Genomic DNA, 114,859 nt, shown 5'->3' on the forward strand with positions numbered 1-114,859 from the left:
TCTTTGACATTGTGAATGGGTTTTTTAATCGATGCCGTGGCGACATGGGATTGGTTTTTTGGTGTTTGCCGCAAGGCAAGCAGCGGAAAGTCGATCAAATGTTGTACACACAAGATTATCTGGCTGAGTTTAATAACCACACCGATACAGCTAATGGCAAATGCTACCCAGTATTGTCGTTGGTGGTGTGGACTCTCAAGCGTGAGGTAAGGGCATCTGGTGAATGCCTTGGCATGTACAGGCGATGAAGGACGTGGCACGCTGCGATAAGCGTGGGGGAGCCGTGAGCAGGCTTTGATCCCGCGATTTCCGAATGGGACAACCCACCTTCACCATTTAATTCCGTTCTTGGTTTTCCAGGCGCGTAGTTAAATGGGAGAGGTATCACTAAGCTGAATAAAATAGGCTTTGGTGAAGCGAACCCGGAGAACTGAAACATCTCAGTACCCGGAGGAAAAGACATCAACCGAGATTCCGTTAGTAGTGGCGAGCGAACGCGGACCAGGCCAGTGCCTGATGTTTAATTAGCAGAACGATCTGGAAAGTTCGGCCATAGCGGGTGACAGCCCCGTATGCGAAAATGAAACATCAGGACTTGAGTAGGGCGGAGCACGTGAAACTCTGTCTGAACATGGGGGGACCACCCTCCAAGCCTAAATACTCGTACATGACCGATAGTGAACCAGTACCGTGAGGGAAAGGTGAAAAGCACCCCGATGAGGGGAGTGAAACAGTACCTGAAACCGGATGCCTACAAGCAGTGGGAGGGTCCTTGAGACCTGACCGCGTACCTCTTGCATAATGGGTCTGTGACTTAGTGTATCAAGCAAGCTTAAGCCGTTAGGTGTAGGCGCAGCGAAAGCGAGTCTGAATAGGGCGCCATAGTTTGATGCATTAGACCCGAAACCCGGCGATCTATGCATGACCAGGTTGAAGGTGCGGTAACACGCACTGGAGGACCGAACCGTTCAATGTTGAAAAATTGTCGGATGAGTTGTGCTTAGGGGTGAAAGGCCAATCAAGCCGGGAAATAGCTGGTTCTCCGCGAAATCTATTGAGGTAGAGCGTCGAATATTTGCCGTTGGGGGTAGAGCACTGGATGGATGCGGGGGTCGCGAGATCTACCAATTCTAACCAAACTCCGAATACCAACGAGTCTAGTTCGGCAGACAGACGGCGGGTGCTAAGGTCCGTCGTCAAAAGGGAAACAGCCCTAACCTACAGCTAAGGTCCCCAAGTCATCACTAAGTGGGAAAGCATGTGGGATTTCCAAAACAACCAGGAGGTTGGCTTAGAAGCAGCCATCCTTTAAAGAAAGCGTAACAGCTCACTGGTCTAAATAAGAGATCCTGCGGCGAAGATGTAACGGGGCTAAAGTGATGCACCGAAGCTTAGGGTTCAGTCTTTGACTGAGCGGTAGCGGAGCGTTCCGTAGGCCGTTGAAGCGGAAGGGTAACCGACCGTGGAGGTATCGGAAGTGCGAATGCAGACATGAGTAGCGATTAAGAGGGTGAGATGCCCTCTCGCCGAAATTCCAAGGGTTCCTGCTTAAAGCTAATCTGAGCAGGGTAAGCCGGCCCCTAAGACGAGCCCGAAGGGGGTAGTCGATGGGAACCACGTTAATATTCGTGGGCCTGGTGGTGTGTGACGGATGCCGTAAATTGTTCGGGCTTATTGGATTGCTCCGGGCAGTGAAGGGGTCCCAGGAAATAGCCCCACCGTATAGACCGTACCCTAAACCGACACAGGTGGAATGGTAGAGTATACCAAGGCGTTTGAGAGAAGTATCCTGAAGGAACTCGGCAAATTGCCTCCGTACCTTCGGAAGAAGGAGGCCCCATCTTAAGGCAACTTTTGATGGGGGGCACAGGCCAGGGGGTAGCGACTGTTTAGCAAAAACACAGGGCTCTGCTAAGTCGGCTTCAAGACGACGTATAGGGCCTGACGCCTGCCCGGTGCCTGAAGGTTAAGAGGAGGAGTGCAAGCTCTGAATTGAAGCCCAGGTAAACGGCGGCCGTAACTATAACGGTCCTAAGGTAGCGAAATTCCTTGTCGGGTAAGTTCCGACCTGCACGAATGGCGTAACGACTTCCCCACTGTCTCCAGGATATGCTCAGCGAAATTGAATTCTCCGTGAAGATGCGGAGTACCCGCGGTTAGACGGAAAGACCCCGTGCACCTTTACTGCAGCTTCAGAGTGGCATTAGGAAAGAACTGTGTAGCATAGGTGGGAGGCTTTGAAGCATTGACGCCAGTTGATGTGGAGCCATAGGTGAAATACCACCCTGTTGTTTTCTGATGTCTAACCTCGCACCGTTATCCGGTGCAGGGACCCTCTGTGGCGGGTAGTTTGACTGGGGCGGTCGCCTCCTAAAGAGTAACGGAGGCGCGCGATGGTGGGCTCAGGACGGTTGGAAACCGTCTGTTAGAGTGCAATGGCATAAGCCCGCCTGACTGCGAGACTGACAAGTCGAGCAGAGACGAAAGTCGGTCATAGTGATCCGGTGGTCCCTCGTGGAAGGGCCATCGCTCAACGGATAAAAGGTACGCCGGGGATAACAGGCTGATGATTCCCAAGAGCTCATATCGACGGAATCGTTTGGCACCTCGATGTCGGCTCATCACATCCTGGGGCTGGAGCAGGTCCCAAGGGTTTGGCTGTTCGCCAATTAAAGTGGTACGTGAGCTGGGTTCAGAACGTCGCGAGACAGTTTGGTCCCTATCTGCCGTGGGCGTCGAAATTTGAGAGGAGTTGACCCTAGTACGAGAGGACCGGGTTGAACATACCTCTGGTGTACCTGTCGTCACGCCAGTGGCGCAGCAGGGTAGCTATGTATGGACGGGATAACCGCTGAAAGCATCTAAGCGGGAAGCCTCCCTCAAGATAAGATTTCATCGAGCCGTCGTAGACCACGACGTTGATAGGCTGGATGTGGAAGTGCGGTAACGCATGGAGCTAACCAGTCCTAATTGCTCTGTTCGCGCTTAAGAGTCCCACCATCAACGACAATGCTGGAAACAGCAAAAACGCTGATGGCGTGGTGTTAAGCCAGCCCAGATATACGAACATCAAACACACAAAGTTCTTGTTGTTCACTTTCCCAAGTGAAAGTGAATAGTGCACGGTATCGATTAAAAACCCGCAGTTATGCGCCTGCTTCATTGCTTGGTGACCATAGCGTCTGTGACCCACCCGATCCCATCCCGAACTCGGCCGTGAAACCAGTCTGCGCCGATGGTACTATTGCTCAAGCACTGGAAGAGTAGGGCGTCGCCAGGCATTGAAGCACGCGCATAGCAACGGATCAAAAACCCATCACAATGTTACAAAACAGGGCGGCCCGCAAAGCCGCCCTTTTTGCATGTCAGGGCCACACAAAAGCCCAGTGTCGCGGGATGGAGCAGCCCGGTAGCTCGTCAGGCTCATAACCTGAAGGTCGTAGGTTCAAATCCTACTCCCGCAACCACATACTAAAAGACCAAACCGTCTCGGATCATTCCGCGGCGGTTTTTTTATGTCTTTTTTGGCGGATTTGCGTGGTTTCTTGGGGATGCAGCGCCGCCCATCGGATCGCGCCTGATGCCAGGACGTCGATTTGCTTTTGGGGGTGTTTTGGAGGGTAATGCCTGTGCCCAGCAGGAGATACCCCCTATGCCGCTCAAGGAACTCGAGGTTCGCTACGCCAGCCGGCGATCGAAGGATTACAAGCTCGGCGATGGCGGTGGTCTCTATCTACTTGTCCGGCCAACGGGCTCGCGCCTTTGGCGGATGAAATATCGGTTCGACGGCAAGGAGAAGCTGCTCTCCTTCGGTCGCTACCCGGAGGTTACGCTTGCTGAGGCGCGGCTGCGCCGCGCTGAGGCCAAACTTGCTCTTGCACGGGGCGATGATTCCGGCCCCAAGGCTGCATCTCCTGTGACGAGCTTTGAGGCGGCTGCACGGGCCTGGCATGGTAACCGGGCGAGCGGGCTGGAGCCGGGGCATGCGGCACGCATATTGTCGCGTCTGGAGCGCGATGTGTTCCCGTCGCTCGGGCAGCGCGATCTCAAGGACATCACTGCAGGCGATGTGCTGACGATGTTGCGGGCGGTCGAGGCGCGCGGCGCGCTCGATGTCAGCCGCCGGCTGCGCCAGCACGTAAGCCAGGTCTATCTCTTTGCCATTCCGCAGGGCTGGGCCACCCATGATCCCGCAGCAGGGCTTGCTACCCTGCTGCGGCCCAAGCCTCGGGTCCGGCATATGGCCCAGGTTGGGGCAGGGGAGTTGCCGGCCCTTGTTCGGGCGATCGACGCCTATGATGGCGATGAGAATCCCCGACGGCGTGCGGTCACGCGCGATGCCCTGTTGTTCACGCTGCTGACCTGGGCGCGGACCAATGAAACCCGCCATGCGACATGGGAGGAGTTTGAGGGGCTGGATGGCCCTGATCCCATCTGGCGGGTGCCGGCCGAGCGGATGAAGATGGGGCGTGAGCATATTGTGCCGCTGTCGCGGCAGGCCGTCGCCTTGCTCGACAGCGTCAGGGTTTACAGCCGCGGCCCTTATGTCTTTGCCGGCGACAAGACCGCGCTACCCATATCGCAGAATACGATGATCTATGGTTGCTACCGCATGGGTTATCGCGGGCGTCAGACGGTGCATGGGTTCCGGGGTCTTGCCTCGACCTGGGCCAATGAGGCGGAATGCTACCGGCCTGACTGGATCGAAATGGCGCTGGCCCATGCCGATCGTGATGATGTGCGTGGGGCCTACAACAGCGCCCTCTACCTGACGCCGCGTCGGCGGATGCTGCAGGCGTGGGCTGACCATGTTCTGGGCATGATCGTGGTGCCGCAAGAGGCGCTGGTCGCGTGATCGCAGGAGGATGCGGGGATCGGCTCTGCCGGTCCCCGCATAGCTGTCCTCAAGCCGGTTCGGCGACCTTCGTCTTGCGTGGGGTGCGGGTCGGCTTGGTAGCGCCCGCGGCTTCCGCGCGCGGCTTGCGGCCGAGGCCGATCTTGTGGGCCAGTTCCTTGCGCTGCGCAGCATAGTTTGGGGCGACCATCGGATAATCCGCAGGCAAGCCCCACTTGGCGCGATAGTCCGCCGGGGTCATCTGATAATGGGTCATCAGGTGACGCTTGAGCATCTTGAGCTTCTTCCCGTCTTCCAGGCAGACAATATAGTCCGGCTTGATCGACGCGCGCACCGAAACCACAGGCTCGGGCTTCACTTCTTCAGCAACCGCAGGTTCGCTCAGGCTGGCGAGAGCGCCATGCACATTGGCGATCAGGGAAGGAAGATCATTGATCCCAACACTGTTGTTGCTGACATGGGCAGCGACAATATCGGCGGTGAGCGTGATGAGCGTTTCTTCAGCGGACATTTTTATCCCTTCTTCCTGGCGAGCAGTTATTTTTGATGAATGCCAGAAGGGTGATCGGATTACCAGTGCGCGTTCAATGAACTATTGCTCATGTTCGATTATCGGATTTAGGGAATATTTAAGCCATAGCGTCGTCATTGCATCGGTTCCCCTCGTGTCGAGGTCGACCCTTCGCCTGGTTCGGTGCTAGATTAGGTCGCCAGGGCGTAGTTTAGTGCATAAACGTGCGTCGCGGGGCGGATGATCAATTCTCCGATAATGACAAAATGTTTCCCGATTTCCTCGGCCCGGAACTCCTGAAGAGCGTCAACGATTGCGTGATGCGAAGGAGGCGATCGATGATGGCATCGCTTCGCCAGGAGAGATGCTATGCCGGATGTCTGCGACGTCGATGATGCCAGCCTGATCGCTATCTGGAACGATGCCGACCCCGAAAATCTCTCCGATTATGAACGCGAGGTCATCGAGGAGATGAAAGCGCGTGACATCGTCCCAAGATGAGAAATGCCCCGTCGGGGTTATGGTGTCGGACGATCGAGCTGCTACTCGAGCCGAGCGACCCAACGTTCGTCTTCACGATCGATCGCTCCCTGACCCCGCCAGAATTGGCGGGGTCTCTTCGTTCCACCGCCTTGATCATGCCCGACCATATCCACGCGACCATCATATCAATCAGGCCAGGTCGCTTGTCGAAACGAGATCATCATCAAGGGTGATCACCTCAAAGCCGCCACTGAGCCGAGCAACTATCGACGAGAATGGTTGTTCATCCTAAACCCGCCATTGGAAAAACAAGCTTTGCGCCGCCCAGGCAGTGACCCCACAGCCCTCACAACATCGTCGTTTGAGGTGGATGGTGTCTTGGCCCTGGGCATCCTGTGCGGCGCGCTGTTCGCTGCGCTCGTGGGCTTGATGCGGTAACCTCCGGACTCGCTGAACTAACCGGAGGCGCCGGCGCGGTCATCCCCGAGTGATCGAGATTTGTGCAATCTGGAAAAACGACCCATTCTTGCCCTTCAGCCGTCGATTTTTCGTTCTCAGCTGCGGTCGTTCTGCGTTCTCATTCTGGATGCCCAAGGCCTGGCCGATTGCGGCGTGTCGCGTTTGGAGCGCAAGGTGGCAACTCGCTGCCGTTTGGCCATGTCGGAAAACATTTGATTTTCGGTCGCCTGCGACGGACGTTGCTGATCATCTTCGTGCTAAAGTCAGCCTGGTCTGGCGTACCCGCAATATCATTCGCGAATGGACGATTGACGTTTGTCCGTTAAGTCGCACCTTGGTTCACCCATAAGGAGTGGACCAAAGCAGGAGTTCTTAACCCGGCAGCGGAATGGCGGTGGTCTGCTTGATCGTCCGCATCACCACGCCCGACCGCATCGCCGCAACGCCGCCGGCCACGAGCAGCAACCGGTCGAAGAAGGCGTTGAGGTCGCGTAAATCGCTGACGATGATTTTCATCATGAAATCTGCGTCGCCGGTCTGCGCGTAGCATTCAAGCACTTCGGGCGCTGTCTTGACGAACGCCACGAAAGCGGCGGTTCGCTCGGGATCGTGTGTTCGCAGGCTGATGGCAGTGTGGACGAGGATGGTCAGTCCGAAGCGTGCCGGATCGAGCAGTGTCACCGTTCGTTCTATATAGCCTTCGCGCCGCAACCGATCGAGTCGGCGGGCGCACTGGCTCGGCGAAAGATGTGCTCGCTCGCCCAACTCCACATTGGTCAGGTCAGCGTTCTGCTGGATCGCTGCCAACAGGCGAAAGTCGATTCGATCGAGTGATAGCGGAGCGGGATTGTTCATGCGTGATCCTAGCACCCTTATCTGCAGGAACGCTATCCTGATGCGCGAATATACGGAATCTCCGTTCGTATTGCGCAGAAACCGCACAACTGATGACGTATACGGTGTTCGAACCAAGTGAATGGTGTGACCACGATGATACCGATCGATGTGTTAGCCGCGTTCTGCGCGACCGCTCTACTGCTGGCGTTTGTGCCGGGGCCGGACAACCTGTTCGTCCTTACGCAATCGGCAATGCACGGCGCGCGGACGGGCATCGTCCTGACGTTGGGTTTAAGTACCGGCCTCGCGGTCTATTCGGCCGCGACGGCGTTCGGCATTGGTGCTGTGGTCTATACGTCGCCGGTCGCGTTCAATGCGTTGAAGGTATTTGGCGCGACCTATCTCCTGTACCTCGCCTGGCAGGCAGTGAATGCCCGGCCCGCGACCAGGGCTCCCGTAGCCGAGTCAACGGGGAGGGCCTATCGCCGCGGCATCATCATGAATCTGATGAACCCCAAGATCGCAGTGTTCTTTCTTGCCTTCCTGCCTCAGTTCGCGTCGCCCGCGCGGGGCAGCCTCAGCACGCAGTTGCTCATGCTCGGCGCGCTCTTCATCCTGTGCTCGCTCTGCGCCTTCTTCGCCATATCGGCCGCCGCGGGCTGGCTCAGCGGATGGCTGCGCCGTTCGGACCGCAGTCAGATCCTGCTCAATCGCGTCGCAGCCGCAGTCTTCGTCGGGCTGGCGTTCAAGCTGGCGGCGACTCCGCGCTGACTACTTTCTTTTCCATCTAACGCTTTCAGGAGACTTTCATGTCCGCACTCGACACAGCCGGAACCTATCGGCTCGGCGACCGTACCGTCCGGCGGATCGGTTACGGCGCGATGCAACTCGCCGGCCCCAACGCTTTCGGCCCGCCGCGCGACCGCAGCGCCGCGCTCGGGGGCCTTCGCGCGGCGATCGCGAGCGGCGTCGATCACATCGACACCAGCGACTATTACGGCCCACACATCACCAACGAGCTGATCCGCGAGGCGCTGCACCCCTATCCCGCCGATTTGATGCTGGTGACGAAAGTCGGAGCGAAGCGCGGCGTCGATGGATCATGGAACCCGGCGGCGAGCGCCGACGAACTGCGCGGCGCGGTTCATCACAATCTGCGTCGGCTCGGGCTCGAAACCCTAGAACTGGTCAATTTCCGGTTGATGCTCGACGAGAGCTTGCCTGCCGAAGGATCGGTCGCGGAGCCGCTGGCGGTGCTGGACGCGCTTCGCCAGGAAGGATTGATCCGAAACATCGGCATCAGCAACGCGACACCGGCGCAGGTGCGCGAGGCACGCCGGCTGATCGAAATCGCCTGCGTGCAGAACAAGTTCAACCTTGCCCATCGCGGAGACGAGGCGCTCATCGCCGAGCTTGCCGCGGACGGCATCGCCTATGTGCCCTTCTATCCGCTTAGCGGCTTTTCCGATCAGCAGACGGCGGTGCTGGACGAGATCGCGGCGGGTCTCGGCGCGACCCCGATGCAGGTGGCGCTTGCGTGGCTGCTCCAGCATTCACCGAACATCCTGCTGATCCCCGGCACGTCGTCCATCGCGCACTTGAAGCAAAACCTGGCCGTGGCGGGGTTCGTGCTTCCGGCTGAAGCGGTTGCCTTGCTCGACGGCATCGCCACAGGATAGCGCTGCTCAAGCATCATTGACCGCCAGATTTTGATAAGACCACCGCATTTCCGGAAATCCGCTCGTTTTCAGGAAGGCGTCGGGGTTGCCCGACAATCAGGTGTTTTCCGGCACGGCAGGTTTCAAGCGTTTGCCTGTCGCTCAAGAATGGCCGACTTGGGCGCGTAGCTGGGGCTTCCGCCCTCGACCCTTTGCAGCCATTCAAGGGTCAGTTTTCGTTCCCCAGGAGCGGACCGGCTGCTATTATTACTGGCCTAGGACAAACAGACTGCGGTCTGGCCTGCATGCGTCGCCATGAAATTTCGGGACCGCCCAACTGAGGACGATCCCGAAAGGCATGTCAGATCTTAGTGCGCAGCGTCACCATGACATTGCGCGGCTGTCCATAGACATTGTTCGAGCTGGTCGACCCCAGCGCCTGATAATAGGTTTTGTCGAAGATATTCTGGACATTCACCGTCGCAGACATCTGTTCGCTGATGGCATATTGGATCAGGCCGTTGATCAGCGCATAGCCCTTCTGCGTGAAGTTGTACGGCACCGTCACGCCGTTCGATACTGCGACACCCGAATTATAGTGGGGGCTCTTCACCAGAGCCTCTCCACCGATCTTCCAGCGCCTGAATGCACCCGGTAGAGTCCAGGCAGTCGACAGCTTGAAAGTGTGCTTGGGCGTGATGGCGCTGAACACCTTCTCGGTGCTCTCATCCTTCGTCTTGTTGAACGTGTATCCTGCAACCATCTGGAGGCCTGGCAAAACCTCGCCCGCCAGTTCCGCGTCAAAACCGCGGCTTGTGACCTTGCCTTGCGCGACATAGCAGCAGCTCCCGTCATAGGCGCTGCTGGTAGCCTCGTAGCGCGGATCGGCGACTGCCGTACCGGTGCGTTCGACATGGAAGAAGCTCAGTGTCGCGTTGACCTTGCCGTCCAGTATCTGCCCCTTCACCCCGGCTTCGTAGCTCTTGCCACGAACCGGAGGCAGCGATGTGCCGGGCGCCGGTCCAGCCATCACGAGCGGCTGGGGCTTGTAAATGGACGAGTAGCTCGCGAATGCTGACCATTCGTCGGCAAAATCGTAGATGATGCCGCCATAGGGGGTAGCCTTGGAGCTTTCCTTGAAGCTGACGCTCTGGAACAGCGTCCAGTCCGCCGGCTCGCGCTTGGTCTCGATATGCTGAGAGAATTTGTACCGGCTTACCCGCGTCCCCGCTATGACGTGTAGGCTATCGGTGGGATGCAGGCGCAGCACGCCATAACCGCCGATTTGCTCCTGTCCCCAGGGGTTATAATAGGCCCGGTAGTTGTAGTCCGCAGCCGTCATGCTCGGATTCCAGGCCTGTGGGTTGAACACGTCGACATAGACGGTCCAATTGGTGGAAAGATTGGCGTTCAGCCACGTTCCCTCGACCTTCTGATAATCCGCACCAACCAGGAATTCGTGGGTGCGTCCAAATAGCTCAAACGCGCCGCCCAGATTGACGTCGAAGACATTCTGCTTGTTGGTCGTCTGGACGCGGCCAGCGCCATAACGCGGTCCGACGAGTGTATCGGGGTTAACAGCGCCGCTGGTATAGTTGAAGATGCGGTCCAGTTCCTTGTCGGAATGCATCGCATTGATCTTGAACGTCCAGCCGTTCGCCAGATGATGCTCGACCTGACCAAAAAACTCCCATGCCCTCGTATTATCATAGGCCCATGGGTTGGACAGGTTGGTGTGGCGCGGCAGCTTCAGGTCGCTTCCGTCACTGTAGCGTGGCAAGGACGGCAGCGCGCCGTCATTATTGACCTCGGCATAGCTGCCGCCAACGGTCACCAGCGTATTGGGACCAAGATCGGCCTCGATGATCGCGTAGGCGGAGGGCTTGCGGCTGCTGCGATAGTCGATGAAACTGTCATTGGTCTGATAGACCGCGATGGCGCGGCCGCGCACATGGCCATCGGAAGTCAGCGGCCCGGTGATGTCCACATCGGCGCGATAGGTGTCCCAGCGGCCCGCCATCAGGTTGAGGGAGAACTGGGATTTCTCCAATGGCTTCTTGCGCACCAGATTGATGATGCCGCCCGGATCGCCGACCCCGCCCAGAAGGCCCGACGCCCCGCGCATGACCTCCACCCGGTCGTAGAACGCGAGATCCTGTTGCAGATCCTGATAAACATAGTCGCCGACGGCAAGCGGCGCGCCGCCATCGATCTGCATGCTGGTGACAGCGAAGCCGCGCGAGTAATAACTGGTGCCGTCATAGGTGATGCCAGGCAGGCGTGCCAGCGCATCGTTGATGTTGAGGAGGCTCTGATCCTCCATCTGCTGGCGCGTGACGACCGAAACCGATTGGGGCACTTCGCGAAAAGTCTGGGTGTCTTTCGATGCAACGCTGGTCAGGAAGCTGGTGTAGGAGCCGGTGCCTTCTGTGGCTGCAGGATCGCGACTGACGCTCCGCTTGATACCGTCGGAAATTGCTGAGGCTTCGACACGGACGGAGCCAAGGACGATGGCATCATCCGCCTGCGGCGCGCGATCGAGCGTGAACGCCTTGGGCCCTGTCTGCCTATACGTGATGTTGGTGCCGGTGAGCAGCAGCGACAGCGCCTCTGTGACGTCATGACTGCCGCGTACCGTGGTGCTGTTCAGCCCCTGCGTCAGCCTGGCTGGGTAAGCCAATTCGACACCGGCCTGACGAGCAAAGCGATTGAGCGCGTCGGTCAGTGGACCTGCAGGCACATCGAAGCTTCGGCTTTCCTGCGCCCTAGCGGGGGGCGACAACATCGCCGCGCCTCCGACGATGCTCGCGGTGACCAGCGCCACGCAGATCGACCGCATGGAAACCTTGCCTCGGTCGAGGCCTCTTGAATTCAACACTTTTGACTTCCCCCATTCGACATTCGGGATGGAGGCGTATCTGCTAATGAGAACGCCTTGCAATTCAGACGCTCGCACGCGGGTAAACGAGAGGTCGATTCTCAAAAAAAATCGTCAGGCAAAAATGATGATCAGCCGACGAGACAACTGAACGGATCGAAGGCCGAGCGATTTCTGCAGTTGGGATATCGCAGCGAACGGATCGTCGATGCGAAATACGCCACTGACATGCAGAGATGACGCATCGCCGACAACGGTCATGTATCCTGGGTGATAGCGGCCAATGTCCGCAACGACCTGCGATAGCGGCGTATCCTTGAACACCAGCACGCCATCCGTCCATGCTGCAGCGTCTTCAGGGGAGATGGAATGCGGCGCGTCGATACGGCCATCGGCGCCATAGCGGGTGGATTGACCTTCCCGCAGAATGAGATTGGCCGCTTTGGCGCCATCGCTTACGAGCCTCACGCTGTGCTCTATCACCGCAACGTCGGTATCGGTGCCTGACCGCCGAACCAGGAATTGCGTGCCGAGCGCTGTCGTTTCGCCGGCTGCGGCCTCGACAGTGAAAGGACGGGAACGATCAGACGCAACCGTGAACAGCGCCTCGCCTTTCAGCAACCGGATACGACGACCTGTCGGGCGCATGTCGATCGTGACCGCACTCGCAGTGTTCAACTGGACCAGTGAGCCATCGGAAAGACGGATGCTGCGCCGCTCGCCCGTCTCCGTCATTGCGTCAGCGCGAAGGCGTGTCGGCCAGTCAAATACGCCACCGATAAAGATTGCAGCAAGGCTCGCCGCCATCGCAGCCCCGATCCAAGATTTTGTCCGGACAGGTTTCTCGCGGTGTCGCCTTATCCGCGACGCAGGCCGTGGCAAGGAAGCGCGCAAGGTCACCGTGTCGGGGACAACTGCCATATGCTTCCATATGTCCCGCATCTCTTCGAGCAGCACCGTATGGCGCTCGTCGATCGCCAGCCAGGCGCCCCGTTCTGCCTCGGCCGCGTCGTCGAGTAACCCTTCTGCCTCAATGGTAGCCCAGCGCGCGGCCTCGTCCTTGGCTGACGTTGATCTCTCCGCGCCTTCATCCATGATGGGGCTCCTGCTGCAGCCGTCATTGCGGTAGCTGCGCAACGTTCCCGATAGCTGCCATTGCCAATTCGTTGGACTGGCACTATCGGCCTCTTGAGAATAACTCGCATCTGAGGTTGCCGCGACGATCTTCGGCGTATCAATGCGCAGGAGGTGCAGTCCGTTGGCCGGCGATCGTTCGACGTCACAGTTCTACAACCGCCACCGGCAGGAACTGGTCGACTATGCCCGTCGGTTCTCAGGGGACGATGGCGCCGCCGAGGACATCGTCCATGACGCCTGGCTCAAGATGGACCTGCATGTCGAGCCGTCCGCAGTTCGCGAACCTCTAGCCTACCTCAAGCGGGTGGTGCGCAATCTGGCGGTCGATCTGGCCCGCGGCAGAAAACGGCGCAAGACCGATGGCGGGGATGCGGTCGATCATGTTTCGCACAGTCACGCCGATGCAGCCCCGTTGCAGGATGCCGTTCTTTCCGGCCGTCAGGAGATGGAACTGGTGCTGGCGGCGATAGCGGAAATGCCCGAACGGCAGAAGCGCGCTATCATCGCGTACAGCTTCGATGGCCTCACGATCAGGGAAGTCGCCGACCTGCTGGGTGTATCGCGTACAACCGTCCATTGCCTGATTCAGGATGGATTGAAAATCTGCGCCCTTCGCCGTGACAGGGGGCGCTGAGATGTTTTCCCGAACGATGGCAGCTATGATTCGTCTTCCCTATGGAGAGAGTGGGAACTGCCCCACCGGATGTGAGTGCTGGCCGCATGGATGATATCTCTCAGCACAAGATCGCAGCGCTCGACGAGGCGGCGAACTGGCACATCCTGCTGCGTGAGGCGCCGGACGACCTTGCCTTGCGGGCAGAGTTTGCGATCTGGCTTAACGCCGGTGCGGACAATGCAGAAGCCTGGGCTGCTATGGGCAATACGGTAGCCGCGATCGAGAGCACCCCGTCGGAACTGCGCGCAAAGATCAGGGAACAGATTCCGCCGTCCCGTAGCCATCGCTGGCGTCCTGCCAGCCGTCGCAGCCCTCCCGTCGCACGCCCGGCAGGCCGCGCTCGTCGCGTCGTGGCGGCTGCGGCTTTGGCGGCCTGCCTTGCAATCTTTGTACCCTCGCTCTGGCTTCGGGCTACCAGCGATCATCGGACCGGAACTGGCCAGATCGAGGCGGTCCGCCTGCCTGACGGCAGCAAGGTTGTTCTCGGACCCGAGAGCGCGATCCGTCTCGATTTCGCGGGCGGGAAGCGCAATGTCGAACTGACTTCCGGTCAGGCTTTCTTCGAAGTGCGCCGCGATCCGGCGCATCCCTTCGAGGTCGAGGCGCAGGATGTGCGCACGACCGTCCTTGGCACTGCTTTCGATGTCCGCATGCTGGGTGAACAGATCCGCGTTGGTGTCGAGCATGGCCGGGTCCGGGTTCGCTCGACGGTGGGGCAGACGGAATTGATCGCGGGTGACTGGGTCCAGGTCAATGATAGCGGGGCCATGCAAGATGGTCGTCAGGCACCCGATCTCGCCGGCGCGTGGAAGACCGGCAAGGCATTTATCCGGAACCGTCCGATTGCCGAGGTCATCGACGAAATTCGGCCATGGCATCGAGGGCGCATCCTGCTGATGGACGAGGGCCTGGGGGAACGGAAAGTCACGGGCATCTATGACGCGTCCAATCCGGCGAATGCCCTTCGGCTTCTGGTCGATCCTTATGGCGGCCGGGTCATTGAGGTGACGCCCTGGCTCCTGATCGTTGCCAGTTGAAGGTCGGGTAATTCCGCTCAGCTCTGAACGGCCATTTTTTTCGGACAAAGCACCCCCTCTCAGCGTCCGACTAGAGAGGCGCTATTGCGACACGATTGCAAATCGCTTCCACGGATTTTGAGAAGGAGGCTTTACGACATGCGGGGGACTTTCATTTCGGGCGGTGGCGCACGCGTCGGGTTGCTGCTGAGGGCGATGATGCTCTCTAGCGCATTGGTCGGCGCTGCGATGCTGCCGGTCCACGCACAAGCGCAGACGGCAGAACGTCAGTTCGACATTCCCGCGCAATCACTTGGCGATGCGTTGATGGCCTTTGGCCGCCAGTCCGGCATGCAGGTGACAGCCGAAGCCCCGTTGATCGAGGGCCGCAATTCCAGCGCCGTTTCCGGCCGAATGGCCGCCGGTCAGGCGCTCAGCCAGCTTCTTGCCGGTTCCGGGCTCACATTTCGCTATGCTGGTAGGAATGCCGTTCGGCTTGAACGGGCCCCGCAGGCGGCAGATGGAGCGATCCAGCTTGGGCCGGTGCGGGTCGAGGGAGCGAACGACGCAGGAAATAGCAGCTTCGCCTATAGCAGCGATCCGGCCGCGACCGAGGGCACCGGCACTTACGCCGCCCAGACCGTGACGATGTTCAAAGGCGCGAAGTCGCTGCGGGACATCCCGCAGTCCGTATCGGTGATGACGCGCGAGCAGATGGACGATCAGGGTTTTGCTCGCACCGAGGACGCCCTGCGCCATATGGCAGGCGTGCGTCTCGACGGCTTTCCTGACACCAGAAACATCAACGTGCGGGGTTTCAAGGCAGGCGAACAGCTTGACGGCGTGCCCATGCTCGCGACCGGCTTCAGCATGGATCCGGCAATTTATGACAGGATCGAACTGGTACGCGGCCCGTCCGGTTTGCTCACCGGATCGGGAGAACCGGGCGGCTCGGTGAACTATGTGCGCAAGAGACCGCTGGACCGCTTCGCGGTCGGCGCCAATCTGGCGGGCGGCTCATGGAAAGACTTGCGTGCAGAAGTGGATGTCAGCGGCCCGCTCACCGGCGATGGCGCGCTGCGCGGACGCGTGGTGGGCGTCCTGCAAGACCGGGATTTCTACTATGATGTCGCGCATGAGCGGCGCAAGCTCGTCTACGGTATTCTCGAATATGATCTCACGCAGCGCGACACGATCGCGGTTTCCGCGCTGGGCATGGAAAACGTCAATAATCGTAATTGGGGATTGCCGCGCTATTCCGACGGGACGCTGCCGGGGCGCAAGGCATTTGTCGGCAGCAGCGCGCCGTCGCCTGTCGAAACGCAGGAGTATATAGCCGATTACCGCCATGATTTCGGCAGCGATTGGAAATCGAAAATCACCTATACGCGCCGCAAGGTTGATTTCGTGCAGCGCTCGGTCTGGGGTGACAATGCGGTCGACCTGACCACCGGACTGGCGGATGCAAACGGGCTCTATGCCCGCGATATCAACACTTTCTCTGGCTGGGACGCGAATATCTCCGGGCCTTTCGAACTGTTTGGCCGATCGCACAATGTCACCGTCGGCTACAACTGGTCGAAGAATTATCGCAATTATCGCGCATATGACCTGAGCTTCTTCGAAGACGCTCCCCTGTTGGATCGTCACAATTGGGGAAGCGTGCTGGACGGCTCCAACCCTGGGAAGCGTTTCGAGATAACTACGCAAAGCGGCTTTTACGCCTCGGGCAGTTTCAAGTTGCTTGAACCGCTGACGCTAGTGCTTGGCGGGCGTTGGACCGACTATTCCTACAAGATCCGCCAGATTGGATCATCGCAATGGGTGAAGCAGCCGCAGGCCGCCAACGGCAAATTTACTCCCTATGCCGGCCTGATCGCGCAGGTGATCCGGCAATGGTCGCTCTATGGCAGCTATGCCAGCATCTTCGTGCCGCAAAGCGTGAAGGACTATCAAGGGAACATGCTCGATCCACGCACGGGCGAACAGTTCGAACTGGGCGTCAAAGGAGGTATCCTTGACGACAGGCTGAACCTGTCGCTGGCCGTCTATCAACTGCGTGACAGGAATCGCGCCATCACTGACGATGATCCAACCCATGTCTGCCCTGAAAACTTCAACCTTCTTTGCTCGAAGGCCGCCGGCAAGATCCAAAGCAGGGGTATCGAAGGTGAGATTTCCGGTACGCCGGTGCCTGGACTCAATATTTCCGCGAGCTACACCTACAATCACACGAAGTTTCTGCAGGACAGCAATCCTGCCAATGTCGGCCAGACGGTCGAACCCTTCAAGAATCCGAAGCATCTTTTCAAGCTGTGGGCCCAGTATGAGCCGAGCGAGTCGATTCTGGGCGGCGCTCTTGCCAAATGGACGTTCGGTACTGGCCTCATCGGACAGAGCGAGATCCACACGGTCACCGGCCCGCGGCTTTACCGGCAGGCGGGCTATGTGATCGCCTCGGCCAAGCTTGGTTATCGTTTCAACGATCATTTCGATGCCGCCCTCGACGTCGATAACCTTTTCGACCTCAAATATATCGATCTTCTGGGTTGCGAGGGCTATTACAACTATTGGGGCGAGCCTCGCAGCTTCCGACTCACGCTTCGCGCTAAATATTGACGTAAAGAGGTGCCGGTCAAAACAGGGGGTGTCTGGCACCTTAGTCTGTGGTTTGGTAATCGCGTGGCTATGACGTAATTCGAGATCTTGATAGGATATTTCGAGCAGACTTATATGATACAAGAAATGGCCCCACTATTTCGCCATGCCGGTACTTCCCGTCTTGCGCCGTGTATCAAGCTGTCGGGCAGCGATGCGCCCCATATCAGTCGTTGTGATGTCAAGAGTTGGACCCTGAAACCTGCCGCTACCGCGTCCTGAGTGTCGTGCTAAACGCTTGGTGGTCGATGAAGGTGGATCAGTGGATAGGGGCGCCCCTGGCCGTCCAATTCCGATCGTCCGACAGCGACAAATCCAAGGCGACGATAGAATTGCTCCGCTTGCACATTTTGTTCATTTACGTCCGTTGATATGGTCGAATGCAAGGAGCAGGCATGTCTGACCAGTTGGCGTCCGACACCTTGTCCCCTATAGGCGGGGTCAACGAACAGGGCTTCCATGTGGGAGCCATCCAAGAGCATGAAGCCCGTCGTTTCGCCTGTCTCATCAATGGCGAGCCACAGCGGTGCAGCGGGTAGAAATTGGGATAGTTCCTGCTCAATGGCATCACGATCCGCAGGATCAAGGAAGTCATGCGTCGCATCAACCGCGTCACGCCAAATCTGCATAACGCGATGTCCATCGCCCACATGTGATTTCCTGATCGTCAGCATGGTATGATGGTTAGCGAAGGCATGGCGTATTCGCCAGCGGTGACGAAGTCACTACACGACCATTGGCGTAGCGCCATCGCAGCCATCATAAAAGCGCCGAGAACGGAACGAACGTATGCAAAGTCAGATGCACATCATCACCGGCGGCCCCGGTTCCGGCAAGACAAGTCTGATCGAAGCCCTCGCCGCCCAGGGGCTGCACCATATGCCGGAAGCAGGGCGGGCCATTATTCAGGATCAGGTGGATATCGGCGGTACGGCACTCCCCTGGGCGGACCGGGAGGGGTTCGCACAGATGATGCTTGCATGGGAATTGCGCTCCTATCGTGAAGCGGTTGACTTGCCCGGCCCCGTCATCTTCGATCGCGGTATCCCTGATGTCATCGGCTATCTCAAACTCTGTGATTTGCCCGTCCCCCTAACGCTGCAGCGCGCGGCGCAACAAAGGCGCTACGCCCGGAAGGTCTTCATCGCGCCATTCTGGCCGAAGATCTTCCGACAGGACAGCGAACGGAGGCAAACGGCTGCCGAAGCGGAGGCGACGCATAGCGCGATGGTCGAGGCCTATACCGATCTGGGTTACGATCTTGTACCATTGCCAATGGCCTCCGTTGCCGATCGAGCCGCTTTTGTCTGCGCGTCGATCGCTTAGCCGAATGTCGCGAGGCAAGCCGTTTTTGCTGCAGCTGAGCGCTCCATTCAAGTTGTCCGAGCTTTCATTCGCTGCCGATCAAAGAGGGGGAGTGCTCGTAGGTGTAACCGCGGCCTTGTGCGGTATCGGGCGCCATGGCGCAGTAGGTTGCGGTTCAGGTCCCGCTAGCTGGCTTACGCGTCTCAGCCAAAGGCATCCATCAATTGGGCTGACGCCTGGCGTTCAACCAACACCATAATTTCAATGCTGCAAACATGAGCACTGCCGCCAGCATGCTTCGTGTGATGGTGCGTGCAATTGCGTCGGGGCTCATCAGGCTCAGATCCAAGGTAACCTTGCCGAACTGGAAATACTGATAGATTGCGAGGCATGCAGGAGCGAGAATCGCCGCAATGGCGAGGAGGAGAACAATGTCCTTCAGGGTGATTTTCATTTTTTCTCTTCTTGAAATGAATTTTGCAGCGGAAATCTGCTTCAGCGCTGTCTGGCGTCATATTGCTCGAGAGCCTCGCGATCGGCATGCGAGACAAATTCGCAAGCCAGGAGTGTTTTACCGGCAAGCGCTGGCCCTTGCCGCGCCACGACCGAAATCAGTCCGAGCTCTTTCATTGACTGTTGTTCGTCGGGTAACACGCGGGCGAAACCAAGGCTCGAGGCACCGAATAAATGGCTGCCCTCGGATCGCAGGCCGAAATGCTGTGCCGCTTTCTGCGCCACTTCGTCATCAAGTAATATACCTACAGAGCTGCCGGAGAATATGACAGCACTGGCGGTGAAGCCGTCCCGTTCGATCTTGGACGGCAGGGTGTAGACAGCTGCGCCAAGCGTCGAAGTGTCCGCCTTCCCGAGCGTTTCCGCTGCCTTGTACAACCGGGTTGCCTGGCTCATGCTATAGGGTGGTTCACAAATTGCAGCCGCAAAATAGTCAGGTTGGTCCGTCCGGGCGGGAATAGCAGCCGCGATTCCGAGTGCGGCGGAAGATGTGAGGAGAGAAGCAATCATGGCTATGGTCTGAACTCTGCGTTGGTGAGCTTGGAGAGGTGCGCGATCAGTCTCGATGGAGCGCGTCGAGTGCGAAATTGACCGCAGCGTCGCAGTGCAGCTTGGCGGTGTTGAACATCGGAAAGTCAGGCATGTCGGGCTGGTCGATCAACAGGAAGATTTCGGTGCAGCCCAGAATCAGGCACTGCGCCTGTTCTTCGCGCCGCATCCGCTGAGCAATTTCGATATAGCGCTGGCGCGAGCGATCACGGAGCTGGCCTTTGACCAGTTCGTCAAAGATGATCCTGTCAATCTCCTCCTGCTCCATATCGGTGGGGGACACGACCTCGATGCCGAACTTCGTTCGGTAGCGATTCTTCAGATAGTCCATACGCATCACCGGAAGGGTTCCAAACAACGCCACGCGATCGAGGCCTGCAGCTTGGATGGCCTCTCCTGCCGGATCCGTGATATGGATCAGGGGAACAGGGATGTCGGCGGCGATCACCTCCAGAGGTTTGTGGAGGGTATTTGACACGCAAAGGATCACGTCGGCCCCGCCAGCGACAAGGCCGTCGACCTTTCGGCGCATATATGCGGACAAGCCGTCCCAATCTCCCAACCGGACCATAGCTTCGATGTTGCCGAAATTCATTCCAGCGATCAGGGTTTCGGCAATGTCCCATCCGCCAAGCCGGGTATTGGCTTCGGTATTGAGGAAACGATAATATTCCATGGTTGCGACATTGGAGCAGCCTCCGAGCAGGCCGATTGTCTTCTGAGATAAGGGACGCATAAATTTCCGTGTCTTTTCAATCTCTGGTCGCACACGACCCATGAGCCGCAGCGAGTGGTTGTGAAAGGGCGCAACGCATATCCGGATCTGGCCTGCCAATGCTTTTCCCAGAACCGACCGTTCAACAGGCCGCGGCGGCGTGGATCAGGGGCTTGTCTCCACCCTTTGGGCGGACCGGATCATATCAATGTAAATCAGGGCATCGAAGCAGTCTGCAGTTCGCCAGACCTGGTTCATCGCCGTGTTGAGGAATGGGCGGGGCAGGGACCACCAAGCGCGCGCTGCGCCGTGCGGTGGGAGCGCTCTGAGATCAAGGGCAAAGGATGAACGGCCCACCTGCCCAAGCAGCGCGGCCGTGCTGGACTGATCGACCTTTGCTTCCAGAGCCGTGCCACCCGCACCATAAGCGGTGCCTAACACGATCAGGTCGCCACCCAGCATGGCATCGAGATGCTGGCCAAGGGACGAGAAGCGGTTACCGCCCGCGCTCTGTGGGCATTTGCGGATGTGCAGATTGTGGGCAAACAGGAATATTCGTCCATCCGCGCCTTCCTGGTCGAGTATCCACTGGACGCTTTCGGCGCTGGAGGCGTCATGCTGGTTGCGATCGCTGCCCCTGCTGCCCCACCATCCCGAGGCGCGAAGATCCGCGTCCAGATTCTGGGCGTTGCGGGCATTGCGAAATGCGCGTTCGAACGCCTTTGCGGATGTGGCATCGCTCCATTCGATCCGACGGCGTTCGAACAGTCGCACCAGATCGGCGATGGCCAGCGTCTGCCTATCTTTTTCACTCTGATCGAAAGCTGCATATCCTGCGGTGGTTAGCTTCTTCAGCAACGGCTCCAGGCTAGCCGAAAGCGCAAGTGCCTGCGGTTCGCCCCGGTCGGTCGCATAGGCCGTCGCGGCGTCGAAGACCGGCCGCGCATAAAGCTGCGCGCCCTTGTGATGACGGCCCATCATCTCGATCCCATAGAAGCGGACCTTGCGCTTGACGCCGGCGCGGGCATTATGGGCGCGTAACCACTCGAGCAGTTCCAGATTGGCCTGCATGGCGTCTGGCGCGCGGAAGGTGAAGACGTCGCGCACCAGCGCTGTGGTGAACGTCCCTTTGCCAGCAATATAGTCGTCGATCGCTATGGACTGGGCAAAACCGGTCTCTGCGGCGATGGCGGTGATGCCGTGGCGCTCCACGCCCGTGCGGACCAACTGATTACGCAAGGTCAGAAATTCCTGCGCGCCGTGCGTCGCTTCACCCAGCGCAATGACCCTGCCAGAGGTCATGAGGCCGCGCAGCGACCGGGGGGCATCCAATGACGCTGAGGCGCGGCGTGCCCATGCAAGAGCCGCAATCTGTTCCGTTGCCCCGGTCTCGCCCGAGGCCGCCGCAGTTACGGCGGTTCCGCAAGCGAGCGAGGCCACGATGGTCGCCGCGACCCTTCCGACGCCAGCCATCATCGGCCGCCCACGAAGAATTCGACAGGCACGACCAGTTCGATTGTCTCGCCCTTCCTGTCCTCCGGCGGCTTGGGCAAGGGCTGAGCGCGTTTGGGCAGGGCCACAGCCTCGGCATCAAGGGAACGCACACCCGAGGTCCTCTCTAAACTAGACGACAGCACCTTACCGCTGCGATCAATGACGAAGCGAATATAGGGCACACCCTGCTGGCGGCGGAACTGCGCTTCCCTTGGATAGCGCTTCACCTTGTCCAGCGCGGCGAGGACGAGCCCTTCCCAGCTTGCCTTGTCGCTGCTGACCTGACGGGCTGGAGGCGGGGGGCGACTTTCCGGCGCTGTCGTCTTTTCCACTGGCGGCGTGGGTGACTCAATGTCGGCAGGCTTTTCGACCGGAGCTGGAACGGTCGAATGCAGCGTCAATGCGGGAACGATAACGTCTATCGCTGGCGGCGTTGATGGCGCGGGCTTGCTTTCGACCTGCTCAGGGCCTTTCGGCTCCTCGCGGACCTCCTCCTCCGGCGAGGCAGGCAGCGCTACATTGAATGTGCTGAGCGTGGGAGCCTCACGCCGGGGCGCAAGACTTCGCCACTGTGTCAGGATCAAGGCCAATGGGACGGCATAGATCAGAATGGTGAGAATGATCCCTTTGGCCCGGCCGCCACTTTGTCGATAGCCGCGATCAACGGGGTTGGATGCAATGAACATCAGATGCTCCATGCGAACAGGATGACGGCCGGCGCGCCGAGCGCTGACAGGGTGGCCGCCTGCAGGATCCACCTGGGCCGATAGGTGATCGCCATCGTCACGATCATCGTTGAAAATGCCGTGACGCCGGCCCAGCTGGCAGTTCCGACCGCATAACCGAAGGCGGCCACCGGGATGGCCAAGGAAAGAAGGATGAGCAGCCATCCCGCGCAACGCAGCCTGCGTTCGCGGGGGAAAGAGGCTGTCGTTCCGATCAGGTCGCGATGGTGGCGTGGCAGCGACAATGCCAACAGGATAAGGGCAGGCAGGCAGAGCAACAGGCTGGCAAGCATCATCATGGCATCAGCCTTCCCAACAGAGCGACAAGGCTGGCGAGCGGTGTGGCGGCGATGACCAGCATCGCCCAGCCGCGGGTGGCAGTGCGAACATGAAAAATGGCGCAGACGATGGCAGCATAGCAAAGGAAAGCGGGAATGGTCGCGGCCAGTACGGCCTGTGCCGGGTCCACACCGGCCAGTCGCAACAGTTGCGACGCCAGCATCACGATCAGCGCGGTAACGCCATAGCCGCCGATCGCCGCTGCGAAAGCCTATGGCGATACGATAGCGCACCGTTCCTCTTGTCGGGTGGCGCATCTCAGCGTGCTCCGCGGACATCGGAGCGGGATCGTGCAGCAACCCTACGCGCGGCGATCGCCAGTGCCAGGCCGATGCCCGCCACCGTCAGGTCGAAACCCGCCAGCCTCCAGTCGCCTGCCGGTACTGTGATCCCAAGGTGTCGGTCGGTGGTGAGCGCGTTGAGCGGCGGCAACAGCGCATAGGCTGCCGCGCACAGGCAAAGCCCTTCGGTCCATGCCTTGCGGGGCGGGCGCACGGCGGCCCAGAATAGAACCATGCCGATCGCGATGAACAGGCTGTGCATTTCCCACGCGGCGCGGGTCTCCAGCGGCGCGGGCAGCAGCCGGTTCGCCCAGAAATAGGCGGCGATCCCCAGCGGCATGCCGATGATCGCCGCGATGTTCAGGCATTCGACCAGTCGGAACCCATAGTCACTCCGACCTGCGTTGATCTGCTTCTGGCGGCGTTTCACCGTCCAGAGGATGAGGCCAGTGCCGACCATGGCGCAGCCAAGCAGGCCGGAGGCGAAGTAGAGCCAGCGCAGTACCGGTCCCGCGAACAGCCCTTCATGCAGGGCGATCATGCTGTCCTGAACCTGCCATGTCCCGCGCCCACGCGGCGGCGCCCGCTCGATCAGGGCGGCCGTGACGCCGTCGAAGCGCATGCGGTCCCCGGCGTCGGCGGTCAGGCCGCGAGGGAAACGGGAAATGGTGACGCGAGCGCGGCTCTTGCCGGGATTTTCCACGATCAGACTTTCGACGGTGCCCTGTCCCCACAGAGTTTCGGCACGGGTGACCATGCTGGACAAGTCGGCAAGTGGTGCTGCCGTCCCGCTCTCCTGCAAAATGGCGGCACCGCGTGGTCGGCCGCGCCTGTCTTCGCCCCTTTCTGCCCCTCGCTCCGGGCCGGACATGAACTGCGCGTTGGCGCGGGGATTGAGCGGATTGGAATAGCCGTCATTGTCCCACTGACGCTCCAGTCCATAGGTCAGGTTCATGGCCGCGGGCATATAGGCGTACATGAAGAACATGAGGCCGGTGTATGTGATCATCAGGAAGAAGGGCAGAGCGCAGACACTGATGACATTATGCATGTCCAGCCAACTGCGCTGCCCCTTGGCCGGGCGGAAGGTGAAGAAGTCCTTGAATATCTTCTTGTGCGTGATGATCCCGCTCACGATTGCCAGCAACATCAGCATTGTGCAGGCGCCCACGATCAGGATCGCATTGGCCTGCGAGACATAGTGCAGCCGGTAATGCAGCCGATACAGCCCTACGCCGCCCGATGTGTCGCGCGCATCGGCGCGGGAGGGCAAGGGCGTGCCGGAGCCGGCGACCGGATCAAACAGCATGCGCATCTGCCGGCCTTCGCCATGGTCGCCTCTTGCCCGACGTTCTGGACGGTGTGATGATCCCGGCCTGTCTGGCCGGGGCCAGGACACTGTCCATGCCGTCTGGCCGCGTCCGCCGGGCAGGTCGATTGACCAACGCGGCGCTTCGGGCGCGGTCCGAGCCAGATAAGCCTGTGCCTTCGCAACGCCCGCGGCCGGAGTCATGGGCGGGGCGATGCTGGCAAGCGGGCGCTCGGGCTGCATCCACCGGGTGATTTCATCGTCGAAATAGCCCGTCGTGCCCGTAAGGAACACAAAGAACAGCACCCAGCCGACGATCAGCCCGGACCAGTTATGCAACCATGCCATCGACTGGCGGAACCCCTCCTTCATGGATGGTCGCCCTGCCGCTTCGCGCCCTTGCCTGTCATCAGTAGGTAAAGCGCGCGTTGAACATCACTGAACGCCGCTCACCATAGCGGTTGTCGGACGCGAGCGTTCCAATCCGCTGATAATAGGTCTTGTCGAGCAGGTTGTTCGCATTGACCGCCAGCTTGATATCGTCATTCAGGTCGAAGCCGATGCGGGCGCTGAGCAGTGCATAGGCCTTCTGTTCGATCGTATAGATGCCCGACAGGCGATAGATGCGGCTCTGGGCATTGATACCGCCGCCGATGGTCAGGCGATCGAGTTCACCCGGCAGTTTGTAGGTAGCCCAGACGCGCAGCAAATGTTTGGGCGTCGTGGTGTTGAAGGCCAGTCCTTCATTGGTGCTGGGCGTGCCGGTGGCCGTGCGATCACGCAGATATTTCGTGTTTACGTAAGTGTAGCCCGCCATGATCTGAAGGCCAGGGATGACTTCGCCGGACATCTCGGCTTCGAAGCCCTGACCGCGCACCTTGCCGTCGGCAATATAGCAGGCCCCGCCCGTGGGCGACCCGGCGCAGGGTTCGGGATTGTCCGGATCCTGTTGCGAACGGTTGCTCTCGATGATGCGGAACAGGGCAAAGGAGGTATTCAGCTTCCCATCATAGAATTCGCCCTTGATGCCCGCTTCATAATTGGCGCCGATTGCCGGCTCCAGCGGGTCGCCAGCGACGGTGTAGAGCGTGTTCTGCACCCGGAAGATATCGGCATAGCTCGCATAGAGCGACCAGTTCTTGGCAAAGTCGTAGATGATCCCACCATAGGGCGTAAACACGTTGCTTTCCTTGGTGTATTCATAGTCCGCGGTCAGGCTGGCGCGCGACGTGGTCTTGTAGGTGCTGAGGCGACCGCCCAGAATGACCTTGAGTGGATCGGCAAGGTTGAGCCGCGCGACACCGTAGAGGCCGGTTTCTTCGGTCTTGCTGTAACGGCCGGTAAAGCTCGCCGTACCGAACACGGGCGCTGCGGTCGCCCATGGATCGGCATCGAAGATGGACTGACTGACAGGCACGATGGTTGCAATCGCCGTCTTGGGATCTTCCACCGTCTCGCTGGCATAGGAGGCACCGAACATCAGTTCATGAACTCGCCCGAACAGGCTGGCTTCGCCGCTGACCTGCCCATCAAAGCCCAAACGATCGCGGGGATTGAAGAATTTGGTGACGCTGCTGGTCAGCCGTGGACCGATCCCGGTGGCGGGATTGATCGCGGCGTTGATGTTGGGCGCGACATAAGTCTGGTCCCAGTGTTGGCGATTGACTGTAATCTTCGCCTTCCAGCTGCCGCCCAACTGCTGTTCGACACTGGCGAAGATGTTGGTCGCCTTGACGTCGAAGAAATTCCAGCCCGGCGCCAGCCCCCGCGAGGAGCGAGGTAGGCCCGGATCGGTGCCGTCCGAGTAAAGCGGCAGCCCCGAATTGAAGAAGCTGTCGGTGCGGTTATCCTCATAGCTGCCGCCGACGGTGAACAGCGTCGTCGGCGTCACGTCGATTTCTGCGATACCGTAGAAGAGCGGCTTCTTGGCATGCTGAAGATCGTAGAAATATTTGCGGTCCTCATAGGCCGCGACGCCGCGCACGCGCAGCCAGTCGGTCACAGGCACGCTGATGTCCGCTTCGGCGCGATACTGGTTCCATGACCCTGCCTGAACGACCAGACCATAGCGTGGCTCGGCCAGCGGACGCTTGCGCACCAGATTGACGACACCGCCCGGATTGCCGGTGCCGGTCACAAGGCCGGCGGCGCCGCGCACGATCTCGATCCGATCGAACATTGCGGTGTTGGGCGTATAACCGCCGGTCGTCCCACCAGCGCCGGGGATGCCGTCGATCTGGGTGTTGCCGACTGAAAATCCTCGGGCGTTGAAGGTGTTCGAACCAAGGTTGGCGGTCGTGGCCGACATGCCCGTCGCCGCTTCGATCGCGTCATCGATGGTGATGAAATTGCGGTCTTCAATCTGCTGGCGGGTGATGACCGTCACCGACTGCGGTGTTTCGCGCAGGGTCAGGGGCAGCTTCGAAGAAGTGACGGCGCCGCGGGTTGTGTAGGAGCGAGAGCCTTCGGTAGCCAGCATGTCCGAGGCCGGACTGGCGGCCAGGCCAGCGCCGATGCTACCCGCACCTTCGACCCGGACCGGACCAAGCTGCACCGCGCCATCGGCGGCCTCCGGCGCAGCCTCCAGAGTCACGCTGTTTGCGCCGGTAAACCGGTAGGTCAATCCCGATCGCGCGAGAATGCGCGACAGCGCTTCGGCTGCAGACATCGTACCCATGGCGCCCTGCGACCCAAAGTTCGGCAGGGTGCTGCCATAGGCAAGGGTGATGCCGGTCTTCTAGGTAAAGGCGGCGAGAGCGGAGCCAAGCGGTTGCGGCGCAATGTCGAACCTGACAACGTTGACGGTCTGGGCGTGTGCCGTCGGTGCTGCCAGCTGAATGGATACAACCACCATCGTGGAAATCGCGCAGTGCAGCGCTGCCTTGCCCATGGCTCCAGCCATCCGACGTTCCTTCATTATCATCGTCTAATCCCCGCTTCACATCGTTCGCGCCAGCGCTTCGCAGCGCCTACAGAGAGAAAGACGGACGGGTTTCGCGATTGTCAGGTTCGCTACTGATAATTATTTTCAGGATATCGGTCTGATGATCGTCAACAGTGGTGTAAGCCGGGTTATGCGCATGGGCAGGCTGCCGCCCAACTGGATCAATGCCTCATCGACCTTGCTGGCATCAATCATCAACGTGACGGGCTGGCTGGCCAACATGTCATCCATGATCCAGGTTTTGCCAGAGCGCCAGCGGTCCAGTTCTGCCACGACTTCGCGGAGCGGGCGCGAGATGAAGACAAGCCGGCCCTGCCGCCACGCAAGGGCAGTAGTGTCCGATGCTTCGGGGATTGTCGGCCCATCTGCGTCATAGCGGCAACTCTGCCCCTCTCGTACGTCCGTCGATCGGCCTGAAGCATTTACGCGAACGCTATGCTCGGTAACGGTGACAAGAGCGCCGCCTTCATCCCTCGCCACAGCGAAAGCGGTGCCGAGCGCGGTTGTGGTACCGCCCGCACTCTCGACAACGAAAGGACGCCCAGGATCGCGTGCGACCTTGAACCACGCCTCGCCATCATAGAGCTGGATACGGCGTTCGTGGCCTGTAAAGGCGACGGAGATCGCCGAGCCTGTCGAAAGTTCGACCGAGGACCCATCACCGAGCGCCACCGTCCGCCGTTCGCCAATGCTGGTGGTGTAGTCGGCAAGAGGATGCGGGCCGAGAACTATCCTGCCTGTCCCCGCGAGCACGACGCCCGCCAGCGCGATGCTGCCCGCCCCGCGCAGAACAGCCCGGCGATCGCGAGGCGCATCCGGTCGGGCAAGACTGGGCAAATGGCCCGAAGCGCCCCAAAGCCTTTGCAGGCGATCATAAGCCGCGCCGTTTGCAGGATCGGCATTACGCCACGCTTCGAAAGCGGCTCGCTGGCTGGTATCGGCAGGATCTTCATGTAACGCGACGAACCAACGGGTGGCTTCTCTGGCTACCGGGTCCAGCCGGTTGAGCGGATCGGATCGAAGACGTCGGTTCACGCACATTGAGTCCCATTGTCGTGCGTCGACCGCACTTTGACCTAACAGCTAGACGAGCAAGGATGCAGATTGTCAGGCTTGGTCGTCAAATTCGGTATCAGCGGCCAACTGAATGGCGATTAGCGCCTTGGTCATGTGATCGTGGACCGTCTGGCGTGAGACACCAAGACGGCGGTCGATTTCTGCGAAGGACAGACCTTCGAAGCGCGACAGCCGGAAAACCTGGCGTGGGCGACTGGGCATCGCCGAAATTATCGCATCCATGCGACGCAGCTCGTCGCGTGTGATGAGCTGCGTTTCAGCGCTGGGGCGTGGATCGGCTATGCGGGCGATGGCGTCATCAGGCGCCCATGTCTCGACACCCAGCGCTTCCCGACGCCGATGATCGATCATCAGATTTCGAGCGACTTTGAAGAGATAGCCCCGGATATTCGAGATCGTCCCGCCGTTCGATATCCCGTTGGAGACTCTCGCCCAGCTTTCCTGCGCTATATCCTCTGCCTCCGGTGCGCCGCCCATCCGCTTGCGCGTATGATCGACAAACGTGCGGTGGAATTCGCGGGCGAGCGCGTTCATATCCTCGGCACTATTGTCCATCATCGATTCCAGGCTTCCGATATCCAGGCATTGTCGCCAGGTGGGATCGCCCTAGCTCCGTTGCGATTAGTTCGCAAGAAGCGGCACGAATGTGCTGGCGTGCCTTGTCGCTCGATATGGCAGTTATTTCCGCTTCAGCGTGTATAAGCCGCCATTCTCCTTACGGCCAGAATGAGACATCGTGCTTGTGGTTGTCGAGCTGGAGGGGCAGGAATTGCGGCTAAGCGAAACAAATGCACGTCTCATCCCATATTGTTCATTATGGGGGTACTGCAGGGGGACTCTTCGACAAGTTGTAGGGAAATATCACGTAAAATCATTGCATTGGGCTTATCGTGAGGCCCATTCGAGATCCTACTCCCGCAACCACCTATTAGACCCTGTCAAGCCCTTGAGCTGGCAGGGGTTTTTATTGCACGCAAAAAGCGCATGCGTGGGTCCGCGAGCTGTAAAAAAAAACAGCCCTTTTCCATCGAATAATATCAATAACTTACCGCGACGACTGTAAAACGCATGTCCGGTTTTGGACGTCCGTTCTTGTAATCTGGAATGAATTTTTAAGCGTAGCCGATGTCCAACCTGAAGTCCGATGCGGCGAGGGTAACCAGACTTCTGCGCTGCATGCATTCTGCGACTGATCGGATGTCGTTGGTGATAAGTCCGGCGATGGGGCGTCGTAACCTCTCTAGCTGTTGGCCGGTCGCAAAGTGTTGCGGCCGGGTGGCCGTCGCGCATGTCTGATCTGCCCCCACCGAGTGGCCCGATTGGTTTGTTAGTGGATTAAGCCCATCGCCGCCATATCCGGACGGAGGTGGAGCGAAGCGGAACCGGAGGCCGGATATGGCGGTGTCGCCGTTTCCGGTGCCGGCGGTCGGTAGCCCAAGCTGCTGTGAGGGCGAACGGTGTTGTAATGCCGCCGCCATGCCTCGATCAGCACCTTGGCCTCAGCGAGGCTGTAGAAGATCTCGCCGTTGAGCAGTTCGTCGCGAAGCGACCCATTGAAGCTTTCGTTATAGCCATTCTCCCATGGTGATCCCGGCGTGATATAGAGCGTCTTCACGCCGATCTGCCCCGACCATTTCTGGACGGCGGTCGCGATAAACTCGCTACCATTATCGGATCGTATATGCGCTGGTGGCCCACGCGAGATGAACAGGTCAGCCAGCGCCGCCAGCACATCCTCGTGTTTGAGCTGCCGGGCAACGATGAGTGCCAGGCATTCCCTGCTGGCCTCGTCGATGATCGTCAGAATCCGGAACTTGCGGCCATCGTGCGTGCGCCCTTCGACGAAGTCGTAGGCCCACACATGCCTGGGATACTCAGGCCGCAAGCGGATACATGATCCGTCGTTGAGCCACAGGCGTCCCCGTTTGGGCTCACGCAGCGGGACCTTCAGTCCTTCGCGTCGCCATATCCGCTCGACCCGTTTGTGGTTCACCGTCCACCCTGCATGGCATAGCAACGCCGTCACTCGGCGGTAGCCATAGCGGCCATATTGCTTCGCCAGCGCGACGATGTCCTCCGTGAGCGCCTGTTCGTCATCTGCCCCACGCGGCACCTTGCGCTGTGTCGATCGATGCTGCCCCAGCACCCGGCATATCCGTCGCTCGGACACCCGGATCGGCAAATCTCGTCGCAACTGATCGATGCAGCGCCGCCGCCGCGCGGGGCTCAGAAGTTTCCCTTGGCAGCTTCCTGCAAGATCAGCTTGTCCAACGTCAGATCCGAAATCGCCCGGCGTAGCCGCTGGTTCTCTTTCTCCAGATCCTTCATCCGCCTCGCCTGGTCGGTCTTCAGGCCACCATATTCCTTGCGCCAGCGATAGTATGTCTGCTCGCTGACTGCGATCCCGCGGCACGCCTCTGCTGTCGAGGCTCCCTGCGCCAGAACAATCTCAACTTCACGCAGCTTGCCGATAATTTCTTCCGGCTTGTGCTTCTTGCTCGGCATTCATCGTCCCTTTCGTGGTCCAGACTATCATAGTCTCTGGGCCACTCAGCGGCGGGCAGATCACTCTGCAGGGCGCTCACTCAAAGGGCGCCGATGCTTGATGATATCGACCATGCTGCCACCGAAACGGCCAGGACGGCCGCGCTTGTGCTTGGCCCGCGGCAACAGGCGATGCCAGTAATCCTTCTGTGCAGAGCGGTGATAGATGAAGCGATAGATTGACTCTGGACTGATGAGGGTGCGACCATTTTCCAGCGTCAACCGGCCGGCGATCTGTTCGGGAGACCATCCCATCGCAAGGCCGTCTCTCACCCGGTCGCGCAGGTCTGGTTGGCGTTCCAGCTTGAAGCGGCAATCCCATCGTCGTCGACGCTCGGCGAGATGATGGGCGCGCACTGGCTCGTAGCCGCCAGGCCAGGCCTTCGTCCTGACGCTGTTGCGCCGCAGTTCGCGACTGATCGTGGACGCTGAACGCCCCAGACCCGTCGCTATACTTCTTCGAGATTTACCGGCTGCATGCAGCCGGTAAATCTCGATCCGCTCTTCAAGGCTGGGCTGGCCATAATCTTCTCCCATCGCGGCAACATCCTAACAGCTGTTGCACTTGTTCCGTGAACTGAGGGGGGGCTCTGGTGGTAACAGAAGGAGGTCGGCCATCTTGCGCTTCCCGTTTATCTCGCGTGCGCCTGTCTGAGATGCCAGCCTTCGCTGGCATGACGGGGTAGAGGGCGGTCGATTATTCCCCCAATCCCGCCATGCCGGCGAAGAATGGGAAGGTGATGGTGGGGTGGCTCCACCCATCAGGGCAGTGCCGGCGCTGCCCCATGCGCCTCACCCATGCGGCGGATGGCGGTGACCTTGGCGTGGAGCGGGGACCAGTCGTCGGACTGGTCGATCGCGCTCCAGATCGCTTCCACCTCGTCGATATGCATGGAGCAGGGCGCCGCGTCCGACCAATAGGCGTGGTCGCAGGCGCCGGGGACGGGCGGGTGGTTGGTCAGTTGGTCGCGCAGTTCGGCCCAGATCGGCTCGCTGTAGCGGGCGGGGTTGCGGGGCGTGCCGCCGCGCCAGTCCTGGAAGAAGATGTCGATCGGCGTCGCGGTGGTCATCATCGCGCGCACGGCGGTTTCGATCATGGCGGCGCTGTCCGCACCCGGCAGGACGCCGAGGCGCCAGCAGAAGCGGCGCTGCATCGCCTGGGCATAGAGAGCGGGGAAGCGTTCGAGCTGTTCGATCAGCGGCGGCGCTTCGCTGAGCGGGCGCAGTGACACGGCGAGCTGGGCGACGTCCCAGTGGATCGCCTCGGCCTGGCGGGCAAAGGCGTAGAGGCCGGCATGGTCGAAATAGGCGGCGGTGAAATTAGCGTCCCAGAGCGGCGTGAAGCGCCACGGGCCATAGTCGAAGCTTTCGCCGGTGACATTGATATTGTCGCTGTTGAGCACGCCATGGACGAAGCCGGCGACCATGTAGCTGGCGGCCAGGTCCGCGGTGCGATCGACCACGCGGCCAAGCAGTTGGGCGGGCGGGTTGTCGCCCGGCTGCTCCCCATAGAGGCGGGTGAGGGCATAGTCGGTGAGCCTTTCGAGCAGCCCATTATCCTCGATATAGGCGGCGCGCTGGAAGCTGCCGATGCGGATGTGTGAATGGCTGAGGCGGACCATCGCCGCGCCGCGCGTGGGCGAGGGTTCGTCATTGCGCTCCAGCGCTTCGCCGGTCTCGATGATCGAGAAGGTCTTTGACGTGTTGACGCCCAGCGCCTCCAGCATCTCGGTCGCCAAAATCTCGCGCACGCCGCCCTTGAGCGTCAGGCGGCCGTCGCCGAAGCGGCTATAGGGGGTCTGGCCCGATCCCTTGGTGCCAAGGTCGAGCAGGCGGCCGTCCGCGTCCCGGAGCTGAGCGAAGAGGAAGCCGCGGCCGTCGCCGATATCGGGATTATAATGGCGGAACTGATGGCCATGGTAACGCAGGGCGAGCGGCTGGGGGAGGTTGTCGGGCAGAGGCGCGAAGCGGCCGAAATGGGCGATCCACTCTTCGTCGCTCAGATGATCGAGGCCGACGGTGGCGGCTGCGCGGTCATTGCGGAAGCGCAACAGGGTCTGCGGAAAGTCCGCAGCATGCACCGGATCGGCGATGTCGGGCATCAGCGCGGTGATTTCCGTGGCGGGGTGGTAATTGGCGGCTTGCGGCTTGTTGTCCATGCGGCGATATGGGGGAGCATGGGCGGAAGGATCAAGCTTGACCGGCTATAGTGACGCATATTGGTGGTCCCCGGATGGACTGCGGCTGCATTATCGCGACTATGCGGGCGGCGAGGACGGGCGGCCGCCCGTACTGTGCCTGCCGGGGCTGACCCGCAATGCGCGCGATTTCGAGCCGCTGGCACAGCGGCTGGCGGGCGAGTGGCGGGTGATCTGCCCGGATATGCGGGGGCGCGCGGAAAGCGCCTATGCCAAGGATCCGATGAGCTATGTGCCGCTCACCTATTTGCAGGATATCGGCCGGTTGTTGGCGGACCTGGCGATCACCCGCTTCGTGGCGGTCGGCACGTCGCTGGGCGGGATCATCACCATGTTGATTGCCGCGACCCATCGCGAATGGCTGGCAGGCGCGGTGCTGAACGATGTCGGCCCGACGCTGGACGAGGCGGGGCTGGACCGGATTCGCGGCTATGTCGGCGTCGGCCAGTCGCACCCGAGCTGGGTCCATGCGGCCCGCGCGCTGGAGGAAGCGAATGGCGATGTCTATCCGGCCTATGGGCTGGAGCAGTGGCTGGCGATGGCCAAGCGCCTCTATCGGTTGAACAGCGGCGGGCGGATCGTGCTCGACTATGACATGCGCATTGCCGAGCCGCTGCGCGCGCCCGGTGGCGAGGCCGGTGTCGACATGTGGCCGGTGATGGCGGCGTTTCAGGGCATTCCGACCCTGTTGCTGCGCGGGGACCGATCGGACCTGCTGAGCGCGCCGACGGCGGAACGGATGGCGCGCGAGGTGGGGGCAAGCGCGGAACTGGTGATGGTGCCCGATGTCGGTCATGCGCCCGCGCTGGACGAGCCGGCGGCGGCGGCCGGGATCGACCGTTTGCTGGAACGCGTGCTGCGTGGCTGATGGCGGCGGCGTGAGGCGGGGCGATCCGCCGCGCATCCTGCATATCCATGGCAGCTTCACGCTGGGCGGCAAGGAAGCCCGCGCGATCCGGCTGATGAACATCTGGGGCGACAAGGCGCGGCACAGCATCGTCAGCGCCGCGCCAGAGGCGCTCGGTGCTCGCAGCGCGATCGCGCCGCAGGTGCCGGTCGATTTTCCCGAAGCGCCGCCCTTTGCCGGGCGGCCGGGGCTGGCGCGGTTCCGCGCGATCGCGCAGTTCCTGTCCGGCTATGACCTGGTGCTGGGCTATAATTGGGGGGCGATGGACGGGGTGATGGCGCACCGGCTGTTCGCCCGGTCGATGCGCCTGCCGCCGCTGATCCACCATGAGGATGGCTTCAACGCCGATGAGGCGGCCGGGCTTAAGCCGCAGCGCAATCTCTATCGGCGCATGGCGCTGGGGCGGGCGCAGGCGCTGGTCGTGCCCTCGGCCCGGCTGGAGCGGATCGCGCATCAGGCGTGGAAGCAGCCGGCCGGCAAGGTGCATCTGATCCGCAACGGCATCGACGTGGCGCGCTATGCGCAGGCGCCGGCACCGGATGCGATACCGGGGCTGGTGCGCACACCGGGCAAGCTGCTGGTCGGCACGCTGGCGGGGTTGCGGGCGGTCAAGAATATTCCCCGGCTGGTGCGGGCGGTGGCGGCCCATCGCGCGCGGCTACAACTGGTGGTAGTGGGCGAGGGACCGGAGCGCGATGCGATCCTGGCCGAGGCGGCGGCGCAGGGGCTGGACGATATCTGTCTGGCCGGGTTCATGACCGACCCCTGGCGCTTCGTCGGCCTGTTCGACATTTTCGCTTTGTCGTCGGACAGCGAGCAGTTCCCGATCTCGCTGGTGGAGGCGATGGCGGCCGGACTGCCGGTGGCCTCCACCGATGTCGGCGATGTCGCCAATATGGTGGCGCCGGCCAATCGTCCCTTCGTCGCGGCGGATGAGCAGGGGCTGGCCGACGCGCTCGGGACGCTGGCCGCCGACCCGGAATTGCGCGCCGCATTGGGGGCGGCAAACCGGGCGCGGGCGCAGCGCGATTATGACGAAAAGACCATGGTCGACGCCTATGCCGCATTATATGGCGAGGCTCTGGCCAGCCCCCACATTTTGCGCTAGGGCGCCCTACAGTTCGTCATCCCTGACAAAAACTGTTATAGGACGACATTTCAACCGGTCTGGGGAGGCCGGTTCATTTCGCGGGAGAAGTCGTTGTTCAAGGGTTTGAAACCCATCGTCTATGGTGGCCGTGAAGTCTGGCCGCTGGTCGAAGGTGGCAAGGGTGTTGCTGTTTCCAACCATGCCAGTTCGGGCGCCTGGGCGGCTGCCGGAGGCATCGGCACGGTATCTGCGGTCAATGCCGACAGCTATGACTCCATGGGCAATATCATCCCGCAAATCTATCATGGCCGCACCCGCCGCGACCGCCATGAGGAACTGATCGCCTATGCCATCGACGGTGCCGTCGAGCAGGTGAAGCGCGCCTATGAGATTGCCGGCGGCAAGGGCGCGATCAACATCAACGTGCTGTGGGAAATGGGCGGTGCGCAGCGCGTGCTGCACGGCGTGCTGGAAAAGACCAAGGGCATGGTCGCCGGCGTCACCTGTGGCGCGGGCATGCCCTACAAGCTCAGCGAAATCGCTGCCTCCTACAATGTCAGCTATCTGCCGATCGTGTCGTCGGGCCGTGCCTTCCGCGCGCTGTGGAAGCGCGCTTATTCCAAGGCATCGGAATGGCTGGGCGCAGTGGTCTATGAAGATCCCTGGCTGGCCGGCGGCCACAACGGCCTGTCCAACGCGGAAGATCCGCGCGCGCCGCAGGATCCCTATCCGCGCGTGCGCGACCTGCGCGCCACGATGCGCGAAGGCGGCATTTCCGACGACGTGCCGATCGTCATGGCCGGCGGCGTCTGGGCGCTGAAGGACTGGAACGACTGGATCGACAATCCCGAACTGGGTGCGATCATGTTCCAGTTCGGCACCCGTCCGCTGCTGACCCAGGAAAGCCCGATCCCGCAGGATTGGAAGGACCGGCTGATGCAGCTGGAACCGGGCGACGTGCTGCTGCACAAATTCTCGCCCACCGGCTTCTACAGCTCGGCGATCCGCAATCCCTTCCTGCGTTCGCTCGAAGCGCGGTCGGACCGCCAGATCCCGTTCAGCACCGAGCAGGCGGGCGACCATACCCATCAGCTCGACGCGGGCGTGAAGGGCAAGAATTTTTGGGTGACGGTCGGCGATCTGCTGCGCGCGCGCGAATGGGTGGGCCAGGGCTTCACCTCCGCGCTCAAGACGCCGGACAACACGCTCGTCTTCGTGACCGAGGAAGAGAAGGCGGAAATCCGCAAGGACCAGACCGACTGCATGGGCTGCCTGTCGCAGTGCAGCTTCTCCAGCTGGATGGACAGTCAAACCAACTCCACCGGTCGCCTGGCTGATCCGCGCAGCTTCTGCATCCAGAAGTCGCTGCAGGAATCGGTCCATGGCGGCGACCTGGACAAGAATCTGCTGTTCGCCGGCCATGCCGCCTATCGCTTCAAGCAGGACCCCTTCTATTCGAACGGGTTCGTGCCGACCGTGAAGCAGCTGGTCGACCGCATCCTGACCGGCGACTGATGGCTGCCGATATTCAAGGGCTGGCGGTGCTGCAATATGGCACGCCGCATTTCGACGTGGTACGGCCGGGGCAGTTCGTGCTCTGCGCCGTATCGGGCGCGCGAATCGACCTCGACGACCTGAAATATTGGAGCGCCGAGTTTCAGGAAGCCTATCGCGGGCCGGAGGAGGCGACGGCCTCCTTCCTGCGCCACCGCGGTGCAGCATTTCGCTGAGCCGCGGTAAGTGCCTGCCACTATTCGGCTTTTTGGCATCGTTCGATTAGTTGAATCGATCGCTGTGCGCTGCAGCGAAAATTTCAAGATGTTGCGATTTCCATTCATCGCCCTGGTGGCACGTTTTGTCGTGAGATTGCTGTTCCCACGTCCATTTATCTGATGTATTCTTCCTCAACAGGCGGCGCAGATCGTCTTTTGGGTGAAGGATGTGTCAGATGTCTCGAATTGATGTCTTCGGCGATCGTATCTGTCTGGTGAGCAGCCTGCTGATCCTGGGCTGGTTCATTTACAACGTGTCCTTCTAAACAGGACGCGACCGGGAAAGGCAGGGCGATCCGTTTGGCGATGCAAGTCGCTGGATGCGCTTTGTTTTTTTCGGATCCTGCTGGATTTTCCTCTCCTTTGGACAGCGGTATCGGCTGGCAATTGCTGCCGGAACCGATATGAACGCCGGGAATGCTTTTAACAGGGCGTCCTCGGGGCGCCCGTTCACGCCAGTCATGGGAGTAGCCCGCCGTGAAAACCCGCGCCGCCGTCGCCTTCGAAGCGAAGAAGCCCCTCGAAATCGTCGAGGTCGATCTGGAAGGCCCCAAGGCGGGCGAAGTCCTGGTCGAGATCATGGCGACCGGCATTTGCCATACCGACGCCTATACGCTGGACGGGTTCGACAGCGAGGGCATCTTCCCCTCGATCCTGGGCCATGAGGGCGCCGGCATCGTCCGCGAAGTGGGTGCTGGCGTCACCAGCCTGGTGCCGGGCGACCATGTCATCCCGCTCTACACCCCCGAATGCCGCCAGTGTAAGTCGTGCCTGAGCGGCAAGACTAACCTCTGCACCGCAATCCGCGCGACCCAGGGCAAGGGGCTGATGCCTGACGGCACGACCCGCTTTTCCTACAAGGGCCAGCCGATCTTCCATTATATGGGCTGCTCGACCTTCTCCAACTTCACGGTCCTGCCCGAGATCGCGCTGGCCAAGATCCGCGAGGACGCGCCGTTCCAGAGCAGCTGCTATATCGGCTGCGGGGTGACCACGGGCGTGGGCGCGGTGATCAACACCGCCAAGGTGCAGGTGGGCGACAATGTCGTGATCTTCGGCCTGGGCGGCATCGGCCTCAACGTCATCCAGGGCGCGCGCCTGGCCGGTGCGAACAAGATCATCGGCGTCGACATCAATCCCGATCGTGAGGAATGGGGCCGCAGGTTCGGCATGACCGAATTCCTCAACTCCAGGGGCATGAGCCGTGAAGAGGTCGTCGCCGCGATCGTCGCGATGACCGATGGTGGCGCGGACTACACGTTCGACGCCACTGGCAACACCGAAGTGATGCGCGTGGCGCTGGAAGCCTGCCATCGCGGCTGGGGCACCAGCATCATCATCGGCGTGGCCGAGGCCGGCAAGGAAATCAGCACCCGTCCGTTCCAGCTGGTTACGGGGCGCAACTGGCGCGGCACGGCCTTTGGCGGGGCCAAGGGCCGCACCGACGTGCCCAAGATCGTCGACATGTACATGACCGGAAAGATCGAGATCGACCCGATGATCACCCATGTCATGGGGCTGGAGGACATCAACAAGGGGTTCGACCTGATGCATGCGGGCGAGAGCATCCGCAGCGTCGTCGTCTTCTGAACCGATAACCCAACAGGAGAGTGACCATGTTCAGCCATGTGATGGTGGGATCGAATGATCTCGACGTTTCCCGCGCCTTTTATGATGCGCTGTTCGGTGCGGTCGGCGGCAAGCCGGCGATGCAGGACGACAAGGGGCGGCTGATCTACATGCATGACGGCGCGCTGTTCATGGTCACAAAACCGATCGACGGGGAGCCGGCCTGCCACGCCAATGGCGGCACGATCGGTTTCCGCATGGCATCGACCGAGCAGGCCGATGCCTGGCACGCGGCCGGGGTCGCGGCGGGGGGCACGGCGTGCGAAGATCCGCCGGGCGTGCGCGAGGGCGGCTTCGGCAAGCTCTATCTCGCCTATCTGCGCGATCCCGCCGGCAACAAGCTGTGCGGCCTGCATCGGATCGGCTGAGGAAGGAAATACGGGTGGAAACGGTTTCGACCAACACGGCTTTTGGCGGCGTCCAGGGCGTCTATCGCCATGCCTCGCGCGAGACGGGAACGGAGATGACCTTCTCCGTCTTCGTGCCGCCGCATGCACCCGGCGCGAAGCTGCCGGTGGTCTGGTATCTGTCCGGCCTTACCTGCACCCATGCCAATGTGACCGAAAAGGGCGAGTTTCGCCGGGCCTGCGCGGAACTGGGGCTGATCTTCGTCGCGCCCGATACCTCACCGCGGGGTGAGGGCGTGGCCGACGATCCGGACGGCGCCTGGGACTTTGGCCTGGGCGCAGGCTTCTATGTCGATGCGACGCAGGCGCCCTATGCCGCCCATTATCGCATGTGGTCCTATGTGACGCAGGAATTGCCGGCGTTGATCGCAGACCAGTTTCCCGCCGACATGGATCGCCAGTCGATCATGGGGCACAGCATGGGCGGCCATGGCGCGCTGACCGTCGGGCTGACCTATCCCGATCGTTATCGCGCCGTGTCGGCCTTTGCACCGATCGTGGCGCCGGGGCAGGTGCCCTGGGGCGAGAAGGCACTGGGCGGCTATCTGGGCGAGGACCGGGCGGCATGGCGCAAGCATGACGCGGTCGCGCTGATCGAGGATGGAGCGCGGATCGATGCGCTGCTGGTCGATCAGGGCGCGGGAGACAGCTTCCTGGAGGGGCAGCTACGCCCCGAATTGCTGCGCACGGCCTGCGACGCGGCGGGCATCGACCTGACGATCCATCTGCGCGACGGCTATGACCATAGCTATTATTTCATCTCCAGCTTCATGGACGATCATCTGCGCTGGCATGCCGCGCGGCTGGGCTGAGCAATTGGGCTGATCGCGGACCGTCCGGGCAAAGCCCGGATGGTCGCGGCACAAGATAAGCTATTTTGCCTTTCTCTATTTGATAGGTAGATAGAGTGCCGAGCGTTTCGCTCCGCGGCTTTTGAAGGATGTCAGCTTGCTCCGCGTCACCAACGGCTAAAGCGCACGGTACCCAAGCGGCAACGCCCGGTTTCGTGTTCCTCCCGCAAAAGGAGAAGACGATGACCCATAAGCAAGCCCGTGTCCGCCAGCAGCGGCAGGACCAGACCCCGCAAATCCATATTCCCCATAGCAGCTGGTCGCGCGTCGAGCGCAACCGCAGCGCTGAGGCCGTGCTGGCGCCGGGCGATTTCTGGGCGCGGCTGGGGCTTTAACGGCCGTTCGCTTCGCGCTTGTCGAGAAGGGGCGTATAGGGTTCTCGACAGGCTCGAACCGAACGGATGTCGGGCAGTTCGGCCTTCTTAGAGCGCGCTGCGTTAAATCCGACGCAGATCGCGCGCTCTAAGTTTTTGTTGTCGCATCGTTTTAGGCGCAAAACTCGAGCCGGAGGCACGCGAATCCCGCTCGCCCACTTTTGCGCACGATGCTCTAGCGGAACACCACCGTCTTGCCGCCATTGCGCAGCACGCGTCGGTCGGCGAGCCAGCCGACGGCGCGGGCCAGCACCTGGGCCTCGATGTCGCGGCCGATGCGGATCATGTCGTCGGCGGTGGCGCGATGGTCGACGCGCTCGACCGCCTGCTCGATGATCGGGCCTTCGTCGAGGTCGGCGGTGACGAAATGGGCGGTCGCGCCGATCAGCTTCACGCCGCGCTCATGGGCGCGGTGATAGGGGCGGGCGCCTTTGAAGCCGGGCAGGAAGCTGTGATGGATGTTGACGCAGCGGCCCGCCAGCCGATCGACCAGATTTTCCGAGAGCACCTGCATATAGCGGGCGAGGATTAGATATTCCGACCGGCTGCGATCGAACAGGTCGAGCAGGGCGGCCTCCTGCGCGGCCTTGTCGCCATTGGGCGGCAGCTCATGATAGGGGATGCCGTGCCATTCGGTGATGCGGCGCATGTCGGGATGGTTGGACACCACCCCCATGATGTCGACCGCCAGCGTGCCGGTCTGCCAGCGATGGAGCAGGTCGGCGAGGCAATGCGACCCCTTGGACACGGCGATCAGCATGCGCGGGCGTTCGGCCGCTTCAGTGAGGCGCCAGTCCATGGCGAAGCGGGTGCCGATGTCGGCAAATTCATTGCGCAGTCCGGCGGTGTCGAAACGCATGCCGGTGTCGGTCGCCTCGAACGCGACGCGCATGAAGAAGAGGCCGGCCTCGCGATCGGCATATTGCTGGCTGTCGGTGATGAAGCCGCCCCGTTCGGCGAGGAACTGGCTGACCGCCGCGACGATGCCGACGCGGTCGGCGCAGACCAGGGTCAGGATCCAGGACGGGATGGTCTTGTCATTCACTCTGCGGCTCCCAGCAATGCTGCCGAGGCGTTGCCCCAAGCCGGGGCCGCGATCAAGCCTTGGCGCTGGTCATGGCGAAGATGCCGGTGGCATTGCCGGTGTCGAAGGCGAGGTCCAGCCGGCCGGTATCCGGGTCGATATCGCGGCTGATGAATTCGTAGAAGGAGCCGGGCACGGTGCGCAGATCGCGGTCGGCAAAGAGGCGCTCGACGCTGTCGGCACGGAAGGCGGTCTGGCGGACGCGGCCGGTGGCGGAGATTTCCAGCTTTGGCTTCATCGGCCGGTCTTCCGCCTTGAGGCGATCGGCCAGCGCGGCAACATCGGGCACGCGATCGGTCGCATGGTTGAACGCATTGCCCTCGGTCGCGATCCAGGCGGCTTCGTTGGAGCGGGAGAGGAGCAGCTCATAATCGGCAAAGGCCGGCGGTTCATGCTGGCGGTCGAAGGCCGAGACGATGACGGGCAGGGCGGCGGCGGCATCATCGAAGCTGACTGGCTCGCCGGCGGCATAGCGGTCGAGCAGGGCGATGGTCGGGGCATCGAGCGGATCGCGCGAGGTGCCGAAGATGCGGGTCGCCGCTTCGCCAAATTCCGCGTCGAACCGGTCGACATGGAGTTCGGACAGGAAGAATTGCGGGATCGCCTCGGGCGCGTCGACATGGGCATAGGCGCGGCCGGTCATCCTGAGGCGATCGAGCGGATAGAGGGCGGCCATGCGATAGCCCAAGGGCAGGAAGATGCGGGTGAAGGCATCCTCGCCAGCGGGCAGGGCGCCGGTCGGCCCATCGGCAAAACGGATGGTGCGCAGCGCGCCATGGTCGAACATCACCCGGCCGCCGCGCGCCAGCGTGTCGGCGACATAGGCGGCGCCGCTCGGCACCCGTTCGAGCAGGTCGTGGAACAGGATGACGTTCATTGCCATGGCAAAGGCGGCGCGGCTGACGGTCGGGCCGCTTTGCGCGAGCAGTGCGGGATCGATCGCCAATGCGTCCAGTGCGGCCTTGCCGGCGTCTTCGCCCAGCACCGACTGAACCAGGGCGACGATGCTTCCTTCATTCTGCGACGACATAAGAACGCTCCACGATGACAGCGCCCTTATCGCAGGATAGGGTGGGTCGCGCAAATAGGGAGCTGTCATCACTTGATGCGGAACGGGAATGGATAGGGCGCGCAAATGGCTGCCGCCGATGAGCGCGCTCAACAGTTTCGATGCGGCCGCGACCCATGGCAGCTTCTCGCGCGCCGGGGTGGAGGTGGGGCTGACCCAGAGCGCGGTCAGCCGCCAGATCGCACTGTTGGAGGATTGGTTGCAGACGCCTCTGTTCGACCGGGTCGGGCGGCGGGTGCAACTGAACGAGGCGGGGCAGGCCTATGCCGAGGAGATCCGCCCGGCGCTCGATCGGATCCGGCGGGCGACCCGGCGGGTGGCGGCGCGACGGGCGCAGGGGGCGCTGCGGATCGCGACCCTGCCCAGTTTCGGCATGCGCTGGCTGGCGCCGCGCCTGCCGGGCCTGAGCGCGCTGCATCCCGATCTGGTGGTGGATTTCGCATCGCGATCCGACCCGTTCGATTTCGCGCAGGAGGAGTTCGACGCGGCGATCCATTATGGCCTGCCGGAGGAATGGCCCGGCGTGGCGCAGGATTATCTGTTTCGCGAACAGATGGTGCCGGTCTGCGCGCCGGACTGGCTGGCGGCCAATGGGCTGCGGTCGCCGGCTGATCTGCTGGGCAAGCCGCTGCTGAGCCAGAGTTCGCGGCGGGACGCCTGGGCACGCTGGTTCGCGGCAGCGGGCGTCGAGGCCGGGCCGTTGCCGCCGGGGCCGGCGTTCGAGCATTTCCTGATGCTGGCGCAGGCGGTGGTGGCGGGGGCTGGCGTGGCGCTGATCCCCAGCTTCCTGATCCGGCCGGAACTGGAGGCGGGCAGCCTGGTCATCCCGTTCGACCGACCGCTGTCCAGCGAGCAGGCCTATTATCTGGTCTATCCCACGGGGCTTGGCGGCCATCCGGGACTGGCGCGCTTTCGCGCCTGGATGCTGGCGAGCGCGGGCGGGTATTAGGCGCCCGCGCGGGCTTAGTTCTTCTTCGGCATGCAGTCCGCGCCAGCGGCCTTGATGCTGCTGCACAGGCGCGAGGCGTCGGCGCTGCTGGCGATCGGTCCGGCCTGAAGGCGGGTGATGCTGCCGGCCTTGACCAGATAGGGCTGATAGCCGGAGAGGCCGCTGACCTTGCGGGTCAACTGGCTCCACAGGGCACGGGCGCGGCCTTCGTCGCCGAACGCGCCAAGCTGCACGCGCCAGTCGCCACCGGCAGTCGGTGCCGGCATCCTGGACGGTGCGGGCTTGGGTGGCGTGGGTTTGGAGGGAACCGGTTTGGCTGCCTCCGGTGCTGGCTTGGGCGCGACCGGCTGCGGTTTGGCGACCGCGACCTGGGTCACGGGTGCGGGAACTGGCTTTGCTGGTGCCGGGGCGGGATAAGCCGGGCGGGGCTGTGCCGCTGTCGCCGGCAGGGTCAGGCTGGCGCTGGCCAGGCTCTTTTCCTGCGCTTCCATCGACGAGGCCAGGGCTAGGCCCTGCTTGCGCTGGTCGGCGGGGATATATTTGTCCATCTGCTGCAGGCTGGTGGTCGCCTGTGGCAGGCCGGAGGCGGAGGCACGCGTCATCATCGCATAGGCGCGGACCCAGTCCTTGCCGATCATGTCGCCGTTGAACAGGGCGGTGCCGACAATATATTGCGCGCGGGTTTCGCCGCGGGCGGCGGCATGCTGCAGATAGGGCATGGCCCCGGCGCGATCGCCCTGCTGGAACATCAGCAGGCCCAGATTATCCTCGGCGCGGGCATGGCCCTGCGCCGTCGCCTTGCGATACCAGTCGACCGCGCTGCTGAGATCGGCCGGAACGCCGCGGCCGAGCTTATAGGCCTGGCCCAGATTGAACTGCGCATCGGGATCGCCGGCATTGGCGAGCGGGCGCCATTCGGCGATCGCCTTGGCATAATCGCCCTGCTGCCAGGCATCGACGCCGGCCTTCACATCGGCAAGCGCCGGCAAGGCGGCCGTCAATAGCGTGCCGAACGCAACGGCTCCCCAGATAGGCTTCATATCCATGCTCCAGACCGGAATATTCGTCCGGCACTATCGTCAAACAAGGTTAACGTCTTCTTAGCATTGCCGGATCCATGATGTGAAACCGGGGATAGGTGATCCTCAACAAGGTTGCCAGACCAGTTAACCGAATTTTAGGCGGCGCCATGCCAAATCGTTTCGGAACTGGATTTACCTGGGGGAAGGCGCGTGCGCATATTGGCATTGGCATCGCAAAAAGGCGGATCGGGCAAGACGACCCTGTCCGGTCATCTGGCCGTACAGGCCCAGTTGGCCGGGGCCGGTCCGGTCGTTCTGATCGACATCGATCCCCAGGGTTCGCTGGCTGACTGGTGGAACGAGCGCGAGGCCGAGTATCCCGCCTTTGCCCAGACCACGGTTGCGCGGCTGGCCGCCGATCTCGAAATCCTGCGCCAGCAGGGGTTCAAGCTGGCCGTGATCGATACGCCGCCGGCCATCACCATGGCTATCCAGAGCGTGATTTCGGTTGCCGAACTGATCGTCGTGCCGACCCGTCCGAGCCCGCATGACCTGCGCGCGGTCGGTGCTACGGTCGACCTGTGCGAGCGCGCCGGCAAGCCGCTGATCTTCGTCGTCAATGCCGCGACGCCCAAGGCGCGCATCACCTCCGAAGCCGCTGTCGCTTTGTCGCAGCATGGCACGGTGGCGCCGGTGACGCTGCACCATCGCACCGATTTCGCAGCCTCGATGATCGACGGGCGCACGGTGATGGAGGTCGATCCCAAGGGCAAGTCGGCCGCCGAAGTGACCGGGCTGTGGAGCTATATCTCCGATCGCCTGGAAAAGAATTTCCGCCGCACGGTCTTTTCCGTGCCCCAGAACAGCGTCGGCACCGCCGCTGCTTCGCGTCCCGCCGGTGGTGGCTTCGGCCGCCGCGTCGTGCAGTAAGAAAAGGGGGCTATCATGGCTGAAGCCAAACCGATCGCTTCCCTGACGTCCGGCCTGCTGGCGCGCAAGGGCGCCGCCACGCCGGCAATGCGCCGCCCGATGCTGGGCTTTGGCCGTCCGAGCAATGGCGGCATGGTGTCCGACGATCTGGGCTGGAACGACATGGGTTTCGACGTGCCGATGCACGATGATGAACCTGCCGCGCCGACCGCGCCCGTTGCCACCGGCCTGACGCCGATGACCACGGTGCTCACGCCGGTTCCGGTGCCGGCGGTCGTGACCGAACGCGAGGAATTGGCCGAGCGCGTGGCGCAGGTCGTTCTGCCCGAGACGGTGGAAGCCGAGCCGGAACCGGCCGAACTGGTGATGGCTGCCAAGCCGATGCGGGCAAAGCCGGCGTCGGTGCGCGCCGCGCCGCCCAAGGCGATGGCGGTCGACAACGCACGCAAGGCGGCCTTCACGCTGCGGCTGGACGCGAGCCGTCATCTCAAGCTGCGTCTGGCGGCGGCGGTGACCGGCCGGTCGGCGCAACAGGTTGTTACCGAAGCACTGGATGCTTTCCTCGAAGGGCTGCCCGAGATTGATCGGCTTGCCCAGCAATTGCCGCACTGACGCGGCGATCTTTGATTATAGGTGGGTAAGGTCATGAAACGAACGGCATTTGGCAAGGCGGCCGTTTCCTCCTTGATGGTGGCGACGACGATGGTCGGCTGCACCGGCGCGGCATTCCATCCGCGTTCGGCGGCGGTCAAGCACGCCAATCCCGGCAAGCCGGCCGAGGCTGCGGAAAAGGCGCTGGCCGATCGTGACGGCGCAAAAGCGGTGCAGGCAGCGGAAGCGGCCGTGCAGGCGGCGCCCGACAATGCGCAATATCGCCAGTTGCTGGGCCGTGCCTATGTGCTGGATGGCCGCTTCGTTTCGGCGGAGACCGCTTTCACCGACGCGATGACGCTGGGCAACCGCGATTCGCGCACCATCGTCAGCCTGGCGCTGGTCGAGGTGGCGCTTGGCAAGAATGATGCTGCGCGCGATCTGCTGGCGGCCAATACCGACAATGTGCCGGCGGGCGATTATGGCCTGGCGCTGGCGATGGCCGGTGATCCGACCGAAGGCGTCCGCATCCTGTCCGCCGCGATCCAGGATCCGTCGGCCAATGCGCGCACCCGTCAGAACCTGGCCTATGCCTATGCGCTGGCCGGTCGCTGGAAGGATGCGCGGCTGGTCGCCGGGCTCGATCTGGCGCCGCTTGCCGCCAATCAGCGTATCGCCCAATGGGCCGGCATGGCCGACCCGGCACTGGCGCCGCAGCGCGTCGCCGCGCTGATGGGCGTTACCGTCAACGGCGCCGATCAGGGTCAGCCGGCGGTGCTGGCGCTGGCGCCCGCTGCGCCGGATGCCGCACCGGTGGCGTTGGCCGCCGCGTCGACCGAGCCGGCACCGGTGCTGGACCTGCCGAGCGGTTCGCCGATCGAGATGGCGGCGGCCGAGCCGGCGCCTGCCGCGCCCGCGCTCAACACCCGGATCATCGAAACCGCCGTGCCGGCGTCCACGCCCGCACCCGCGGTCAAGGCTGCGCCCAAGCCGGCGCCGGTGCGCGTCGCCGCCAAGCGCGACTTCGTCGTCGAAGGCCCGGCGGCCAAGGCCAAGCCGGCCAAGGGCAAGGCTACCCCGCTCGCCGGCCCGGCGGCGCGGATGCAGCAGGTCGCCTATATCAAGCCGGTGACCACGGGCGCGAGCGCCTGGGTGGTTCAGCTTGGCGCCTTCAATTCGCCGGCCGTTGCCAAGGAAAAATGGACCAGCATGGCGCGCGTCAACGGACGCATCGCCGCCTTCCCGGTGCTGACCAGCCAGGCGACCGTCAATGGCCGGACCTTCCACCGGATCGCGATCAGCGGCTTTGGCAGCCGAGCGGATGCGCAGACTTTGTGCCAGTCGATCAAGGCACAGCGCGGCCAGTGCTTCGTGCGGGAAGGCGCACCGAATGCGACGCCGCAGCGCTGGGCTGTGGCATCGACGCGCGGTCGCCAGTTCGCATCGCGCTGATCGCACGGCGCCTTCGGGCGTGACCGTGACTTCATGCGGGCCGGGCCGAGAGGTTCCGGCCCGCAATGCATTTGCGCGCCGCGAGTGCTGCAATCGTGCGATGCGCTGAATTTCGGATTGTCTGGAGCCAGCCCGGCCTTGCCAAGGGCTGAAATAGTGGCTCCCCGAGTAGGATTCGAACCTACGGCCATTCGATTAACAGTCGAATGCTCTACCGCTGAGCTATCGGGGAGCAGCCCTGCTTGCGCCGGGCAGGCCGCGCATATGCAGCGGCTTGTCCCAAATGGCAAGCGCTGCTTTTGCCATTTCTGAAAAAAATCTGTGCATATGCATGCGCTTGCGGAACGGGCGCATTTTCGTCCTTTCCCGCCGGTTTTTCAGGTTTCGCCGATGTGGATGGCAAGCCAGATGGTCGGTGCGTCCGTATGGGTGACGCGGTGCGGTATGCCCGCGCGAATCAGCCGATGATCGCCCGGTTCCAGGCGATAGGTGCCAATCCCTTCCAGCAGCAGTTCGGCGGTCCCGGCTAGCACCAGCACCCATTCATCCCAATGCTGGACATAGGGGCGCTCCGGCGGTGTGCTGTGACCGTGGGATATGATCCGTTCGATCCGCACGCCCGGCATCGACACTATATCCTCGAACAGTTCCTCGGCCGCATGTCCGGACGGGATATCGAGCAGGTTGGTCGGCGCATCGACCGGCAATGCAGGAGGTGGGCATGTCATCGGCGCATGATGCCGATTGGCGGAAAATTGGAAATGGGGGTTTTTACCGGGGCGGCAGCCTGTGGGACGGGCGTGTCATCTCCGTTGTCGCCGCGCTTGTCGCTTGAAATCCTGCGCCTATCGTGCTGACCATGCGGCCTGGCCGTTCGGCCCAATGTCAGAACAGGGGTTTGATACCGTGACAATGATATCCCGTTTGCTGCTGTCGGCGGCAATGGTGGCGGGCGCGTGCGCCGCGCCGGCAATCGCGCAGCCCAAGCAGGTGCTGACCCACGAAACGCTGTGGATGATGAAGCGCGTCGGCGCGCCCGTGGCGAGCCCGGACGGCAAATGGGTGGTCTATGCGCTCAGCGAACCATCCTATGAGAAGGATGGCGCCGTCAGCGACCTGTGGATCGTGCCGGCCGACGGATCGGCGGCGCCGCGCCGCCTGACCGCGACCAAGGCGGGCGAGGGCGATCCGGCCTGGGCCCCCGACAGTCGCCGCATCGCCTTTTCCGCCAAGCGCGAGGGCGACGATGTCGCGCAAATCTATGTGCTGGACCTGGCCGGTGGTGAAGCCCGCCGCGTAACCAGCATCCCGACCGGCGCGGGCAAGCCGATCTGGCGGCCGGATGGCCAGGCGATCCTGTTCGAAAGCGCGGTCTATCCCGGCGCGATGGACGCCGCCGCCAACAAGAAGACGGCCGAGGAACGCAAGGCGCGCAAATATAATATGCGCGTCTATGAGCATTTCCCGATCCGCTACTGGAATGACTGGCTGGACGACAAGCGGCCGAGCCTGTGGCTCCAGCCGCTGGCGGAAGGTGCGCCGGCGCGCGACATATTGTCCGCCACCAAGCTGGCGCAGGCCGATGGCTTTGGCGGCAATGCCCAGAGCGACGGCGGCATGACGCTGGCGCCGGTCTGGAGCCCGGACGGCAAGGAAATCATCTTCACCGCCACCACCGAACGCTGGAATGCGGCGCACGCCCGCGTCAATTTCGGCCTCTATCGCATGCCGGCTGATGGCGGTGAGCCGGTGCTGGTGACGCCGACGCCGGGCGAATATGGCGACATGAAGTTCACGCCGGACGGCAAGAGCCTGATTTTCCAGTTCAACACGCAGGGGCAGGAGGTCTATGATCTGGCCAAGCTGCACCGGGTTGCCTGGCCGGCGGGCGGAGCAGCGACGCTGCTGACCGGCGGCTTCGATCGCGCGGTGGACAGCTATGCCGTGACGCCCGACAGCCGCAGCCTCTATCTGACCGTGCCCGACGCGGGGATGGAAAATCTCTATCGCGTGCCGGTGAGCGGCGGCACGCCCGAACTGGTGATCGCGCCCAAGGTCGGCGGCTATGCCGGCATCGACATTCCGTCGGATGCCAAGTCGACGCAGATCATCGCCAGCTATGGCAGTTCGGTGAACCCGGCGGAAATCGTGCGGATCGACCCGGCCGCCAAGCGGCACAAGAATCTGACGAACGTCAACACCGCGCTCGCCGCGACGATCGATTGGGCCAGCCCGGACCATTTCTGGTTCACCACCGACAAGGGCCGGCGCATCCACAACATGATCGTCACGCCCCCGGCGTTCGACCCGGCGAAGAAATATCCGCTGATGGTGCTGATGCATGGCGGCCCGGCATCGTCCAACATGGATCAGATCGGCCTGCGCTGGAATTATCATCTGCTCGCCAGCGCCGGCTATGTCGTGCTGATGACCGACTATACCGGCTCGACCGGCTATGGGGAGGCCTTCTCGCAGGCGATCAAGCTGGATCCGCTGCGTGGCCCGGCGAACGAGATCAACCAGGCAGTGGATGAGGCCGGCAAGCGCTATGCCTTTATCGACACGGCCAATGCCTGTATCGGCGGCGCCAGCTATGGCGGCCATCTCGCCAACTGGATGGAGGCGACCACCACCCGCTACAAGTGCATCGTCAGCCATGCCGGTGAAGTCGACCTGTTGACCCAGTGGGGCACCAGCGACTTCAACTATGGCCGCGAAGTGGCGAGCGGCGGTCCGCCCTGGGGCGACAGCCCGGTGTGGCGTGACCAGAGCCCGATCACCTATGGCAAGGACTGGAAGACGCCGATGCTGCTGACCGCGGGTGAGCGCGATTTCCGCGTGCCGCTGGCGAACACGCTGGAAACCTGGTCGACCTTGCAGCGGATGCAGGTGCCAAGCCGCCTGCTGATCTTCCCCGATGCCTGGCACTGGATCACCAAGCCGGAGGATAGCCGCCAATTCTACCGCGAGGTGCAGGGCTGGCTGGCCCATTATCTGAAGGGGGCGCCGGAAGTGAAGGGCGGCCCGATCGCCGCCCCCGAAGCGGCAAAGACGCAATAAGCAAAAAAAAGGCCCGGTCGATGAACGACCGGGCCTTTTTCGATCAGTCCTTTTCGACCTGGCTGACGTCGCGCACCGCGCCGCGCGCGGCGTTGGTGGTGAGCGCCGCATAGGCGCGCAGGGCCGGCGAGACGTTGCGCTTGCGGCCGAACGGCTTCCACGCCTTCTTGCCGCGCGCCACCATCTCCTCATGGCGCCTGGCCAGTTCGGCATCGTCGACCAGCAACTGGATGCCGCGATTGGGGATGTCGATCAGGATCGGGTCGCCGGTCGCGACCAGCGCGATCAGGCCGCCCTCGGCCGCCTCGGGCGAGACATGGCCGATCGACAGGCCCGACGTGCCGCCGGAAAAACGCCCGTCGGTGATGAGCGCGCAGGCCTTGCCCAGTCCCTTCGACTTCAGATAGCTGGTCGGATAGAGCATTTCCTGCATGCCGGGGCCGCCCTTTGGCCCTTCATAGCGGATGACGACGACGTCGTTCGCCTTGACTTCATTGCCCAGGATGCCGGCGACCGCCGCGTCCTGGCTTTCATAGACACGGGCCGTGCCATGGAAGGTCAGGATGCTGTCGTCGACGCCGGCGGTCTTCACGATGCAGCCCTCGGGCGCCAGATTGCCGAACAGCACGGCGAGGCCCCCATCCTTGGAGAAGGGATGTTCGGCGCTGCGGATCACGCCGGTCTGGCGATCCATGTCCAGTTCCTTCCAGCGATTATTCTGGCTGAAGGCCTGGGTGGTGCGCACGCCGCCCGGCGCGGCCTTGAAGAACTCCTGCACCGCCTCGCTGTTGGTACGGCTGATGTCCCAGCGGTTGATCGCCTCGCCCATGGTGGTGGCGTGGACGGTCGGCAGGCTGGTGTCGAGCAGGCCGGCGCGTTCGAGCTGGCCCAGGATCGCCATGATGCCGCCGGCGCGGTGGACGTCCTCCATATGCACGTCCTGCTTGGCCGGGGCGACCTTGCACAGGCAGGGCACGCGGCGCGACAGCCGGTCGATATCGGCCATGGAGAAATCGACGCCGCCCTCATGCGCGGCGGCGAGCAGGTGCAGCACCGTGTTGGTCGAACCGCCCATGGCGATGTCCAGGCTCATCGCATTTTCGAAGGCCGCATGGCAGGCGATGTTGCGGGGCAGGGCGGATGCGTCGTCCTGCTCATACCAGCGGCGGGCGAGATCGACGATGGTATGGCCGGCCTCGCGGAACAGCTTCTCGCGATCAGCATGGGTGGCGAGGATCGAGCCATTGCCCGGCAGCGACAGTCCCAGCGCTTCGGTCAGGCAGTTCATCGAATTGGCGGTGAACATGCCCGAGCAGCTGCCACAGGTGGGGCAGGCCGCCTTTTCGATCGCAGCGACTTCCTCGTCGGTGTAATTTTCGTCGGCGGCGACGACCATCGCGTCGACCAGGTCGAGCGCCACGGTCTTGCCGCGAATGTCCGCCTTGCCGGCTTCCATCGGCCCGCCGGAGACGAAGATGACGGGGATGTTGAGGCGCATCGCGGCCATCAGCATGCCCGGCGTGATCTTGTCGCAGTTGGAAATGCACAGCAGCGCATCGGCGCAATGGGCATTGACCATATATTCTACGCTGTCGGCGATCAGATCGCGGCTGGGCAGCGAATAGAGCATGCCGTCATGGCCCATGGCGATGCCGTCATCGACCGCGATGGTGTTGAATTCCTTGGCGACGCCGCCGGCCGCCTCGATCTCGCGCGCGACCAGCTGGCCCAGATCCTTCAAATGGACATGGCCGGGCACGAACTGGGTGAATGAATTGGCAATGGCGATGATCGGCTTGCCGAAATCCTCGTCCTTCATGCCGGTGGCGCGCCAGAGGCCGCGCGCGCCCGCCATGTTACGGCCGTGGGTGCTGGTGCGTGAACGATAATGAGGCATTTTGCGCCGTTCCTGTAATCTTGTTTCCCTGCAGTGGCTGCCCCCTACGCCTTTGCGCAAAGGTTGTAAAATATATTATTGAAGCGATATAAGGTCGCAAGGAGACTTTGTTGCCATGGACCTTCGCCCGCTGCGTCATTTTCTGGCTGTTGCCGACACGCTGCATTTCGGCCAGGCGGCGCAGCGCCTGGGCATGACCCAGCCGCCGCTGAGCCAGTCGATCCTCGCGCTGGAGCGGGAGCTGGGCGCGCCGCTCTTCACCCGGTCGAAGCGCAATGTCGCGCTGACCGCCTTTGGCCGCCAATGGCTGGAGCATGTCCGCCCGGCGGTGGAGGCGGTAAGCGCGCTGCCGGACATCGCCCGCCGCCTGCGCGACGGCAGCGCGGGGCAGATCGGCCTCAGCTTCGTCAGCACCGCAGACTATAGCCTGTTGCCGGCGCTGGTGCGCGATTATGCCGCCCGCTTCCCGGAGGTGGAGATTGCGCTGACCGAGGCGACCAGCGACGTGCAGATTGCCGACCTGATCGACGGGGTGAATGATGCGGGCATATTGATCGCGCCTGATGGCGCGCTCCCGGACGCGCTCGCCTATATGCCGCTATTGCGCGAACCGCTGGTCGTGGCCGTGCCGGAGGGCTGGGTGGCGGACGATCAGGCGCAGGGCGATCCCTGGCTCGACAGGCCGCTGATCCTGTTCCCGCGCCGGGTGGCGCCGGCCTTCCATGATCTGGTGAGCGGCTATCTGGCCGGGCGGGGGCAGCCGCTGCTGATCCGGCAGGAGGCGATCCAGATGCAGACGATCATCAGCCTGGTGTCGGCGGGCATGGGTATTGCGCTGGTGCCCGCATCGCTGCGCAACCTCGCGCGAACCGGGGTGCGCTATCTCGACCTGCAGGATGCGCCGATCCTGGAGACGGGCCTTGCCTGGCGGCGGGACGATGATGGCGCGACGCTGGCGGGGCTGCTGGGCGTCGCCCGCGCCATGGCCTGAACAGAAAGAGACCCCGTCGCACAAGGGATGCGACGGGGCCGAGGTTCAGGGAGGTGTCACTCCAAGGGGGGAAAGAAGTGACAGCCACATCTATAGGTCCGGTCCATGAACCTTATGTGAAGCAAGCGGAATTTTTCTGCAGAGGCGGTTTTGCGCCGATGTCGGCCACGTCGGGCTACCAGCGTTCGCCCTGGGTCGAGGCGATGACGGGACGCTGGTAGGAGGCGTCTTCCCTGCTCCAGTGGGGCTTGAGGAAGCCCTTCACATTGGCGGAATAGACCCAGCTCGCATCGGTGTCGGCGGTCATCTCGATCGTGCAGCGACGGGTGAGCAGCCGCCATTCGCCGCCGCGCCGTTCCAACTGGTCGATATAGCGGCCAAAGGCGATCGTCGTGGTCTTGCCGTCCTGCCAGAACAGGCCGCCGACCGTGTAGCTTTCGCAATAGGCGGTGTCGCCGTCGATCTCGCACAGATGGTTGGTGATATTGTGGCTGGTCGACAGGAAGAATTTGCCATGGCCCATATTGGCCCGCGCCGCATAGTCGGGCGCGCGGGTGATGATGGGGCCATGTTCGTCCACGCCATCCTCCCACCAGCAGCTGTTGATGATGTCGACATCCTGCCGGTCGCGTCCGCGGCATTCGCGCAGGATGCAATCGCGGATCGCCTGCCGGTCCTGCAGGTCGCGCACGGTGGCGCGCAGCGCGGCGACTTCCTGTTCGAGGTCCATCTCCAGCTCTTCCTTTCAGTCCTGCGGCACCAGTTGCACCTGCATCATCTCGCCATTTGGCCCCATCGGGCTGTCATGTTCCTCGACCAGGCAGACAGGGTTGCTGTTGCTGGCGAAGAGTTGCAGTTCGTCCGCTTTGCGGATGTCGAGCATCGCGGGGTCGGACAGCCCCTTCATCGCCGCCTGATAATCGGCCAGGCTGTTCCACCAGATTTCCATGATGCAGTCATAGCCAGGATGAATGACCTCACCGGTCAGCGGGTTGGGCTGGGGCGTGACATAGCGGCGGACATAGCGCTGGGCATTGGGCAGAGCGGGTTTGGCGCCCATCTTCTGCGACAGGCGCGAATGCTGGTTCTCATAATAGTCCATGAACTGGTCCATGGAGAGGTCGTCGCGCTTCCTGAGGAAGACGATCTGCTTGATCATGGCTCTCCTCCCGCGCTCAATATTGCCGTTCGCCGGTGGCGTCCGACGCCTTGAAGCCGTCGATCGGTTCGATCGCCTTCATCATCACCAGCGGGATCAGGCGGTCGGTCGACTGCTGATAGCCGGCATAGGCCGGGAAAACCTGGCACATGAAGGCCCAGACCCGATCGCGTTCCTCGCCCTGCGGCTCGCGCCAGGTCGCGCGGAAGGCCTGGGTCGCGACCTGGAAGTCGACCGTCTCGCTGTCGCGGATATTGAGATACCAGGCGGGATGATGATCCGCGCCGCCCTTGGACGCCACGATCACCACCTCACCGCCAATATCGCCATAGATGAGCGTGGTGATGAAGGTCTTGCCGCTCTTGCGGCCGGTATAGCGGATCATGCAGTGGGTGGTGAAGCCATGGCCGCCGACGGCGCTGATGTCCATGATATGGCCCTGCGCTCCGCCCGATCGCAGATACATATCGCGATGCTCGCTGATCCAGTCCTTGCGCGTGTCGCGGATGGCGGCGGAACTGTCGTCGCTCATGACGGCCTCCTCTCTGTCAACTTCGGTGTAAACCAGCCGGGCGCCCGACGGACCTGAAAAGGGCGTCGCCATGGCGATGCTTGGCCGATCAGGTCAGCGGATGATCCGGTCATATTGCGGCAGCGGCGCGACGCCATAGCTTTGCCGATAGGAGGGCGGCTGGCGATCGCCCACGTCGCGCAGCCCATAATGTTCGGCGAGTTCCGCGCCGATCAGCGTCTGGCCGGCATGGTCCGCCAATGCCGGATCCTGCGACAGCGCCCAGATGACATGGCCGGTGAACTCGGGCGTTTCGACCATCTTTTCCAGATAGGCATATTTGGCCGGGTCCGACGCGATCAGTTGCAGCAGGCGTCCGGTGCGCAGCGCGCCCATCCAGATCGACAGGGCGGTGACGCCGGTATCGCGCAGGTCGACGGCCGTGTCGGCCGCCATCTTGTCCTGGCTGACCTTGTGCGCGCCATAGCCGGGACCATAGACATAATGGGAAGCGCCCGACCCGGATGTGAAGACGATCAGCCCCTGGCCGCGATCGACCATCATCGGCGCGGCATGATAGCTGGCGACATAGGAGCTGCGGATGCCGACGGTGATGATGTCGGCCAGCTTCAGCGGCTTTTCCCAGAAGCGGCCGGGCAGGGTGAGTTCGTCATGGATGGCGGCGACATTATTGACCAATATGTCGATATGCCCCTGTTCGGCGCGAACCCGGTCGAACAGCGCGCGGGTCTGCTCGTCATCGCCATGGTCGACGCGCACGGCAATGCCCTGACCACCGGCGGCCGTCACGGCGGCGGCGGTTTGGTAGATGGTGCCGGGCAGGGGGGCGTCGCCGGCCTTTTCCGAGCGCCCGGTGACATAGACGATGCAGCCATGCTGGCCGAGCGCGGTGGCAATGCCCTGGCCCGCGCCTCGGCTGGCGCCGGTAACGACCGCGACCTTGGGTGTCTGGCTCATCCATTCTCTCCTTGGGGCATCCGGCTAACCCAGGCTGCCCGCGTCTGACCATGCAGGGGGCGGAGATATCGCTTTGGCGTTAGGCGGGCGCCGGCGGATTGCCGACCAGTTCCAGTTCATGGCCGTCGAGGTCATGGATCATCAATATGGCCGGCCCCTTGCCCGAGGCACGGATCGTACCGACCGGATAGCCTGCCGCTTGCATGCGCGATGCCACACCTGGCAGGTCGGGCACGCGCAGCACGATCTTGGCGATGCCACTGTCGGCCGGCGGCGCCTTCTGCGCCTTGTCGTGCAGCAAGATCAGGGTCAGCCGGCCGCCCTTGCCATCGGCACAGAGCATCACTTCGGTCACGGGCCCATGTTGCAGTGTGGTCGCGGGGACGAGGCCGAGCGCGACCTGGTAGAAGCGCAGCGCCTTGTCGAGATCGGCCACGGGCAGGCCGGGCGCCATCAAGGTCGCGCCGACCGGCGGCGTCTGGGCATGAAGCGGGGCCGCGCCAACGGGCAGCAGGGCGAGCAGAAGGGCGATGTCGCGCATGGATCAGGCAGTTTCGCTGGCGGTGGTAACCGGGGCGTCGTCCGTCTTCCGGCGCTGCTTGATCTTGTCGAAATCCGCTTCGAACTTCGGGCGCATGGTCCCGCACAAACGGTCCCAGATCGTCGTGTAGCCACCGAAATTGCCGGTGAAATAGCGATGATGCTGATCGTGGAAGGTGGCGGAGATGAACCATTTGGTCGCCCAGCTGCGGTTCCACCAGCGCGGCAGCATCTCATAGCCGGAATGGACATAGAGGCCCATGATGATGTTGGTCGGCACGATCAGCGCGACGGTCGCGTCATGCACGGTGAAGACGGTCAGGAACAGCGGCACGAAGCCGCCATTGATCAGCGATTCCAGCGGGCTGACCGACAGGGTGGTGAGCAGGTTGGGGGAGGTCGACTTGTGATGCAGCTTGTGGACCCAGCTATAGACCGGTTCCTTGTGCATCCAGCGGTGTAGCCAGTAGAAATAGGTGTCGAACAGGAAGAAATAGAGCGCATATTCAAGCGCGATCATCCACCAGGCGCCAGGCGCCGGATTGAAGCTGATCGCGCCGATTTCGACCAGCTTGGTCTTGATCGTGCCGAGCAGCAGGCCGGTGATGGCGAGGTTGATGACGGCAAAGCCGGCCTCGTTCCGGAAAATCTTCCATTTGAAGCCGCGCGGCTGGATCTTGCGTGCCTTGAAATAGCCGCTGACGATGCCGGCGCCGATCCCGGCCGCGACAAGCAGGCCAAGCCATAGCGAGAGAAGATGCTCGCCCTTTCCCAGATATTCCAGCACGCCGGTCCTTCCCGTTGCAGACAGAAGGGCCTGCTATCATGGGATGGGCCGGGGATTTTGTCGGCGCTGACACATAGGCTGGAAATGCGGGCGGACGCTCAGCCGCGATTGGCGTTGATCCCGTCCAGCACGAAATCGGCGATCGCTGCGTCGATGCTGGCATCGTCCGCCAGGCCCGCCGGATAGAGCCAGTCGCGAAACAGCCGATTTGCGAGCACCGCGGCAAAGGCGGCGCGGACCATCAGGCGTGGATCGACGCGCGGCGTACCCTCGATCCGGGCCGACTGGACGGCGGCGCCCTGCTCGAAATAGGCGGCCAGGCTCTCGATCGGATTGCCGCTGTCCCCCGCCGGGCCTCCGGCCAGCATCATCGCCCGCAGCAGCGCCTCATGCTCGGTGACGAAGCGTTGCAGTTCGGCGATGTAGAGGCGCGCGGTGTCAGCCCGGCTGGCATCGTCCTGCGGCACCGGATGATCCGCATTGAAGCGTTCGAGATGCTGGCTGAGCGGGCGGAACACCGCTTCCTGGAACAGGGCGGCCTTGGACGCGAAGCTGCGGAACAGTTGCGCCTCGGTCGTGTCGGCGGCGCGGGCGATCGCGGCAGTGGTCGCGCCGGCATAGCCATGGCGGCGAAATTCGTCCTGCGCCGCCTGGATCAGCCGGCTGGCGACTTCCGCCGAGGATCGGCGCGGCCGTCGGGCTGGCTTGTCAGCCTTGTCCCCGCTCATGTGCGCAGGCGCGCTTCGGACAGGTCGAGCTCACGGGTGAGCTTGCGTCCGACCTCGCTGCCGATCTTGCGACTGCGCAGCAGGGTGAGCAGGGCGGCGCGTTCCGCCGCGACGCCGATCATGCGGAAGTCGCGGAACAGGGCGCCCTGCGCGCGAAGATCATCGGCCTCGGTCGCGCCCAGCGCTTCGATCCGCTCGCGATACAGATCCATCACGCGGGCCCCAGCCTCGGCATAGCGTTCGGCATGGCCATGGGTTTCGGCCAGTTCATGCTGATGCCGCTCGATTGCCTGGATCGCCGCCTCGGCGGTGACGATGCGGGCGGCGTCCTCTTCCGCGGCCTTGTTGGCTTCGGCCGGCATGTCGAGATTTTTGAGCAGCAGCGGCAGTGCGACGCTGGCCAGGATCAGCGACAGGATGATGACCCCGGCGGCCAGGAAGATGGCAAGATCGCGCGCGGGGAAGGGCGTGCCGTCGTTGAGCGCAAGCGGCAGGGTGAGCACACCGGCAAGGGTGATGGCACCACGCACACCGGCGAACGATGTCGCCGCCACCAGCCGCCAGTTGGGCCGGCGCGGACCATCGACGCCGCGATACTGGTTGCGCAGGATGGTGAAGCGCAGCGACAGCCACACCCACAGGAAGCGCAGCGCAGCGAGGCCGACGACGATCGCGACCGTGTAGAGTGCCAGCCAGCCGGGTTCGCTATGGCCGGTCAGCGCCACCGTGCGCTTCGCTTCGGCAAGGATGCCGGGCAATTGTTCGCCCAGCAGCACGAAGATGATGCCGTTGAGCGTGAACTGGATCGTGTCCCACACCGAATTGCGGCGCATCCGGGTTTCGGCCATCGCTTCGCGCGAGATTTCGGCGAAGGTCATCGTGACGCCGGCGGCGACGGCGGCCAGGATGCCGGAGGCATGGACATGTTCGGCCAGGATATAGGAGCCGAAGGGGATCAGCAGGCTGACCAGGATCTGCGACCCGGTTTCCTCGCCCCAGCGGCGCGTGACCCAGGCCTTGGCGCGTGACACGACCAGCGTGACGCCGACGCCGATCGCGATGCCGGCAAAGGCCAGCCAGAGGAAGTTGAGTGCAGCATCGCCGGCGGAGAAGCTGCCGGTCAGCGCTGCGGCAATGGCAAAGCGCAGGCAGACCAGGCCGGATGCGTCGTTGAGCAGCGATTCCCCTTCGAGGATGTGCATCATGCGCTTGGGAATGGGCACGCGCGCGGCGATGGCGGACACGGCGATCGGATCGGTCGGCGAGACCACGGCGGCGAGCGCGAAGGCGACGGCGAGCGGCATCGCCGGGATCATCCAGTTGATGAAGAAGCCCATGCCGATGACGGTGGTCAGCACCAGTCCCAGCGCCAGTTCGACCACGGTCGAGGCGTCCTTGAGCAGTTCATCCTTGGGAATGCGCCAGCCATCGAGGAACAGCAGAGGCGGCAGGAACAAGAGCAGGAATATTTCGGGATCGAGCGCGACCCTGTGCGATGTCGACAGGCCGATGATCGCGCCAAGGGCGATCTGGACCAGAGGTGTCGGGATGGAAATCGGCATCATGCGCGACAAGGCGCCACTGACGACGACAGCCAGCAACAGGAATAATACGACCGAAATGACGTCCAAATCTTCGCTCCAACTTATGTGTCGGGCGACCCTAGGCGGACGGATTGCCGATGGGCAAGCGCCGGGCGCGAATTTTCCTTCAATTTCAGCACCGCAACGCGGCTGTCATGCAGCGGACCTAGAGGGTTAACATTATTTGCCGTTCGGGGACGATTCGATGAATGCAAGCGTGGCAATTGGCGGGGCACGACGGCCCGAGATGGACAAGGGGCGCGGCATGGCCGGCTCGATCGGCTTTGGCGCCGCCATCATCGCCGCGCTGATCTATGTCGTCTACAGCGTCTATAGCGATGCGACGGCGGTGGGCGTGGCACCGACCGCCTATCTGCCCTTCCTGCTGCTGTTTCTGGCGCTGCTGATCGCGCTCGGCTTCGAATTCGTGAACGGCTTTCATGACACCGCCAATGCGGTCGCGACGGTGATCTACACCAATGCGATGCCGGCCAATATCGCGGTGGTCTGGTCGGGCTTCTTCAATTTCCTGGGCGTGCTGCTGTCGACCGGCGCGGTCGCGTTCGGTATCGTGTCGCTGCTGCCGGTCGAACTGATCCTGCAGGTCGGGTCCAGCGCCGGTTTCGCCATGGTGTTCGCGCTGCTGATCGCGGCGATCCTATGGAACCTCGCCACCTGGTGGCTGGGTATCCCGTCGTCCAGCTCGCACACGCTGATCGGATCGATCATCGGCGTCGGCGTCGCCAATGCGCTGCTGCACGGCAAGAGCGGCACGTCGGGCGTCGACTGGAGCAAGGCGACCGAGATCGGCCAGGCGCTGCTCTTCTCGCCGCTGATCGGCTTTGGCCTGGCGGCGCTGCTGTTCGTGGCGATGAAAGTCCTTGTCCGCAACAAGGCGCTCTATCGCGAGCCGCAAAATGGCATGCCGCCGCCATTGTGGATCCGTGCGTTGCTGATCTTCACCTGCACCGGCGTCAGCTTCGCCCATGGTTCCAATGACGGACAGAAGGGCATGGGCCTCATCATGCTGATCCTGATCGGCACGGTGCCGACCGCCTATGCGCTCAACCGCGCGGTGCCGGCGCGCTACACCACCGAATTCCACGCTAATTCGATTGCCGCCACGGCGGCGCTAGGCCAGCGCGCGCCCGCCATGATGCAGCCGGCCGAGGCGCGGGCGCAGGTCACGCGCTATATCGCCGACAAGCGCTTTGCCGACACGACCATGCCGGCGCTGTCGGTGCTGATCGCCGATGTCGATCGGCAGGTGATGAATTATGGATCGCTGGCGCAGGTGCCGGCCGCTGCCGTGTCCAACATCCGCAACGACATGTATCTGGCCTCCGAAGCGATCAAGCGTCTGGGCAAGGAGAAGGCGGCGGGACTGTCCGAAGCGAAGATGACGGCGCTGACGACCTACAAGGGCTCGCTCGATGCCGGCACCCGCTTCATTCCGACCTGGGTGAAGATTGCCGTCGCCTTTGCGCTGGGGCTGGGCACCATGGTCGGCTGGCGGCGGATCGTGGTCACGGTGGGCGAGAAGATCGGCAAGACGCATCTCACCTATGCCCAGGGGGCATCGGCCGAACTGGTGGCGATGGCGACGATCTTCGGCGCGGACCATATGGGCCTGCCGGTTTCGACCACCCATGTCCTGTCGTCGGGCGTGGCCGGCACGATGGCGGCCAATGGATCGGGCCTGCAGATGGCGACGGTACGCAACCTGCTGATGGCCTGGGTGCTGACCTTGCCCTGTTCGATCCTGCTCGCAGGGCTGCTATATATGGTCTTCGCGCAGATCTTCTGATCGACAGGAGCGGCATATCGGCGACCGGAACGACCCGCTGATCCCTATCGTCTTGCCGGTTCCGGGCATGGGGCCGGGGCTGATCTGGGGGCTGGACTTCGCGCCTGACGCGATCAGGCCGGTGGATCATTGCGATGGCGGGGCGACGGGCGGCTTTCGCTGGCTGCACCTGAACCTGGCCGATCATGGCACGCGGCAATGGATCGAGGGGGCGGCGATGCTGCCCGAGGCGGTGCGGGAACTGATCCTGTCGCCCGATACGCATCAGCGGGCGCTGGTCGATGGCGACACGGTCGGCTGCGTCCTGCACGATTTCGAACGCGACTTCGATGTGGCCGATACCGCGCGGGTCGGTGCGTTGCGCATGGCGTTGACGCCGACATTGATGCTGACCACCCGGCTGCATCCGCTGCGCTGCGCCGACATCGCGCGCCATCGGCTGGAGCGGACGAAGGGCGTGATCGGCGGTGCGCAGGCGCTGGGCCTGCTGGTCGGCGCCATTGCCGAGAATATCGCCGATATCAGCCGCACCCTGTCGGCCGACATCCAGCGCGCCGAGGACGCCTTTCTGGAGGGGCATCATCCGCCCCAGCCGCGCGACCTGGTCGGTATTCGCCGCCGGCTCGCACAACTGCGCGGTGCGCAGGCGCTGGACCTGCTGGTCGGCGCCATTGCCGAGAATATCGCCGATATCAGCCGCACCCTGTCGGCCGACATCCAGCGCGCCGAGGACGCCTTTCTGGAGGGGCATCATCCGCCCCAGCCGCGCGACCTGGTCGGTATTCGCCGCCGGCTCGCACAACTGCATCGCCTGCTTGCCGGCGCGCGGGGCGTGTTCCAGCGGCTGGAACGGGACGAGGAACTGCCGGACGCGCTGCTACCCACCGTCGAGAAACTGACCCAGCGGCTGCAGGCGCTGGACGCCGACATATTGGAAGGGCAGGCGCAATTGCGGTTGCTGCGCGACGAACTGGACATACAGGCGGCGCAGCGGACCAATCAGAATCTCTACATCCTGTCGATCATCACCGCGCTGATGCTGCCGGCGACCCTGGTCACCGGATTGTTCGGCATGAACACCGGGGGCATGCCCTTTGCCGGTGCGTCGCACGGCACGCTGACCGCGACGCTGGTCGCGGCGGGGGCTGCTGGTGTCAGCTATTTTCTGTTGCGCTGGATGGGGTTCATGCGGCGCTGAACCGCGATCCATCGCGCCGACGATCTTGGGCCGGGGCCTCTCCCAGAATCAAATGATAGTAAATACTATCTAAGTACTGCCCGCCAGTGGCAGAGGAGAGGCATGCCATCATGATCATCGAACCCGACATCCTGGCCTATCTGACTGACCTGGAGAGCGCGGTCGCCAATCTTGGCGACACCTGGCACCCCGACGATCCGGCCTATCGCGCCGACGTTTATCGCCAGACGATGACCAGCCTGTCCTATGCCTATTTCGCCTATTTCCATGCCACGCCGGAGCATCCCGATTGGGCACCCTTGTGGAACCCGGTCTATACGCTCCAGCCCAATCCGGACGATATCTACCTCCAGTCGCCGATCCGCGGGGATCTGACCTACCGGATCGCCGGCAACCGGGGCAGCTGCAAGATATTGAGCTTCACCACCCAAAGGGCCTTGTCCGGCACGGTCGATGAAATGCCCCGACCCAATGGCCATTATGAGGTGGACGACAGCGATCTGGGGCTGGAGCCGGGGGAGCATTTCGAACTGATCCTGAGCGCCCGGCGCCCGGCGGGCTATGCTGGCAAATGGGCGCCGATCGATCCCCAGGCGGGCGGGCTGATGGTGCGCTATCGCAGCTATGACTGGCTGAACGAGGTCGATCCGCAACTGACGATCGAATGTCTGGATCCGGCGCCGCCCAAGCCGCGCCTTTCGCCGGAGGAGATTGTCGCGCGCATCCGGGAAATGGCAAAATTCCCCGGTCGCAAGACGCGGCTTTATTATCCGATGCAGAATGGCGTGAAGGAGCGGGTTGGTTTCAACCGGTTCGAGCCGGTGCGGATGCCCGGCGCGCTCGCCAAGCAGGTCTACTGGCCGGCCTGCTTCCAGTTCGACGCCGATGAGGCGCTGATCATCGAGACCGACATCCCGGCCCATGCGCCCTACTGGAATATCCAGCTCAACGACCCCTATTTCAACGCGCTGGAATATGTCTATCGCCTGTCCAGCAGCAACGGCCATTATGCCAAGCTGAGCCGTGACGGCAAATATCGGGCCGTCATTGCGCTGGAAGACCCCGGCGTGCCCAACTGGCTTGATCCTGCCGGCTATCGCGAAGGTGGCATCTATGGCCGCTGGTATGATTGCGACAGCGCGCCGGTGCCGACCATCACGCGGGTGAAGCTGAACGCGTTGCGCACCCATTTGCCCGCCGACACGCCGATCGTCACGCCGCAGCAGCGCGCCGAGGAGTTGCGGCTGCGGGTGCGGGCCTGCCAGCGTCGACGGCGCTGGTGAAAGGGAGGGGATTGCCAATGATGTCGAACGGATATGAACCGCCGCTACGCTTCGCCGCCGCGCTCGACCAGTTGCACGATCTGGTGACGGCGGAAACCGGCCATGATGATTTTGGCCCCGACGATTATCTGCCGGGGCTTCGCGTGCTGCTCCAGTCGATGGATTATGATCCGCGCTTTACCGTGGCGGGGCGGCGCACCGCCTGGGGCCATGTTGTGGGTGTTCTGCGCGGCCGGGCAAGTGCGATCGCGGCGATGAAGGCGCATCCGGGCTTCGATGCCCGGCCGATCCTGAGCCCTGTGGTCATCACCGGGGTGCCGCGCACCGGGACCACGGCGCTGCATCGGCTGATGGCGGTCGATCCGCGCTTCCAGGGGCTGCAAAGCTGGCTGCTCGATACGCCGCGTCCGCGTCCACCGGTCGAAAGCTGGCAGGACGATGCCGATTTCTGCCGTTCGGCCGCCTTGCTGGAGCGGCGCTATGTCGATGCACCAGCCAAGCGGGCCGCGCATCATGTCGCGGCCGAGGAAGTGCATGAATGCTGCATGCTGCTGCGCCAGTCCTTTGTTTCCAACCTGTGGAGCTGCGGCTGGTCGGCGGCAAGCTATGACGCGTGGTGGTGCGCGCAGAGCGAGGCGGCGGGCTATGACCATTATCGCCGCTGTGTGCAGTTGATCGGTGCCAACGACCCGGACAAGCGCTGGCTGCTCAAAAATCCCGGCCATATCGAAAATCTAAACCTGCTCTTTGCCGTCTTTCCCGATGCAAGGGTGATCCAGACCCATCGCGATCCGGCCAGGGCATTGCCTTCGCTCGTATCGCTGCTGATGGCGGGGCATGGCGCGATGGAGGACGGGCGGGCGGCCGAGCGCGGCGCGCTGATGCTGGCACGCGAAACGGCCAAATGGTCCCATGCCGTGCGCAAGGCGGAAAAGGTGGCGAAGCGCCATCCGGGCCAATTGCTCGATATCGTCCATGGCGATTTCCATGCGCAGCCCATGGCCGTGCTTGAGCGCATCTATACCTTTATCGGCATGGAGATGCCCGATGCGACGCGCATGGCCATGGCACAACGGATCGCGGATAAGCCCGAGATGCAGCATGGCGTTCATCGCTATTCGATCGCCGACTATGGCATGAGTGCGCAAGAGGTGCATTCGGCGTTCGACGATTATGTGGCGCGCTTCGACCTGGCGGAGACAGGACGATGAAGGCGGCCATCTATCCGGGCGATGGTCAGCCGATCATCATCGCCAACCTGCCCGATCCGCGACCGGCCATGGGGGAATTGCTGATCCGCGTCCACCGCTGCGGCATCTGTGGCACCGACCTGTCGATGACCAGGGGCGGCATGTGGGATTATGGCCGTGGCGAGCAGATCGGCCACGAATATGCCGGCGAAGTGGTGGAGGTCGGCGCGGGTGTCGATCGCTTTCGTGCTGGCGACCGGGTCGCGGTCATGCCCTCGATCGGCTGCGGCCAGTGCAGTCCCTGCCAGGAGCATGGGAATCCGGTATTATGCGGCGCAAAGCCGGGCGGCGCGATGCGGGGCTTTGCCGAATTCGCGGTGGTGCCGGCCGATGCGGCGGTGCGCCTGCCCAAAACCCTGTCCCTGGCCGATGGCGCGCTGATCGAGCCGCTGGCCGTCAGCCTGTATGGCGCGCGCTTTGCCGATATCCGTCCCGGCGACCCGGTGCTGGTGCTCGGCGGCGGCACGGTTGCGCTCTATGCCATCTATTGGGCGCGGCGATTGGGGGCGGGGCGGATCGTGGTCCTGTCGCGATCCGACCGGCGGCGTGATCTTGCGATCGCCATGGGTGCCGATACCTTTTTCTCTTTCGGCGACGAGGAAAAAGGGCAGGTGATCGAAGCCCTGGGTGGCGCGCCCCGGATCGTGTTCGAGGCTGTCGGGGTGGACGGTATGCTGGGGCGAGCGGTGAACCATGTCGCGCCATTCGGGCGGATCGTGTCGCTGGGCTTCTGCACGGCGCCGGATGCGATCATTCCGGCGCTGGCATCCTATAAATGCGCCAGCCTGCAATTTGCCGTCGGCTACCGTATGGCGGAATTCCTGCACATCGCCGACCAGATGGACAAGGGGCATGTCGACCCCAAGGCGATCATCAGCAATGCGATCGCGCTGGATCAGCTGCCGGCGATGATGGTGACGCTGCGCGGGACCAATGAAGAAACCAAGGTACATGTCCGTTGCGGCTAGACCTGGACGGCCACCGCCTTTCGCCCGTCGCCGCCGAACACGCGCAGATAGCGGTCGATCTCGGCCGGGTCGCCGGTCGCCTTGGCGGGATTGTCCGACAGCTTCACCGCCGGGCGACCATTGGCGTCCACCACCTTGCACACCAGTGAGATCGGATCGAGTCCATCGGTTTCGAACGGGGCGCAGCCGCGAAAATCATTGGTGAGATTGGTGCCCCAGCCAAAGCTCATCCGCACGCGGCCATGGAAATGGCGATAGGTCGCCTCGATACTGTCGACGTCCATGCCATCGGAAAAGATCAGCAGCTTGCTGCGCGGATCGCGCCCCTTTTCCTGCCACCAGCGGATGATCTGCTCACCCGCCTCGATCGGTGGGGCGCTGTCGGGACGGAAACCGGTCCAGTCGGCAACCCAGTCCGGCGCGTCCTTCAGGAAGGCGGCGGTGCCGAACGCGTCGGGCAAGGCGATGCGCAGATTGCCGCCATAATGGGCCTGCCATTGTTCCAGAACCGCATAAGGCGCGCGGGCCAGTGCTGCATCGTCCGGCGCCAGTGCCGCCTGGACCATCGGCAATTCATGCGCATTGGTGCCGATCGCCTCCAGGTCGGCATCCATCGCCAGCAGCACGTTGGACGAGCCGATGAAGCGGTCGCCCAGACCTTCCTTCAGCGCCTCGACGCACCAGCGCTGCCACAGGAAGCCGTGGCGACGGCGTGTGCCGAAGTCGGAGATGACGAGATCGGGCAGGGCGCTCAGGCGTTCGACCTTCTCCCACAATTTCGCCTTGGCACGGGCGTAAAGCACGTCGAGCGCGAAGCGGCCACGCCCCTTCATCGCCGCGCGCGATCGCAATTCGTTGATGATGGCGAGGGCCGGAATCTCCCACATCATCGTCTCGATCCAGAGCCCGTGGAAGCGGAGCTCATATTGGCCGTCGACCTGGCGCAGCTCATATTCCGGCAGGCGAAAGTCCGCGAGCCAGGCAATGAAATCCGGGCTGAACATCTGGGTGCGGCCATAGAAGCTGTTGCCCGCCAGCCAGATCAGTTCCTTCTTGCCGAAGCGCAGCGACCGGGCATGGTCGAGCTGGGCGCGCAGTTCGCCTTCATCAATGATGTCGGCCAAGCGTACATGGTGGGTGCGGTTGATCAGCTTGAAGGTGGTCTGGACATCGGGATGCTGCTGCCGGATCATCTGCAGCATCAGCAGCTTGTAGAAATCGGTGTCGAGCAGGCTGCGCACGATCGGGTCGAGCCGCCAATTATGGTTGTAGGTGCGGGTGGCGATATCGGTGAAGACCATGAAGAACCTGATGGACAGCAAAATTGACAGGGGCGTGCTGCACCGTTCCCCATGGAGATCATGATGGCAAGGCTGATGAAGGGATTATCGGCCGATGAAGTTCGGGGCGCGCTTGTCTCGCGTTGCGGCCAGTCCCTCGCGATGATCGGCGGTAGTGGCGAGGAAGGGCTGGACCAAGAATTCGCGGTCGAGGAACTGGTCGAAGGATAGCGTGGTCGCCTCGAATAATTGCTTGCTCATCGCCTGTGCGACTGGCGGCCCCTGCGCAATGCGGGTGGCCAGTTCGATCGCCGCGTCTCGGATTGGGCGGTCTGCTTCGATCGAGAGGAGGAGGCCGAGATGCAAGGCTTCATCGGCGGTCAGCGTCCGGCCGCTATAGACGATTTCCTTCGCGCGCATCGGGCCGACCAGCCGGGTCAATTGCCAGATGGCGCCGGCGTCGGGCGCATAGCCGATCCGGCCGAACAACTGTGCGAAGCTGGCGTTCGGGCTGGCGAGGATCAGATCGCAGGCGAGTGCCAGGCTCCAGCCGGCGCCGACGCAGACGCCGTCGACCGCTGCGATGACCGGCTTGGGCGTGGCGGCGATGGCGCGGATCATGCGGTGGAGCGCTCGCATCCGCTTGAGGAAAGCGGCACTGTCGGCGGCACCCATCTCGCCGGTATCGGCGCCCGAGCAGAAATGACCGCCTGCACCGGTCAGGACGACCGCGCGAACCCCGTCATCCTGGGCTAGATCGTCGAACAGCGTGGCGATCTCGCCGCGCATCGCCATGGTGAAGGCATTGCGCCGGTCGGGGCGATCGAGCGTCACGATCGCCACGGCGCCGTCATGCTCCAGCTGCAGGGTCATGGCGTGGGCGTCCAGCCGAAGGACTGACCACTCTCCCGCTGCCATTTGTCGAACCAGGGGGCGAGCTGGCGGGCGCGAAAGTCCGGGGCGGCGGCGATATGTTGGCCGATGACCAGCGGGTTGGTGCGACCGTCCTGGCTGGCGGGCCATGGCGGCAGGCCGGGGCCGTTGGGATCGCCGCTGCGCACATAGTTCAGCATCCAGCCCGACATGGTCCTGGCGAGCGCCCGGCTTTCCGCATCGACCGAGGGAGACTGGCCGAGCCAGAATAGGCGGTCGGCGCAATGGTCCGCGCCTGGCTTTGTGGCACGCTGGTCAGGCGGCACGAAATCGAACTGATAGGCGCGTGTCGGCAGGCCGGCGCGGGCCGCCAATTGGGCCATGCCGAGCGCCGCCGAGGTGAACAGGAAGTCGGTCTGCACCTGGCGCAGCAATTCCGCCTCGTCGGTCAGGCCATAGCTGGCGGACACGGCCGACAGATCGATGCCGAAGCGGCGCGCCATTTCCGCCCGGCCAAAGCCCATCAGGCCAAAGACGCTGGCTTCGTTGCTGGTCGATCCGATGATCAGCGGGACATGCGCGATCTGGCCCCTTGCGAACAGGGTGGAAAGGGGAGCGGGGAGCCAGCTGCCATCGACGGTTGCGCCAAAGTCCGGCGCGCCGCTGTCGCCGGCCAGCACCTGCGCGACGCTGAGCCTGCGCAGGGCAGCGAGCGATGGCGCGCCATCGCCGGTCACGCCGGTGCGCTGGGCAAAGGCCAGTCCCTGTTCCTGCGCCTGGGGTAGGGGGCGGTTGGCGTTGAACAGGCCGCCGGCCGAATGGGCGCTGGCGCGCGTGAACAGGCCCCTGGCCATCGGCGTTGCCATCAGCGCATTGATGCTGGAGCCGCCCGCCGAACAGCCGATGATGGTCACATTGTCGGGATCGCCGCCGAAGCGGGCGATATTCTGCCGGACCCAGTGCAGCGCCGCGACCTGATCCATCAGCCAGAAATTGGCGGTCGCCTTGGGCGATTCGTTTGTCAGCGCCGGGTGCGCGAAGAAGCCGAGCCGCCCGATGCGGTAATTGGGGGCGACAAGGACGACACCCTGCTTGACCAGCGGCGGCATGCCGTTGCGGAAGGGCTCCCGACCCGAGCCGACGAAATAGGCGCCGCCATGGACGACGAACAGCACCGGCAATTTGCGGGCGCCAAGGTCAGGTGAGGCGACGTTGAGGGTCAGGCAATTTTCATCCTGGGGGAAGGCTGCGTCCTCTTTGCGCTGTGGCTGGGGGCAATCAGCCGCAAAGCCCGTGGCATCACGCTCGGTCTTCCAGGCGCGGACCGGTTGCGGTGCGCGCCAGCGATTGGCGCCGACCGGCGGCGCGGCATAGGGGATGCCGCCAAAGAAGCGGACATCGTCGCGCACAACGCCGCGGATCGGACCGGACGCGGTGGACAATCGGGGTGGTGCCGAAGAAGGCGTGGCATTTCCAAGGCTTGCCCATAAAGCGACGGCCGCGGCCGCGCAGGCGACAGGACGCTGCACCATCTCCATCATCCCCTCATCAATTTTGCTCTATGGTGCATAATAATGTTGGAGAGGATTATCGCTGTCAAGCGCGCAGGCGCGTTGACAGGGTCGTGAATCTGCACCAAGGTGCAATATAAAGAGGCGCGAACAGGGGCGCACGGAGAAGGATGAGAGCATGAAGGGAAGAGTGTCGACGGCCGTGGCGATCCTGGCCCTGGCAAGCGGGCTGGTCGCCTGCGGCGCGGACAGCGCAGCGCCGGGCGGTCCGACCGCCAACTGGTCCAGCTTTGGCGGCGACGACAAGGAGCAGCATTATAGCGCGCTCGACCAGATCAGCGCCGACAATGTCGGCAAGCTCGGCCTCGCCTGGTCCTATGACATCGATACCTATGACAGCTATACCCAGCCGCTGGCGATAGATGGCGTCCTCTATTTCGCGGTCGGCCTGTCGGTCGTCCATGCGCTCGACGCCAAGACCGGCAAGCTGCTGTGGCAATATGACCCCGACGTGGCGAGCCAGCCGGAGGCGAAATGGCGGATGCGCGCCGGCTGGGGCACGCGCGGCATCGCCTATAAGGACGGGCTGATCTATACTGCCACCCGCGAAGGCCGGCTGATCGCGGTCGACGCCAAGACCGGCAAGCCGCGCTGGTCGGTCCAGACGCTCGACGAGGCGGAAAATGGCTATATCACCGGCCCGCCATGGGTGGCCGGCGACAAGGTCGTGGTCGGCTTCGGCGGCGCGGATTACAGCCCGACCCGCGGCTATGTGACCGCCTATGATGCCAAGACCGGCAAGAAGGCGTGGCGCTGGTTCGTGGTGCCGGGCGATCCGGCCAAGGGCTTCGAGAACAAGGCGATGGAAGCGGCGGCCAAGACCTGGACCGGCGAATGGTGGAAGTTCGGCGGGGGCGGCACGGTGTGGCACGCCATGGCCTATGACGCCAAATATGACCGCATCTACCTTGGTACCGGCAATGGCTGGCCGTGGAACCAGAAGATCCGTTCGCCCGGCGGCGGCGACAATCTCTATCTCGCCTCGATCGTGGCGATCGACGTGAAGACCGGCGAATATGCCTGGCACTATCAGGTGAACCCGGAAAACAGCCACGATTTCAACGATGCGATGGATATCGAGCTGGCCGATATCGAGATTGGCGGCAAGATGCGGTCGGTGCTGATGCACGCGCCCAAGAATGGCTTCTTCTATGCGCTGGACCGCGAGACCGGGAAGTTCATCTCGGCCGGTGAGTTCGCCAAGCAGAATTGGGCCAAGCGGATCGATCCGGTCACCGGCCGGCCCGAGATCAATCCCGAGGCGCAATATCCGAACGGCAAGCCGTTCATGATGTATCCCTTCCCCAATGGCGCGCATGGCGTGCAGGCGATGGCGTTCAGTCCCAAGACGAACCTCAGCTATATTCCGGTGATGGAGGGCGGCCGCGTGTTCGTCGATCCGGCCAATGTGAAGGACTGGACCTACAAGCCGGGGATGATGGTCAACACCGGTCTGGGCGCGCCGCCGGCCAATCTGGTGCCGCCCGCTGCGGTGAGCAAGCTGGTCGCCTTCGACGTCGCCAACAACAAGGTTGCCTGGTCTGTGCCGCAACCTGGCGTGTTCAATGGCGGCATCATGGCGACCGGTGGCGGCCTGCTGTTCCAGGGAACGAATGACGGCAATTTCAACGCCTATTCGGCGACCGACGGTCGCAAGCTCTGGTCCTTCCCGGCGCAGAACGGGATATTGTCCGCGCCGATCAGCTATACGGTCGGCGGCAAGCAATATGTGTCGGTGATCACCGGTTTCCGCAGCAGCTTCCCCAACGTGCCCAACTGGGATTATCGCCAGCAGCAGCGCCGGGTGCTGACCTTTGCGATCGGCGGCACCAAGGCGCTGCCCAAGTTCGAGCCGGTGGACGAGCCGATACAGGATGATCCGGCCTTCACCGTCGATGCCGCCAAGGCCAAGGTCGGCGCCGGCATCTACAATAGCAGCTGCGTCATCTGTCATGGCGCGGGCATGATGGCGGGCGGCGCCGCGCCCGACCTGCGCAAGTCGGCGGTGCCGCTGGACGCGGAGACGTTCAAGTCGGTGGTGCATGACGGGGCGCTGATGGCGCGCGGCATGGGAGCCTTCGAGCAGTTGAGCGACGCCGATCTGGAAGGGCTGCGCCACTATATCCGCCAGCGTGCGCGGGAAACCGCGCCCAAGGCAAACTGACCTCCCATGGCATCCGGCCCCTTGTGGCGGATGCTGCTTCGCCCCGCTTCCTTTCATTGGGAGGCGGGGCTCCTTGTCTGCGCTGAGCGGGGGCTTGCACAAAGTCCAGCCGTGCGGCATCAAATTTGCACGTTCATGCAATTGCGTTATGATCGTCGGTTACGTGCCCCCGCCGGGCGCGCCTCGGGGAGGATGAGCGAATTTGACGACGGACAAGGACATGGCTGACCTCAAGGAAAATGGCGATCGGCCGCAGACCTATTCCAGTCCGGCGATCATCGAACGCCGTCGCCGGATATTGGAGGAAACGCGCAAGGTGATCGCCGAACAGGGGATCGCGGCGCTGAGCATGAACGAGATCGGCCAGCGCGCGGGTGTCGCCAAGCGGACGCTCTACAACGCCTTCCAGACCCGCGAGCGCATGATCGCCACCGCGATCCAGGAATATTTCGACGAATATGTCAGCCGCATCGTCTATTCGAGCCCGCCCGGCACGATGCAGCATAATCTGGAGCGGATGATCTCGGTCGTCCAGCGCAACCGGAAAATCCGTAATTATATCAAGGCGATCATGGCGCTCTATTTCAGTTCGGATGTCGACCGCGACATCTGGACCGCGATGCATTCGCCGGCCATCCATCATAACAAGCAGTGGATCGAGGCGCTCGACGCCACGAAGCAGCTGCAGCCTTGGGTGCAGGTCGACAAGCTGGTCGATGATCTGGTGCGCTTCGAATATGCGACCATCAACGATTGGGCGCAGGGCCGCATACCCGATGACGAGGTGATCGTCCGCCTGGTCAGCAGCTATCTGTCCTGCCTGCTCGGTTCGCTGAAGGGCGCGGCGCGCAAGGAAGTCGAAGCGCTGATCAAGGATATTGCCGAGCGCGGGATGGACGCGCTGCCGATGTCGCCCAAGACCAAGACGAAACCGGCTTGAATCTGCACCATGATGCAAATTTTCTTGCGTCATGGTGCGCGCCTCGTCTAGGCATGCCCCAGGCCCGACATGGGCATCAGCATGGGAGAGTGAGATGAGCGCGCCGAGCGAAGACCCCGAACTGTTGTTCGAGCTGCGCGAGGATGGTGTCGCCGTCATCACCCTCAACCGGCCGCGCGCGAAGAACACCGTCTCCTTCACCATGTGGGAGCAGTTTTCCGCCGCGCTCGACCGGCTGGAAAATGCGACGCCAGCGCGGATGCTGCTGCTCTGCGGGGCGGAAGGCTATTTCAGCAATGGCGGCGACGTGAAGCTGCCGCCGGCGCGGGGCGAGGGGGCGTTGCGGCTCGCCGCTCGGCTGGAGATGGGGCAGCGGATCATCCGGCGGTTGCGCGCGCTGCCGATCCCGACCGTGGCGGCGGTGGAGGGCGGCGCTTTTGGCGTGTCCTGGAGCCTGGCGATGGCCTGCGACATGATCTTCGCTGCCGAGGATGCGCGGTTCGGTGCGCCATTCCTGGATTTCGGGCTGGTGCCGGATGGCGGCGCGGCATGGTTCCTGACCCGGCAACTGGGGCGGGCACGCGCGGCCGAGATCATCTTTTCGGGGCGGACATTGGAGGCGGCCGAGGCATTGAGCCTGGGGCTGGTCAGCCGGCTGGTGCCGCCGGGCGAGGCGGTCGCGCAGGCGCTGGCGCTGGGCGCGACGATCGGTGGTGGCAATGCCCATGCGGTCGAACTGACCAAGCGGCTGCTGGATCAGGCGGAAAGCGGCGACCTGTCGGCCAATCATGCGCTGGAACTGGTCTATTGCCATACCTGCCAGGCGGGGGAGGAGGTGCCCCGCGCCCGCGAGGCGTTCAAGGCACGCGCAGCGGCGAAGGCTGCCGCGAAGGGCGCAACTGGGGCGAAGGAATAAGTCATGCAGTTCGACATGCGCAGCCTGCCGATGGCGACCCGCTACAAGATCGTCAATTCGACCATCACCCCGCGCCCGATCGCGTGGATCACCACCCGGTCCGAAGCGGGCGTGGTCAATGCCGCGCCCTACAGCTTCTTCAACTGCGTCGGCACGGAGCCGCCGCTGGTGGCGCTGGGCCTGCTCAAGGAACCGGTATCGCGCGGCCTGAAGAACACGGCCGCCAACATCATCGCCACCGGCGAGTTCGTCGTGAACCTGGTGTGCGAGGATGATGCCGAGAAGATGAACCATTGCAGCGTCGATGCGCCGGCCGATGTCAGCGAGATCGACTATGCCGGGATCGAGACCGCGGCGTCGGTGGTGGTGGCGCCGCCGCTGATCGCCAGCAGCCCGGTCAGCTTCGAATGCCGCAAGGTCGCGGCGATGGACATCGGCACGATGCAGACGGTGATCATCGGCGAGATCGTGATGGCGCATATCCGCGACGAGTTCATCACCGATCGCGAGCGAGTCTATTTCGACACGCCGGCGATGAAGCTGATCGGTCGCACCCATGGTAGTGGCTGGTATGTGCGCAATGGTGACAGTTTCCAGATGGACCGGCCACGCTATGATCCGGCACGGCTGACGAGCAAGGAATGAATTTGAACCTATAGTGCAATATTACTTGCGCTGCCGGGAAAAAGCGTGTCTGTTTCAAGGGAAAGGTCGGAGGCGCGATTCCGCGCACTACCGGCCAGATCCGAACAAGAGGCGGCGCAGACCGCCAAACAGGAGTGCGTGATGCCCGGCCCTCTGGACCATCTTGTCGTTATCGAGCTGTCGACCGAAATGCCGGTCGCGATTGCGGGCATGCTGCTCGCCGACCATGGCGCCGACGTGCTGAAGGTCGAACCCAGGGGCGGCGCCTATTTCGCCCATGAACTGACCCGCAAGAGCTGGGACCGGTCCAAGCGCAGCGTCGAATTGAACATCGTTGATGCGGACGACCGGGCAGCGCTGCGCGGACTGCTCGGCGGAGCGGACATCTTCATCCATGCACTGGAGGAGGGAAAAGCGAAGGCGCTTGGCCTGGACGGTGAAAGCCTGGCGCGCGACTATCCGGAGCTGATCGTGTCGGCGCTGACCGCCTATGGCGCGGACACGCCCTTTGCCGACCGGCCGCGCGGCGAGGGGCTGGCGGCGGCGCTGCTGGGCACGATGATCGACAAGTCCAGTCCGTTCCGCGAGGGGCCGGTCTATCTCGGCCATCCCGCGCTTCATTATGGTCAGGCGTTTCTGGGCGTGATCGGCGCGCTGACGGCGATCCGGGCGCGGCGATCGAGCGGCAAGGGGCAGAAGGTCGAATCCTCGCTGCTCGACGCGATGCTGGCCCAGTCGCCGATGAACAACTGGTGGCAGGAAGAGGGGATTTCCTACATCAAGGCAGGGGATTCCGGCGCGGTCGACCGGTTTGGCCGGACCCGGCTGGTGACCGGCATGTTCGAATGCGGCGACGGCCTGTTCCTGCAGATCCATACCGGCGGCCAGGGCGGCTTCAAGGCGGCGATGGATCAGTTGGGCTTTGGTGATCGGGTGTCGGTGGTCAAGGGCGCGGCGGAAATGTCGGTGCCATTGAGCGATGACGAATATCATATCGCCCGCGTCGAGATTTTCGATGCGTTCAAGGCGCGCCCGCGCGCCGAATGGATCGCGCTGTTCCAGGCAGCCGATGTCGCCGCGCTGCCGGTGCTGGAACCGGCCGAAGTCTTGCTGGACGAGCAGGTGGAGTTTGTCGGGCAACGGATTGCGCTGCCGGACGCGGAATTCGGCACCATCTATCAGGCGGCGCCTGCCGTGCGGTTCGATCGCACGCCCTGCGCCGCGCCGCGACCGGCGCCGATGATCGGCGCCGACAATGGCTTGCTGGCCGATCTGATCGCGCGCAAGCGGGGCGAACTGGCGGCGGCGGGCAAGCCGATCGACCGGCCGCTTGAAGGCATCAAGGTGGTGGACTTCTCGTCCTTCTTCGCGGTCGGCTTTGGCGGTCGGCTGCTGTCGGACCTGGGTGCCGACGTCATCAAGGTGGAGACGCCCGATGGCGACCAGATGCGGCCGCTGCCCGACTGTTTCGACGCGGCGCAGCGCGGCAAGCGCGACATCGTGCTGAACCTCAAGCAGCCCGAGGCGCTGGAGGCGGCGTTGAAGCTGGTGGCTGAAGCCGATGTGGTGACCCATAATCTGCGCCCCGGCAAGGCCGACAAGCTGGGCATCGGCTATGAGGCGCTGTCGAAGATCAATCCGCGCCTGCTCTATGTCTATCTGCCCGGCTATGGCTCCAGGGGCCCCAAATCGCTACTCAAGAGCTTTGCGCCCTTGGTGTCGGGCTGGACCGGCCTGCTTTATGAAGGTGGCGGCGCGGGCAATCCGCCGACCCGGTCGGTGTTCGGCAATGAGGATTATAATAACGGCTTTCTGGGCGCGGCAGGCATATTGATGGGGCTGGAGCGGCGCGCGATCAGCGGCGTCGGTGACTATATGGAGATACCCCAGCTCCATTCGAGCCTGTGGACCACGTCCGAGCATTTCCTGGATGCCGACAAACAGGTCGTCTACGGCTTCCGCCTCGACAAGGATCAGGCGGGCTATAATGCGCTCGACCGGCTTTACCGCACCAGCGACGGCTGGATCTGCATAGCCTGCCGGCAGGACGATCGCTTCGCGGCGCTGGCGCGGGCGGTGGGGCAGGCCGGGCTGATCGACGATCCGCGCTTTGCTTCGCCAAAGGAACGGTCGCTGCACGATGCGGCGCTGCTCGCGGCGCTGGCGCCCTGGTTTGCCGACAAGACGAGCGCGGAGGCTTTCGCCCTGCTCGATGCGACGGGCGTGCCGTGCGAGATACCGGTGGCCAAGAGTTGGGTGCGCGAGGCGCTGTGGCAGGATTGGGCGGTGGCCAGCAACCGGGTGATCGAGAATTTCGATTCCATGTATGGCCATGTCCGCCAGTTCGGCAGCTTCATCCATCTGAGCGACACGCCGGGCCATGCGCGCAAGTCCGCGCCGCGGCTGGGCGAGCATACGCGGCAGATATTGGCCGAGATCGGCTATGCGTCGGACGCGATCGACGCGCTGATCGACAGCGGCAAGGCGATGCAGGCGGCGGACGTGACCGGCCGCATCCAGTCGCGCGTCTCGGCGGCCTGAACCAATACATAAATAGGGAAGAGGAACCCAAAGGGTGCAGTTGAACCTTCGTTACGACATGAACCGGCCGGATTTCGGTGCGCCGCATCCCGTGCTTTACCGCACCGCGATCGAGCAGGCGCAATGGGCCGACAAGCTGGGCTTCACCCAGGTGTTCCTGGCCGAGCATCATGGCGCGGAGGGCGGCTATTGCCCGTCCTCCATGGTGCAGGCGGCGTCTATTCTGGGGGCGACGGACAACATCGTCGCGCATCTTTCGGCGCTGGTCGTCACCATGCATGATCCGCTGCGGCTGGCCGAGGATCTGGCGGTGCTGGACAATATTGCGCCCGGCCGGGTGTGGCTGACCGCCGGCATGGGCTATCGCCCGCATGAGTTCGAGATGTTCGGCAAGGACATCAGCAAGCGGCTGGCGATCATGAACGAGGCGATGGCCACGCTGAAGCAGGCCTGGACCGGCGAGCCGTTCGAGTTTCGCGAGCGCACCGTGCGGGTGACGCCGACACCGGCGACGCCGGGCGGCCCCAAAATCTACATGGGCGGGTCGACCGACAAGTCGGCGATCCGCGCGGCCAAGGGCGGCTATCAATATTTTCCCGGTCATCCCGACCTCTTCACCCTCTACAAGGAGGAGCGGGAAAAGGCCGGCTTCCCGCCGCCCGAGGAACTGCGCACGCCGGCGGCGAGCTTCCTCTATGTCTCCGACGATCCCGACCGCGACTGGCCGCTGGTGGCGCCGCATGTCGCCTATGCGACCAACGCCTATGCCGAATGGGCCAAGGAGCGGGGCACCGGCCAGACCCGCTATCAGCCCGCCGAGACGATCGAGGGGCTGAAGGCGATGCCGAACATCAAGGTGCTGACGCCCGACGAATGTTTCGAATATCTCAAGGGGCTGGGCCGGGGCACCGCCGTCACCTTCCACGCGCTGCTGGGTGGGCTCGACCCCGAAGTATCGTGGCGCAGCCTGCGCCTGTTCGAGAAGGAGGTGCTGCCGCGCCTGCGCGCCGAGCCGGGCCTGCTGGAAAATCCGGGAGAATGAGCATGGAAGAACGCAATCGTCGCGGCACGCTGGCCGCCATGCTGGCGCTGCCGATCGGCATGGCGGCCGCTGCCGAGGCATCGGCCGCCATGCCCAGGGGAAAGGCGAGCGGCATGGACATGGCCCAGCGGCTGGACATCATCGAGTCCAAGCAGGCGATCACCGAACTCCTCTATGCCTATGCGCGGGCCAATGACCGGGCGGACGAGGCGCTGCTGCGATCGCTCTTCTGGCCGGAATCCACGCACAAACATGGCAAGTTCGAGGGCAAGTCGTCCGATTTCGTCGGCTTCGCCTTCAAGATCGTGTCGACGCTCAAATATGCCTGCCACCACATCACCAATGTCTCGGTCGAGGTGAAGGGGGACAAGGCTTTTTCCGAATGCTATTATTTTGCGCAGCATCGGCGCGACCGCAAGGAAGGCGGGGGTGAGGAGGATGTCTTCTTCCAGGGCCGCTATCTCGACGATCTGGAGCGGCGGAACGGGATGTGGAAGATCATCCGTCGCCGGGGCCTGTCCGACTATACCTCGCCGCCCGAACCGGCGCAGACGCCCTATGCCGACTGGCCCGCGGGACAACATAGCGAGAAATATCCGAGCGACGATTATTACAAGATGCGCCAGCAGTTTCTGGGCAGTTGATCCGTGCGGGCGCTGATGTGCGAGGCGCATGGCGCGCCCGAGCAACTGGCGTTTCGTGATGTGCCCGTGCCCCAACCGGGGCCGGGCGAGATCAGGCTGGCGGTGCGGGCGGCGAGCGTCAATTTCCCCGACGCGCTGATGATCCAGAATCTCTACCAGACCAAGCCGCCCTTGCCCTTCATCCCCGGCGGCGAGGCGGCCGGGGTGGTCGATGCGATCGGCGAGGGCGTCAGCGGTTTTCGCATCGGCGACCGGGTGGCGGCGATCCCGTTCCAGGGCGCCTTTGCCGAGCAGGCGGTGGCGCCGGCCTTCCGCACCAGCATCATTCCCGATGCGATGGGCTTCGACGTCGCGGCCGGTTTCACCATGGTCTATGCGACGGCGCTGCACGGGCTGCGCCAGCGCGGGCGGTTGCAGGCGGGCGAGACGCTGCTGGTGCTGGGCGCTGCGGGCGGCGTGGGGCTGGCGGCGGTGGAGATCGGCAAGCGCATGGGGGCGCGGGTGATCGCGGCGGCGTCCAGCGCGGAAAAGCTGGAGCTGGCGCGGGCGCATGGCGCGGACGAGACGGTGAATTATGCCGAAACGGACATCAAGCAGGCGGTGAAGGCGCTGACCGGGGAGCGCGGCGTCGACGTGACCTTCGATCCGGTCGGTGGCGATCTGGCCGAGCCGGCCTTCCGCACCATGGGCTGGGACGGACGCTATCTGGTGGTCGGCTTTGCCGCCGGAAGCATCCCGGCGATCCCATTGAACCTGCCGCTGGTGAAGACGGCGTCGATCGTCGGTGTGACATGGGGGATGCACAGTCGGCGCGAGCCGGACATCCATGCCGCCAATATGGCGCAGCTTTATGACTGGTATGAACAGGGCGGATTGCGGCCGGCGATCGGCGCGCGCTTCGGCTTTGACGAGAGCCGGAAAGCGATCCGCTGGATCATGGATCGCAAGGCGCAGGGCAAGGTGGTGATCGAAATGGCCTGAGCGCGAGAGCGGGAGGACATGAGATCAACCCATGCCGTCATTGCGAGCGCAGCGAAGCAATCCACCGGAGCGAGATGGATTGCTTCGCTGCGCTCGCAATGACGAGTCTCTCTTATCCGGCCGGCCAGTTGGCGAGTGGGGTGCCGGCGATAGCGGTGCGGGCCTGGACGATCATGCCCTTGCCGCGCGAGACGACATAGAGGGTGCGCCGATCCGGCCCGCCCCAGCAGAGATTGGTCGGCATCGCGATCTTTTCGCCGGCGGGATCGTGGAGAATGTCGACCTTGCGCCCCTGCGGCGTCAGCGCGACCAGCCGGTTGGAAAAGGGCAGGGTGATCCAGAGATTGTCGGCCATGTCGAAGGCGATGCCGTCGCAATAGCCCAGCGCCGCCTTCTCCTGCGGGGGCAGCGCCAGGATCGCCTTGACCGTCTGGTCGGGGACGACGGTGCCCAGTTGCGGGCCGAAATCCTGCGGGTCGGCAAGGGTGCCGTCGGCGTTGCGGCGCCAGCGGCGGATGCGGCCTTCGGCCGTCAGCGAGGCATAGAGATGGCGTTCGTCCCGATCGAGGCAGAGGCCGTTGACCCCGCGCAGGGCGCGCGCGACGATCGCGGCGCTGCCGTCGGGCCGGACCATGTAGATGAAGCCGGCCGGCGTGGTGGTGCCGATATTGGCGACCGGACCCCAACTGCTGTGGGTGCAATAGATGCTGCCATCACGCGCGGTGGCGGGGCCGTTGGAGGCGACGAGCTGGCGCCCCTCCAGTTCCGAGACGAGCGTTTCGACCGCGCCGGTTTCGAGGGTGATGCGCTGGAGCGGGCCGGGCTGCTGCTTGAGCAGGCCCATATTGGCAACGATCACGCGGCCCCGCGCATCGACGGCGACGCCATTGGCGGCGAGGGGCGCGCCGACCTGCCGCAGCGGCTGGCCCGGCGCCAGAATACCGATCGCGCCGCCGCTGTTGGACAGGAACAGGCGGCCGTCGGGGGCGCTGGCGACACCCTCGGCATGGTCGAGCCCGTCGATGACCAGGCTGAAATCGGCCGGGGTCAGGGGTGCCGGGACCGTGGAGGCACGCGGCGTACCGGCGCGGGTGCAGCCGGCGAGCGCGAGTGCTGCGCCGCCGAGCAGGGCCGTGCGCCGGTCGACCGCCCTGTCAGTGGGCATCTTCAGCGAACCGGCGCGAAGCCGGCGATGCGGTGATCGCCCGCCTCGACCGGGCGGAAGCGCAGGCGCATGTCGCAGGCCGGTTCCACGCCTTCATCATCGACCAATATGCCCGCGATCCGCACGCCCGGCGCATCGTCGGGTTCGAACAGGATGATGGTGTAGGGGACTTCTGCCTTGTGGTCGCCGGGCAGCAGGCTGCGGATCACGGTGGTGAAGCTATAGGCCTTGCCCTCCGGCGAGACCGGGCGCCATTCGAGCACGGCATCGGGCTTTCCGGGGACGACTTCGGGCGGATACCAGACCCATTCGCCGGTTTCGGCGTCGGCGGTGATGCGCAGTTCGCCGGCATCGAGGCCGTCGTAGAAGCCCTGGAACAGCGGATCTTCCAGATGGACGGGATAGATGGGAATGCCCATGGTCAGTCCCTCGCAAGGATGGTGGTGGAATGATTATTGCCGCCCAGGCCCGCGACCGCGCAGAGGCGCGCATCGGGCACCTGGCGGTCGCCCTCCTGCCCGCGCAGCTGGCGCACGGCTTCGATCAGCAGGTTGATGCCGGGGACATAGCCACCCGACATATGGCCGCCGCTGGTATTGACCGGCATCCGGCCGCCCGGTTTCGCATGGCCGGCGGCATAGAAGCGCGCGCCTTCGCCGCGATCGCACAGGCCCAGCATCTCGGTCTGGACGATCGCAGAGATGGAGAAGCCGTCATAGACCTGGGCTAGGTCCAGATCCTTGGGATCCACGCCGGCCATGGCATAGGCCTGCGCCGCCGAGTCCCAGCCGGGATAGTCGAAGGTGCAGGGCTTCTGCGTGAACAGCACGCCATGGGGATAGTTGTTGTAGCCGATGCCGACGCCTTGCACCGCTATCACCGGATGGGGCAGATCGCGGGCAGCCTCCACCGCGCTCACCACATAGGCGCCGCCGCCATCGGTGGTGAGGCAGCAGTCGGCGACGCGCAGCGGGGTCGAGATCATCGGCGTCTGGCGATAGGCGTCGAGGTCCATCGGATCGCGCTTCTGCGCGCTGGGCGTCAGCGCCGCCCAGGCGCGGTATGTCATGGAGACCGAGGCCAGTTCCTCCTCGCTCATGCCGAATTCATGGGCGTAGCGATTGGCCATGGTCGCGAAATAGGTGGGCTGGCCAAAGAAGCCGGCGGGCATTTCCAGCCCGGCCTTCTGCGGCTCGCGCGCGTGGAAGCCATAGACGCCGCCCGGCTTGGTCGAGCGAATGGCATAGGGGACGAGGACATGGCGGGCGAGCCCGGCCTCGATCGCCAGTTGCGCCAGCCGTAGTGCATCGCCGGTGGTGGCGGTGCCGCCGGCCGTGTCGGCGACGGCGGTGAAGCGCCGGGTGGCGGCGCCGATCGCATGGGCGACCTCCTCCGAGGGGTGGCCGACATATTTGTTGCTGACATGGCCGTCGATATCGGCGGGGGTGAGGCCCGCATCGGCGATCGCGGCCAGGCTGGCGCGGGTCATCATCTGCATCACCGTTTCCTCGCCCTTGCGCAGGAACGCGGTTTCGCCAATGCCGGTGATGGCGATCTTGTTGCCCTTCATCATGCGTCCTTGAACCCCTTGCCCTGTGCCACCAGTCGTTCGATCAGCGGGGAGGGGGTGAAGGCGGCGCCATGCGCGGCCTCCAGCGCCTTCAGTCGGTCGAGGACGGTGGGAAGCCCCTGGAGATCGGCCCAGAACATCGGGCCGCCGCGATATTTCGGCCAGCCATAGCCGGTGATCCAGACGATATCGATGTCGGACGCGCGCGAGGCGATGCCTTCGTCGAGGATGCGGGCGCCCTCATTCACCATGGCGAAGAGGATGCGATCCTGGATTTCCGCGTCGCTGATATCGCGGCGGGTAATGCCCTGCTTCGCGGCGAAATCCTCGATCACCTGCATCGCGACCGGCGAGGGGGTCTGCTTGCGGTTCTCGTCATAGTCGTAGAAGCCGCCCTTCGTCTTCTGTCCGTGGCGGCCCATTTCGTTGAGGATCTCACGGACATTGGCGGAGCTGGTCGTCTTGGGGTTCCAGCCGACATCGAGCCCGACCAGATCGCGCATCTGGAAATGGCCCATGGCAAAGCCGAAGTCGTACAGTATCTTGTCGACCGCCCAGGGTGTGGCGCCTTCTAGGATCAACTGGTCCGCCTGCGTATTGCGAGCGGCGAGGATGCGGTTTCCGACGAAACCATAGCCATTGCCGACCAGCACGCCGATCTTGCCGATCGTCTTGGCGAGTTTCATGGCGGTGGCGATGATTTCCGGCTTCGTGTCCCTGGTGCGGACCACCTCCAGCAGCTTCATGACATTGGCCGGCGAGAAGAAATGGAGGCCGACGACGCTGTCGGGCCGGCTGGTGGCGGCGGCGATATCGTCAATGTCGAGATAGGAGGTGTTGGTGGCGAGGATGGCGCCGGGCCTGGCGATCCTGTCGAGCTTGGCGAAGACCTCGCGCTTGACGTCGATCTGCTCGAACACCGCTTCGATGATGAGGTCGCAATCGGCCAGATCCTCCATCGCGATCGATCCGGTGAGCAGGCCCATGCGGGTGTCGACATCCTCGGGCTTCATCTTGCCCTTCTTGGCGGTCGTCTCATAATTGCCGCGGATGATGCGCAGGCCGCGGAACAGCGCGTCTTCGTTGGTTTCGACCAGGGTGACGGGGACGCCGGCATTGGCGAAGTTCATCGCGATGCCGCCGCCCATGGTGCCGGCGCCGATGACGCCGACCTTGCCGATCGGCAGGATCGGGGTGTCGGCAGGCAGGCTGTCGACCTTGGCGGCCTGACGCTCGGCGAAGAAGACATGGCGCTGGGCGGCGGACTGGCTGCCGGCCTGCAGTTCGTTGAACAATTGGCGCTCGAAGGTCATGCCCTCGTCAAAGGGCAGCTCCAGGGACGCTTCGACGCAACGGATGATCGCTTCGGGGGCGTTGAAGCCACGAAATTTGCGGGCATTGGCCTTGCGGAAATCGGCGAAGATTTCGGGCTTGCCGCGCGCCTCGTCCAGCTTTTCGGTGCGGTCGCGGACCTTGAGCAGCGGGCGGCCTTCGTCGAGCACGCGCTGGGCAAGGGCGATGGCATCGGCGCGCAACTGGCCTTCGACGGCGAGTTCGTCGATCAGGCCCATTTCCTTCGCGGCTTTCGCCGAGACCGGGCTGCCGGCGGTCATGAGGTCGAGCGCCTTTTCGACGCCGACGATGCGGGGCAGGCGCTGGGTGCCGCCGGCGCCGGGCAGCAGGCCCAGATTGACTTCAGGCAGGCCGCATTTGGCCGAGGGGACGGCGATGCGATAATGGGCGACGAGCGCGAGTTCCAAGCCCCCGCCCAGCGCCGTGCCATGGATGGCGGCTATCACCGGCTTGGTGCCATTCTCCACCACCAGCTGCAGGTTGCGCAGCGTGGGTTCGACCGGCGGCTTGCCAAATTCGGTGATGTCGGCGCCGGCAAAGAAGGTGCGCCCTTCGCAGATCAGCACCATGGCGCCGACCGCCGGATCGCCGATGGCGGTTTCGACCGCGCTGGCGACGCCCTGGCGCACGGCGTTGGAGAGGGCGTTCACCGGCGGCGAATTGACCGTGATGACCGCGATGGAGCCTTCCACCGCATAGGTGACGACGTCATTGACCTTCATTCAAGCCTCTGTGCGTTTGGGCGCCTGGCTGGCCGGCGGATTGCGCGGCCAGCACCTGACGGGCGCGTTGGCGGAAATAATGCTGGAGCCCGGCGATCTCTTCGTCGGTCAGTTCCTGGAAGCGCGGCATGCCCCGTTCGCGCAATATGCCGTTGTGCAGCACATCCTTCATGCTGGCGGTGTCGAGCGGGACGCCCGACTGGAGCAGGTCCGGCGCAGCGCCGCCCGACACGGCGTTGGCGCCATGGCAGATGGAGCAGCGCTGGCCAAAGACGGTGGCGCCGATGGCGGCCTTGGCCGGATCGACGGCGAAGGCGGGATCGTCGATCACCGGCATGTCGACGGGATCGACCTTGGGCAGTGTGGCCTTGCCATCGAGGGCGAAGGTCAGGACGCGCCATTGCTGGGTGCGGTAATTCCATTCGCGCGGTAGGCCGATGGCGCTGGGGAAGCGGGAGCCGGCGATCACCGTCACATATTGCCGGCCGCGCGCGCGATAGCTGATCGGCTGGGCCATCACCGCGGTCTGGGCGTCGAACGACCAGAGCGGCTTGCCGCTGGTGGCGGCATAGGCGACGAACTTGCCGCCGGCATTGCCCTGGAACAGCAGATTGCCGGCGGTGGTCGCGGTGCCGCCGCCGCCGCGCAGACCGGGCATGGGAATGCGCCAGGCCTCGCGCTGCGTCACCGGGTTCCAGGCGAGCAGGAAGCTGGTGGCGGGGCGATCGGGCGTCACGCCGGGCGGCGGCGCGCCGGTGCCGACGCTGATGCGCTGGCCATCGAGATGCTTCCAGCCCTCGAGCGGCTCGGCCGGGTCGATATAGACGCGGCCCTGGTCCATCGTCGGGATATAGACGAGGCCGCTGCCCGGATTGAAGGACATCGCCTCGATATTATGGGCGCCGAAGGGCGAGGGGTAGACGATCGCCGCCTTGCCGCCCGGATAGCGGGCGGCGGGGTTTTCGATCGGCCGGCCGCTCTTCACGTCGACGCCGCTGGCCCAGTTGACCGGGACGATGTTGCGGGCGGAGATCAGCTTCCCGGTAGCGCGGTCGATGACGTAGAAGAAGCCGTTCTTGGGCGCGTGCATGAGCACGTCGCGGTCCTGCCCGTCGATCTTCAGCCGGGCGAGTTCCATGTCCATCGCCGAGTTGAAGTCCCAGGTTTCGCCCGGATTGGTCTGATAGTGCCAGACATATTCGCCGGTGTCGGCGTCGAGCGCGACGATCGAGCAGAGGAAGAGATTGTCGCCGCCGCCCGGACTGCGGATCTTCTGGTTCCAGGGGGAGCCATTGCCGACGCCGATATAGATGCGGTTATATTTGGGGTCATAGGCCATGGCATTCCAGGCGGTGCCGCCGCCGCCATATTTCCACCATTCGCCGGTCCAGGTCTTGGCGGCCATCGCCATCGCCTTGTTCTCGAAGCCGAGCTTCGGGTCACCGGGCACGGTGTAGAAGCGCCAGAGCTGCTTGCCGGTCTTCTGGTCATAGGCGGTGACATAGCCGCGGATCGGGGCGAAATCGGCGCCGCCATGGCCGATCAGCACCTTGCCGTTGAACACCCAGGGCGCACCGCTGATATAGCGTTCGTCATCCTTGCCGATGGTCTGGGTCGACCAGAGCCTGTGCCCGGTGCGGGCATTGATGGCGATCAGCCGGCCGTCGATCGTGCCGACATAGACAGCGCCATTATCATAGGCGATGCCGCGACTGCCCCAGGCGCCGCGCATCTTCTGGTCGGCGGCCTTCCAGCTTTGCGGGTCATAGGTCCATAGTGCATGGCCGGTGGCGGCGTCGACCGCGTGGACGACGCTGTAGCCCGAGGCATAATAAAGGATGCCGTCGACCGCGATCGGCGCGGTCAGGCTGGAGCCGCCGCCGTCGATATCCTGATACCAGGCGAGGCCGAGCCGGCCGACATTATGGTCGTTGATGTCTTTCAGCGGGCTGTAGTGATTTTCGTCGATGCCGCCATAGCCGGGCCAGTCGGTGCCGTCGCGCCGGGCCTGGCCGGAGGGCGCGCAGGCGGCGAGCAAGGCCAGAAACGGCAGAGTGAGGGACGCAAGACGCATGGAGATCAGCCCCCGATCGTCCGGTCGGACGGCCAGAAGCGCTGGCGCAGCGCCTTCTTGTTGACCTTGCCCATGATGGTGCGGCCGATATCGTCGACCATCTCATAGCCGCGCGGGCATTTATAGCCGGCAAGGCTGGCGCGGCAGAAGGCGTTGAGTTCGTCGGCGCTGGGCGGATCGGCCGGATCGCGCGGGATCACCAGTGCGCGGGCTTCCTCGCCCATTTCCGCATTGGGGGCGGCGACCACGGCGATGTCGGCCACCTTGGGATGGCGCAGCAGCACATGTTCGGATTCCGCCGGATAGATGTTGACCCCGCCGGACACGATCATGTCGGACACGCGATCGGTGATGAAGAGATAGCCGGCATCATCGACATAGCCCATTTCGCCCAGGGTGAAGATGCCGGGTGCGATATGGGCGGCGGCGGTCTTTTCCGGGTCGCCGCGATAGACGATGCCATGGCCGCTGGTGTCGCGGAAATAGACCTGGCCAACCTCGTTGGCGCCCAGCACCGCGCCATCATCGCCATAGATGACGGTTTCGAACGGGGCCAAGGCGCGGCCGACCGATCCGGGACGCTCCAGCCATTCGGGCGAAGTGATGAAGGTGGTGGAGCCGGCCTCGGTGCCGCCATAGGCCTCCACCAGCACCGGGCCGAACCAGTCGATCATCGCCTGCTTGACGGCGCGCGGGCAGGCCGCGCCGGTATGGGCGAGGCGCTGGATGCTGGAAATGTCGTATTTTGCGCGCACCTCTTCCGGCAGGGCGAGCATGCGCTGGAAATGGGTGGGAACCATGACCGATCCGGCGACCCGATATTTCTCGATCAGCGCCAGCGCCCTTTCCGCGTCGAAATGCTCGACCGTGATGAGGCTCATGCCGCCGAACACGTTGCGGGCCATGCCGAGCGGGCCGGTGTGGTAGAGCGGGCCGACGGCGATGCCGGGCGATGGCGTAATGCGGGCGCGCACCGTTTCCGCCAGCGCCTGCACCGTGGCGACGCGCGGGAAATATTGCGGCGGGGTCTCGGTCGCCTTGGGCCGGCCGGTGGTGCCGGAGGTATAATGGAGATGGGGCAGCGGGGGCACGCTGGGGTCCGGCTCGGCGGTCGAGGCGGCGGCGAGCCAGGCTTCCCAATGGATCAGACCTTCGCGATCGGGGCAGCGCCAGCCGATGACGGTGGCGACGCCGGCCTCGGCCGCGGCGGCAAGGCCCGCCTCCATCGTTTCCGGGCCGACCAGCAGGGCGACGGCGCCGCTGTCCTTGAGGATATAGGCGGCCTCCGACGGGGTGAGGTGGAAGCTGACCGGGACGCTGGAAATGCCGGCCTCCAGACAGGCGACATAGGCGATCACGGTTTCTGCGCTGTTGGGCGCAAAGACGGCGACCCGGCGTTCGTGCAGGTCGAGGCCGTTCAAGGCATTGGCGGCGCGGTTCAGCCGATCATCCAGTTGCAACCAGTCGAGCGAGACGCGCTCGTCGGTCAGCGCCATGTCGGTGCGACGGTCGGGCGCGACAGCCTGGAGGGTGAGTGACATCAGGCGTCCTTTCAGGCGGCCGGTGCGTGGACGGCACGCGCGGCGATGGTGGGGGCGAGATAGCGCAGGGCCATGCGGAAGGAGAGGAGGGCGACGACCGAGCAGACGGTGACGACCACCGCCAGCGACTGGCCCAGCGCGGCTTCCGACCGGAAGACATATTGGGTGAGCGCGGCGACGATCGCCGGGCCGGCGCCCAGGCCCAATATGGTGAAGACGAACAGGAAGAAGGCCAGCATCCGCGCGCGGATCGTCGCCGGTGCGATCAGCCCCATGATCGAGGAGACATAGACCATGAAGGGCACGGTGATGAACTGCGCCACGCAGTAGCAGACCAGGAAGACATAGACGTTGGTGGCGAAGAACATATAGGCGATCACCGGCAGGAAGCCGAGGATCAGCCAGCTGTAGAAACGCAGATGGGCGTCCTTCATGCCGCGCGTGAACAGGCGATCGACGATCCAGCCGTTGATCACCAGCGACACCGCCGAAACGATGTTCATCAGGCTCAGCGCCACGCCATATTGCACCGGCTTCCAGCCGAAATGCCGTTCGATATAGGCGGGCACCCAGTTGGTCATCGAATAGCCGCACATGGCGAGGCAGGATGTGCCGACCAGCATCAGCGCCAGCAGCCGCCAGTTCTGGCGCACGAAGCCGGCGATCGCGCCCTTTTCCGCAACCGGGCGCGCGGCCCTGGTCCCGCCGCGGCGGCCGGGTTCGGGGAAGGTGAAGACCAGCAGGGCGATGAGCAGGCCGGGTATGCCGACCATCATCATCACCAGCTGCCAGGGCTGCGCCGGGCCGTGGAAGGGGATATGGATTCCGCTATGCGCGGCGGCGAAGGCAATGGCGACGCCGCCCAGGGCAAATGCTGTCGCAGACCCCACCTTGCCGGCCATCTGGAAGGTCGAGGTGGCACGGGTCAGCAGGCGCGGCGGAAAGGCGTCGGCGATCAGCGAATAGGCGGCGGGCAGCAGCGCGGCTTCCCCCACGCCGACGAAGATGCGGCCGACCAGCAGCGCCTCATAGCTTTGCGCGAAGCCGCAGGCTGTGGTGGCGACGGCCCAGAGCGCGACGCCGCCGAAGATGATCCAGCGGCGCGAATAACGGTCCGCCGCCCAGCCGAGCGGCAGGCCGAAAATGGCGTAGAAGATGGCGAAGGAGGTCGAGGTGATCATGCTGACCTGGACATCGCTGAGCAGCAGATGCGCCTTGATCGGCGTGACCAGCATCGACACGATCAGCCGGTCGACCCAGGACAGGACATAGAGGCCGAACAGCACCGCCACCATCCACCAGGCGGTGCCCAGATGCTGGGTATCGCGGCCGTCCGGGGCTGTTTCCTGGCTGGTCATCAGCATGATCCTTCCCTTCGCCCTCTTGCGTCTCTCAGCGTTGCGGCAATGCGTTGAGTTCGGCGATCTTGAGCTTGCCGAGCTGGGCCATGTGCACCTCGTCCGGCCCGTCGGCGAGGCGCAGATAGCGCGCGTTCATGAAGGCGGCGGCAGGCGGGAAGTCGCTGGCCATGCCGATGCCGCCGAACACCTGCATCGCCCGGTCGGCGACCGTCTGGGTCATGCGCGGCGCGACGATCTTGATCGCGGCGATCAGATCCTTGGCGACCTTGTTGCCGTGGCGGTCCATCGCGTCGGCGGCCTTGAGCGTCAGCAGCCGGGCCTGCTCGATCTCGCAGAAGGACAAGGCGATATCCTGGCGGATGCTGCCCTGATCGGCGAGCTTGCGGCCGAAGGCGACGCGGCTGTCGACGCGGCGGGCCATATATTCGAGCGCGCGCTGGGCCTGGCCGATGAGGCGCATGCAGTGGTGGATGCGGCCCGGCCCCAGGCGGCCCTGCGCGATCTCGAACCCGCGTCCTTCGCCCAGGATCAGATTGTCTTTGGGCACGCGCACATCGTTGAAGACCATCTCGGCATGGCCGCCGGGCGAGTGGACGGCGTTCATCACGTCGAGCGGGCGGATGATCTCTATCCCCGGCGTGTCGGCCGGGATCAGGATCTGCGAATGCTGTTGGTGGCGCGGCCGGTCCGCATTGGGGGTGCGACCGAGCAGGATATAGACTTTGGTCAGCGGATCGAGCGCGCCCGAAATCCACCATTTGCGGCCATTGATGACATAGTCGTCGCCATCGGCGACGATCGTCGTCTCGACATTGGTGGCGTCGGACGAGGCGACGCCCGGCTCGGTCATGACATAGCAGGAGCGGATATCGCCGGCGAGCAGGGGCTTGAGCCATTTGTCCTGCTGCTCGGGCGTGCCGTAGCGGGCGAGCACTTCCATATTGCCGGTGTCGGGCGCGGAGCAGTTATAATATTCCGACGATCCGATCACCCGGCCCATCAGTTCGGCCAGCGGCGCATATTCGAGGTTGGTGAGGCCCGGACTCCATGCCCCATATTCATGCGGCAGGAACAGGTTCCACAGGCCCGCTTCCTTGGCCTTGGCCTTGATCGTTTCGGTGCCCGGCCAGCGCTGCCACAGATGGGCGGGATCATGGTGGAAATGATCCCGTTCCTTCTCGATCGGATAGACATGGGCGTCCATGAAATCGGTGAGTTGCGCCCGCAGCGCCTGCACCTTGTCGGAATATTCGAAATCCATGCGATCGGTCCTTTTGGGAAATGGGGCGAAGGCGGGCAGGGGGATCAGGTCAGCGTAAGGCCGCCGTCCACGATCAGCGTCTGCCCGCAGATGTAGGTGGAGAGGGGCGAGGCGAGGAACAGAGCGACGCCGGCCATTTCCTCCACCGAGCCGAAGCGGCCGAGCGGGATGCGCGACAGCGCGCGGTCGCGCCGCTCGTCATTGTCCATCGTCACCTTGGTCATCTTGGTATCGACCAGGCTGGGGGCGATGCCGTTGACGCGGATGCCCTCGCCAGCCCAGGCGATGGCGAGCGCCCGGACCAGATTGACCGCGCCGGCCTTGGACGCGGCATAGGCGGGGTTGCCGAAGGTCGCCTTGAACCCGCCGATCGAACTGACGACGATAACGGCGCCTTTCGTGGCGGCCAACGCATCCCTGAAGCGGTTGGAGATGTGGAGGATGGAGTCGAGATTGACCGCCATCACCTTGTTCCAGCCGTCGACCTCGAACTCCTGGCGGCGATAGAGGACTGCGCCCTGCGAATGGATGAGCACGTCCAGCGCATCGAAGGGGGCGGGCGCGGCGGCGATCGCGGCGGGATCGCTGACATCAACCTGGGTATAGCCGATGCCGTCCAGATCCGACCCTTCCTCGCCGGCATAGTCGGCGGCGCTGGCGCGCGTGCCCCATACATGGACGCGGGCGCCGCGCTGCAGGAAGGCCTGGGCCATGCCATTGCCGATGCCGCTCGATCCGCCGACCACCAGCACCGTCTTTCCGGTGAAGTCCAGTTCATTGCCCAAGGGGGAACATCCTTCCTGCATGTCAGCGGATCAGCGCCAGGGCGCGGTCGAAAAGGTGGATGGCGCGGCTGTGCAGCCGATCGCCGGTGTCGCGTGGGGCCTTGCCGGCGCAGGCGCGGGCATGGGTGCCCTCCAGCAGGATGCCGAGCTTGTAGCAGGCGAGGACATGATACCAGTCGACCGCCGACAGATTGCGCGCGGAGCCGGCGCCATAGCGCGCGACCAGTTCGGCGGGCGTCGGGAAACCCTCCCACGGCGTGACCGACACGGTGCTGGCGCCGCTGCCGTCGGGCCAGGTGGCGAGCATCCAGCCCAGATCGAGCAGCGGATCGCCGATCGTCGCCAGTTCCCAGTCGATGATCGCGGCAAGATCGCCGCTGTCGGGGCGGTACATGACATTGGCGAGATGATAGTCGCCATGCATGATGCCGGGCGTGAAATCCGCCGGGCGGTGCCGTTCCAGCCAGGCGGCGATGGCGTCGACGCTGGGCAGCGCCTGCGGCCCGGTCCAGTCGGAAAATTCGCCATAGCCGGCAAGCTGGCTGCGCCAGCGATCGACCTGGCGGCCGAGGAAATTGTCGGGCCGGCCGAAATCGGCGAGGCCCAGCGCCTGATGATCGAGCGCCCCCAATGCGGCGATGCCGTCGACCAGGGCCAGGCCCATGGCGTGGCGCATCGTGGGCGAACCGGCATGGGGCATGGGCAGCTTGCCGACCGGATTGAAGCCGTCGACCGGCTCCATCAGGTAGAAGGCGACGCCCAGCACGCTTTCGTCGCCGCAATCGGCGATCAGCGCGGGATGGGGCACATTGGTGCCGGCGATGGCGCGCAACAGCCGGGCCTCGCGCCGCATGGTTTCATTGCTGTTGGGGCGGGGGTGTGCCGGCGGGCGACGGAAGATATAATCGCGGCCGTCGCGGGTCAGGCGCAGCAGGATATTCTGCGTCCCCCCGGCAAGCGGCGTCATGTTGTCGATCGGACCGGAGCCAAGCCCCTGATCCGTCATCCACGCCGCCAGCGACTCGATGTCGACCGCTGATTCCACTTAGGCATCCCTCGCTTTTTTCGACTGTTAGCCGTCGATTAGGTCAATTGGATAATGCACTTGACGAACCAGCATTGCAATGAGAAATTGCACTCATGGTCAGACTTCAACTCGCCAAGGCCGAAGATGCCAGCCGCGGATCTGCTGCCGAGCAGATCAAGCAGGTGGCGTTGCGCCTGTTCGCCGAAAAGGGCGTGGACGGCGTGACCGTGCGCGAGATTGCGGCGGCGGCGGGACAGAAGAATCACGGCGCCGTAAGCTACTATTTCGGATCGAAGGAGGCGCTGGTCCGGGCGCTGGTGATGGACGGGGCGATGGCGCTGGAGCGGGAGCGCAATGCGGCGCTCGACGGGCTGGAGGCGCAGGGCGGGCCGCGCTCGATCCGCGAAGTGGTGGAGATATTGGTGCGGCCGGTGCTGGCGCTGCCCGATAGCCATTATGTCCAGTTCATCGTCATCTTTGCGATGACCCATCGCGACATGATGCTGGATGCGATCGATCCGGCCTGGAACAATGCCTATGGCCGGTGCCTGGACCATTTGCGGGGGATGATGGCGGACCTGCCGGTGGCGTTGCAGAACCAGCGCTTCGTGTTCATGGGGGCGTATCTGAGCGCCGTGCTGTCGGCGCGGCAGCGGGCGCTGGCGGACGAGAGCCGCGCGCATCCGATGTGGGGCAGCGAGGCGAGTGTCGAGCATTTCCTGCAGACGCTGGTGGCGTTGCTGGAAGCGCCGGCGGATCTTCCGGCGACGATGCTGAGGCAACTGGGGCAACGCGACGGCGCTATTGCGGATCGACCCGGCCCTGTCGGTTGAACCGGGGCGCAATCACAATCAGAACATAGAAGACGAAACAAGCGGAGCGGGATGATGGCAGTTACGGAAAGGATCGGCGAAGCGGAGCACGCGCGCACGGCAGAGCTGCTGGCGATGCCGCTGGCCGAACTGATGGCGCAGGCGGCGGCGCTGCGCGACGAAGGCCATGGCCGGGTGCAGAGCTGGTCGCGCAAGATCTTCATCCCGCTGACCCAGCTATGCCGCAATCTCTGTCATTATTGCACCTTCTCCCAGCCGCCCCGGCCGGGCGAGAATGCCTATATGACGCGCGCGGAAGTGCTGGCGGTGGCGCGGGCGGGCAAGGCGGCGGGCTGCACCGAAGCGCTGTTCACGCTGGGCGACAAGCCGGAATTGCGCTTCGCCGCTGCGCGCGAGGAACTGGCGCGGCTGGGCCATGACAGCACCCTGTCCTATCTGGCGGAGATGGCGGCGTTGGTGCGCGACGAGACCGGGCTGCTGCCGCATATCAATGCCGGGGTCATGACCCGCGAGGAAATGGCCGGTCTGCGCCGGGTGTCGGTGTCGCAGGGGCTGATGCTGGAGTCGGTGTCCGACCGGCTCTGCCGCAAGGGCGGCGCCCATTATCGCTCGCCCGACAAGGAGCCGGCGGCGCGGCTGGAGACGATCCGGCTGGCGGGCGAACTGGCCATCCCCTTCACCACCGGCATTTTGATCGGTATCGGCGAGACGCGCGAGGAGCGGATCGAGGCTCTGGAGGCGATCCGCGACCTGCAGGACGGCTATGGCCATATTCAGGAAGTGATCGTCCAGAATTTCCGGGCCAAGGAACGCACGGTCATGGCCAATGCGCCCGAGCCGGACATGGACGATCTGCTATGGACGATCGCGGTGGCGCGGCTGATCCTAGGGCCGGAGATGAATATCCAGGCGCCGCCCAACCTGTCCGCGGCGGACTTCCCCCGGCTGATGGCGGCGGGGATCAATGACTGGGGCGGCGTGTCGCCGGTGACGCCCGACCATGTGAACCCGGAAGCGCCCTGGCCGGCGGTCGAGCGGCTGCGCGCGGCGACCGAGAGCGAGGGGCGGATGCTGGTCGCCCGGCTGCCGGTCTATCCCGCCTATGCGCAGGATAATGAGCGCTGGCAGGACCAGACGATGGTGCGCCATGTGCTGGCCCATGCCGATGCGATGGGCTTTGCGCGCGAGGATGACTGGTCGCCGGGCATCGCGCTGGAGCCGCGCATCACGCGCCCGTCGGCGCTGCCGGTCGATCCCACGATTGCGGCGATCGTCGACCGGGCGATGACCGGGGCGCTGCTGGAAGAGGATGAGATCGAGACGCTGTTCACCGCGCGCGAGAGCGACCTGGAGCATGTCTGCGCCAGTGCGGACGCGCTGCGGATGCAGGAGATGGGCGACACAATCAGCTATGTCGTCAACCGCAACATCAACTACACCAATATCTGCGCCTATAAATGCAGCTTCTGCGCTTTTTCCAAGGGCGACAAGGCGGAGGCGCTGCGCGGCAAGCCCTATGACCTGGACCTGGAGGAAGTGGTGCGCCGCACCCGCGAGGCGTGGGAGCGGGGCGGCACCGAAGTCTGCCTGCAGGGCGGCATCCACCCCCATTATACCGGCGACACCTATCTGAACCTGGCCCGCGCGGTGAAGGCGGCGGTGCCCGAGATGCACATCCACGCCTTTTCCCCGCTGGAAGTATGGCAGGGGGCGGCGACGCTGGGCCTGCCGGTCGAGGATTTCCTGCGCCGGCTGAAGGCGGTGGGCCTCGACACGCTGCCCGGCACGGCGGCCGAGATACTGGATGACGAGGTGCGGGCGATCATCTGCCCGGACAAGCTGGACACGGCGCAATGGCTGGAGGTGATCGAGACCGCGCATCGCGTCGGCTTCACCACCACCGCGACGATCATGTTCGGCCATGTCGACACGCCGCGCCACTGGGCAAGGCACCTGATCCGCATCCGCGACCTGCAGCGGCGGACCGGCGGCTTCACCGAATTCGTGCCCTTGCCCTTCGTCCATATGGAGGCGCCGATGGGCGTGCGCGGCCAGTCGCGCCATGGCCCGACCTTCCGCGAGGTGCGGTTGATGCACGCGGTCGCGCGGCTGGCGCTGCACCCGCATATCCGCTCGATCCAGACCAGCTGGGTCAAGCTGGGGCCGGAAGGGGTGAAGGCCTGCCTGGAGGGCGGCGCCAATGATCTGGGCGGCACGCTGATGAACGAGAGCATCTCGCGCGCGGCCGGCACCCAGCATGGCCAGGAAATGCCGCCCGCCGCGATGGAGGCGCTGATCCGGTCGATCGACCGAACGCCCCGGCAGCGCAGCACCGCCTATGGCGGGGTGAGCGAGGATATCCATGCACGCGGAATGACCGCGGCGGAACTGACACCGATGGTCCTGACGCCCCCGCGCAAGCGGCGGCGCGAGGCAGATACGAACCAGGAGAGGTTTGAATATGCAGAATGAGGCTTTGGCGACGATCGCCGTGCTTGGCGGGACCGGCAAGGAAGGTGGCGGCCTGGCGCTGCGCTGGGCGCACAAGGGGCACAAGGTCATCATCGGCAGCCGCACCGCCGAGCGGGCGCAGGAGGCCGCCGATGCGATGAACGCGACGCTGGGCGGGAGTTCGGTCGTCGGCGCCGCCAATCCCGATGCCGCGGCGCAGGCCGACATCATCGTGCTGGCCGTGCCCTATGCTGCGCAGCAATCGACGGTGAAGGACGTCGCTGACGCGCTGGCGGGCAAGATATTGATCGACGTGACCGTGCCGCTGGTGCCGCCCAAGGTCAGCCGGGTGCAGTTGCCCGATGGCGGATCGGCGGTCGAGGCAGTGCAGAACATGCTCGGCGAGGGCGTCCGCGTCGTATCCGCCTTCCAGAATATCAGCGCGCATCACCTGACCAAGCTGGACGAGGAGATTGAGTGCGACGTGCTGGTCTGCGCCGACGACAGCGAGGCGGCGGACCAGGTGGTCGCACTGGCGCAGGAAATCGGCCTGCGCGCCTGGAATGCCGGGCCTTTGTGCAATTCGGTTGTTGCAGAAGGACTTACGTCGGTCTTGATTGCGCTCAATCGGCGGTACAAGGTGCCCGGATCGGGTATTCGCATCACCGGAGTGTAAGCTGCATCCATGATAGTCGCACCGGCCGCCGTCACATTATCGGCCCTGAACGGGGTTCCCATGGTTGCGCCGGGCGACGATCTGTCGGCCATGCTGCTGTCGGCCTGCCGTGCCAATGGCCTGTCGCTGCAGGATGGCGACATCGTCGTGCTGGCGCAGAAGATCATATCCAAGGCGGAGGGCCGCGCGGTGCCGCTCGCCAGCGTGTCGCCCTCGGCCGAGGCGATCGATCTGGCAGCGCAATGCCACAAGGATCCCCGGCTGGTCGAACTGATCCTGTCGGAGAGCGAGAAACTGATGCGGGTCCGGCCGGGCGTGCTGATCGTGCGCCATCGGCTGGGTCTGGTTCTGGCCAATGCCGGGATCGACCAATCCAATATCGCGCAGGATGAGGATGGTGTCGCGCTGCTGCTGCCACTCGATCCCGATGGCAGCGCTGCGGCACTGCGGCAGGCGGTGCGTGATGCGCTGGGCATCGACATCGCGGTGGTCATCATCGACAGTCTGGGTCGTGCCTGGCGCAAGGGCACCTGTGGCGTGGCGATCGGCGTCGCCGGCATGAGCGGCCTGCTCGACCTGCGCGGCGAGCCGGACCTGCATGGCCGGCCGTTGCAGACCAGCGAACTGGGCCTGGCCGACGAGGTGGCGGCCGCCGCCTCGCTGATCATGGGCCAGGCCGGCGAAGGCCGGCCGATCGTCGTGGCGCGGGGCATTGCGCGGGGCCGCAATGAGGGCAGTGCGGCCGAACTGATCCGCGAACCGGCGATGGACCTGTTCCCATGAGCGTGCTGGCCCTGGCCGGGGGCGTCGGCGGCGCCAAGCTGGCCAATGGCCTGGCCGGCGTCGTGCCGCTCGGCGCACTGACCATTGCCGTCAACACCGGTGACGATTTCGTCCATATGGGGCTGCATATCTCGCCCGACATCGACAGCGTCACCTATGCGCTGGCGGGCATGAACGATAACGTGCGGGGCTGGGGCGTGGCCGATGAAAGCTGGGCCTTCATGGACGCGACAAGGCGGCTGGGCGGCGAGAGTTGGTTCAACCTGGGCGATCGCGACCTGGCGACCCATGTGCTGCGCACGGCGTTGCTGCGCGAGGGCACGCTGTCTTCGGTCACGGCGGACATCGCCGCGCGGCTGGGCATCGGGCCGGCAATCGTGCCGATGAGCGACGATCCGGTCCGGTCGATGATCGACACCGACCAGGGCGAAATGGCGTTCCAGGATTATTTCGTGCGCCATCAATGCGGGCCGCGCTTCAAATCGATCCGGTTCGACGGGGCGGCGGCCGCGCGGCCGAGCGCCGGTCTGGTGGCGGCACTGGATGATCCCGCGCTGGAAGCGATCATTCTTTGCCCATCCAATCCGATCCTGTCGATCGACCCGATCCTGGCGGTGCCGGGCGTGCGCGACAGGTTGGCGGCACGGCGCGTGCCGTGCGTGGCGCTGTCGCCCTTCATCGCGGGACAGGCGGTCAAGGGGCCGGCGGCCAAGATCATGACCGAACTGGGTCTGCCGACGACCCCGGCGACGATCGCCCGCCATTATGAGGGGCTGATCGACGGGCTGATGGTGGACGTGGCCGATGCGGCGGGCTGGTGCGACGATGGACTGGCGGTGCGCAGTGCCGACATATTGATGCGCAATGTCGATCAGCAGCGGGCGCTGGCCGCTCAGATGATCGATTTTGCAGCGGTCTTACGGCGCGCGGTGCCATGACCCTGTCGATCCTGATCCCGGCCAAGAGCTTCGCGCAGGGCAAGAGCCGGCTGGCGGAGGTTCTGGGGCCACGGGATCGGGCGGCGCTGTGCCGGCAATTATTGGGGCATGTGCTGGCGGTCGCGCGCGATGCTGGGCTGGATGCAATCACCTATGTCGTCAGCGCCTGCCCGGAGGTGCGCGGTTTCGCGACCGAGCGGGGCGCGACTGTCCTGGCCGAGCGGGAGCCGGGCCATGTGCCGGCACTGATGGCGGCGATGCAGGCGTTGCCGATCGATCGGCCGGTGCTGATTCTGAGCGCGGACCTGCCGATGCTGGCGGCTGCGGACCTGCACGCGATGGTGCAGGAACCGGCCGATGTGGTGATCGCCACCGATCGTGAGGGGCAGGGGACCAACGCGCTGCTGCTGAAGCGGCCCGGCCTCATCCCGCTGCGCTTCGGGCCGAAGAGTTGTGCTGCCCATGTCGGCGAAGCGGAACGAGCCGGACATCGCGTATCGGTCATCCGGCGACCCGGTCTCGCCGACGATGTCGACCTGCCCGAACATCTCCAAATATTTTCCGTTGGTGCATAATTGCCTTGGTCCTGCCGAACGGGCGGGGTAAGGCAATAAAATTGCATCGAGGTATATAATTGGAGGAGTCGGATGGCGGAGGCATATATTGCGGCCGTGGCGCGCAGCGCCGGTGGCAAGCGGGGCGGCAGGCTGGCGGGGGTGCATCCCGCGGATCTGGCCGGGCGCGTGCTGGCGGGACTGGTGGGCCGCAGCGGGATCGATCCGGCCGCGATCGAGGATGTCCTCATGGGCTGCGCCTGTCCCGGCGGCGAGCAGGGCGCGAACATCGCCCGCAACGCCGTGCTGGCAAGCGGCCTGCCCGAATCCGTGCCCGGCACCCATGTCGACCGCCAGTGCGGATCGTCGCAGCAGGCGCTGCATTTCGCCGCCGCGACGGTGATGGCGGGCGTGCAGGACGTGGTGATCGCCGCCGGTGTCGAGAGCATGACGCGCGTGCCGATGGGGCTGCCCTGGACGCTGGCGGCCAAGCATGGCTTTGGCACCTATCGCAGTCCGGGGATCGAGGCGCGCTATCCCGACACGCCGTTCAGCCAGTTTGGCGGGGCCGAGATGATGGCCCGCAAATATGGCTTCGATCGTGCGGCGCTCGACGCCTATGCGCTGGAGAGCCATCATCGCGCGGCGGCGGCGACGCAGGCCGGCAAGTTCGATGCGGAGATAGTACCGCTGGAGGTCGAGACCGCCGAGGGCGAAACGCTGGTCCACAAGGTGGATGAGGGCATCCGCTTTGACGCCAGCCTGGAGAAGATTGCCAGCGTCAAGCTGTTGACCGAGGGCGGGGTGATATCCGCCGCCAATGCCAGCCAGATCTGCGATGGCGCCGCGGCGCTGCTGATCGTCAATGAGCGGGGCCTCAAGACCCATGGCCTGACGCCGCTGGCACGGGTGCATGAAATGACTGTGCTGGGGCATGATCCGGTCATCATGCTGGAGGCGCCGATCCCGGCGACCGAGCGGGCGCTGGCGCGGGCAGGCATGACGCTGGGCGATATCGATCTTTATGAAGTGAATGAGGCGTTCGCGCCGGTGCCGCTGGCCTGGGCCAAGGCGCTGGGCGCCGATCCGGCGCGGCTCAACGTGCATGGCGGGGCGATTTCGCTGGGCCATCCGCTGGGGGGATCGGGCGCCAAGCTGATGGCGACGCTGGTCAGCGCCCTCCACGATCGTGGCGCGCGCTATGGCCTCCAGACCATGTGCGAGGCCGGCGGCATGGCCAATGTGACGATCGTGGAACGGCTCTGAGGGGAATGGATCGGCCCTTCCCCGGTGGCGGGGAAGGGCCGATCCCTTAATTGGCTTCGTCGAGCAGGCGGCGGGCGATGACCTGGGCCTGGATTTCGCCGGCGCCCTCGAAAATGTTGAGGATGCGCGCGTCGGCCAGCAGGCGGCTGACCTGATATTCGGTGGCGAAGCCGTTGCCGCCATGGATCTGCAGCGCATTGTCGGCCGCCGCCCAGGCGACCCGCGCGCCGATCAGCTTGGCCATGCCGGCCTCCAGATCGCAGCGCTTGTCCTCATCCTTGCGCCGGGCGGCGAAATAGGTGAGCTGGCGCGCGCCCATGATCTCCGCCGCCATCATCGCCAGCTTGTTGGCGACGCGCGGGAAGTCGAAGATCGGCCGGCCGAATTGCTTGCGGTCGAGCGCGTAGGAAAGGCCGATGTCGAGCGCCGCCTGGGCGACGCCGATGGCGCGGGCGGCGGTCTGGATACGGGCGCTTTCGAAGGTCGCCATCAACTGCTTGAACCCCTGGCCCTCGACCCCGCCGAGCAGATTGGCGGCGGGCACGCGGAAATCGTCGAAGCCGATCTCATATTCCTTCATGCCGCGATAGCCGATCACCTCGATCTCGCCGCCGCTCATGCCGGGCGTGGGGAAGGGGGCGTCGACGGTGCCGCGCTGCTTGGGCGCGATCAGCATCGACAGGCCGCTATAGTTGCGGGTGTCGGGATCGGTGCGGACTAGCAGGGTCATCACGTCGGCGCGGGCCGCATGGGTGATCCAGGTCTTGTTGCCGCTGACCCGATATTCGCCATCGGCAAGCGTCGCGCGGGTGCGCAGTGCGCCAAGGTCGGAGCCGGTATCGGGTTCGGTGAAGACGGCGGTGGGCAGGATTGCGGCATTGGCGATCTGCGGCAGCCAATGGGCCTTCTGCTCGGCGGTGCCGCCGGTCAGGATCAGTTCGGCGGCAATTTCCGACCGGGTGGCGAGACTGCCGACACCGATCCAGCCGCGCGACAATTCTTCCGACACCACGCACATCGCGGTCTTGCCCATGCCAAGGCCACCAAATTCCTCCGGAATGGTCATGCCGAACACGCCCATCTCGCCCAGTTCCTGAACCAGCGGCAGCGGTATCAGCTCGTCCTTGAGATGCCATTCATGGGCGAAGGGCGCGACCTTCTCGTTCGACAAAGCGAAGAACTGGTCGCGCACCATGTCGAACATCTCGTCGAGGCCGCAATTTTCCAGCGTCGCCCGGCCGCGTGCATCGACCAGATGGTTGGCAATGGCGCTCTTCACCGCCTGGCCGCCGCCGCTGCGGATGAGGGTGCGCAGGGCCGGTGCGTCGAGCGCGGAAAGATCGTCGGTGAGGTCGGTGGGGCGGATCACCTCGCCCTGGTTCATCGGGATGCCGCCCAGCATCTGCGCGCCATATTCGGCGAAGAGCAACTGGGCGAGCAGTGCCTCGATCTCGCCGAAGCTGCCCTGGGCGTCGAGACTGGCCGCCCAGCTGGCGACTTCGCGCAGCATTTCGGCATAGGCAGCGAACCAGCCAAAGCCGTGGACGACATGCTGCTCGACATCGGCGAGGACGCGATCGACCTTGCCACCATCGCTGCTGATCCGCGCCTTCACATGCGGCCGTGCGGCGGCGACAAAGGCATGGGCGGCATCGGCCGCACCCGATAGCAGTGCCGGCAGATCGGGCAGGACCAGGATATTCTTTTCCATCTCCATGGTCGCGCTCATCCTTCCCCCGCCTGCTTCTTGTTCGCCGATGCCATTGCCTTGGCATCCAGTCCGCCGACCAGATTGCCGGTCATCAGCTGATTATGGGCATGGGCGAGATGATGCATATGGAACACGCTATCCATCACCTGCCGCTTGCCGCGCGCATCCTCGACAAAGTTGAACGCCTGCTTGGTCAGCGCCAGACCGAACCGTTCATGCTGTGCGATTTCGGCGGCGATCTTGGCCACTTCCTCGCGCAGCGTCTCGCGCGGGAAAATCTCGTTCACCATGCCGAAATTATAGGCGCGCTGGGCCGGCATGCGGCGGCCGAGCAGCAGCAGTTCGCGTGCGACGCGGGTCGGCAGTTCGAAGGCATGGGCGAAATATTCGACCCCCGGTTGGGCCATGCGCTGCACCGGATCCTGGAAGAAGGCGTCTTCCGATGCGATGATGAGGTCGCAGACCCAGGCCAGCATCAGCCCGCCGGCGATGCAGGCGCCCTGCACCATGGCGATCATCGGCTTGGGGATGTCGGCCCAGCGCCGGCACAGGCCCAGATAGCCGTCCTGTTCCAGCACATATTGGCGTTCGGCGCCGCCCTTGTTCAGATGGTCCCACCACATGCTGGTGCGCGTGCGCGGCATGTGGCTGTCCTTGTCCGGCGTGCCGATGTCATGGCCGGCGGAGAAATGCTTGCCCTCGCCACCGAGCACGATCACCTTGACCCCGTCATCCTCGACCGCGCGCTTGAAGGCATCGTCAAGCTGGCCGAGCAGCCGGTAATTCTGGGCATTGCCATATTGGGGGCGGTTCAGCATCACCCAGGCGACGCCGTCCACCACATTGTAGGTCACGAATTCGGGCTGCGCTTCTTCGGACATCGTCCTTCTCCCTCAGCGCGGCGGCATGCGCAGGCCACCGTCGAGCCGCACATATTCGCCGTTCCAATAGTCATTCTCGATCATCGCCAGCGCCATCGCGGCAAACTCCTCGGGCTTGCCGAAACGCTTGGGGAAGGGAACGGTGGCCGACAGCGCATCGCGCACCTTGTCGCTGGCCCGTGCCATCAGCGGCGTGTCGAAAATGCCGGGCAGGATCGCATTGACGCGGATGCCTTCGCCCATCAGGTCGCGCGCCATCGGCAGGGTCAGGCTTACGATGCCGCCCTTCGACGCGGAATAGGCCGCCTGGCCGATCTGGCCGTCGACCGCCGCCGCGCTGGAGGTGTTGATGATGACGCCGCGCGCCTTGTCCTCCAGCGGGTCGAGGCTGAGCATGCCGGCGGCCGACTTGGCACAGCAGCGGAAGGTGCCGATCAGGTTGATCTGGATGATCCGTTCGAACTGGTCGGTTGGGAAGGCCTTGATCTCGCCGGTCTCGCGGTCGCGGCTGGCGGTCTTGATGACATTGCCGGTGCCGGCGCAATTGACCAGGATACGCTCCTGGCCATGCGCGGCGCGTGCCTTGGCAAAGCCGGCATCGACCGAGGCCTCGTCGGTGACATCGACCTTGCAGAAGGTGCCGCCGATGTCCGCCGCGACCTTCGTTCCGGTTTCCTCGTTGAAATCGAACAGCGCGACCTTGGCGCCCTGCGCCGCGATGGCGCGGGCCGTCGCTTCGCCGAGGCCCGATGCCCCGCCGGTGACGATGGCGGCTACCCCCTGGTCGATCTTCATGCCTGTGTCCTCTCCTTCACGGGGCGTTGGGCGATCGCGCCGTCGCTCGTCAGCGCGTCGAGCGCGCCGTCGTCGAGGCCGAGCCATTCCCCCAATATTTCGCGGCTATGTTCGCCCACGCGCGGCGGGCAGTGACGATAATCGGCCGGCGTCGCCGACAGTTTGCCGGGATAGGCGACGGTCGGAATCTCGACCCCATCCTCTTCCCGGCGGTAGCGATGGACGGTCTGGCGGGCGTCGATGAAGGGATCCTCGAACACATCCTGGATGCTGTTGACCGGGCCGGCGGGGACGCCGGCGGCGACGAAGCGCGCCATCAGGTCATCGCGGGCGAAGGGGCGGACGATTTCCTGCACCTTCGCCTCGATCGCGTCGCGGTTGATGAGGCGCTGGGCGCTGGTGGCATAAAGCGGATCGGTGCCCAGTTCCACATGGCCCATTTCCGTGCAGAAGGCGCGGAACTGGCGGTCATTGCCGATCGCGATGATCATCATGCCGTCGGCGACCTCGAACGTCTTGTAGGGGACGACGGTGGGATGGCGATTGCCCAGGCGTCCGGGCACGATGCCGCCGACCAGCCAGTTCATCCCCTGATTGGCGAGCATCGCGATCTGGGTATCGAGCAGCGACACGTCGATCTGCTGCCCTTCGCCCGTGCGTTCGGCATGACGCAGGGCGGCCAGGATGGAGACTGTCGCGAACATGCCGGTCGACAGGTCAGCCATGGCGACGCCGGCGCGCAGCGGGCCACCATCCTCTTCGCCGGTGATGCTCATGAAGCCGCCCATGCCCTGGGCGACGAAATCATAGCCGCCCCGGTCGGCATAGGGGCCGGTCTGGCCGAAGCCGGTGATCGAGCAATAGACGAGGCGCGGGTTGATCGCCTTCAGGCTGGCATAGTCGAGACCATATTTGCGCAGGCCCCCGACCTTGAAATTCTCGACCAATATGTCGGCTTCCGCCGCCAGCCGGCGGATCAGCTCGGCGCCCTGTGGCGTCGCCAGGTTGATCGCGGCGGAGCGCTTGTTGCGATTGCAGGACAGATAATAGGCGCTGGTGCCGATTTCCGGCTGGCCATCGGCGCCGGTCAGGAAGGGCGGACCCCAGGCGCGGGTATCGTCGCCATGGCCGGGCAGTTCGATCTTGATGACGTCGGCACCGAAGTCGGCGAGTATCTGGGTCGACCATGGCCCCGCGAGCACGCGCGACAGGTCGAGAACCTTGATCCCTTCAAGCGCGCGGCCGCTCATCGGCTGCCCGCCTTGTCCGTCATGACTCCTGTCATCGCCATCCGCTCCTGTCTCCGTCTATCTGCTGCATCGGTTGATGATTCTGATAGCGGGTGCAGGAATGGAGGGCAAGAATTATTGCACTATGGGATACTTTTGGCGCTATTTCTTGGTGGCGCCGGCGAGATAGGCGAGCAGGTTGGCGCGATCCGCCGGGTTGGGCAGGCCGGCAAAGACCATGCGGCTGCCGGGGACGGCAGCGCTGGGCTTGGCGAGGAAGCCGTCGAGCGACTTGGCATCCCAGCGGATCTTGGCCTTTTGCATCGCCGGGGAATAGGTGAAACCGGGGACGGTGCCCGACGTGCGCCCGAACACGCCCGAGAGCGAGGGGCCGAGCTTCTTCACGCCCGGATCGACCGAATGGCAGACGGCGCAGCGGGCGAAGACCGCCTTGCCCTTGGTCGCATCGCCAGCCTGGGCCAGCGCCGGGCCGGTGGCGGCGACCGCCATGGCGAACATCATCACGCGCGAAACATGCTTCATCGACATCCTGATTCCTCTTCCCTTCTTCTCTGGCTAAAATCTATACCAGTGTGCATAAATAAACCAATAGCCGTCTGAGTCTGAACGGCGGTTGAAGCGGGAAGGATGCGGAAATGGCCGATGGCGAACCCATGGCGAACCATCGGTTCGGGCCGGGGGGCATGGCGCTGGCGTTGCTGGTGAACATCATGTTCGCGCTGAATGTCATCGCGATGAAGGTGGTGGTGGATGCGACCGCGCCGCTATTGTCGGTGGCGCTGCGGATGGGAACGGTCTTCCTGATCTGTGCGCCGGCGCTGCGTCCGCTGCCGGGGCGGACGGGCTGGCTGATGCTTTATGGCTTCCTCAATGGCGGGCTGTTCCTGCTGCTGCTGAACCTGGCTTTGTTCATGGCGACCAATGTCGGGACACTGGCGATCGCGGGGCAATTGAGCGTGCCCTTCTCACTGCTGCTGGGCGCACTGCTGCTGGGCGAGCGGCTCAACCGGCGCAAGATTGTCGGCGTGCTGCTGGCCTTTGCCGGGGTCGTGGCGCTGGTGTTCGACCCGCATATATTGGCGGAGGTGCCCGCCGTATTGGTGATGGCCAGCGCGGCGATGGTGTGGGGCGGCGCGACCTTGGTGCAGCGCAAGCTGACCGGGGTGAGCGTGATGAACGGCCAGGCGTGGAACGGACTGATGGGCGCGGCGGTGCTGGCGCCCTTTGCCCTGATTTTCGAACGGCCGGCGATTGCGGGGCTGGCCCATGTCGGCTGGGTGCCGACCGGTTGGTTCGCCTTTTCCTGCCTGGGCGCGACGGTGCTGGGGCAGGGGACGCTCGCCTGGCTGCTGCAACGCTATCCGATCTCGACCATCATGCCGCTGATGCTGGCATCGCCGGTCATGTCGACGGTCTTCGCCTCGCTCTATTTCGGCACGCCGATCACGGTCGGCATGATTGCAGGTGGGACCGTGGCGCTGCTGGGCGTGACGATCATTGCCTTCTCGCCCGACCGCAGGCCGGTCGACTGACCACATAAAAAATGGGCCGGCGTCGCATGCCTCGACGCCGGCCCAGGGGGCTTCCGAAAGGCGGTGGTCAGACCGCCCGTTCGAAGATGGCGGCCAGGCCCTGACCGCCGCCAATGCACATGGTTTCCAGGCCATAGCGGCCGTCGCGCCGCTGCAGCTCGCGCAGCAGATTGGCGAGGATGCGTCCGCCGGTCGCGCCGATCGGATGGCCGAGCGAAATGCCCGATCCATTGACGTTGAGCTTGTCGCGATCGTCCCAGTTCCAGCCCTTGAGGCAGGCCAGAACCTGCGGCGCGAAGGCTTCGTTGAGTTCGACCAGATCGATGTCGTTCCAGCCAAGGCCATTGCGGGCGAACAGCTTTTCGACTGCCGGCACCGGACCAATGCCCATGCGCGAGGGATCGCAGCCCGCCGCGGCCCAGCTGTGCAGCCAGGCCATGGGTTCAAGGCCCAGTTCCTCCAGCTTGTCCTCCGCGACCACCAGGCAGGCAGCGGCGGCGTCATTCTGCTGACTGGCATTGCCGGCGGTGACCACGCCATCCTTCTCGATCGGCTTCAACAGGGCGAGCGATTCCGGCGTGGCGTCGGCGCGAATGCCCTCATCCATGGCGAAGATTAGCGGATCGCCCTTGCGCTGGGGCACGGCGACCGGAACCAGCTCGTCGTCGAACTTGCCGGCAGCCCAGGCGGCTGCGGCGCGTTGATGGCTCATTGCGGCATATTCGTCGCAGGCCTGGCGGCTGATGTCATAATCCTTGGCGAGATTGTTCGCCGTCTCGATCATGCCGCTGATGATGCCATAGCGGGCGATCGGCTGCGACATGACGCGGCCGCGGGTCAGGCGGTCATGGAACTGGGTCGATCCGGAACGGGCGCCCCAGCGATGGTCCATCGAATAATATTCGACATTGGACATGCTCTCGACCCCACCGGCGACGACGATGTCGGCGGCGCCGGTCTGGATCCGCATGGCCGCGTCGATCACCGCCTGAAGCCCCGAACCGCAGCGCCGGTCGAGTTGCACGCCGGGAATGCTTTCGGGCAAGCCGGCGGCCAGCGCCGACCAGCGGCCGATGCAGGGCGCCTCGCCATTGCCATAGCCCTGGGAGAAGACGACATCGTCGATCCGTTCCGGATCGATCCTGGTCCGCTCCATCAGCGCCTTGATGATGACCGCGCCCAGATCGCCGGCGCTGAAGGATTTCAGAGAACCGCCATATTTGCCGACGGCGGTGCGGATGGGGGCGACGATGGCGGCTCTGCGCATGCGATGTCCTTTGCGGGAATGGGGAGGATCAGGCGGCCGCTTCGGCCTGGCGGATCATCTGCTTGGCGATGATGGTCTGCTGGATCTGGCTGGTGCCTTCATAGATGCGCAGCAGCCGGACATCGCGATAGAAGCGCTCGACCTTATATTCGGCCATATAGCCGGCGCCGCCATAAATCTGGACGGCGCGGTCGGCGATCCGGCCGACGGCTTCGGAGGCGTAATATTTGAGCGCGGCGCATTCCAGGCTGACCGGCTCGCCGGCGTCGAACTTGGCGGCGACCGACTGCATCAGCGCCTCGGTGGTCAGCATGTCGACCTTCATGTCGGCGAGCATTGCCTGGACCAGCTGGAAATCGGCGATGCGCTGGCCGAACTGCTTGCGCTCCATCGCATATTGCAGGGCCATGTCGATCAGCCGCTGGCACATGCCGAGCGCGACCGCGGCGATATGGATGCGGCCGCGATCCAGCACCTTCATCGCGGTCTTGAAGCCGCGACCGGGTACGCCGCCGATGATGTTGGCGGCCGGCACGACGACGTCATCCAGGATCACGTCGGTCGTGACCGCGCCCTTCTGACCCATTTTCTTGTCCGGCTTGCCGAAGCTGATGCCGGGGGTGCCGGCGGGCAGGATGAAGGCGGAGATGCCGGCCGCGCCCTTCACGTCCGGTTCGGTCCGGGCCATCAGGGTGAAGACGCTGGCGCGCGGCGCGTTGGTGATGAAGCGCTTGGTGCCGGTGATGCGGTAAGTGTCGCCGTCGCGGACCGCCACGGTGCGCAGTGAACCGGCGTCGGACCCAGCCTCCGGCTCGGTCAGGCCGAAGCTGGCGATCGCCTCACCGGTGGCGAATTTGGGCAGCCATTCGCGCTTCTGTTCCTCGGTCCCGTCCATGACGATGCCCTGGCTGCCGATGCCGACCGTGGTGCCGATGACGGAGCGGAAGACGACCGACGCGCGGGTGATCTCGCGGATGATCGCCGCTTCCTCCGCCATAGTGCAGCCGATGCCGCCAAATTCCTCCGGCACCGACAGGCCGAACAGGCCCATGTCGCGCATCTGCTGGATGATGGTTTCGGGAACGGCATCCGCTTCCTCGACGGCGTCCTCGGCCGGGATCAGCTTTTCACTGACGAAGCGGCGGACGGTGGTGCGGAACAGGTCGAACGTCTCGGCGTCCATGAAAAATCTCCTCTCAATATCCGATGTCGGCGACCATCGCGTCGCTGCCGTCGCAGCGGATCGCACGGCAGCGGCCGGCTTCATCCTCGCGCAGCAATACGGGCTGGCCGGCGAAGACCGGCGCGACCGCGCGGAAGGCGAAGCGGGTCGGGCTGCGGCCGCCGCGCCGGGCATGGCCGAACAATTTGGCAGCGGTAAAGGGGCCGTGGACCACCAGGCCGGGATAGCCTTCCTCGCCGGTCGCATAGGGCAGGTCATAATGGATGCGATGGCTGTTGAAGGTGACGGCCGAGAAGCGGAACAGGTCGACGCTGCCGGGCGCCCAACTCACATCGTCGGGGGCCGCATCGACGGTCGCGGGGGCGATCGCGGGCGTCGGTGCGCCGGTGTCGCGATAGACGATGGTCTGCACCTCGCTCACCCGTTCGCGATCGGCCTGGACGATGCTGTGGCCGACCTTCACGAGGACAAGCTCGCCGCTGCGGCCGCTCTTGTGGGCGATGTCCAGCACGGTCGAGGTGCGGGTCGCTTCCCAGTCGAGCATCAAGGGCGCGTGGAACTGCATCTCGGCGGCCGCGAACATGCGGCGGGGCAGGCTGATCGGCGGCAGGAAGCCACCGCGTTTGGGATGGCCGTCCGGGCCGATCTGGTCAGCGGCGGCAACCGGCAGGAAAAAGGCCCAATGGGCCAGTGAGGGCTGGACCGCCTCGACATCGAGCGGTTCGCCGATAGCGGCGGCAAAGCGGCGCAGCGCTTCCCGGCCGAGCATTTCGGTCCGGCTCTCGGTCCTGCCGACCCATGTCTGCCAATGGGCGATATCGGATGGGGGAAGGGTCATGCGACCAGTCCTTCGTCATGGAGGCGGCCGATCGCGCCGCTGTCGAGGCCGAGCAACTCGCTCAATATCTGGTCGCTATGCTCGCCAAGGCGCGGGGCCGTGCCGACGGCGCCGCGCCCCTCGCCGGCCAGCGTGCCCGCCGGACCGGAGGTGGGGTAGGTGAGGCCGCTGGGATGGGCGATCGTCTCGAACAGGGGATTGGCGGTGAACAGCCGTTCGTCCTGTGTCACAGCCTGATGCAGCGACTGATATTCGCCCCAGGTGACGCCGCCCGCGTCGAAGGCGGGCTTTAGCGCGTCGCTGCTGCGCGCGGCGAAGGCTGCTTCGAACAGCGGGAAAAGCCGGGCGCGGTGGGTGAAGCGGGCGCCTTCATCCCTGGCGAAATTGGCACCCGTTTCGCCCTCGATCGCGGCGATCGCTTCGCCAAGGTCCAGCGTCTTGAGGAGGCCGGTCCATTGGCGCGGGGTGATGGCAACGACGATCAGCCTTTTGCCGTCGGCGGTCAGGAAATCCCGGCCGAAGGCGCCGAACAGGTCATTGCCCATGCGCGGCCGGTCGCCGGCTGACAGCACTTCGGCGACGGAGCCGAGATGCGACAGGGTTGAGGCCGCGAGGTCCGACAGGGGCACGCGGATTTCCGCGCCCTGGCCGGTCGCGCGTCGGCGCAGCAGGGCGGACGTCATGGCGAAGGCGGCATAGGCGCCGCCCAGAAGATCCCAGGCGGGCAGGACATGGTTGACCGGACGGTCATCGTCGGCCGGGCCGGTCATCATCGGCACGCCGGCGGCGGCGTTGATGGTGTAATCGACCGCCGGCGACCCGTCGGCCCAGCCCATCACGCGGACGCTGATGATGTCGGCGCGGCGCGCGGCCAGCGCCTCATGGCTGAGGAAGCCCTTGACCGGATAATTGGTGAGGAACAGGCCGGCATTGTCGCCCGGCGCGGTGGCGATGGCGACCGCCAGTTCGCGCCCTTCGGGCCGGCCAAGATCGATCGCGATCGATTTCTTGCCCTTGTTGAGCCCCTCCCAATAGAGGCTGGCCCCGGAGGGGGCGACCGGCCAGCGGCGATAGTCCGGGCCGCCACCGATGGCGTCGAAGCGGATCACCTCCGCCCCCATCTGCGCCAGATGCAGGCCGCTGGACGGGCCGGCGATGAAGGCGGCCCCCTCGACCACGCGCAGGCCCTTGAGCATGTCGTACATGGATATTCCCCCTAGCCCAGCCTGACCATGGTGCGGCCGATATTGGCGCCCGAGAACAGGCCCCAGAAGGCGTCGAGCGCCTTGTCGATGCCGTCATAGACGGTTTCGGCCGAGGCCATCTGGCCGGCCTGGTTCCAGGCGGTCATGCGCTCCAGCATTTCCGCCTCAAGATCCATATGGTCGAGTGCGATATAGCCCTGCATGCGGATGCGCTTGGTCATCAGCATGGTGAGGTTGCGCGGCACGGTCGGCGCGTCGGTCACATTATATTGCGAGATCATGCCGCAGATGGCGAAGCGCGCGAAATCATTGGCGAGCGACAGGGCGGCCTGCAGATGATCGCCGCCGACATTGTCGAAATAGACGTCGATGCCGCTGGCACCGATCGCCTTGACTTCGCGGGCGAGGGCCTTGGTGAGGTTCGGCTCCGCCTTGTAATCGATCGCGGCGTCGACCTTGAGCACATCGCGCAGGAAGGCGGTCTTGTCCGGGCCACCGGCCGATCCGATCACCCTGCATCCCATGTTGCGGGCGATCTGGCAGGCGATCGATCCGACGGCGCCGGACGCAGCCGACACGAAGACGGTGTCGCCCGGCTGCAACTCCGCAATGCGGATGAGGCCGGCATAGGCGGTGAGGCCGGTCATGCCGGCGAAGCAGAGATAGGCCTGGGGCGGCAGTGCCTGGCGATCGCGATGCTGGAGCGTGGTGCCTGGGGCGTTGAACGCCTCGCGCCAGCCAAGCCGGGAAAAGACGAGGTCGCCGGGCGCGAAGGCCGGATCGTTGGAGGCGATCACTTCGCCGATCGCCGGGCCCTCCATCGCCGCATCGAGGGCGAAGGGCGGGACATAGCTTTTGGCGTCGTTCATCCGCCCGCGCATCGCCGGGTCGACCGCCATCCAGAGATTGCGAACCTGGACCTCGTCGGGGCCGGGCGGCGGCAGAGCCTGTTCGATGGTGGCGAAATCCTCCGCCACGGGGGCGCCGACCGGGCGGCGCTTCAACTGTATTTCGCGCGATGGCATGGTCATCGGCCCTTCAATAGCCATTGAGCCGCGCCCAGCGCTCGCGATGCCAGGCGGTGCTGCCATGGCATTGCTCCGCGACGCGGGCGCGCTTCAGGTAAAGTCCGGCATCATGTTCATGGGTCATGCCGATGCCGCCATGCAGCTGGACCATCTGCGAGGAGATGCGGTGCAGCGTCTCGCCGGCGATCGCCTTGGCGAGCGAGGCGAGGGCGGGAAGCGCCGGATCATCGGCATCGATCGCCGCCAGCGCGGTTTCGACCGCCGATCGCGTCAGCTGCAATTCGCCGAACAGTTCGGCCGCGCGATGCTGCAGCGCCTGGAAGGAGCCGATGATCGCGCCGAACTGGACGCGGGTCTTGAGATAATCGAGCGTGATGTCGAAGGCCTGGGTCGCACTGCCCAGCATTTCGGCGGCCATGCCGATCGCCGCCCGGTCGCGGATCGCGTCGATCAGGTCGGCGGCCTTGCCGACTTCCCCCAGCACGTCGTTGTCGGCGACATTGACAGCCTCAAGCCGATAGAAGGCCGGGCGCCGGGCGTCGATCTGGTCGAGCACCTGCCGTTCCAGTCCGGCGCTGTCGGTCGGCACCAGGAACAGGGTCAGGCCATCGCGATCGCCCGGCGCGCCGCTGGTGCGCGCGGCAACGATGGCGAGGTCGGCGATCATGCCGTCCTGCACCGGGCGCTTGGTGCCGGATAGCTTCCAGCCATCGTGCGAGGCTGTGGCGGCCAGCGCGGTGCGCTCGGGTGCATGATGTGGCCCTTCGTCGAGCGCCAGCGTGCCAATCAGCGATCCGTCGGCGATGCCCGGCAGCCAGCGGGCCTGTTGCTCCTGCGTTCCCGCGAGGCGCAGCGCGGATGCGGCGACCAGCGCGGAGCTGATGAGCGGCGAGGCGGCCAGGGTGCGCCCCAGCTCTTCGATCACCAGGCCAAGGCTGAGATAGCCGAAATCGGCGCCGCCATGGGCTTCCGGCACGATGATGCCGCACCAGCCCATCTGCGCCATTTCGGCCCAGGCGTCGGCATCATAGCCGTCCGATCCGCTGCGGCCGCCGCCGCCATGATCGTACAGGCCGCGCAGCGCGGTCACGGGCAGGCGGTCGCGCACCCATTGCGACGCCATGTCCTTCAGCATCGTCTGTTCTTCGTTCAGCACCGCCACGGCGCGTCCTCCCGCATCCTGTCTTTTCTCTCGTCCTCGCCCATGCTCAGCCCGGCAGGCCCAGCGTGCGCTTGGTGGTGATATTGTTCTGCACCTCGTAGCTGCCGCCGTAGATGGAGAAGGCCTTGCTGTGCAGCCAGGCGCGCGTCGCCTCCTTCTCGGCCGCGCTATAGGGATCGCCGGCCCAGCCCAGGCCATCGGCGCCCATGATCTCGACCAGCAGTTCGGCCCGTTCCTGGATGATGCCGGACCACAAATTCTTGAGCGCGGACACGCCATGGCTGGGGCCGCCATTCTTGGCTTCGGCGGCGAGCCGGCGGACGGTCGCCATATAGGCTTCGTGCCGCATCGCATTGCGCACCATCCGGGCGCGCAGGTCCGGGCTGCCGATCCGCCCGAGCGCGTCCGTGCCCAGATAGTCATGGGCGAGCGGGGCGAGGGGGGTGATGTCGGCCTTCACCTCCGACAGGCTGTTGCGCTCGAACTGCAGCAGCCGCTTGGCGATGGTCCAGCCCTGGTTGACCTCGCCCACCAGATTGCCCTTGGGCACCTTCACATCGTTGAAGAAGACTTCGCAGAAATGGGTCGATCCGCTGATGAGGACGATCGGCCGGGCCTCGATCCCTTCGGATTGCATGTCGACCAGCAGGAAGCTGATGCCGCCCTGTTTGCGCTCGGTATCGGTGCGGACGAGGACGAAGCACCAGTCGGCCTGGTCGGCGCCCGACGTCCAGATCTTCTGCCCGCTGACCAGCCAGTGATCGCCCATGTCGATGCATTTGGTCTGGAGCGCGGCCAGGTCCGATCCCGCACCGGGTTCGGAAAAGCCCTGGCACCAGCGCCGTTCATGGCTGGCGATGAAGGGCAGATGTTCCAGCTTCTGCGCTTCGTCGCCATATTCCAGCAAAGTCGGGCCAAGCATCATCGTGCCATAGCTGCGGATCGGGTTGAAACCGCCGATCGCCGCCAGTTCCTCGCCGATGATCTTGCCATGCGCTTCGGTGAGGCCGGCGCCGCCATAGCGCGGCGCCCAGGTCGGCACGCCCCAGCCCTTGTCGGTCATGCGCTGGCGCCAGAGCTGATAGTCGGCATTGGCGGCGGCGGCATGGGCGTCGCCCTGGAAGATCAGGCCGGGCACATTGGTCAGCGCCGGCGGAAAATTCGCCTTCAGCCAGGCACGCGCCTCCTGCCGGAATTCTTCTCTATCGATGGGCTCCATTTCCGCCATCCACTCACATCCCTGTTCTGCTCGAAAGGCGAACGCGCCGTCCGGGTGTTACCCGTCGGGCTGCTCGCGGCTTTCGGATGGCCGCTTGCGATCCATGAGCGATTCCTTAGGTCAATATTGCACAGGTGGCTAGTTATATTTTGCACTCAAGGATAATTTTCATCCGCAACGGAAATCGCGAATTTTGCGCAATGCGGCGGAAAAGCGTGGAAATGCGGCGGCGCCCGTGCGCCGCGCAAGGGAAAATATCGTAACGACGATTGTCCGATTGACAGCCGGTCACCTGTTCATAAACTATACCATAATGCAAAATTGATAAGGCCGGTCCGCCGTGGCGCGAGAACTGGCTACCGCTGCAGGAGAGCGTAGTATGGAAACCATGGCCGCCCGTCCGATCCCGGCGCATGTGCCGCCCGACATGATCGGCAATTTCAGCCTGTTCAGTTCGCCGGGGCTGGAGCCGACGCCCAATGGCGACCCGCAGGCGGCGAGCGCGGTGGTGCATGACGGGCCGCGCATCTTCTATTCGCCGGTCAACACCCGCGACGGCAAGGGCACCTGGGTCATCACCCGCGCGCAGGACCAGCGGCGGGTGCTGCAGGATCCCGAAACCTTCTCCAGCCATCGCAGCATCTTTGCCTCGGCACTGGGCGAAAGCTGGCCGATGATCCCGCTGGAACTGGACCCGCCAGACCATGGCAAGTTCCGTTCGCTGCTCAATCCTCTGCTGTCGCCCAAGCGGGTGATGGCGCTGGAAACGGCGGTGCGCGAAAGGGCGAGCGTGCTGATCGACC

The 114,859-nt window shown here is 64.0% G+C and carries 101 protein-coding genes, 2 tRNA genes, 2 rRNA genes and 1 pseudogene (1 of these 106 running past the window's edge); 47 read left to right on the forward strand and 59 right to left on the reverse strand.

Going from position 1 to position 114,859, the window contains the following annotated elements:
• Positions 1–197: 197 nt before the first annotated feature.
• The 4 genes from VHN57_RS05785 to VHN57_RS05800 all read left to right on the forward strand — a co-directional run bounded on the left by VHN57_RS05785 (position 198) and on the right by VHN57_RS05800 (position 4,855).
• A 23S ribosomal RNA gene (locus VHN57_RS05785) occupies positions 198–2,989 on the forward strand.
• Between the two features lie 176 nt (positions 2,990–3,165).
• A 5S ribosomal RNA gene (rrf, locus tag VHN57_RS05790) occupies positions 3,166–3,280 on the forward strand.
• A 110-nt stretch (positions 3,281–3,390) separates the two neighbouring features.
• Positions 3,391–3,467: transfer RNA gene (locus VHN57_RS05795), tRNA-Met, on the forward strand.
• A gap of 185 nt (positions 3,468–3,652) precedes the next feature.
• Positions 3,653–4,855, forward strand: coding sequence for a tyrosine-type recombinase/integrase (locus tag VHN57_RS05800; protein ID WP_423283079.1), 1,203 nt, complete (start codon positions 3,653–3,655; stop codon positions 4,853–4,855).
• A gap of 49 nt (positions 4,856–4,904) precedes the next feature.
• Here the strand turns inward: VHN57_RS05800 and VHN57_RS05805 are convergent, their stop codons facing one another.
• A complete protein-coding gene (locus tag VHN57_RS05805) occupies positions 4,905–5,366 on the reverse strand; it encodes a Ros/MucR family transcriptional regulator (protein WP_278987487.1) in 462 nt (153 codons plus the stop codon).
• Between the two features lie 369 nt (positions 5,367–5,735).
• On the opposite strand from VHN57_RS05805, the gene VHN57_RS05810 reads away from it, so the two are divergent.
• Entirely contained in the window at positions 5,736–5,867 is a 132-nt protein-coding gene (locus tag VHN57_RS05810; protein ID WP_278987488.1) for a hypothetical protein, read from the forward strand.
• 813 nt (positions 5,868–6,680) lie between these two features.
• On the opposite strand, the gene VHN57_RS05815 is transcribed toward VHN57_RS05810, so the two are convergent.
• Positions 6,681–7,163, reverse strand: a complete 483-nt coding sequence (locus VHN57_RS05815) for an Lrp/AsnC family transcriptional regulator (RefSeq protein WP_278987490.1) — start codon at positions 7,161–7,163, stop codon at positions 6,681–6,683.
• Positions 7,164–7,298: 135 nt separating this feature from the next.
• Between VHN57_RS05815 and VHN57_RS05820 the strand changes: the two genes are divergently transcribed.
• A complete protein-coding gene (locus tag VHN57_RS05820; protein ID WP_278987492.1) occupies positions 7,299–7,916 on the forward strand; it encodes a LysE family translocator in 618 nt (205 codons plus the stop codon).
• 38 nt (positions 7,917–7,954) lie between these two features.
• On the forward strand, positions 7,955–8,824 hold the full coding sequence (locus VHN57_RS05825) for an oxidoreductase (protein WP_423283083.1): 870 nt from the start codon (positions 7,955–7,957) through the stop codon (positions 8,822–8,824).
• A 340-nt stretch (positions 8,825–9,164) separates the two neighbouring features.
• On the opposite strand, the gene VHN57_RS05830 is transcribed toward VHN57_RS05825, so the two are convergent.
• Together VHN57_RS05830 and VHN57_RS05835 are read right to left on the reverse strand one after the other, a co-directional pair.
• Positions 9,165–11,786: a TonB-dependent siderophore receptor gene (locus VHN57_RS05830; RefSeq protein WP_423283085.1), complete on the reverse strand. Its 2,622-nt coding sequence runs from the start codon at positions 11,784–11,786 to the stop codon at positions 9,165–9,167.
• Between the two features lie 9 nt (positions 11,787–11,795).
• On the reverse strand, positions 11,796–12,776 hold the full coding sequence (locus VHN57_RS05835) for a FecR family protein (RefSeq protein WP_423283087.1): 981 nt from the start codon (positions 12,774–12,776) through the stop codon (positions 11,796–11,798).
• Between the two features lie 163 nt (positions 12,777–12,939).
• Here VHN57_RS05835 and VHN57_RS05840 point away from each other — a divergent pair, with 163 nt between their 5' ends.
• From VHN57_RS05840 to VHN57_RS05850, 3 genes are all read left to right on the forward strand, one after another.
• Positions 12,940–13,452, forward strand: coding sequence for an RNA polymerase sigma factor (locus VHN57_RS05840; protein WP_423283089.1), 513 nt, complete (start codon positions 12,940–12,942; stop codon positions 13,450–13,452).
• 71 nt (positions 13,453–13,523) lie between these two features.
• Positions 13,524–14,531 carry a FecR family protein gene (locus VHN57_RS05845; protein WP_423283091.1) on the forward strand — a complete coding sequence of 336 codons (1,008 nt, stop codon included), beginning with the start codon at positions 13,524–13,526 and terminating at the stop codon, positions 14,529–14,531.
• 138 nt (positions 14,532–14,669) lie between these two features.
• Positions 14,670–17,129: a TonB-dependent siderophore receptor gene (locus VHN57_RS05850; protein WP_423283093.1), complete on the forward strand. Its 2,460-nt coding sequence runs from the start codon at positions 14,670–14,672 to the stop codon at positions 17,127–17,129.
• Positions 17,130–17,398: 269 nt separating this feature from the next.
• Here VHN57_RS05850 and VHN57_RS05855 read toward each other — a convergent pair whose 3' ends face one another.
• Entirely contained in the window at positions 17,399–17,842 is a 444-nt protein-coding gene (locus tag VHN57_RS05855) for an acetyltransferase (RefSeq protein WP_423283095.1), read from the reverse strand.
• Between the two features lie 127 nt (positions 17,843–17,969).
• Here VHN57_RS05855 and VHN57_RS05860 point away from each other — a divergent pair, with 127 nt between their 5' ends.
• The gene (locus VHN57_RS05860; RefSeq protein ID WP_423283097.1) at positions 17,970–18,494 is read left to right on the forward strand and encodes an AAA family ATPase; all 525 of its coding nucleotides are present in this window, start codon (positions 17,970–17,972) and stop codon (positions 18,492–18,494) included.
• Positions 18,495–18,693: 199 nt separating this feature from the next.
• On the opposite strand, the gene VHN57_RS05865 is transcribed toward VHN57_RS05860, so the two are convergent.
• The 15 genes and pseudogenes from VHN57_RS05865 to VHN57_RS05935 form a co-directional block, all read right to left on the reverse strand.
• On the reverse strand, positions 18,694–18,927 hold the full coding sequence (locus VHN57_RS05865) for a hypothetical protein (protein WP_423283099.1): 234 nt from the start codon (positions 18,925–18,927) through the stop codon (positions 18,694–18,696).
• Between the two features lie 41 nt (positions 18,928–18,968).
• Positions 18,969–19,382, reverse strand: a complete 414-nt coding sequence (locus VHN57_RS05870) for a hypothetical protein (RefSeq protein ID WP_423283101.1) — start codon at positions 19,380–19,382, stop codon at positions 18,969–18,971.
• Between the two features lie 160 nt (positions 19,383–19,542).
• Positions 19,543–20,370, reverse strand: coding sequence for an aspartate/glutamate racemase family protein (locus tag VHN57_RS05875; protein ID WP_423283103.1), 828 nt, complete (start codon positions 20,368–20,370; stop codon positions 19,543–19,545).
• Between the two features lie 45 nt (positions 20,371–20,415).
• Positions 20,416–21,726, reverse strand: a complete 1,311-nt coding sequence (locus tag VHN57_RS05880) for an erythromycin esterase family protein (protein ID WP_423283105.1) — start codon at positions 21,724–21,726, stop codon at positions 20,416–20,418.
• Entirely contained in the window at positions 21,723–22,430 is a 708-nt protein-coding gene (locus VHN57_RS05885; RefSeq protein ID WP_423283107.1) for an energy transducer TonB family protein, read from the reverse strand. Before VHN57_RS05885 ends, VHN57_RS05880 begins: the two co-directional genes overlap by 4 nt.
• The gene (locus tag VHN57_RS05890) at positions 22,430–22,768 is read right to left on the reverse strand and encodes a DUF3325 domain-containing protein (RefSeq protein WP_278987451.1); all 339 of its coding nucleotides are present in this window, start codon (positions 22,766–22,768) and stop codon (positions 22,430–22,432) included. Before VHN57_RS05890 ends, VHN57_RS05885 begins: the two co-directional genes overlap by 1 nt.
• Positions 22,765–22,974 (reverse strand): hypothetical protein, encoded by a 210-nt coding sequence (locus VHN57_RS05895; RefSeq protein ID WP_278987453.1) that lies wholly within the window; start codon positions 22,972–22,974, stop codon positions 22,765–22,767. Before VHN57_RS05895 ends, VHN57_RS05890 begins: the two co-directional genes overlap by 4 nt.
• A gap of 92 nt (positions 22,975–23,066) precedes the next feature.
• A complete protein-coding gene (locus VHN57_RS05900; RefSeq protein WP_423283109.1) occupies positions 23,067–24,770 on the reverse strand; it encodes a PepSY-associated TM helix domain-containing protein in 1,704 nt (567 codons plus the stop codon).
• Between the two features lie 37 nt (positions 24,771–24,807).
• Positions 24,808–27,075, reverse strand: coding sequence for a TonB-dependent siderophore receptor (locus VHN57_RS05905; protein WP_278987456.1), 2,268 nt, complete (start codon positions 27,073–27,075; stop codon positions 24,808–24,810).
• Positions 27,076–27,135: 60 nt separating this feature from the next.
• On the reverse strand, positions 27,136–27,300 hold the full coding sequence (locus tag VHN57_RS05910; protein WP_423283112.1) for a hypothetical protein: 165 nt from the start codon (positions 27,298–27,300) through the stop codon (positions 27,136–27,138).
• A 126-nt stretch (positions 27,301–27,426) separates the two neighbouring features.
• Entirely contained in the window at positions 27,427–28,377 is a 951-nt protein-coding gene (locus VHN57_RS05915) for a FecR family protein (RefSeq protein ID WP_278987460.1), read from the reverse strand.
• A 72-nt stretch (positions 28,378–28,449) separates the two neighbouring features.
• Positions 28,450–28,953 (reverse strand): RNA polymerase sigma factor, encoded by a 504-nt coding sequence (locus VHN57_RS05920; RefSeq protein ID WP_278987461.1) that lies wholly within the window; start codon positions 28,951–28,953, stop codon positions 28,450–28,452.
• Positions 28,954–29,746: 793 nt separating this feature from the next.
• Positions 29,747–30,924 (reverse strand): IS3 family transposase gene (locus VHN57_RS05925; protein ID WP_423283115.1). Its coding sequence is split into 2 segments (ribosomal slippage): positions 29,747–30,660 and positions 30,660–30,924, totalling 1,179 coding nucleotides; the frame shifts between segments, so codons are not numbered across the junction.
• Between the two features lie 63 nt (positions 30,925–30,987).
• A pseudogene (locus VHN57_RS05930) lies at positions 30,988–31,500 on the reverse strand (transposase); the annotation flags it as partial.
• 224 nt (positions 31,501–31,724) lie between these two features.
• Complete coding sequence (locus tag VHN57_RS05935) at positions 31,725–33,122, reverse strand: protein adenylyltransferase SelO family protein (RefSeq protein ID WP_423283117.1); 1,398 nt, start codon at positions 33,120–33,122, stop codon at positions 31,725–31,727.
• Positions 33,123–33,159: 37 nt separating this feature from the next.
• On the opposite strand from VHN57_RS05935, the gene VHN57_RS05940 reads away from it, so the two are divergent.
• The 8 genes from VHN57_RS05940 (at position 33,160) to VHN57_RS05975 (ending at position 40,152) form a co-directional block, all read left to right on the forward strand.
• Positions 33,160–34,029, forward strand: coding sequence for an alpha/beta fold hydrolase (locus tag VHN57_RS05940; protein ID WP_278987560.1), 870 nt, complete (start codon positions 33,160–33,162; stop codon positions 34,027–34,029).
• Positions 34,022–35,176, forward strand: coding sequence for a glycosyltransferase (locus tag VHN57_RS05945; protein WP_278987559.1), 1,155 nt, complete (start codon positions 34,022–34,024; stop codon positions 35,174–35,176). The genes VHN57_RS05940 and VHN57_RS05945 overlap by 8 nt, the downstream gene beginning before the upstream one ends.
• Positions 35,177–35,269: 93 nt before the next feature.
• Positions 35,270–36,673 carry an NAD(P)H-dependent flavin oxidoreductase gene (locus tag VHN57_RS05950; RefSeq protein WP_278987557.1) on the forward strand — a complete coding sequence of 468 codons (1,404 nt, stop codon included), beginning with the start codon at positions 35,270–35,272 and terminating at the stop codon, positions 36,671–36,673.
• On the forward strand, positions 36,673–36,888 hold the full coding sequence (locus tag VHN57_RS05955; protein ID WP_278987556.1) for a DUF2093 domain-containing protein: 216 nt from the start codon (positions 36,673–36,675) through the stop codon (positions 36,886–36,888). The genes VHN57_RS05950 and VHN57_RS05955 overlap by 1 nt, the downstream gene beginning before the upstream one ends.
• Positions 36,889–37,407: 519 nt before the next feature.
• Entirely contained in the window at positions 37,408–38,520 is a 1,113-nt protein-coding gene (locus tag VHN57_RS05960) for an S-(hydroxymethyl)glutathione dehydrogenase/class III alcohol dehydrogenase (RefSeq protein WP_048937047.1), read from the forward strand.
• Between the two features lie 26 nt (positions 38,521–38,546).
• Positions 38,547–38,927 carry a VOC family protein gene (locus tag VHN57_RS05965; protein ID WP_037507140.1) on the forward strand — a complete coding sequence of 127 codons (381 nt, stop codon included), beginning with the start codon at positions 38,547–38,549 and terminating at the stop codon, positions 38,925–38,927.
• Positions 38,928–38,941: 14 nt separating this feature from the next.
• Positions 38,942–39,778 (forward strand): S-formylglutathione hydrolase, encoded by an 837-nt coding sequence (fghA, locus tag VHN57_RS05970; protein WP_278987554.1) that lies wholly within the window; start codon positions 38,942–38,944, stop codon positions 39,776–39,778.
• 221 nt (positions 39,779–39,999) lie between these two features.
• Positions 40,000–40,152, forward strand: coding sequence for a hypothetical protein (locus tag VHN57_RS05975; RefSeq protein WP_010338958.1), 153 nt, complete (start codon positions 40,000–40,002; stop codon positions 40,150–40,152).
• Positions 40,153–40,366: 214 nt separating this feature from the next.
• On the opposite strand, the gene purU is transcribed toward VHN57_RS05975, so the two are convergent.
• Positions 40,367–41,236: a formyltetrahydrofolate deformylase gene (gene purU / locus VHN57_RS05980; RefSeq protein ID WP_159366465.1), complete on the reverse strand. Its 870-nt coding sequence runs from the start codon at positions 41,234–41,236 to the stop codon at positions 40,367–40,369.
• Between the two features lie 52 nt (positions 41,237–41,288).
• Positions 41,289–42,305 (reverse strand): DUF1338 domain-containing protein, encoded by a 1,017-nt coding sequence (locus tag VHN57_RS05985; RefSeq protein ID WP_278987648.1) that lies wholly within the window; start codon positions 42,303–42,305, stop codon positions 41,289–41,291.
• Between the two features lie 88 nt (positions 42,306–42,393).
• Here VHN57_RS05985 and gcvA point away from each other — a divergent pair, with 88 nt between their 5' ends.
• Positions 42,394–43,293, forward strand: coding sequence for a transcriptional regulator GcvA (gcvA, locus tag VHN57_RS05990; RefSeq protein ID WP_278987647.1), 900 nt, complete (start codon positions 42,394–42,396; stop codon positions 43,291–43,293).
• Positions 43,294–43,307: 14 nt separating this feature from the next.
• On the opposite strand, the gene VHN57_RS05995 is transcribed toward gcvA, so the two are convergent.
• A complete protein-coding gene (locus VHN57_RS05995) occupies positions 43,308–44,339 on the reverse strand; it encodes an SPOR domain-containing protein (protein WP_278987646.1) in 1,032 nt (343 codons plus the stop codon).
• 186 nt (positions 44,340–44,525) lie between these two features.
• On the opposite strand from VHN57_RS05995, the gene VHN57_RS06000 reads away from it, so the two are divergent.
• The 3 genes from VHN57_RS06000 to VHN57_RS06010 are packed head-to-tail and all read left to right on the forward strand — an operon-like array spanning position 44,526 to position 47,288.
• Entirely contained in the window at positions 44,526–45,245 is a 720-nt protein-coding gene (locus VHN57_RS06000) for a ParA family protein (protein ID WP_004212248.1), read from the forward strand.
• Between the two features lie 15 nt (positions 45,246–45,260).
• Positions 45,261–45,857 (forward strand): hypothetical protein, encoded by a 597-nt coding sequence (locus tag VHN57_RS06005; RefSeq protein ID WP_278987644.1) that lies wholly within the window; start codon positions 45,261–45,263, stop codon positions 45,855–45,857.
• Between the two features lie 33 nt (positions 45,858–45,890).
• Positions 45,891–47,288: an SPOR domain-containing protein gene (locus VHN57_RS06010; RefSeq protein WP_423283122.1), complete on the forward strand. Its 1,398-nt coding sequence runs from the start codon at positions 45,891–45,893 to the stop codon at positions 47,286–47,288.
• A 157-nt stretch (positions 47,289–47,445) separates the two neighbouring features.
• Here VHN57_RS06010 and VHN57_RS06015 read toward each other — a convergent pair.
• Positions 47,446–47,520 (reverse strand) — tRNA-Asn (locus tag VHN57_RS06015).
• A gap of 145 nt (positions 47,521–47,665) precedes the next feature.
• The gene (locus VHN57_RS06020) at positions 47,666–48,016 is read right to left on the reverse strand and encodes a cupin domain-containing protein (RefSeq protein WP_004212254.1); all 351 of its coding nucleotides are present in this window, start codon (positions 48,014–48,016) and stop codon (positions 47,666–47,668) included.
• 184 nt (positions 48,017–48,200) lie between these two features.
• Between VHN57_RS06020 and VHN57_RS06025 the strand changes: the two genes are divergently transcribed.
• Positions 48,201–50,348, forward strand: a complete 2,148-nt coding sequence (locus VHN57_RS06025; protein WP_278985661.1) for a dipeptidyl-peptidase 5 — start codon at positions 48,201–48,203, stop codon at positions 50,346–50,348.
• A gap of 43 nt (positions 50,349–50,391) precedes the next feature.
• Here the strand turns inward: VHN57_RS06025 and ilvD are convergent, their stop codons facing one another.
• Positions 50,392–52,245: a dihydroxy-acid dehydratase gene (gene ilvD / locus VHN57_RS06030; protein WP_026109069.1), complete on the reverse strand. Its 1,854-nt coding sequence runs from the start codon at positions 52,243–52,245 to the stop codon at positions 50,392–50,394.
• A gap of 115 nt (positions 52,246–52,360) precedes the next feature.
• Here ilvD and VHN57_RS06035 point away from each other — a divergent pair, with 115 nt between their 5' ends.
• On the forward strand, positions 52,361–53,236 hold the full coding sequence (locus VHN57_RS06035; protein ID WP_017500652.1) for a LysR family transcriptional regulator: 876 nt from the start codon (positions 52,361–52,363) through the stop codon (positions 53,234–53,236).
• A gap of 175 nt (positions 53,237–53,411) precedes the next feature.
• On the opposite strand, the gene VHN57_RS06040 is transcribed toward VHN57_RS06035, so the two are convergent.
• From VHN57_RS06040 to VHN57_RS06075, 8 genes are all read right to left on the reverse strand, one after another.
• The gene (locus VHN57_RS06040) at positions 53,412–53,966 is read right to left on the reverse strand and encodes a nuclear transport factor 2 family protein (RefSeq protein WP_037507124.1); all 555 of its coding nucleotides are present in this window, start codon (positions 53,964–53,966) and stop codon (positions 53,412–53,414) included.
• A gap of 15 nt (positions 53,967–53,981) precedes the next feature.
• Positions 53,982–54,395 (reverse strand): EthD domain-containing protein, encoded by a 414-nt coding sequence (locus VHN57_RS06045; RefSeq protein WP_004212260.1) that lies wholly within the window; start codon positions 54,393–54,395, stop codon positions 53,982–53,984.
• Positions 54,396–54,411: 16 nt separating this feature from the next.
• Positions 54,412–54,927 (reverse strand): nitroreductase/quinone reductase family protein, encoded by a 516-nt coding sequence (locus VHN57_RS06050; protein WP_004212262.1) that lies wholly within the window; start codon positions 54,925–54,927, stop codon positions 54,412–54,414.
• 93 nt (positions 54,928–55,020) lie between these two features.
• The gene (locus VHN57_RS06055) at positions 55,021–55,884 is read right to left on the reverse strand and encodes an SDR family NAD(P)-dependent oxidoreductase (RefSeq protein WP_423283126.1); all 864 of its coding nucleotides are present in this window, start codon (positions 55,882–55,884) and stop codon (positions 55,021–55,023) included.
• A 79-nt stretch (positions 55,885–55,963) separates the two neighbouring features.
• Complete coding sequence (locus VHN57_RS06060; protein WP_278985659.1) at positions 55,964–56,425, reverse strand: VOC family protein; 462 nt, start codon at positions 56,423–56,425, stop codon at positions 55,964–55,966.
• A gap of 3 nt (positions 56,426–56,428) precedes the next feature.
• Positions 56,429–57,211 (reverse strand): sterol desaturase family protein, encoded by a 783-nt coding sequence (locus tag VHN57_RS06065; protein ID WP_423283128.1) that lies wholly within the window; start codon positions 57,209–57,211, stop codon positions 56,429–56,431.
• Positions 57,212–57,309: 98 nt separating this feature from the next.
• Positions 57,310–57,939 carry a TetR/AcrR family transcriptional regulator gene (locus VHN57_RS06070; RefSeq protein ID WP_278985657.1) on the reverse strand — a complete coding sequence of 210 codons (630 nt, stop codon included), beginning with the start codon at positions 57,937–57,939 and terminating at the stop codon, positions 57,310–57,312.
• Positions 57,936–59,570, reverse strand: coding sequence for a Na+/H+ antiporter (locus VHN57_RS06075; RefSeq protein ID WP_125989703.1), 1,635 nt, complete (start codon positions 59,568–59,570; stop codon positions 57,936–57,938). Before VHN57_RS06075 ends, VHN57_RS06070 begins: the two co-directional genes overlap by 4 nt.
• 199 nt (positions 59,571–59,769) lie before the next feature.
• On the opposite strand from VHN57_RS06075, the gene VHN57_RS06080 reads away from it, so the two are divergent.
• From VHN57_RS06080 to VHN57_RS06100, 5 genes are all read left to right on the forward strand, one after another.
• Positions 59,770–61,329: an inorganic phosphate transporter gene (locus VHN57_RS06080; RefSeq protein WP_423285985.1), complete on the forward strand. Its 1,560-nt coding sequence runs from the start codon at positions 59,770–59,772 to the stop codon at positions 61,327–61,329.
• A gap of 67 nt (positions 61,330–61,396) precedes the next feature.
• Positions 61,397–62,527 (forward strand): transporter, encoded by a 1,131-nt coding sequence (locus tag VHN57_RS06085; protein ID WP_278985656.1) that lies wholly within the window; start codon positions 61,397–61,399, stop codon positions 62,525–62,527.
• A gap of 110 nt (positions 62,528–62,637) precedes the next feature.
• On the forward strand, positions 62,638–63,810 hold the full coding sequence (locus VHN57_RS06090) for a hypothetical protein (protein ID WP_278985655.1): 1,173 nt from the start codon (positions 62,638–62,640) through the stop codon (positions 63,808–63,810).
• Between the two features lie 17 nt (positions 63,811–63,827).
• Positions 63,828–65,021, forward strand: a complete 1,194-nt coding sequence (locus VHN57_RS06095; RefSeq protein WP_278985654.1) for a sulfotransferase family protein — start codon at positions 63,828–63,830, stop codon at positions 65,019–65,021.
• The gene (locus VHN57_RS06100; RefSeq protein WP_278985653.1) at positions 65,018–66,028 is read left to right on the forward strand and encodes an alcohol dehydrogenase catalytic domain-containing protein; all 1,011 of its coding nucleotides are present in this window, start codon (positions 65,018–65,020) and stop codon (positions 66,026–66,028) included. Before VHN57_RS06095 ends, VHN57_RS06100 begins: the two co-directional genes overlap by 4 nt.
• Here the strand turns inward: VHN57_RS06100 and pncB are convergent.
• From pncB to VHN57_RS06115, 3 genes are all read right to left on the reverse strand, one after another.
• On the reverse strand, positions 66,025–67,329 hold the full coding sequence (gene pncB / locus VHN57_RS06105; protein ID WP_125996952.1) for a nicotinate phosphoribosyltransferase: 1,305 nt from the start codon (positions 67,327–67,329) through the stop codon (positions 66,025–66,027). The two genes, VHN57_RS06100 and pncB, sit on opposite strands and share 4 nt — an antisense overlap.
• 84 nt (positions 67,330–67,413) lie before the next feature.
• Positions 67,414–68,181, reverse strand: coding sequence for an enoyl-CoA hydratase/isomerase family protein (locus VHN57_RS06110; protein ID WP_278988711.1), 768 nt, complete (start codon positions 68,179–68,181; stop codon positions 67,414–67,416).
• On the reverse strand, positions 68,178–69,623 hold the full coding sequence (locus VHN57_RS06115) for a carboxylesterase/lipase family protein (protein WP_423283132.1): 1,446 nt from the start codon (positions 69,621–69,623) through the stop codon (positions 68,178–68,180). Before VHN57_RS06115 ends, VHN57_RS06110 begins: the two co-directional genes overlap by 4 nt.
• Before the next feature lie 247 nt (positions 69,624–69,870).
• On the opposite strand from VHN57_RS06115, the gene VHN57_RS06120 reads away from it, so the two are divergent.
• The 8 genes from VHN57_RS06120 to VHN57_RS06155 all read left to right on the forward strand — a co-directional run bounded on the left by VHN57_RS06120 (position 69,871) and on the right by VHN57_RS06155 (position 79,625).
• Positions 69,871–71,916, forward strand: a complete 2,046-nt coding sequence (locus tag VHN57_RS06120; protein WP_423283134.1) for a PQQ-dependent dehydrogenase, methanol/ethanol family — start codon at positions 69,871–69,873, stop codon at positions 71,914–71,916.
• A 202-nt stretch (positions 71,917–72,118) separates the two neighbouring features.
• Positions 72,119–72,856: a TetR/AcrR family transcriptional regulator gene (locus VHN57_RS06125; RefSeq protein ID WP_423283136.1), complete on the forward strand. Its 738-nt coding sequence runs from the start codon at positions 72,119–72,121 to the stop codon at positions 72,854–72,856.
• 94 nt (positions 72,857–72,950) lie between these two features.
• The gene (locus tag VHN57_RS06130; RefSeq protein ID WP_278985979.1) at positions 72,951–73,772 is read left to right on the forward strand and encodes an enoyl-CoA hydratase/isomerase family protein; all 822 of its coding nucleotides are present in this window, start codon (positions 72,951–72,953) and stop codon (positions 73,770–73,772) included.
• Between the two features lie 3 nt (positions 73,773–73,775).
• On the forward strand, positions 73,776–74,417 hold the full coding sequence (locus VHN57_RS06135) for a flavin reductase family protein (RefSeq protein ID WP_278985980.1): 642 nt from the start codon (positions 73,776–73,778) through the stop codon (positions 74,415–74,417).
• A 141-nt stretch (positions 74,418–74,558) separates the two neighbouring features.
• The gene (locus VHN57_RS06140) at positions 74,559–76,958 is read left to right on the forward strand and encodes a CaiB/BaiF CoA-transferase family protein (RefSeq protein ID WP_278985981.1); all 2,400 of its coding nucleotides are present in this window, start codon (positions 74,559–74,561) and stop codon (positions 76,956–76,958) included.
• A 34-nt stretch (positions 76,959–76,992) separates the two neighbouring features.
• Complete coding sequence (locus VHN57_RS06145) at positions 76,993–78,000, forward strand: LLM class flavin-dependent oxidoreductase (RefSeq protein WP_278985983.1); 1,008 nt, start codon at positions 76,993–76,995, stop codon at positions 77,998–78,000.
• 2 nt (positions 78,001–78,002) lie between these two features.
• On the forward strand, positions 78,003–78,644 hold the full coding sequence (locus VHN57_RS06150; protein WP_278985984.1) for a nuclear transport factor 2 family protein: 642 nt from the start codon (positions 78,003–78,005) through the stop codon (positions 78,642–78,644).
• 3 nt (positions 78,645–78,647) lie between these two features.
• The gene (locus tag VHN57_RS06155; RefSeq protein ID WP_278985985.1) at positions 78,648–79,625 is read left to right on the forward strand and encodes an NADPH:quinone oxidoreductase family protein; all 978 of its coding nucleotides are present in this window, start codon (positions 78,648–78,650) and stop codon (positions 79,623–79,625) included.
• A 112-nt stretch (positions 79,626–79,737) separates the two neighbouring features.
• Here VHN57_RS06155 and VHN57_RS06160 read toward each other — a convergent pair whose 3' ends face one another.
• The 10 genes from VHN57_RS06160 to VHN57_RS06205 are packed head-to-tail and all read right to left on the reverse strand — an operon-like array spanning position 79,738 to position 92,502.
• Positions 79,738–80,790 carry an SMP-30/gluconolactonase/LRE family protein gene (locus tag VHN57_RS06160; protein ID WP_278985987.1) on the reverse strand — a complete coding sequence of 351 codons (1,053 nt, stop codon included), beginning with the start codon at positions 80,788–80,790 and terminating at the stop codon, positions 79,738–79,740.
• Between the two features lie 2 nt (positions 80,791–80,792).
• A complete protein-coding gene (locus VHN57_RS06165; protein WP_423283141.1) occupies positions 80,793–81,209 on the reverse strand; it encodes a Zn-ribbon domain-containing OB-fold protein in 417 nt (138 codons plus the stop codon).
• Positions 81,210–81,211: 2 nt separating this feature from the next.
• Complete coding sequence (locus VHN57_RS06170; RefSeq protein WP_423283143.1) at positions 81,212–82,363, reverse strand: thiolase family protein; 1,152 nt, start codon at positions 82,361–82,363, stop codon at positions 81,212–81,214.
• Positions 82,360–84,435 (reverse strand): 3-hydroxyacyl-CoA dehydrogenase NAD-binding domain-containing protein, encoded by a 2,076-nt coding sequence (locus VHN57_RS06175; RefSeq protein ID WP_278985993.1) that lies wholly within the window; start codon positions 84,433–84,435, stop codon positions 82,360–82,362. Before VHN57_RS06175 ends, VHN57_RS06170 begins: the two co-directional genes overlap by 4 nt.
• Complete coding sequence (locus VHN57_RS06180) at positions 84,422–86,509, reverse strand: PQQ-dependent dehydrogenase, methanol/ethanol family (protein WP_423283145.1); 2,088 nt, start codon at positions 86,507–86,509, stop codon at positions 84,422–84,424. Before VHN57_RS06180 ends, VHN57_RS06175 begins: the two co-directional genes overlap by 14 nt.
• Positions 86,510–86,514: 5 nt before the next feature.
• Positions 86,515–88,050: an AMP-binding protein gene (locus tag VHN57_RS06185; RefSeq protein WP_423283147.1), complete on the reverse strand. Its 1,536-nt coding sequence runs from the start codon at positions 88,048–88,050 to the stop codon at positions 86,515–86,517.
• 11 nt (positions 88,051–88,061) lie between these two features.
• Positions 88,062–89,408: an MFS transporter gene (locus tag VHN57_RS06190; RefSeq protein ID WP_278986578.1), complete on the reverse strand. Its 1,347-nt coding sequence runs from the start codon at positions 89,406–89,408 to the stop codon at positions 88,062–88,064.
• Positions 89,409–89,442: 34 nt separating this feature from the next.
• A complete protein-coding gene (locus VHN57_RS06195) occupies positions 89,443–90,672 on the reverse strand; it encodes an acyl-CoA dehydrogenase family protein (protein WP_278986577.1) in 1,230 nt (409 codons plus the stop codon).
• Between the two features lie 44 nt (positions 90,673–90,716).
• Positions 90,717–91,457: an SDR family NAD(P)-dependent oxidoreductase gene (locus VHN57_RS06200; protein WP_278986576.1), complete on the reverse strand. Its 741-nt coding sequence runs from the start codon at positions 91,455–91,457 to the stop codon at positions 90,717–90,719.
• Between the two features lie 22 nt (positions 91,458–91,479).
• Positions 91,480–92,502: a phosphotransferase family protein gene (locus tag VHN57_RS06205; RefSeq protein ID WP_278986574.1), complete on the reverse strand. Its 1,023-nt coding sequence runs from the start codon at positions 92,500–92,502 to the stop codon at positions 91,480–91,482.
• Positions 92,503–92,597: 95 nt separating this feature from the next.
• Between VHN57_RS06205 and VHN57_RS06210 the strand changes: the two genes are divergently transcribed.
• From VHN57_RS06210 to VHN57_RS06240, 7 genes are all read left to right on the forward strand, one after another.
• A complete protein-coding gene (locus tag VHN57_RS06210) occupies positions 92,598–93,317 on the forward strand; it encodes a TetR/AcrR family transcriptional regulator (protein ID WP_278986573.1) in 720 nt (239 codons plus the stop codon).
• Between the two features lie 51 nt (positions 93,318–93,368).
• Complete coding sequence (cofH, locus tag VHN57_RS06215) at positions 93,369–95,789, forward strand: 5-amino-6-(D-ribitylamino)uracil--L-tyrosine 4-hydroxyphenyl transferase CofH (protein ID WP_278986572.1); 2,421 nt, start codon at positions 93,369–93,371, stop codon at positions 95,787–95,789.
• Positions 95,779–96,444: an NADPH-dependent F420 reductase gene (gene npdG, locus VHN57_RS06220; protein ID WP_010339007.1), complete on the forward strand. Its 666-nt coding sequence runs from the start codon at positions 95,779–95,781 to the stop codon at positions 96,442–96,444. Before cofH ends, npdG begins: the two co-directional genes overlap by 11 nt.
• Positions 96,445–96,453: 9 nt before the next feature.
• The gene (gene cofE / locus VHN57_RS06225) at positions 96,454–97,227 is read left to right on the forward strand and encodes a coenzyme F420-0:L-glutamate ligase (RefSeq protein ID WP_423283152.1); all 774 of its coding nucleotides are present in this window, start codon (positions 96,454–96,456) and stop codon (positions 97,225–97,227) included.
• A complete protein-coding gene (gene cofD, locus VHN57_RS06230; protein WP_278986570.1) occupies positions 97,224–98,165 on the forward strand; it encodes a 2-phospho-L-lactate transferase in 942 nt (313 codons plus the stop codon). The genes cofE and cofD overlap by 4 nt, the downstream gene beginning before the upstream one ends.
• On the forward strand, positions 98,162–98,740 hold the full coding sequence (cofC, locus tag VHN57_RS06235; RefSeq protein WP_423283155.1) for a 2-phospho-L-lactate guanylyltransferase: 579 nt from the start codon (positions 98,162–98,164) through the stop codon (positions 98,738–98,740). Before cofD ends, cofC begins: the two co-directional genes overlap by 4 nt.
• Before the next feature lie 72 nt (positions 98,741–98,812).
• Positions 98,813–99,985: an acetyl-CoA C-acetyltransferase gene (locus tag VHN57_RS06240; protein WP_423283157.1), complete on the forward strand. Its 1,173-nt coding sequence runs from the start codon at positions 98,813–98,815 to the stop codon at positions 99,983–99,985.
• A 46-nt stretch (positions 99,986–100,031) separates the two neighbouring features.
• On the opposite strand, the gene VHN57_RS06245 is transcribed toward VHN57_RS06240, so the two are convergent.
• From VHN57_RS06245 to VHN57_RS06265, 5 genes are all read right to left on the reverse strand, one after another.
• Positions 100,032–101,714 carry an acyl-CoA dehydrogenase family protein gene (locus VHN57_RS06245; protein WP_278988328.1) on the reverse strand — a complete coding sequence of 561 codons (1,683 nt, stop codon included), beginning with the start codon at positions 101,712–101,714 and terminating at the stop codon, positions 100,032–100,034.
• A complete protein-coding gene (locus VHN57_RS06250) occupies positions 101,711–102,577 on the reverse strand; it encodes an enoyl-CoA hydratase (RefSeq protein WP_007707227.1) in 867 nt (288 codons plus the stop codon). The genes VHN57_RS06245 and VHN57_RS06250 overlap by 4 nt, the downstream gene beginning before the upstream one ends.
• Before the next feature lie 12 nt (positions 102,578–102,589).
• Complete coding sequence (locus VHN57_RS06255) at positions 102,590–103,372, reverse strand: SDR family NAD(P)-dependent oxidoreductase (protein ID WP_004212325.1); 783 nt, start codon at positions 103,370–103,372, stop codon at positions 102,590–102,592.
• Complete coding sequence (locus VHN57_RS06260) at positions 103,369–104,622, reverse strand: CaiB/BaiF CoA transferase family protein (protein ID WP_278988587.1); 1,254 nt, start codon at positions 104,620–104,622, stop codon at positions 103,369–103,371. Before VHN57_RS06260 ends, VHN57_RS06255 begins: the two co-directional genes overlap by 4 nt.
• 141 nt (positions 104,623–104,763) lie before the next feature.
• Positions 104,764–105,150, reverse strand: coding sequence for a c-type cytochrome (locus tag VHN57_RS06265; protein ID WP_004212329.1), 387 nt, complete (start codon positions 105,148–105,150; stop codon positions 104,764–104,766).
• A 107-nt stretch (positions 105,151–105,257) separates the two neighbouring features.
• On the opposite strand from VHN57_RS06265, the gene VHN57_RS06270 reads away from it, so the two are divergent.
• Entirely contained in the window at positions 105,258–106,154 is an 897-nt protein-coding gene (locus tag VHN57_RS06270; RefSeq protein ID WP_423283161.1) for a DMT family transporter, read from the forward strand.
• A 67-nt stretch (positions 106,155–106,221) separates the two neighbouring features.
• On the opposite strand, the gene VHN57_RS06275 is transcribed toward VHN57_RS06270, so the two are convergent.
• The 7 genes from VHN57_RS06275 to VHN57_RS06305 are packed head-to-tail and all read right to left on the reverse strand — an operon-like array spanning position 106,222 to position 114,065.
• A complete protein-coding gene (locus tag VHN57_RS06275) occupies positions 106,222–107,421 on the reverse strand; it encodes an acetyl-CoA C-acetyltransferase (RefSeq protein ID WP_278986827.1) in 1,200 nt (399 codons plus the stop codon).
• A gap of 28 nt (positions 107,422–107,449) precedes the next feature.
• Positions 107,450–108,604: an acyl-CoA dehydrogenase family protein gene (locus VHN57_RS06280; RefSeq protein WP_278986825.1), complete on the reverse strand. Its 1,155-nt coding sequence runs from the start codon at positions 108,602–108,604 to the stop codon at positions 107,450–107,452.
• A gap of 13 nt (positions 108,605–108,617) precedes the next feature.
• The gene (locus VHN57_RS06285; protein ID WP_278986823.1) at positions 108,618–109,442 is read right to left on the reverse strand and encodes an HTD2 family dehydratase; all 825 of its coding nucleotides are present in this window, start codon (positions 109,440–109,442) and stop codon (positions 108,618–108,620) included.
• Complete coding sequence (locus VHN57_RS06290; RefSeq protein WP_278986822.1) at positions 109,439–110,647, reverse strand: CoA transferase; 1,209 nt, start codon at positions 110,645–110,647, stop codon at positions 109,439–109,441. Before VHN57_RS06290 ends, VHN57_RS06285 begins: the two co-directional genes overlap by 4 nt.
• A gap of 11 nt (positions 110,648–110,658) precedes the next feature.
• Positions 110,659–111,678: an NADP-dependent oxidoreductase gene (locus VHN57_RS06295; protein ID WP_278986821.1), complete on the reverse strand. Its 1,020-nt coding sequence runs from the start codon at positions 111,676–111,678 to the stop codon at positions 110,659–110,661.
• 7 nt (positions 111,679–111,685) lie between these two features.
• A complete protein-coding gene (locus VHN57_RS06300; protein ID WP_278986820.1) occupies positions 111,686–112,837 on the reverse strand; it encodes an acyl-CoA dehydrogenase family protein in 1,152 nt (383 codons plus the stop codon).
• A gap of 46 nt (positions 112,838–112,883) precedes the next feature.
• Complete coding sequence (locus tag VHN57_RS06305) at positions 112,884–114,065, reverse strand: acyl-CoA dehydrogenase family protein (protein WP_278986819.1); 1,182 nt, start codon at positions 114,063–114,065, stop codon at positions 112,884–112,886.
• 370 nt (positions 114,066–114,435) lie between these two features.
• Between VHN57_RS06305 and VHN57_RS06310 the strand changes: the two genes are divergently transcribed.
• Positions 114,436–114,859 carry the start of a cytochrome P450 gene (locus VHN57_RS06310; RefSeq protein WP_063976861.1) on the forward strand. Its footprint extends 818 nt past the window's final position, so only the first 424 of its 1,242 coding nucleotides appear in the window; its start codon is at positions 114,436–114,438; its stop codon lies beyond the right edge, outside the window.

Source organism: Sphingobium salicis subsp. salicis (genome assembly GCF_049472635.1).
GTDB classification, from domain to species: Bacteria; Pseudomonadota; Alphaproteobacteria; order Sphingomonadales; family Sphingomonadaceae; genus Sphingobium; species Sphingobium yanoikuyae_A.

Excerpts from the sequence above, each read along its gene's own strand:
- VHN57_RS05800 (WP_423283079.1), top strand. The coding sequence starts at position 3,653 with ATGCCGCTCAAGGAACTCGAGGTTCGCTACGCCAGCCGGCGATCGAAG.
- VHN57_RS05805 (WP_278987487.1), bottom strand. The coding sequence starts at position 5,366 with ATGTCCGCTGAAGAAACGCTCATCACGCTCACCGCCGATATTGTCGCT.
- VHN57_RS05810 (WP_278987488.1), top strand. The coding sequence starts at position 5,736 with ATGCCGGATGTCTGCGACGTCGATGATGCCAGCCTGATCGCTATCTGG.
- VHN57_RS05815 (WP_278987490.1), bottom strand. The coding sequence starts at position 7,163 with ATGAACAATCCCGCTCCGCTATCACTCGATCGAATCGACTTTCGCCTG.
- VHN57_RS05820 (WP_278987492.1), top strand. The coding sequence starts at position 7,299 with ATGATACCGATCGATGTGTTAGCCGCGTTCTGCGCGACCGCTCTACTG.
- VHN57_RS05825 (WP_423283083.1), top strand. The coding sequence starts at position 7,955 with ATGTCCGCACTCGACACAGCCGGAACCTATCGGCTCGGCGACCGTACC.
- VHN57_RS05835 (WP_423283087.1), bottom strand. The coding sequence starts at position 12,776 with ATGGATGAAGGCGCGGAGAGATCAACGTCAGCCAAGGACGAGGCCGCG.
- VHN57_RS05850 (WP_423283093.1), top strand. The coding sequence starts at position 14,670 with ATGCGGGGGACTTTCATTTCGGGCGGTGGCGCACGCGTCGGGTTGCTG.
- VHN57_RS05855 (WP_423283095.1), bottom strand. The coding sequence starts at position 17,842 with ATGCTGACGATCAGGAAATCACATGTGGGCGATGGACATCGCGTTATG.
- VHN57_RS05860 (WP_423283097.1), top strand. The coding sequence starts at position 17,970 with ATGCACATCATCACCGGCGGCCCCGGTTCCGGCAAGACAAGTCTGATC.
- VHN57_RS05865 (WP_423283099.1), bottom strand. The coding sequence starts at position 18,927 with ATGAAAATCACCCTGAAGGACATTGTTCTCCTCCTCGCCATTGCGGCG.
- VHN57_RS05870 (WP_423283101.1), bottom strand. The coding sequence starts at position 19,382 with ATGAGCCAGGCAACCCGGTTGTACAAGGCAGCGGAAACGCTCGGGAAG.
- VHN57_RS05880 (WP_423283105.1), bottom strand. The coding sequence starts at position 21,726 with ATGATGGCTGGCGTCGGAAGGGTCGCGGCGACCATCGTGGCCTCGCTC.
- VHN57_RS05885 (WP_423283107.1), bottom strand. The coding sequence starts at position 22,430 with ATGTTCATTGCATCCAACCCCGTTGATCGCGGCTATCGACAAAGTGGC.
- VHN57_RS05890 (WP_278987451.1), bottom strand. The coding sequence starts at position 22,768 with ATGATGATGCTTGCCAGCCTGTTGCTCTGCCTGCCTGCCCTTATCCTG.
- VHN57_RS05900 (WP_423283109.1), bottom strand. The coding sequence starts at position 24,770 with ATGAAGGAGGGGTTCCGCCAGTCGATGGCATGGTTGCATAACTGGTCC.
- VHN57_RS05905 (WP_278987456.1), bottom strand. The coding sequence starts at position 27,075 with ATGGGTACGATGTCTGCAGCCGAAGCGCTGTCGCGCATTCTCGCGCGA.
- VHN57_RS05910 (WP_423283112.1), bottom strand. The coding sequence starts at position 27,300 with ATGGCTGGAGCCATGGGCAAGGCAGCGCTGCACTGCGCGATTTCCACG.
- VHN57_RS05920 (WP_278987461.1), bottom strand. The coding sequence starts at position 28,953 with ATGAACGCGCTCGCCCGCGAATTCCACCGCACGTTTGTCGATCATACG.
- VHN57_RS05935 (WP_423283117.1), bottom strand. The coding sequence starts at position 33,122 with ATGGACAACAAGCCGCAAGCCGCCAATTACCACCCCGCCACGGAAATC.
- VHN57_RS05955 (WP_278987556.1), top strand. The coding sequence starts at position 36,673 with ATGGCTGCCGATATTCAAGGGCTGGCGGTGCTGCAATATGGCACGCCG.
- VHN57_RS05965 (WP_037507140.1), top strand. The coding sequence starts at position 38,547 with ATGTTCAGCCATGTGATGGTGGGATCGAATGATCTCGACGTTTCCCGC.
- VHN57_RS05975 (WP_010338958.1), top strand. The coding sequence starts at position 40,000 with ATGACCCATAAGCAAGCCCGTGTCCGCCAGCAGCGGCAGGACCAGACC.
- VHN57_RS05985 (WP_278987648.1), bottom strand. The coding sequence starts at position 42,305 with ATGTCGTCGCAGAATGAAGGAAGCATCGTCGCCCTGGTTCAGTCGGTG.
- gcvA (WP_278987647.1), top strand. The coding sequence starts at position 42,394 with ATGGATAGGGCGCGCAAATGGCTGCCGCCGATGAGCGCGCTCAACAGT.
- VHN57_RS05995 (WP_278987646.1), bottom strand. The coding sequence starts at position 44,339 with ATGGATATGAAGCCTATCTGGGGAGCCGTTGCGTTCGGCACGCTATTG.
- VHN57_RS06005 (WP_278987644.1), top strand. The coding sequence starts at position 45,261 with ATGGCTGAAGCCAAACCGATCGCTTCCCTGACGTCCGGCCTGCTGGCG.
- VHN57_RS06010 (WP_423283122.1), top strand. The coding sequence starts at position 45,891 with ATGAAACGAACGGCATTTGGCAAGGCGGCCGTTTCCTCCTTGATGGTG.
- VHN57_RS06020 (WP_004212254.1), bottom strand. The coding sequence starts at position 48,016 with ATGACATGCCCACCTCCTGCATTGCCGGTCGATGCGCCGACCAACCTG.
- VHN57_RS06025 (WP_278985661.1), top strand. The coding sequence starts at position 48,201 with ATGATATCCCGTTTGCTGCTGTCGGCGGCAATGGTGGCGGGCGCGTGC.
- ilvD (WP_026109069.1), bottom strand. The coding sequence starts at position 52,245 with ATGCCTCATTATCGTTCACGCACCAGCACCCACGGCCGTAACATGGCG.
- VHN57_RS06035 (WP_017500652.1), top strand. The coding sequence starts at position 52,361 with ATGGACCTTCGCCCGCTGCGTCATTTTCTGGCTGTTGCCGACACGCTG.
- VHN57_RS06040 (WP_037507124.1), bottom strand. The coding sequence starts at position 53,966 with ATGGACCTCGAACAGGAAGTCGCCGCGCTGCGCGCCACCGTGCGCGAC.
- VHN57_RS06045 (WP_004212260.1), bottom strand. The coding sequence starts at position 54,395 with ATGATCAAGCAGATCGTCTTCCTCAGGAAGCGCGACGACCTCTCCATG.
- VHN57_RS06050 (WP_004212262.1), bottom strand. The coding sequence starts at position 54,927 with ATGAGCGACGACAGTTCCGCCGCCATCCGCGACACGCGCAAGGACTGG.
- VHN57_RS06055 (WP_423283126.1), bottom strand. The coding sequence starts at position 55,884 with ATGAGCCAGACACCCAAGGTCGCGGTCGTTACCGGCGCCAGCCGAGGC.
- VHN57_RS06060 (WP_278985659.1), bottom strand. The coding sequence starts at position 56,425 with ATGCGCGACATCGCCCTTCTGCTCGCCCTGCTGCCCGTTGGCGCGGCC.
- VHN57_RS06070 (WP_278985657.1), bottom strand. The coding sequence starts at position 57,939 with ATGAGCGGGGACAAGGCTGACAAGCCAGCCCGACGGCCGCGCCGATCC.
- VHN57_RS06080 (WP_423285985.1), top strand. The coding sequence starts at position 59,770 with ATGGACAAGGGGCGCGGCATGGCCGGCTCGATCGGCTTTGGCGCCGCC.
- VHN57_RS06085 (WP_278985656.1), top strand. The coding sequence starts at position 61,397 with ATGGGGCCGGGGCTGATCTGGGGGCTGGACTTCGCGCCTGACGCGATC.
- VHN57_RS06090 (WP_278985655.1), top strand. The coding sequence starts at position 62,638 with ATGATCATCGAACCCGACATCCTGGCCTATCTGACTGACCTGGAGAGC.
- VHN57_RS06095 (WP_278985654.1), top strand. The coding sequence starts at position 63,828 with ATGATGTCGAACGGATATGAACCGCCGCTACGCTTCGCCGCCGCGCTC.
- VHN57_RS06100 (WP_278985653.1), top strand. The coding sequence starts at position 65,018 with ATGAAGGCGGCCATCTATCCGGGCGATGGTCAGCCGATCATCATCGCC.
- pncB (WP_125996952.1), bottom strand. The coding sequence starts at position 67,329 with ATGGTCTTCACCGATATCGCCACCCGCACCTACAACCATAATTGGCGG.
- VHN57_RS06110 (WP_278988711.1), bottom strand. The coding sequence starts at position 68,181 with ATGACCCTGCAGCTGGAGCATGACGGCGCCGTGGCGATCGTGACGCTC.
- VHN57_RS06120 (WP_423283134.1), top strand. The coding sequence starts at position 69,871 with ATGAAGGGAAGAGTGTCGACGGCCGTGGCGATCCTGGCCCTGGCAAGC.
- VHN57_RS06130 (WP_278985979.1), top strand. The coding sequence starts at position 72,951 with ATGAGCGCGCCGAGCGAAGACCCCGAACTGTTGTTCGAGCTGCGCGAG.
- VHN57_RS06135 (WP_278985980.1), top strand. The coding sequence starts at position 73,776 with ATGCAGTTCGACATGCGCAGCCTGCCGATGGCGACCCGCTACAAGATC.
- VHN57_RS06140 (WP_278985981.1), top strand. The coding sequence starts at position 74,559 with ATGCCCGGCCCTCTGGACCATCTTGTCGTTATCGAGCTGTCGACCGAA.
- VHN57_RS06150 (WP_278985984.1), top strand. The coding sequence starts at position 78,003 with ATGGAAGAACGCAATCGTCGCGGCACGCTGGCCGCCATGCTGGCGCTG.
- VHN57_RS06160 (WP_278985987.1), bottom strand. The coding sequence starts at position 80,790 with ATGCCCACTGACAGGGCGGTCGACCGGCGCACGGCCCTGCTCGGCGGC.
- VHN57_RS06165 (WP_423283141.1), bottom strand. The coding sequence starts at position 81,209 with ATGGGCATTCCCATCTATCCCGTCCATCTGGAAGATCCGCTGTTCCAG.
- VHN57_RS06170 (WP_423283143.1), bottom strand. The coding sequence starts at position 82,363 with ATGATGAAGGGCAACAAGATCGCCATCACCGGCATTGGCGAAACCGCG.
- VHN57_RS06175 (WP_278985993.1), bottom strand. The coding sequence starts at position 84,435 with ATGAAGGTCAATGACGTCGTCACCTATGCGGTGGAAGGCTCCATCGCG.
- VHN57_RS06180 (WP_423283145.1), bottom strand. The coding sequence starts at position 86,509 with ATGCGTCTTGCGTCCCTCACTCTGCCGTTTCTGGCCTTGCTCGCCGCC.
- VHN57_RS06185 (WP_423283147.1), bottom strand. The coding sequence starts at position 88,050 with ATGTCACTCACCCTCCAGGCTGTCGCGCCCGACCGTCGCACCGACATG.
- VHN57_RS06190 (WP_278986578.1), bottom strand. The coding sequence starts at position 89,408 with ATGACCAGCCAGGAAACAGCCCCGGACGGCCGCGATACCCAGCATCTG.
- VHN57_RS06195 (WP_278986577.1), bottom strand. The coding sequence starts at position 90,672 with ATGGATTTCGAATATTCCGACAAGGTGCAGGCGCTGCGGGCGCAACTC.
- VHN57_RS06210 (WP_278986573.1), top strand. The coding sequence starts at position 92,598 with ATGGTCAGACTTCAACTCGCCAAGGCCGAAGATGCCAGCCGCGGATCT.
- cofH (WP_278986572.1), top strand. The coding sequence starts at position 93,369 with ATGATGGCAGTTACGGAAAGGATCGGCGAAGCGGAGCACGCGCGCACG.
- npdG (WP_010339007.1), top strand. The coding sequence starts at position 95,779 with ATGCAGAATGAGGCTTTGGCGACGATCGCCGTGCTTGGCGGGACCGGC.
- cofE (WP_423283152.1), top strand. The coding sequence starts at position 96,454 with ATGATAGTCGCACCGGCCGCCGTCACATTATCGGCCCTGAACGGGGTT.
- cofD (WP_278986570.1), top strand. The coding sequence starts at position 97,224 with ATGAGCGTGCTGGCCCTGGCCGGGGGCGTCGGCGGCGCCAAGCTGGCC.
- cofC (WP_423283155.1), top strand. The coding sequence starts at position 98,162 with ATGACCCTGTCGATCCTGATCCCGGCCAAGAGCTTCGCGCAGGGCAAG.
- VHN57_RS06240 (WP_423283157.1), top strand. The coding sequence starts at position 98,813 with ATGGCGGAGGCATATATTGCGGCCGTGGCGCGCAGCGCCGGTGGCAAG.
- VHN57_RS06245 (WP_278988328.1), bottom strand. The coding sequence starts at position 101,714 with ATGAGCGCGACCATGGAGATGGAAAAGAATATCCTGGTCCTGCCCGAT.
- VHN57_RS06250 (WP_007707227.1), bottom strand. The coding sequence starts at position 102,577 with ATGTCCGAAGAAGCGCAGCCCGAATTCGTGACCTACAATGTGGTGGAC.
- VHN57_RS06255 (WP_004212325.1), bottom strand. The coding sequence starts at position 103,372 with ATGAAGATCGACCAGGGGGTAGCCGCCATCGTCACCGGCGGGGCATCG.
- VHN57_RS06260 (WP_278988587.1), bottom strand. The coding sequence starts at position 104,622 with ATGAGCGGCCGCGCGCTTGAAGGGATCAAGGTTCTCGACCTGTCGCGC.
- VHN57_RS06265 (WP_004212329.1), bottom strand. The coding sequence starts at position 105,150 with ATGTCGATGAAGCATGTTTCGCGCGTGATGATGTTCGCCATGGCGGTC.
- VHN57_RS06270 (WP_423283161.1), top strand. The coding sequence starts at position 105,258 with ATGGCCGATGGCGAACCCATGGCGAACCATCGGTTCGGGCCGGGGGGC.
- VHN57_RS06275 (WP_278986827.1), bottom strand. The coding sequence starts at position 107,421 with ATGCGCAGAGCCGCCATCGTCGCCCCCATCCGCACCGCCGTCGGCAAA.
- VHN57_RS06280 (WP_278986825.1), bottom strand. The coding sequence starts at position 108,604 with ATGGACGCCGAGACGTTCGACCTGTTCCGCACCACCGTCCGCCGCTTC.
- VHN57_RS06285 (WP_278986823.1), bottom strand. The coding sequence starts at position 109,442 with ATGACCCTTCCCCCATCCGATATCGCCCATTGGCAGACATGGGTCGGC.
- VHN57_RS06290 (WP_278986822.1), bottom strand. The coding sequence starts at position 110,647 with ATGTACGACATGCTCAAGGGCCTGCGCGTGGTCGAGGGGGCCGCCTTC.
- VHN57_RS06295 (WP_278986821.1), bottom strand. The coding sequence starts at position 111,678 with ATGACCATGCCATCGCGCGAAATACAGTTGAAGCGCCGCCCGGTCGGC.
- VHN57_RS06305 (WP_278986819.1), bottom strand. The coding sequence starts at position 114,065 with ATGGCGGAAATGGAGCCCATCGATAGAGAAGAATTCCGGCAGGAGGCG.